This is a genomic window from Endozoicomonas sp. OPT23 (assembly GCF_009653635.1).
Taxonomy (GTDB): Bacteria; Pseudomonadota; Gammaproteobacteria; order Pseudomonadales; family Endozoicomonadaceae; genus Endozoicomonas_A.
Genome location: NZ_PPFD01000003.1, coordinates 634386 through 749728, shown reverse-complemented (window position 1 = coordinate 749728; position 115343 = coordinate 634386). Strand labels below are relative to the sequence as shown.

The following is a 115343-nucleotide window of genomic DNA, read 5'->3' as shown; positions in this document are numbered from 1 at the left end:
TGATGCTGACCTGTTAACTAAAAGGCTTCAGGAAAACGGCATACTGCTGACTTCTCAAAGAGTGAAAGTTGAAGCAGAGAAAAAGCCAAACTATGCCGAGTTCAGACGAGCAGAGGGTTCTCTGAAAGGTGAAGTTACAGCTTTGGAAGGCATGCTTGATGCGTCCTTGAAAGCGACTAATACAGTGACAAAATTCACGACACGAACTGATTTACTGGATGCTCTCAAGAACAACCCTGACAAGTTTTATACCAGTAAGCGGTCACGTATCTCACTCTGGGTGCCAGCCAGTAAAGAAGAATGTGAATGGGCAATCCGTAAAAAATGGTGCGAAAAAAATGGCATGGAAGGTTTCGAAAGCAAAGTAATGCTGTCGAATTTAACGCAGCAGGAAAAAGAAGATCTGCTCGCGGAAGCATCAGACGGTGCACAACACAAACAGGACAGTGCAGGACGTTTCCAAAAAAGGGTTTCCGGTGATGAAGGTATTGGCTGGATTAAGGCTCAGCAACGACAATTACACGAAAAAAATGTGTCAAAATCAGCCAGGCTAGAGATAAGGGAGAAATGCAAACAGGCAATACTGGACCAATATGCAGAGAGAGATCTCTACTACCACACGCTTAATGCAATGGATGGGCATATTGGTGTCGAACATCACCGCAAGGCAAGGCTGGCTACTGTTGAAAAAAGCTTCAGAGAAGTAGTGAACGCAAAAAGCCGGGGTGAGTTTATTGAAATTCACACCTTTACATACTTCCGGCTCTGGATGACTTATATGATGACATTCACTAAGGACGAAAATCCGGCAGTGGATGATGCCCTGTTTTTCCAGCCTCTTGAACAGTTCATTGAGCCGACACTGACTAACCCGCAGGTTCATCTCAGCGATGAAAATGATGTTCGAAAGCACTTGAGACTTCCTGCGGAGGCAACCAGTAGTGCGAAATCTATTGATGGTGAAATTGCCATTAAAGTGCCACACACATCAATTAAAGGCGCAGCCAACTTTACCTACATAAGAACAGAAAAAAACACCAACCCGGATAACGACGGTGAGTATATGAATTTAAGTTTTACCGTTGGTGCTGGTGGGCATCTTGGTAAAGCGATTCATTTAGTAGGAGAAGCACTTAAACAGAAGAATCTTGATGGCTCACAAACCCCTAATCCTCGACTTGAGCTGTTTCTCTCAGGACTCGAAACCGGTGATTTTGATATGACCGCTGAGGCGGATGTGAAACTGGAGCTTAACTTTATTCACAGAGATCGAAAGCTATATAGAGCCGAGGATCAGGAGAAAGACTGGCACCTGCAGTATGTAAGGGTTTCAGGCAGCAATAGTTTGGGTGTAAAAACACCCAATATAGGTATTCCAACAGGGCCAGTGGGTCAACTTAATCTTGGCTTTGGGGCAAAGGTCAGTGGCGTAAATAACTGGTATGAACGCGCTGGTAACAACACCCTGACGTACGTTTACACGAAATACAATGGTTGGAAGAGCGGTCGGAAAGTGGGTGGCGATTCATGTTATTGGAAAGCCTGGGCAGAACAGAATAGAAAATACTTCCATGAAATGTTGGTGTATATGGGGCGTAGCCATAAGAACGCCTATGAGGAAATGAACGAAACCTTTAAGAGTATTGAGGCTAACTTTCCCTCTTTCAGCGGTACTATGAGCTATCAACAACTGATGGATTTCAAGAAGAAATTTATACAGAAACTGTCGCTTTTCTCTGTTTGTGACCGTCTGGACAGACTTATTAAAAAGAAGACTGTTTCAGAGGGTGATATGAGAAAAGCATATTTAAAAATAATAAGAGATTGGCCTGCCGCCCGGAAGAAACTCTCAGTTGACCAGTTTGTTGCTCTTCGAAGCAGGGTAAAGAGCGGAGACAGTCCAGCTTTATATGCTGCTCTGGGAATAGATAAGAAAAAAGATCAGCTGGATTACGACAGGGATATGATGCCTATGTTTCAGCAGTTTCTGGATCTGGAACATCAGGCTTATTTACAGGAAGCCCGCCGTCGTTATACTCCGTCGTTTAAGCATCTGCGTATTGTTTAGCGTATTATTCAACAATGGGCTGTCAGATCAACAACCCATCTCCGCATTGATTGCCGCTTAAAAATCCACAACCATATTTTCTTTTGGAACACTGCAGCAGGACAAAACAAAACCGTCTTCTATATCCTGTTCAGTAATACCGCCATTATGCTCCATGGTGGCACTGCCCTTTTGAACCTGTACCTTACAGGTTCCGCAAATACCCATACCACAAGCCTTGGGAATATACAGATCTGCTTTGGTTGCAGCAGTGTAGAGCGTTTCGCCTGGCATTATCTCAACTTCCTTACCTGAACGGCTGAAGCTGATGGTGTGTAGATCGGCATCCTCAATGGCGTCAGCCTGCTCCTGGGCAATATCTGCCTGTTCGATGGCCTCTTCACGAACATCCACCGGCATTTCGCCAAAGAACTCTTCGTGATATCGGGACATATCGAAGCGAGCTTCATCCAGTAATCTTTTAACTGCCTGCATATAAGGCACAGGACCACAGCAGAAGATTTCCCGATCCATAAAGTCCGGAGCAATCATTGCCAGCTTGGAAGGGTCAAGATAACCCCGATACCCTGCCCAATGCTGCCCCAGCTCGACTTTTTCACAGATCAGTGAGTAGGAGAAGTTGGTGATGCGGGAATCCATATGTTCCAGCTCACGGTGGAATACAATATCTCTTGGTGTTCGTGCACTGTGCACAAATGTCATATCGACATCGGCATTAGTATCAAAGAACCAGCGAGCCATCGACATAACCGGTGTTATGCCTACCCCTCCAGAGAGCAGAAGAACCTTTTTGGCTGGAAAATCGATACAGTTGAAGTTACCCACAGGGCCATGAACAGCCAGCTGGAAACCTTCTTCCAGATTGTCGTGCAACCAATTGGAAACCAGACCACCAAGGTCACGTTTCACAGTGATCGAAAAACTGTAGGGAACCGACGGCGAGCTGGAAATGGTGTAGGAACGCATTATCTGCTTGCCATCAATTTCCAGCTCTAGAGTGACAAACTGCCCAGGTTTGAAAAAGAACATGACAGGCTGCTCGGCCATGAAGCAGAAAGTTTTCACATCCCAGGTTTCCTGAATCACCTTCACACAGTGAACGCTATGACGACCATTGGCCCAGGTCTGGGTATTTACCGGACTGAACGCTTCAGACTGCTCGGCAACGGATGGTGCATCTATCATTTTTATAATCTCTTATTTTTGACCGTCGCAAAGGAAGGAATAAGCAGCTCCAGGTGTGCTTACGGCTCCCATGATGTAGGTATTCTCAGTGCTGTCAGCAGGCGCTGGTTAACAATTAACGACATTCTTTTGGCCTTTCACGACGCTATCAGGCAACTGGCCCTCTGCAGGTCGAGAATTGTGCTGCTCAAGTCGCAAACAGGCACTCATCCTGGTTTTTTTTGATAGACGATTGGCTGAAAAAAATACCTTTAAAAAAGTGTGGGAATTGCTTCAGGCGGCTGCGATTTCTACTTTCGGATGGGACACCAGGAATAATAACAATGAGCCATATTGATCTTCTGAATACTGCCTGCCGTAACCGGGAAGAGGCGCATGAACAAATGCAGCAGCTTCTTACGGAGCGACCTCGTAACCTTTCTTTGCCTCAGCCGTTTTATAACGATCCGCAGATGTTTCGAGTTGATATTGAAGAAGTCTTTCTGAAAGAATGGATATTTGTTGGCATGACCAGCGAAATCCCGGCACGAGGCGATTACTTTACCGTTGAAATTGGTCAGAACCCTGTATTACTGGTACGCGATGGTGACGGTTCTGTAGAAGCTTTTCATAACGTATGTCGTCATCGTGGTTCACGTATCTGCAACAGCCGCAAAGGTAAGGTGGCTAATCTTGTTTGCCCTTATCACCAGTGGACCTATGACCTGAAAGGTAACCTGTTGTTTGCCGGTACCGAGATGGGCGACAGCTTCGACATGAAAGAGCATGGGCTTAAAAAAGCACATTGCCGTACAGCGGGTGGATTCATTTTTGTAAACCTGACCACTGGTGAAGTTCCTGATCTTGATCCATTCCTGGCGACAATGGATGAATATATGGAACCCTATGATATGGAAAACACTAAAGTTGCGGTGGAGTCCAATATCCTGGAGAAAGCCAACTGGAAGCTGGTTATCGAAAACAACCGTGAGTGCTACCACTGTTCTGGTTCTCACCCGGAGTTGTTGAACACTCTGCTGGAATGGGATGACACTCATGATCCTCGTGCCAGTGAAGAATTTGTCGCTCAGTACGAACGGCAGGCTGCTGCCTGGGATGAAGAAAAAATCCCTCACAAACATGTCAGCCATGGACTGCAAAACCGTGTCGTCAGAATGCCGTTAAAAGAAGGCACTGTTGCGATGACCATCGATGGTACTGCCAGCTGTACAAAGTTGATGGGGCGTATCAAAAACCCTGAAATGGGCTCGATGCGAATTCTCCATCTGCCAAATTCCTGGAACCATATGCAGAGTGACCATGTGGTTGTATTCAGAGTGCTGCCAATCTCTCCTCAGGAGACGCTGGTAACGACCAAGTGGCTGGTTCACAAGGATGCTGTAGAAGGCGTTGATTATGACCCGAAGAAGCTGCGTGAAGTCTGGGATGCGACTAATGAGCAGGATCGTGTTCTGGCAGAAGAAAATCAGCTGGGTATTAACTCCATTGGCTATCAGCCAGGCCCTTATTCTGAAACCTTTGAATTCGGTGTTATCAACTTCATCGACTGGTACTGCGAGACTGTTCGCAACAACTTAAGCAAATAATATTGCAAATCCCCCCCTGCCCCCGATTAATCGCCAATCGGGGGCTTTATTCTTCTCTTTCACTCGGCTTAATTATTAAACACTACGGTTTTCTTACCGTGCAGAAGTACTCGTTTTTCAATGTGGTAACGAACAGCATTGAACAGAGTCACCCTTTCAATATCCTGTCCTTTTGCAACCAGATCTTCCGGAAAATGAGTGTGATCCGTCGTCTGAATACCCTGTGCAATAATCGGACCTTCATCCAGATCATTGTTGACATAATGCGCAGTAGCGCCAACCATCTTCACGCCTTTTTCCCAGGCCTGATGATAAGGACGTGCACCTTTAAAACCAGGTAGTAAAGAGTGGTGAATATTGATGGCTTTACCGTTCAGATAGTCACAGAGTTCCGGTGACAGGACCTGCATATAGCGGGCCAGCACAACGAGTTCAATATCATACTGATTCAGCAGTTTGATCAGTTCAGCTTCCTGCTCTGGCTTGGTTTCCGGAGTAATAGGCAGATGGTAGTAAGGAATATCATGCCAGTCAGCGAGAGGCTTCAGGTCAGGGTGGTTCGAGATAATAACCGGTATATCAATTTTCAACTGATTGGTGCGGTGACGGTACAGCAAGTCGTTCAGGCAGTGGTCATACTTGGAAACCATGATCGCCACACGGGGACGATGGCTTGCTGCGGTCAGCTGCCACTCCATATCGAACTCTCTGGCCCGCTGTGAAAAAGCACTGGTGAATATGTCGGGATCAAAGCTGCACAACTCGGGATGAAACTCTACACGAATGAAAAAGCGTTCTTCTGCACGATCATCGAAAGAGTGAATCTCATCGATATAAAGGCTCGATTCAGCCATGAATGCAGTGACAACATCAACTGTCCCCAGCATGCTTGGACAGCTGGCAGTGAGAATCCATTTTTCAGGTTTATTGTTCATAGTGGATACCGAAAAAAGCCTGAAGCGAAAACTACAGGCTCTTAATTGAGAAGTGAAACAGAAATAAAAAAACGGTCCTGCACGCTGACTGCGCACCCACACATACATGCAGAACCGTAAAGCTTATTGCTCGATGACCAGGCCAAACTCCTGACTGGCATCTTGAATCCAGAGCCAGATGTAATCGGCAAAACTGCGACGTATTACCAGCTCAAAGCTCTGTTCGTCCAGGCGACGGATAACGGCACCGGCTTTGGCAAAGGTTGTGCTCACCACTTTTCCACCTGGAAACTCAGAGCTGTGGAGGTCGACAGGAACGCATTTCTTCAGCAGGTCGACAACCGATGGCCCTCGGACTTCCAGAATGGTCTGACCACCACTGCCGTTTACCAGCGAGTAATGCCCGGTCATCTTTTCGCGAAACAGTCCTTCGATCTCAAAAGTTCTGTCGCCAGGCACCGTGATCAGCCATTCATCCGGAGACATCCAGCGAATCTGTACCTGATCATTTGTATTGGACGTCAATGGTTGCAGAGGAAGTTCAAGCCCAAGGATCTCTTTAACGGTGGACAGCTGTTCCGCATTCTTCTGATCACAGCGCAGGGACAGATGACCAACAAACGCCAACTCTTTCAGATAAATACCGCCATCCTTTTGTTTGCCAGCCATGGAGGGCAGGTCAATGTGATGCAGGGGCGATTCTGCCCTGACAGCAGCGTCGTCAGGAATCTGCTTCATGACCGCAGCCTTGCCCTGGGCCGCCGGGTTCAGTCCGCTTTCGTTCAGGTTAGACATTCTGGCGCTCTCCTTTTGGATCCAGAAAGACTGGACTGCAGATTTCAGCTTCGATGACCCCGCCATCAGCCTGTGGGAAATAAACACTTTCGCCGGTTCGGCCAAGGCCGCCCTTGATAACAGCCATAGCAATACTGTGGCCAAGGTTGGCACTGTAATAACTGGACGTTACATGGCCCACCATGGGCATGGGGATGCCTGCGTTTGGATCAAAAACAGCCTGGGCGCCTTCTTCCAGAACCACTTCGGGTTGTTTGGTTCTCAGTCCGACCAGTTGCTTGCGGTTCTCACGCTGACAGTCTTCCCGTGCCATGCCTCGTTTGCCGATAAAGCTGAAGGGTTTCTTGCGGGCAATACACCAGTTCATGCCCAGGTCTTCCGGTGTGACTGAACCATCGGTGTCCTGACCGGCAATGATGAAACCTTTCTCAGCCCGCAGAACGTGCATGGTTTCGGTGCCGTATGGCGTCAGGTTGAATTCGGCTCCGGCTTCAAACAGCTTTTCCCAAACGTACAGTCCGTAGTTGGCCTGAACGTTTATTTCATACGACAGCTCTCCGGTGAATGAGATGCGGAATATTCGTGCCGGAGCCCCTGCCACTTTGGCTTCCTGCCAGTCCATATAGGCAAAGTTCTCGTTGGACAGGTCGATGTCGGTCAGTTTTGACAGCAGTTTGCGACTGTTGGGGCCAGAGATGGTCATGGTGGACCAGTGATCCGTCACTGTGTTGAAGAAGACTTCCAGTTCAGGCCATTCGGTTTGATGATAGAGTTCCAGCCACTCCAGAACCCTGGCGGCACCGCCGGAGGTGGTGGTCATCAGGAAGTGGTTGTCTGCCAGACAGGAGGTGACTCCGTCATCGAAGACCATACCATCTTCACCACACATAAGACCGTAGCGGCACTTGCCCACGGCTAACTTGGCCCAGGCATTGGAGTAAACACGGTTAAGGAATTCCCGGGCATCCGGTCCCTGAATGTCTATTTTGCCGAGTGTCGACGCATCAAGAATACCGACACTGTCACGGGTTGCGGTGCACTCACGGTCCAGAGCCAGTTGCATGGTTTCACCCGCTTTCGGGTAGTACCAGGGACGTTTCCACTGGCCTACATCCTCAAACCGTGCGCCGTTTTCAAGATGCCATTTGTGCATGGCGGTATAGCGTTTCGGGTCAAACAGTTCACCGCAGTCACGGCCAGCAATGGCACCAAAGGTGATGGGGGTATAGTTCGGACGGAAAATGGTGGTTCCGGTTTCCGGAATCGTTTTGTTCAAAGCTTTGGCGGTAATCGCCATGCCGTTGATGTTGCCGGTCTTGCCCTGGTCAGTACCAAAGCCCATCGCCGTATAACGCTTAACGTGCTCAATGGATTCAAACCCTTCACGACAGGCGACCTCAATACCCGCGGCAGTTACATCGGTCTGATAGTCAACAAACTGCTTGGGAGCCTGAGACGTCGGCTTGCTGTGAGGGATATGATAGAGCGCCATGGATCTGCCTTCAGTGGCAGGCTCCACTTGGGGCAGTTCAACAGCAGGGGCTGCAAAGCCCAGATTGCTGACAGCCTGAAGACCGGCTTCAAGCCCTGAACCCAGCACCTTATCCAGTGAGTAGACACCGTTAATACCACCGGCCAACAGCTGCTTCTGTTTGGTTGCCCCCGGTACAAAACCAGCCACGGCATCATTCCAGACCGGGCGGCTGCCGGTGTGGCAGGACAGGTGCACAGCAGGACTCCAGCCGCCGGAGCTGGCAATGGTGTCTGCAGACAACTCTTGTGTGCTACCGGTTAATTTGTCACCGGCTTCGTTAATGCCGGAAACAATCGCAGCAGTGACTCGCTTGGTACCTTTAGCTTCAATCACAGCGGAACCGCTGATAACAGTGATACCCAGTTCACGAGCCTGATCGACACGATAGCCCTTTGGTTTTTGTCGTGTATCAACAATGGCCACGACTTCACGGCCAGCAGCATGCCAGTCGATAGCCGTCTTGTAGCCATGATCATTAGTGGTCATCAATACCAGACGACGACCGGGTACCACACTGTAGCGATGAATGTAGGTAGAGACAGCACTGGCCAGCATGCAGCCAGGAACGTCATTGTTGCCGAAAACCAGCGGCCTTTCATGGGCGCCGGTGGCCAGAATAACCCACTTTGCCCGTACCCGGTGCATACGCTGGCGCACCTGACCGGAAGGCGCTCTGTCGGCGAGGTGATCAGTGCAGCGCTGGTGAATGGTCAGGAAATTATGATCGTGGTAACCGTTCACGGTGGAACGTGGCAGCAGCATGACTTCAGGTTGAGCTTCCAGTTCTTCAGCTACCTGTTTAACCCAACTGTCAGCGGGTTGACCGTCGATCATTTCGTTGGACGACAACAGGCTGCCACCGAATTCATTCTGCTCATCGGCAATAATGACCCTGGCACCACTGCGGGCAGCAGCCTGGGCTGCAGCAAGACCGGCAGGACCCGCGCCAACAATCAGCAGGTCGCAGTGCTGGTTAACCTTGTCGTAAGTATCCGGGTCGCCAACTTTGGGGGAACGCCCAAGACCTGCGGCCTTACGAATCACATTTTCATAAGTTGGCCAGAGGCTCTGGGGATACATAAAGGTCTTGTAGTAAAAGCCGGGAGGCATCATTTTGCCGCCAGCTTTGCCCACCAGGCTCATCAGGTCCGTTTCAACATTAGGCCAGCCGTTGACCGACTGACAGACCAGTCCGTTGAAGAGTTCCTGCTGGGTTGCACGAACATTGGGAACCTGAGTCGCTTCAGTGGCCCCCACCTGCAGAATGGCGTTGGGCTCTTCTGCACCGGCGGCAAGAATGCCTCTCGGGCGGCTGTATTTAAAGCTACGGCCGACCACATCAACACCATTGGCCAGCAGCGCCGAGGCCAGGGTATCGCCCTTGAAACCCTGGTAGCTTTTACCGTTGTAGGTGAAGTTCAGAGGCTGGGTGGGATCGATTCGACCACTGTTATTGATTCGATTTATCTGTGCCATCGTTCTCTCCTTAGCTCTGTGCCCTATCTGAAGTCACAGAAGGCTGTTCACCGATCAGGTAAACCTCTCTGATCTCGTAACTGACGGTGTCCCGGGTGATGTTAAAGAACTTGCGACAACCGGCTGCGTGTACCCAGAGTTCATGGTGCAAACCCCGGGTGTTCTTGCGGAAATAGAGATACTGGCCCCACTCTTTATCAGAGCAGCTTTCCGGGTCCAGAGGTCGAACGATATGAGCCTGACCTTTCGGGTGAAACTCTTCTTCTTCCCGATGTTCACCGCAGTGTGGGCAATAGATGGATAACATGTGTTTATTCCCCCTTAGTGAGCTACGCCGGCAGCGCCGTGCTCGTCGATCAGAGCACCGTCATGGAAGCGATACATTGAGAAAGGCTTGGCCAGTGGATGCGCTTTACCCTTTGCCAGAGTGGCAGCGAAGACATGACCTGAGCCCGGTGTTGCCTTGAAGCCACCGGTGCCCCAGCCACAATTGAAGAACAGGTTTTCCACAGGGGTCTCACTGATAATTGGACAGGCATCAGGGCAGGTATCCACAATGCCGCCCCACTGTCGGTTCATGCGGACACGGCTGAACATCGGAAAGAGTTCGATAATCGCCTGTACGGTATGTTCGATGGTGCCGTAGGAACCCCGCTGACCGTAACCGTTGTAGCCATCAATACCGGCACCGATCACCAGGTCGCCCTTGTCAGACTGACTGACATAGCCGTGTACATGGTTGGACATTACAACGGTATCGAGAACAGGTTTGATCGGTTCCGATACCAGTGCCTGCAGCGGGTGAGACTCCAGCGGCAGCTCGAAACCGGCTTTTTTCGCCATCACACCGGAGTTACCGGCAACCACGGAACCGACTCGACCGGCACTGATAATACCGTGACGATCGGTTTTAACACCGGTAATCGCGCCGTCTTCAATGATCAGATCAACGACTTCTGTCTGCTGAATCAGGTCGACACCATAGGAATCAGCGCCCCGGGCATAACCCCAGGCGACTGCATCGTGTCGTGCGACACCGGCTCTTGGTTGCCAGGAAGCCCCCAGAACCGGGTAGCGGGTATTGGCGGAGCAGTCCATGAGGGGCACGATTTCCTGCACCTGCTGAGTGTCCAGTACCTCGCCATCAATGCCGTTCAGACGGTTAGCGTTAACACGGCGCTGGATGTCTCGCATGTCCTGCAGGGTATGCCCCAGGTTAAGAACACCGCGCTGGGAGAACATGACGTTGTAGTTCAGGTCCTGAGACAGACCTTCCCAGAGATTCATGGCATGTTCATAGAGATGAGCCGCTTCGTCCCAGAGGTAGTTGGAACGAACAATGGTGGTGTTTCGTGCCGTGTTACCGCCACCCAGATACCCTTTCTCGATGACGGCAACATTGGTGATGTTGTGTTCCTTGGCCAGATAGTAGGCTGTTGCCAGACCATGACCACCGCCACCAATGATGATCACATCATAGTGTTTTTTGGGCTTGGGATTACGCCAGGCCCGCTGCCAGTTTTCATGATGACTGAGGCTGTGTTTGAGAAGCCCGAAACCGGAGTATCGCTGCATACATCTGTTCCTTTATTCGCGGGCAGCCAGCTTATGACGATGATCTGAACAGGACTGACATCACCCACTGCCGTTTTTTTATTCTTGAACATGAACAACCCTGGTCAGGCAGCTGTCGGTGTGTCAGCTGCCTGACCAGGGTTTCCTGATTAAACGGCTTTAGTTGTAAGCCGGGTACAGAGCACAGAGAGCCAGAACCTTCTCTTTAACCTCGGCAATGGTTTGCTCCAGCGCTTCGGGGTCATTCATTACGTCGAGAATGTCAGCGATCCATGCCGCCAGTTCACCGCTTTCCTTAACGCCCAGGCCTCGGGAGGTGATGACCGGAGAGCCCAGACGCAGACCTGAGGTTACGAAGGGGGACTGAGGATCGTTAGGAACCGCATTTTTGTTAACGGTAATGTTGGCTCGGCCCAGGGCGGCATCAGCATCTTTACCGGTCAGCCCCTGATTGATCAGGCTGAGCAGGAACAGGTGGTTATCGGTACCGTTGGATACTACTTCGTAACCACGCTCAACAAATACAGCGGCCATTGAACGGGCATTCTGTACGACTTGTGACTGGTACTCAGTGAAAGAAGGAGCGAGCGCTTCCTTGAAGGCAACAGCCTTGGCAGCAATGACGTGCATCAGTGGACCACCCTGGCCACCCGGGAATACGGCAGAGTTCAGTTTCTTCTGAATCTTCTCGTCTTCGCCAGCCAGAATCAGGCCACCGCGAGGACCTCGCAGGGTTTTATGAGTCGTGGTTGTGACTACATGGGCGTGCGGAATCGGGTTCGGATAAAGGCGTGCAGCCACCAGACCCGCAATATGAGCCATATCGACAAACAGGTAAGCACCAACTTTGTCCGCAATCTCACGAAAACGAGCCCAGTTTACGATACGGGAATAAGCAGAGAAACCGGCAATGATCATCTTCGGCTTGTGCTCCAGAGCCAGGGCTTCAACCTGCTCATAATCGATTTCACCGGTTTCATCATTCAGTCCGTATTGAACGGCGTTATAGGTTTTACCGGAGAAGCTGACACTGGCTCCGTGAGTCAGGTGACCACCGTGTGCGAGGCTCATGCCCAGAATTGTGTCACCGGGTTCGCAGAGCGCCATATAAACGGCAGCGTTAGCCTGTGAGCCGGAGTGAGGTTGTACGTTGGCATAGTCGGCACCAAACAGTTCTTTGGCACGGTCCATAGCCAGACGTTCTACTTCATCGACATGTTCGCAGCCGCCGTAGTAACGCTTGCCAGGGTAACCCTCTGCATACTTATTGGTCAGACAGGTTCCCTGAGCCTGCATGACTCTCGGGCTGGTGTAATTCTCGGAGGCAATCAGCTCAATGTGTTCTTCCTGGCGGCGCTCTTCTTTTTCTATTGCGGCCCAGAGCACACTGTCGAAGTCTTCAATTCGATCGCTCTTTTTAAACATATTTGCTTCCCCACCTGGCGGGATCGCCGGGTCTTAACGTGTTGTTCTAATTATTTTTCCTGGCCGTCTCCGGTTCAGGCTGGTGTTTATTACGCTCTTGATTCGAATAATAGAGGCAAGCCTGATTGTGACCGTTACTGAACACGGCAGAGGCATGACGATTTACGACACACTGAATGCGACAAATGCAGGGAAAGGGTTCAAGGCTTGCAGGGAGTTCAGTAAAAACTGAAAGCTGGCTGAGTGCGGGGACCACAAACTACTCAGTTGAGGGAGGGTAAAAAGTGGCCCCCGGCTTTTATCTTCCGTTCAGGTCATTCAGCTGGGGATTCTGAATGGCCTGGACAGAATTTTTCAGATCACGAAACCGCAATCAGTATTAAGCTTTGCTTGCGGACAGTTCGCCTGTTTTCAGTTCGTTGGTCAAAGCTCGGTAGAGGCTCAAACACATGAACAACAGAACAACAGTGAATGGCAGTCCGGTTGAAATAGAGCCAGCCTGCAGGGCCTTCAGTGCATCGGCACCACCACCGTAGAGCAATACGGCAGCAATAACACACTGCAGGGTTGCCCAGATCATGCGCTGTGCGATAGGAGAGTTAACCTTACCGCCGGCAGTGATGTAATCAATAACCAGAGCACCTGAGTCTGCAGAGGTGATAAAGAATGCCAGTACCAGAGTGATGGCCAGCATGGAGGTAATCTCCATCAGTGGCAGGTTCTCCAGCATCTGGAACATGGCCAGAGAAACGTCGCTGATACCTTCGGACAGTTGTCCGACATTACCTTGAACCTGATCCAGAGCTGCGCCACCAAAGGCTGCCATCCAGGCCGCGGACACTACGGTTGGAATCAGCAGTACCGCTACCATGAACTCACGCACGGTTCGGCCTTTAGAGATTCTGGCGATAAACAGGCCAACAAATGGTGACCAGGATACCCACCAGGCCCAATAGAACACAGTCCAGCCGTGGAACCAGGTTTCGTCTTCACGACCTACCCAGTTACTCAGGGGGATGATGTTTTCGGCATAGCTACCCATAATTCCCATGAAGTGACCAAGGAAGCTAGTAAACGACGCAGCAATAATAACAAACACCAGCAGTACTGCAGCGATGATCATGTTCAGGTTACTGAGTACCTTGACGCCCTTATCCAGTCCACGGGCAACAGACAGCAGAGTAATGACGGTAATACCGGCAATAACCGCAATCTGGGTAGTGATATCGTTATCAATACCAAAAGTGAAATTAAGGCCTGCAGCAGCCTGGGAAGCTCCCAGGCCAAGAGAAGTAGCCAGACCAAAGATAGTCGCCAGCACAGCCAGCACATCGATAACGTGACCAATTGGCCCCCAGACCTTCTCCCCCAGTAACGGGTAAAAAGCAGAGCGAATAGTCAGGGGCAGTCCCTTGTTATAGGCAAAGAAAGCCAGTGCCAGGGCAACGATGCCATAAATGGCCCATGGGTGCAGACCCCAGTGGAACAGTGTTGCTCCCATAGCAGCCTGAGCGGCTTCAGGAGTATTGGCGGCAACATTAAACGGTGTACCATACCAGTCTGTGTAATAGGCCACCGGTTCAGCGACACACCAGAAAATCAGACCAATACCCATTCCCGCAGCGAACAGCATGGAAAACCATGACATGGTGCTGTGTTCTGTTTTTGCGCCTTCTCCACCCAGTCGAATCTTGCCGACAGGCAGAACGATCATGGCCAGACAGAACAGTACGAACAGGTTACCGGCAAACATAAACAGCCAGTCGAAGGTTTCGATTGACCAGGTACGAATGCCCATCAGGGCACCCTTGGACTCTGCTGGAAACAACAGGGTAAGAACAATAAAAGTCAGTGCAGTGATAGCGCTGATTGCAAATACAGGGTTGTGGACATCCAGTCCTGCAATCTGAATATTATCCTGACCAGCTTTATAGTCTGTATCACATTCCAGCTTTGCCAAACGACTTTCGTCATCTGACACATTGGGCATATTCTGTAGCATAGTGGGCCTTTTAATTATTATTTTTGTCATCAGAAACATTAAGTGTCTGCTCTGATGTTTTACTGCTGAGGCACGCTTTGAGTTACGGGTTAATAAAAGCCGGAGCTTTCATTCAGGCCTGTTAATCATCAGCTCATGGCTGCTTTATAACAGACTCTGTTACCAGTAAGTCAAAAATTGCCTTTGCCTGCTCACTGGCAGGTTTGTCTTTGATCAGCGTTCCTCCTTTACTCTGTGATTTGGCTGTAGCCGCCTTAAAGCGGTCAGCCGCAGTTTTTGCCTTTGCGATCTTCAGTCGTTTAGGACGTTTTCTGGCAGCAGACAGTTGCCAGCCAGCTAATGCCTCATCGGTGAAAATTTCTGTAGAAATGGTTTCGATAGTGGCTCTGCTGGCAGGGCCGAACGCACTTTGTCTTGGCTCTGCAGCGGAATTGTCGACGCTGGCAATAAAAGGCAGGTCTACTTCTATCAGGCGGCGCTGGCCGCGAGGTAACGCCTGCAGAACTTTAGCTTTGCCATTTTCGATGGATTGTATTTCAGCAATACGTGGAACCATTGCCCAGCCGAGTTTTTCTGATAACAGGTAGGGCAGCATTCCTGATGATTCGCCATCTTCAGCTCTGACACCTGTGAGCACAATGTCTGGCGACTGCTCATCCAGATAATGTTTCAGAGACTGGGTTGGATCAGCAGTTTCAGGTAAGTCCAATACTGCAATTTTCTTCAGTCCCATACCGGCATACTGACGGAGAACATTGTTGTCAGGATTACCAGCATGAACTGCAGTCACCTGACTGCTGGTTTTCATGGCAAGCTCAAGAGCTCGACTGTCCTGGTTTGCCCTGCAGGCACGGCCGGATTTTGGATGCCTGCCGGTTGAAAGAAGTGATACCAGTTTCAAATCAGGCTGCATGACTAAGTGCCTCCCTGTATTCCTTGATAAGTAACAGCAACTCTTTCAGCACTTCTTCACTGTCACCAATAACGCTGAGGTTGGCCCGCTTGACCATGTCGCAGTTGGCATCGGTATTGATGGCAATAACAGTCTGGCACTGGCCAATTCCCTGCATATGCTGAATGGCTCCGGAAATACCTACTGCCAGATAAACACTGGCTGTAACCCAGGTACCGGTGGCACCGACCTGACGGAAACGGGGCATGTGACCATTATCTACGGCTACACGACTTGCGCCTTCTGTTGCCCCCAGTTGCTCGGCAGCTTCATGGAACAGATCCCAGTTAGAAACACCGTTACCGGCGGCAAGTATAAATTCGGCTTCAGCCAGAGGTATCGAGTTAGGATCCACAGCCATAAAACCATGGTCGGTCAGTGTTGTTTGAGTGCCAATCAGCTCATCAACAGTTACCGGAAGCACTTCATGGCGGGTCTCATCCACTGCATCAGCGCACTCCTCTGCCAGGAGCAGAATCTTTGGTGTTTCACGGTTGATATCAATTGAGTCGCTGGCAGCGCGGCAGGTGGCCTGCTGATTATTTACCTGCCAGGCCTGAACTGCAGGACGTTCACCCAGTGTTGCTGCAAGGCGGGAACCAAGGTCAGCGCCGCCATGAATAGAGTCGGGGAATAGCCAGTGTTTTGGCGATAATTGCTGTTCAATCGTAGCAAGAGCAGCCAGCTTCAATTCCGGGCAGTAATCTTCATAGTCACTGCCTTCAAGGTGTATAAGTCGGTCAACGCCTGCCTGATCCAGTCCTGTTTCACGGTGTTCGCCAAAGATGACTGCAACAACCGCCCCTTTGCTCCCTTCAACATTGGCAAGGGTGTGTGCCTGACCAAGGACATCCTTATCCTGTTCAGTTAAACGACCACCGGCCAGGTCAGGAACAACCAGAATATGGAAGTCTGGCTGTTCAACTTTATGCAGTGGTTTCTCAGGTTCAATAACCTGTCGAACCTGACGATTGATGGAGATAACATTACTGCTGTTACCCTCTAGTCGATCGATTCGCTTGAGGCCATTGGGACCGATAAAACCGACATTATGAGGGTTCTTTCGAATCAGCCCGGTCGGGCCCCGAACCGGTCCGTTCTGGCTGGCGAACAGCGCCTCATGCTGAGGGTGAAGCCTGTTTCTGATAATCCATTCTGTTCGAGGGTCACGTCTATGGGCGACAGTTGTCATCAGTGAACCTCCTCTATCAGAACATCGATCAGTATTTCCGAAATATCCTTCACTTCCGGACGAGGTTCCACAACGCCTTCCAGCATTGCTGTGCACTGCTGGCAGCCTACTGCCACCAGTTCTGCGTCGGTAGCTATTACGTCTTCCATGCGCATATCGGCGATACGCTGCTCTCCGGGAATATCTGTAACAGGTGCGCCACCGCCACCGCCACAGCAGCGTGAGCGGAAACCGGAACGTTCCATCTCGGCAATTTCGATACCCAGTGAGCGGAGTAGCTCTCTTGGTGCTTCGTATTCACCGTTGTAACGGCCGAGGTAGCAGGGATCATGGTAAGTGACCTTGCCACCCTGAAACTGATCGAACTTCAGTCGATCCTGTTGAACCAGCTCGTTCAGGTACGTGGTGTGGTGGAAAACTTCATAGTTGCCACCAAAGTCGCCGTATTCATTCTTCAGACAGTGATAGGCGTGTGGATCAGTGGTTACTATTTTCTTGAAACGATACTGACTCAGGGTGGCGATGTTATTTCTGGCGAGCTGCTGGAACGTAGCATCGTCACCGAGTCGTCTGGCCAGATCGCCGGAATCCTGTTCTTCATTGCCAAGAATGGCAACGTCGACATTGGCGGCTTTCAGCAGTTTCACGAAGGCTCGAATAATACGCTGACTGCGCATATCAAAAGCGCCGTCAGAAACCCAGAACAGCACTTCTGCTTCCTTTACCTCAGACATAAGATTCAGATTCTGGTCAGCTGCCCAGTTACTGCGGCTGGCAGGTGCAAAACCATTGGGGTTGTCAGTAGCTATGAGGTTTTCTAAAACTTCTGCGCCCTTACCGGGGGTACTGCCCTTTTCCAGTGTCATAAAACGACGCATGTCGACAATAGCGTCCACATGCTCAATCATCATCGGACATTCTTCGACACAGGCCCGGCAGGTAGTGCAGGACCAGAGTGTATCGGGTGTCACCAGCCCTTCAGTAATGGGCTGATGTGGCCCGCCGCTGGCGGAGCCAATATCAATACCCGGGTATGGACTGCCGGCGTAGTGAGAGTCTGTGCCACCTGCAAAACCAACCACCATATCCTGAATAAGCTTCTTCGGGTTCAGTGGCTGACCGGCAGCAAAAGCTGGGCAGACCGCTTCGCAGCGACCACACTGGACACAGGCATCAAAGCCCAGTAATTGATTCCATTTGAAATCGGAAGGTTTCTGCACACCCAGAACCGGCTGGCCAAGATCTATTGGCTTAAGACCGGTTGAACGGCCACCGCCAAATCGCTCGGGTCGACGGTGAAAAGCCAGATGCAGCGCTCCGGCAAAGGCGTGCTTCATTGGTCCGCCCCAGGTCATTCCCAACAGCATTTCCGACAAACCGTAGATAACCAGGACTGTCAGAACCAGAGTCAGCAGCCAGCCACCGGTTCCTTCCGGAAGTACACCGGCCAAAGGCAGAGTGAGAATGAAAAAGGCACCAGCAAACGACAGAAGACTTTTTGGCAGTCGCATCCAGGGGCCTTTGGACAGTCGACTCGGGGGATTTCTTCTGCGCAGATAAACAAAGACAGCACCGGTAAACATCATGGCCAGTGATGCCAGCAGGGCCCAGCCGAGCAGTTTGCTGTCTACACCAAGACCATGAACCAGTACGATCAACACCATCGACAGTACAAAGCCGCCACCGGTGGCGACGTGGGTTTTGGACATGTATTTGTCCCTTTCCACCACATCGTGCAGGTCTTTCATATATCGACCAGGCATGGCCAGCAGGCCACCAACAATGTCTACAGGTTCTTTCTGCCCCTGCCGCCAGAGATTAACTCGACGAACAGCGCCGATGGCCGCCAGAACAAGTACAGCGGCAATAAGGACTGGATGCAGCCACTCTAAAGCCATAACTCACGCTCATCTTTACTGACCGACCGTTGTCGTTCAGTTATTACCACTGAACAACACGGTCGGTTTGTTATTATTGTTGGCTCACTGTTAAACAGTGAGCCAGAGTAAAAGACTTGGGTTACAGGTCTTTGCAGAGACGCAGAGCGTCGTACATAGCTGCATGAATATTACGCTGGGAAACACAGTCACCCAGTCGCCAGAGGATCATGCCTTCAGGAGACTGTTCGGAAAGAACAGGTTGGGCTTTGCCATCAAAAAGAGTCTGGTTATCAATTTGTCCCTTGTTGTAGGAATCCTCTTTCAGGGCGTAGTAGAGAGCTTCGTCTGGACGGGTACCGTTCTCAATCACTACCTGATCAACCACTCGCTCTTCTTTCTGGCCTGTGTATTCGTTTTCCAGTACGGCAACGACCTTGTCGCCTTCGCGATAGACTTTCTCCAGCATCATGTCAGAAGACATGATGACTTCCCGTTCGTAAAGACTGCGATAGTATGTCGGGAATGTTGTACCACCGATGCCGACACCTGGTTTGATATCGTCGGTAACCAGCTCCACCAGTGAACCTTTGGAAGCCAGATAGTCCGCAGCGGACATGCCGGAGAACTCACAAATAGTGTCGTACACCAGGACACTCTTGCCGGGCTCTGTTTTGCCGCTGAGAATATCCCAGCTGGAAACGCAGAGGTTGTCTTCAGCACCCCATTCAGGATTCTGTTCTACAAAAGGAATGCCGCCAGTAGCGAGAATGCAGACGTCAGGCCTGAGGTCGCGAATAGCATCCTCGTTGCCTGCTGTACCCAGGCGGATATCAACGCCGAGACGGTTCAGTTCCATTTCCAGCCAGCGGGTAATACCTGCTATCTGATCGCGCTGAGGTGCTTTGGCAGCCAGAGTGACCTGACCGCCAAGGCCATCAGCCTTTTCAAACAGAGTGACATCGTGACCACGTTCAGCAGCGACCCGCGCTGCTTCCATGCCCCCCGGACCACCACCCACGATAACAACCTTGCGTTTTTTGCCGGTTGTCTTTTCGATGATATGAGGCATGCCCATATATTCGCGGGAGGTTGCGGCGTTCTGCACACAGAGAACGTCGAGCCCCATATATTGACGGTCGATGCAGTAGTTGGCTCCGACACACTGACGAATCTGGTCTACCTGATTCATTTTGATCTTGGCAATCAGGTGCGGATCGGCAATATGGGCACGGGTCATGCCGACAAAATCGACATAGCCGGCTTCGATAATACGCTTGGCCTGATTGGGGTCCTTGATGTTCTGGGCATGAATAACCGGAACATCGACCACTTCCTTGATACCGGCAGCCAGATGCAGGAACGGCTCCGGTGGATAACTCATGTTCGGAATAACGTTAGCCAGAGTGTTGTGAGTATCACAGCCGGAACCTACGACTCCGAAGTAGTCGACCATGCCAGTTTTGTTGTAGTAGCTGGCAATTTCTTTCATGTCATCGTGATTAAGACCGTCGACGTGGAATTCGTCACCACAGATACGCAGGCCTACAACAAAGTCCGGTCCAACTTCTTCACGAACGGCTTTCAGTACTTCGATACCGAAACGCATGCGGTTTTCAAAAGAGCCGCCCCACTGATCGGTTCGTTTGTTAACCCTTGGCGACCAGAACTGGTCAACCATATGCTGGTGAACGGCGGAGATTTCAACACCGTCCAGACCTCCTTCCTTGGCACGTCGGGCAGCCTGGGCAAAGTCGCCGATAACACGCCAGATATCTTCTTCTTCAATGGTCTTGCAGGTGGCGCGGTGAACGGGTTCCCGAATGCCGGATGGCGACATCAGGTTAGGCCAGTTCTCACCATCCCAGCGGGATCGACGACCCATATGGGTGATCTGAATCATGATCTTGCCACCGTGCTTATGAACAGCACCGGAAAGATTCTGAAAGTGTTCGATGATTCGGTCGGTGGACAGGTTGACGGAACTCCACCAACTCTGGGGGCTGTCTATGGAGACAACACTGGAGCCGCCACAGATTGAAAGACCACAGCCGCCTTTGGCTTTTTCTTCGTAATACTTTACGTAGCGGTCAGTAGTCATGCCGCCGTCGGTGGCATAAACTTCGGCGTGAGCCGTGCTGACAATTCGGTTTCGAATGGTCAGTTTATTGATTTTGAGCGGTTCGAAAAGGACATCAAACTCTGACATGCCCGGCACCCTGATTCTTATTCTTGTCTGCCAGCGTTGAAACCTTTTTGGCTAACGCTGACGGCTGATAGCTCTTGAGCTAGGAATGGTTTCGCTGGTGTTACAGAGGCGTGACTTCAAACAAGCCGTCGTCACAACCATCTTCTGCTGCACAGCGCGTCTGCTCGGCCTTTGTACGAACGGAGTAGCCCAGATTTTCTGCAATCTGATCCATGGCACCGGCAAACCAGCCGGTAAACATGTAGTCGACCTTACGGTTGACTTTGCCGTACTGGTAAACAAAGGCGGAATGCTCCAGACGCACACGGGCATAGCCGTTTTTGATATCCAGTTCTTCAATAACGAAAAACCCCCAGCCACGCTGGGAAAGGCGATTCATGTAGTGAATAAATACGTCGTCGCCAGATAGACCGTGTTCTGCGGCTTCTTTTTCACACCAGTACCAGGCTGATTTGTATCCGGCCTTGTAGAGAATCTCGGCGTATTTTTCAGCGCCAAGCTCTTCTTCGATGGCCATATGGTTGTTGACGAAAAAGTGACGGGGAACGTACAGCATCGGCAGGGCATCTGTGGTCCAGACACCTGTTTCACTGTCTACGTCAATCGGCATGTCCGGGGCATGGGTGGTCATACTTTATTACTCCGAGTATTTGTTGTTATTTTGATGAGTGCTGATGGGGTGGCGAGTTACTCGCCCCAGACGTCCTTGAGGACTCTCAGCCAGTTTTCACCCATGATTTTTCGGGTTTGTCTTTCGGTGAAACCATGTTTCAACAGAGCTTCTGTCAGGTTGGGGAATTCGCCGATAGTGCGAATGCCTTCCGGGTTGATGATCTTGCCAAAGCGAGTTAAACGACGAGCGTAGCCTTTGTCGTGAGTCAGCATTTCAAAGAAAGACTGGTCATGGCCCTGAGTGAAATCAGTACCAATGCCGATCTGGTCTTCTCCGACCAGGTTATAGATATAGGCAATGGCTTCTACGTAGTCTTCGATGGTGGATTCAATTCCATTCTTCAGGAATGGTGCGAACATGGTGACGCCAACAAAACCACCACGGTCAGCAATAAACTTGAGCTCTTCATCCGATTTATTACGGGGGTGATCTTTCAGACCGCTCGGCAGGCAGTGGGAGTAGCAAACCGGTTTCTTTGACGCGAGGATAACTTCTTCGGAGGTTTTCGGGCCTACGTGAGACAGGTCGCACATGACACCGACCCGGTTCATTTCCCCGACCACTTCATGGCCAAAGCCGGACAGGCCGCCATCACGCTCGTAACAGCCTGTACCAACCAGGTTCTGGGTGTTGTAGCACATTTGCACAACGCCAACACCGAGGTCTTTGAATATCTGAACGTAGTCGAGGCGGTCTTCAAACGCATGAGCATTCTGGAAGCCCATGATGATGCCTGTCTTGCCCTCTTCCTTGGCTCTGAGAATATCACTGGTGGTTTTTACTTTGGTGACCAGATCGGAGTTGGCATCAATCAGTCGATTGACTTCGCCAATGTTGTCGACGGTAGACTGGAAGCCTTCCCAGACAGAAACTGTACAGTTGGCAGCAGTGAGGCCGCCTTTGCGCATGTCTTCGAAAAGTTCACGACTCCATTTGGCAATGATGAGACCGTCGATGACGATACTGCTCTGATGAACATCCCCAGCATTCATTATTCTTATCCTCTGCCTTCTACCTTTCGCCGGGTTTAGCCTGATTACTGGCCTTATGTCCCGGGTCTCATCGGTTATTTTCAGATTTATTGTTATCTTCGGAGTCAGTGTAAAAGCTCAGGGGTAGACTCAGCACACTGTATGCGACAAGACTGATACCCAAAACCGTCATATCTGTTCTTAAAACGACACAGCAGAAAATACGACAGTCAGTAAATTCCGGCTGTCGTGCAGGTTGATGAAAGACGTCATTTTGAGCAGGAAGTCAGCACTCGATGGCGTTCACAGCAAGGCCACCCTTGGAGGTTTCCTTATATTTATCCTGCATATCCATGCCGGTGTCCCACATGGTTTTGATGACTTTATCGAGAGATATGAAGTGTTCGCCATTGCCCCGAAGCGACATCTGGGTGGCGTTGATGGCTTTTACCGCAGCAATAGCGTTGCGCTCAATACAGGGTATCTGTACCAGCCCGGCAACCGGGTCACAGGTCAGGCCAAGGTTATGTTCCAGAGCAATTTCAGCGGCATTCTCTACCTGTTCAGGACTGCCACCCAGTATTTCGCAGAGCCCTGCAGCGGCCATGGCGCAGGCTGAACCCACTTCTCCCTGACAACCAACTTCAGCACCGGAAATGGAGGCATTCTTTTTACACAGTGCGCCGATGGCAGCTGCCGCCAGAAGAAAATCCACTTCTGCGTCCTTACGACCACACTCACGGAATTTCATAAAGTACATCAGCACGGCAGGAATGATACCTGCTGCACCATTAGTGGGAGCGGTGACCATCCGGCCACCGGCTGCATTCTCTTCATTGACCGCCAGGGCATAGAGGTTCACCCAGTCCATGGCGGCCATGGTGGAACTGATAATATTGTTTGCCTGAGTATCCTGCAGCGATCGATACAGGTCGCTGGCCCGGCGTTTTACATCGAGACCGCCTGGCAGAATGCCTTCGTTCTCAAGTCCATTGGCAATACATTCCTGCATCACTGCCCAGATCTGTTTCAGGCCATCACGGACTTCCTGTTCTGACCGCCATACTTTCTCGTTTTCCATCATCAACTGACTGATACTGAGGTTATTGCTCTGACAGAGTTTCAGAAGCTCTTCGGCATTGTTGAAATCGTAGGGCAGCTTAACCTGAGGTACCAGGTGAGCGTCTTCTGTCGCCTGAGATTCGTCTATAACAAAACCACCCCCAATGGAGTAGTAAGTGTTACTGAGCAGATCACAGCCACTGGAATCCAGTGCTGTGATGGTCATGGCATTAGGGTGATAAGGAAGAGGTTCATCAATAAAGCGGATATCACGTTGCCAGTTGAACGCGACAAAGTGCTGGTCAGGCAGTGGCAAAATGCCATCCTTCCTGATGGTGCTGATCAGTAGTGGCAGCTCTTTGGGGTCAAAGGAATCAGGTCGTTTTCCGGTTAATCCGGCAACGGTTGCCTGATCGGTGCCATGGCCAATACCAGTGGAACTGAGTGAACCGTACAGGGTTATCTTGATCTGACTGATTGCAGGCAGCAAGCTTTCACTCTGAAGCCGTTCAGCAAACATAGCTGCTGCAACCATCGGCCCTACCGTGTGAGAACTGGACGGGCCAATGCCAACTTTAAATAGATCGAACACACTGATTGACATACATATTCCCACAGAGCCAATAATTCTTTACAGAGATTATCTGGCAGCCTGTGTTTGTGAATTTGACGATTAACGACGTTAATCGTTCTTAAATTCACCCTGTCGAACCGATTGTGTTGTCAGGAATCAGCAGTACCGGTCCGTTACCTTCTGCAATGCATGTTGTATTTCAGGTTGCAGCTCATCATTGTCCTGTTGGAAAAATTCAATGATCTGCTCTTTCATCGGGCGCGCCCAGAACTTGATAATGTGGTCGGCAATGATGTCGCCATTGGTTCCATGGTGGCCGTGATGCTGATTGTTGTCAGCAATCTGCTGCAGCATGGCAACCAGTTTCTGTTGTTCTGAAATATGGCTCATGTCGTCTGCTCCAGGCATTCACTGTAGATCTGATGCCTGCCCTGACGGGCAAAAGCGATCAGGTTTATATTCGCTTTTCTGGCAATATTCACAGCCAGAGAGGTGGGTGCAGAAACAGCAACCAGACTGCCAAGTCTTACAGCGGCAAGTTTCTGCACCATTTCGAAACTGGCTCGACTGGAGATAAGCACAAAGCCGTCGTTCAGGTCTTCATTTCTACGGTGAAGGCCGCCAATCAACTTATCCAAAGCGTTATGGCGCCCCACGTCTTCATAGAGAAACTGAATCCTCCCCTGCTGGTCACACCATGCTGCCCCGTGGCAGGCGCCGGTCAGTTCCTGCAAAGGCTGGTGCTGTCTCAATTCCAGTAATGCCTGCTGAACAGCCGGATCTGTTGGCCGTTTGGAAGGAGCTAGTGGTGTTACAGGTCGAATAGCCTGCTCCAGAGATTCAGTACCACAAAGGCCACAACCGGTGCGGCCGGTCAGGTTTCTTCTTCTTTCTTTCAAAGCAGACATACGCTGGCTGCTGATGCTCATTCGCAGCTCATAGCCAGCGTTTTGTTCTACAACTTCCAGATCATAGAATTCATCAGCAGACTCAATAATGCCTTCGGTGAGACTGAACCCAAGCGCCAGCAGCTCAAGATTTTCAGGCAGCGCCATCATTACGGCATGGGAGATGCCGTTGAAAACCATAGCGACAGGCACTTCTTCTGCAAGAAGATCGCTCTTTGGCTGATAACGACCGGATTGCCAGCGACTGACAGTCACTGGCTGGGTCGTGACGCTCTTAGATTCGGCAGTGGCAGAGTTCTTAATCATACAGTTCATGGTTCTATCGTCTTGCTGGCATTCTCAGCATTCAACAGTTGTATCTGTTGCTGATGGAACTGGTGGAACTGCTTCTGCCATTCCGAAGGTTCGGAAACCTTATTGATCTGTACGGCTGTTACCTTGTATTCCGGACAGTTAGTCGCCCAGTCCGAGTTATCAGTGGTGATTACATTGGCACCGCTGAACGGATGGTGGAAGGTGGTATAAACGACACCAGGCTGCATTCTTTCGCTGATGCGAGCCTTCAAAACGGTCTCACCAGCACGACTGCGAATACCCAGCCAGTCTCCATCCTTGATTCCACGGTCCTCGGCATCCACCGGATGCACCTCAAGCACATCTTCGTCATGCCAGACCTGGTTCTCGGTGCGTCGAGTCTGGGCACCAACATTGTATTGGCTGAGAATACGGCCCGTAGTCAATAACAGCGGGAACTTACGATTGGCACGTTCTTCGGTAGCAACATACTCGGTGATGGCCAGCTGCCCTCTTCCGATAGGGAAACTCTCGGTATGCATAGTAGGCATACCTTCAGGGTACTGGTCATTGCAGGGCCATTGAATACTGCCCAACTCTTCCAGCTTTTCATAACTGACACCGGAGAAAGACGGCGTCAGGCTGGCAATTTCGGCCATGATTTCGGAAGGATGCGAGTAGTTCATCGGGTAACCAAGAGCATTGGCCAGGTCCTGAGTGACTTCCCAGTCTTCCTTACCAGCTACCGCTGGCATGACCTTGCGGACACGGTTTATACGACGTTCAGCGTTCGTAAAGGTGCCGTTTTTCTCAAGGAAGGAAGAACCCGGCAGCAGGACATGAGCGTACTTGGCGGTTTCATTGAGGAAGATATCCTGAACGATCAGGCACTCAAGAGATTCCAGTGCTGCCTGCACATGCTGGGTGTTGGGGTCTGACTGAGCGATATCTTCACCCTGAACATACATGCCCCTGAATGTTCCGCTGATGGCAGCATCAAACATATTGGGGATTCGCAGTCCGGGTTCATCGTCCAGCGTTACGCCCCAGCTTTGCTCGAACTTGGTACGAATAGTATCGTCGGCAATATGCTGGTAACCGGGCAGTTCGTGAGGGAAAGAGCCCATGTCGCAGGAACCCTGAACATTGTTCTGACCTCGCAATGGATTAACACCAACCCCTTCACGACCCAGGTTACCTGTAATCATAGCCAGATTGGCAATGGCCATTACGGTACTGGAGCCCTGACTGTGCTCGGTAACTCCAAGACCGTAATAGATAGCGCCGTTACCGGCAGTAGCGTAAAGCCTTGCCGCTTGACGAATCTTTTCGGCAGGTACGCCTGTGATTACTTCAGCAGATTCCGGAGAATTCTTGTCCTGGACAATAAACTCCAACCACTTCTTCAGGGAGTCGGTGTCACAGCGTTGCTCAATAAAGTCATTGTCGAGCAGTTGTTCAGTGGCAATGACATAAGCCAGAGCATTCAACATGGCCACGTTACTGCCGGGCCTTAAAGGCAGGTGCGTGTTGCCCTGAAGGTGAGGCGTGGACAGCAGATCGATCTCTCTTGGATCAATAACGATCAGGCTTGCGCCTTCTCTTAGACGACGGCGCAATAGTGAACCGAATACAGGGTGTGCATCGGTCGGGTTGGCCCCCATAACAATGACCACATCACTCTTCAATACTGACTGGAACGTCTGGGTACCGGCTGACTCACCCAGTGTCGTCTTCAAACCATAGCCGGTTGGTGAATGGCAGACACGGGCACAGGTATCTGTATTGTTGTTGCCAAAAGCAGCCCGAATCAGCTTCTGAACCAGATAGGCCTCTTCATTGGTACAGCGTGATGAGGTAATGCCGCCAACACTTTCCCGGCCGTACTTTTCCTGAATGGATTGAATGCGGGAAGCTGCAAAGCCAATGGCTTCTTCCCAGGAAACACGACGCCATGGCTGGTCAATGGCATCACGGATCATAGGCTCTTTAATACGATCCTTATGGGTGGCATAACCAAAGGCAAAGCGGCCTTTAACACAGGAGTGACCCTGGTTCGCTTCACCGCCTTTGTAAGGCACCATGCGAACAAGCTCGCTGCCTTTCATCTCAGCCTTGAAGGCGCAACCGACACCACAATAGGCACAGGTCGTTACCACTGAATGTTCGGGCTGCCCCTGCTCGATGACACTCTTTTCCATCAGCGTTGAAGTCGGGCAAGCCTGAACACAGGCTCCGCAGGAGACACAGTCGGAGTCGAGGAAGCTCTCTCCTTTTCCTGCCGCTATTTTTGAATCAAAACCACGACCTTCAACGGTCAGGGCAAAAGTACCCTGAACCTGTTCACAGGCACGGACGCAGCGGGAACAGACAATGCATTTGGAAGGATCAAAACTGAAGTAAGGATTGGAGTGGTCTTTCTCCTGTTCCAGATGATTTTTACCAAGACCATAGCGAACTTCTCTAAGCCCAACAGCCCCCGCCATGTCCTGCAGCTCACAGTCACCATTGCTTGGACAGGTCAGGCAGTCCAGTGGGTGATCGGAGATATACAGTTCCATGATATTACGACGCAGTTTGGCCAGGCTGGTATTCTGGGTCGTTACCTTCATACCGTCTGCAACGGGTGTGGTGCAGGAAGCTGGCATACCGCGACGACCTTCAATCTCTACCGCACAAAGACGGCAGGAGCCGAATGATTCGAGGTTATCGGAGGCACAGAGTTTGGGAATATTAATATCATGCAGCATGGCTGCCCGCATGACCGATGTGCCTTCAGGCACTGTAACCTTGACTCCGTCGATATCCAGGTTAACCAGAACATCTGATTCAACAAAAGGGGTTCCGTAATCCTTATCCGGATCAGTTTTCGGGTTAAAGTACTCAATCATTACCCTGACCTCCTGTCTGGCTGGTTGCAGGGGTGAAATCGCTGGCAAAGTGGCTAACAGCACTGCGAACGGGGAACGGTGTCATGCCGCCCATGGCGCAGAGGGAACCAAATTCCATTGTGTCGCAGAGATCGTGCAGCAGTTCGATATTGGCTTCACTGTTTTCACCACTGCGAATGCGGTCAATAACTTCTACACCACGGGTGGAGCCAATACGACAGGGTGTGCATTTACCGCAGGATTCTTCGGTGCAGAACTCCATGGAGAACCGAGCCTGTTCCGACATATCTACACTGTCGTCAAATACTACGATACCGCCATGGCCGAGCACGGCACCTTCAGCAGAAAAAGCCTCATAATCCAGAGGCAGGTCCCATTGTGATTCGGGTAAATAAGCACCCAGCGGGCCGCCGACCTGAATAGCTTTGACCGGACGACCGGAGGCGGTTCCCTGCCCAAACTCTTCTACCAGCTGACGCAATGTGTAGCCAAAAGGCAGCTCAATCAGGCCGCCCTGGTGGATATTGCCAGCCAGCTGAAACGGCAGGGTTCCTTTGGAGCGATTGATTCCATATTCACCGTAAGCTTTTCCTCCTTCAGCCAGAATGAAGGGAACAGCGGCAAGACTGAGAACGTTATTAACGATGGTTGGCTGACCAAACAAACCTTCAAGAGCTGGCAGTGGCGGTTTAGCGCGAACCAGTCCGCGCTTGCCTTCAAGGCTTTCCAGTAGTGATGTCTCTTCACCGCAGATATAAGCACCGGCACCGAGTCGTACTTCCAGATGAAATGTTTTGCCACTATTGAGAATGTTTTCTCCGAGGAATCCGGCTTTTATTGCGTTGTTGATAGCTTCATCAAGAACCTGTTGAGCCATTGGGTATTCGGAACGGAGATAGATATAGCCCTGATCAGCGCCAACAGCCAGACCAGCGATGGCCATGCCTTCAATCAGCATGTAAGGATCGGCTTCCATTACCATACGGTCAGCAAAAGTACCCGAGTCACCTTCATCGGCGTTACAGACAATGTACTTTTGATCGGAAGGCGCATCGAGTACGGTCTGCCACTTGATACCGGTAGGGAAAGCCGCTCCGCCACGACCTCTGAGCCCAGACTCCTTAACCTCGTTCACTATTTCCTGAGATGAAACTGACAGGGCTTTTTCAAGCCCTTTGAAGCCATCATGGTTTTGATAGTCGTCAATAGACAGTGGGTCAGTAATACCGGCACGCGAGAAGGTAATTCTCTGCTGTTTTTTCAGGTATGGAATCTCTTCCGTCTCACCCAGAAACAAAGGGTGTTGAGCAAACTCGCCCGTTTTCAGATCGGTCAGCAGTGACTCGACATCAGCTGTTGCAACAGAGCCAAAGGCCATACGCTTCTGGCCGATTTCGACTTCAACCAGAGGTTCCAGCCAGAACAAGCCACGGGAACCGTTGCGGGTCAGTTCGATGTTTAAGTCGTATTGTTCAGCCTTTTCGAGAATAGAGTCTGCAATCTGATCGGCGCCCAGTGAACAGGACGTAGTATCTTTTGGTACGAACAGTTTGAAATGATTCATTGCAGCTCCAGAGGTCGAGTGGTCATGGCATCGACCAGTTCGTCGAAGCGTTCATTGCTGACTCGCCCGTGGATCTCGTTACTAATGCGAATATTAGGGCCACAGGCACAGTTGCCGAGGCAGTAAACGGCATCGAGGCTAAACTCTTTGTCCATAGTCGTTTGGTGGTAGTCCACTGACAGTTTTTTCTTAATGTGGGCTTCCAGTGATCTGGAGCCACGAGCCTGGCAGGCTTCAGCGCGGCAGACCTGAACCTGATGGTTGCCAGGCGGTGTCGTGCGGAAATGATGATAAAAACTAATGACGCCGTGAATCTCAGCTTTGGTCTGCCGTAGTGCAGAAGCGATCAGATCAATGGCTTCTGAAGGGATGTACCCTAATTTATCCTGAATTCCGTGAAGTATTGGTAACAGGGCACCCGGCCTGTCATGCCATGATTTGATGACAGTGGTGATAATGCTGGAATCTTCTGTCATACCAGTCATCTACTTGTACCTTTTTGGCTTTATTCTTATTCAAGGCTGTCGAGAGCTTGATCTGAAGGCATCCTGACCCGTCAGTAGCAACTGCCGGTTACGATGTGACCTGTATAGTTCACTCCTGTCCCGTGGAGTGTTGTCTGATGCCATTTAACCAGATTTGGCTGATGCACTTTTGCCTGAATCTTACGCAGGCTGTCGTTTTTAGATAACAGCCTGACTGGCAAAATACTCTTGTTTGAGTCAATCAATAATAGGTCATTGTTGGTATAGCATCCCTATTTGACTACCACCAAATGAGTGACTTGGGAGGTAAGGCCTTGAATGACAAAGCCTGCAGGCTTCTGGTTAAGTGATCAGATATTGACTGACACTGAGCCGAAACTGGGTTCCGCCTGGGATTCATTCAGAACGGACTGTGATTTTGCTTCAACAGGGCCCAGTGCCAGCTTATTGATAACTGTGGTTGTATGAGTGGGCTCCTGCCAGCTGCCTTTTCGGTCATCCCTTGGGGAAATGCCGTTGTATTTTCTGTAACAGCGACTGAAATGAGGCGTTGAAACAAAACCGCAGGCAGCGGCTACTTCAACAATCGACATGCTGGATTGCTTCAGCAGTTGTCGCGCCCGGTCGAGTCTCAGTTTCAGATAATGTCTTGAAGGTGAACAGGAAAGGTGTCGCTGAAACATTCTTTCCAGCTGACGACGCGAAACATGTACGAAAGATGCCAGCTCATCAAGTTCAATGGGCTCTTCCAGATTGCTTTCCATCAGCTCAATGATATCGACCAGCTTGGATCTTGATTCGCCAGTGTTGTGTGACTGACGAAGAGGTACGCGTTGTCTGTCATTTTCAGTTCGTATACGGTCACAGACAAACATATCGGATACCGCTGTAGAGAGCTTTGAGCCATAACGAAGCGTGATCAGATGCAGGAACATGTCCATAGACGCACTACCACCTGATGAAGTCATACGGTTATGTTCGATAGTAAAAAGCTTGTTATTACAGCGAACTCTCTGGTAATGCTCCTGCAAGGAAGCAATGCATTCCCAATGGGCGCTGCACTCCTGATTATCGAGCAGGCCTGCATCGGCTAAAACATATGGCCCTGTACAAATACCACCAATAATCTTGCCGGATTGAGCCTTACTTCTAAGCCAGCGAGTATGCTTGTTGTTAAAACTTCGAGTGATATTAACGCCACCAACGACAATCAGAATGTCCACATCAATGTTGTCTGAGATTGAATGATCGGGTGTAAAGATAATGCCATCACTGGCTTTTACCGGTTCACCGTCTTCTGAAATCAGAGTCCAGCTAAACAGCTCTGAACCAAAGAGTTGATTGGCCATTCTCAGCGTTTCGAGTGCTGAAGCCATAGCTAACATGGTGAAATTATTCAGCAGAAGAAAACCGACACTGGTTGCGTCCTGCCTTTTCAATGGAGACTGAGGGGTGCCTGAAACCATTTTATTATTTTCCTCCTCAAATACTCCGCACTGGCGCTGGCGAAGCATGAGAAATACTGCTTTTGTTTATTATTATTTTACTTAGTAACTTGCACGGCCTGATGGCCATTTCTGGATAATATCTGCACAAACATATTCGATCAATAAATGAATATGGATTTACATAACTTCCCGTTTGGTAACTTTTTATATGTCGTTTTTAATCAAGTTGCTGCCTTTTTTAGTCATTCTGAAGAGTCCTGCTGCCAGTACTTTCGAGTGTGCTTTCAATAAAAACCGGGCCTCTCAGCCGGGGATTGAATGCTGATTACTAAAATAATAAATCTGGAGCATCAGTCATGTGTGACCACTCGAATCGTGGTGTCGTTTATAAGGGGGCGGGTAATGTTGCCGTTGAGTCCATAGCCTTTCCTGAGTTGGCTCTGGGCAACAGAAAATGTGATCACGGCGTTATTCTGAAAGTTATTACTACCAACATCTGTGGTAGTGACCAGCATATGGTTCGCGGTAGAACAACAGCGTCCGAAGGCCTCGTTCTGGGTCATGAAATTACCGGTGTTATTCTTGAAAAAGGCAGCGATGTTGAGTTTCTGAACGTCGGCGATATTGTCTCTGTACCTTTCAACATCGCCTGCGGTCGTTGCCGTAACTGTAAAGAAGGCAAAACCGGGATCTGCCTCAATGTTAACCCTGCTCGTCCGGGTGCAGCTTATGGTTATGTTGATATGGGCGGCTGGGTTGGAGGTCAGGCTGAGTATGTCATGGTGCCGTATGCAGACTTCAATTTGCTGAAGTTCCCGGATGCCGATCAGGCTATTGAAAAGATCAGGGACCTTACCCTGCTGTCTGATATTTTCCCGACAGGCTTCCACGGTTGTGTAACTGCTGGGGTTAAGCCTGGTTCAACTGTTTATATTGCCGGTGCAGGCCCGGTTGGTCTGGCTGCAGCCGCTTCAGCCCAGTTACTTGGTGCTGCCTGCGTTATTGTGGGCGACATGATTGAAGATCGCCTGGCTCAGGCCCGCAGCTTTGGCTGTGAAACCATTGATCTTCGTGAAGATGGTTCCATGGAAGATAAGCTGGAAGAGATTCTGGGTGAACGTGAAGTGGATGCTTTCGTCGACTGTGTAGGCTTCGAAGCGCACGGTTGCGGTTGTAATCATAATCAGGAAGCTCCGGCAACGGTTCTTAACTCTGCGATGCAGGTAACCAGAGCTGGTGGCAGCATAGGTATTCCAGGCCTTTATGTGACTGAAGATCCGGGTGCTATGGATGAGGCTGCCAGAGTGGGTGCTCTCAGCATGCGCTTTGGTCTTGGTTGGGCGAAATCACATTCTTTTCATACGGGTCAGTGTCCGGTTATGAAATATCACCGTAACCTGATGCAGGCGATTCTGTTCGACAAGATTGATATTGCCAAGGCGGTAAACGTTCAGGTTATTTCACTGGACAGTGCACCAGAAGGTTATGCGGACTTTGATGGCGGAGCAGCCAAGAAGTTTGTTATTGATCCGCATGGTTCCTGTACTGTCTGATTAATCGAGAGCGATGCAACAGCATCGCTCTCATTAAATAAGGTTACACCTTGCATGCTTCGATAAGGCTTAGTAAAAAACCTAAATGCTGTGCTGTTGCCTGTAGTTGTCCTCGGTCTGAATGCTCAGGGTTTATAATCATCTGTCCCTCTGTATTTAACAGATCCGCAGTTAACTTTTTCTTGAATATGAGTAGTCTGCTCGGGTTGTATTTTCCGAGTTTTAGCGCCTTACACAGTGTCCGTGTTTCGCCCTCATATTGACTCAAGGAATATGATATTTTTTCAAAGCCTGCTTGAAGCGTCGACACATCGAGCTCAATAAGTCTGAGAGCAGTTTCAGTTCCATGAAGAAGACAGTACAGAGGGATATCCTTAAGTTTTGTTCTTGATGACAGTTCTTTATAGCCATCATGACGGTCATACCTGTTTTCTTTTAGAGACGGTTTCAAAAGTGATCAGCCACTAACATGAAAGAATTTACAGGTTTGAGCTAAATATTCCTCATCACCTGCTACGAGGGGAATATTATGTATCCCTCATATTTGACTGATGATGAGTGGAAACTTATCAAACCTTTTTTCCCTGACCCTGGTTACGATAAACCAAAGAATGACAGGCCAAGAGACTGGCCCTACAGGCTAATTCTTGATATATGGCTTATATTTCTTGTGAGCAACAGGGTCGAACTTAACTTTTTCGATGCCCATCTTTTTAGTCCAGCCGCGTAGATCAGAGCGGGAGCCAACAACAAGAAAGTAGGTCAGAAAGATATTTGTAATCAGGAAGTCTACGATCAGGCCACCCCAGCTGATATCACTGCTGAAAGCCATCCATGAGAAGAAACCGGCCAGAACTGTGTTAATGAACATGCTGCGCGCAATCAGGTTGTAGATGCGGGCACCGACCAGTGTGGGGTTTTTGGTCGAAACAACGTATTCAATTTTTTCTACAAAACTTATATAGCCCGCTCTCTAACGCACCTTCAAAGCCGGTCATATATCGCCAGAGTTGAGGGGATACTATATGAAGCTTTTTGTGCCACTAATATGTCGATATCAGCAGTTTCTATGCTTATTTGTGTTTTTATTAGAGTAAAACGAGGCAGGGACAGACACAGAACTGTTGCTCCGTGTCTTATCAAGCAATCAAGCAATCAAGCAATCAAGCAATCAAGCAATCAAGCAATCAAGCAATCAAGCAATTAGGCAATCAGGCGGTGGCTGTAACTGTATTCATTGCTGTGTGGTCAGCAACCGCTACACGAGAGGCAGAGAAAGCAATCAGGTAAGCGAGAACGGTGCAGTATAGAGTTTTGTAAACAGTATAAACGACACCACCCATGGCTCCGTCCATAAAGTGCTCAACAACCAGAAGGCTTGGCGCATAAAACAGGGTAAAAGCAACAACCAGCCACAGTGTTACCAGCTTGGCCTTGGTGGCTGGCAGCATGGAAGCCAGTTTGTAACTGATAGTGCCTTCTTCCCAGAGGTGACCGGTTTGGGAGTTTTTCTTCAGAGCCTGTTGAATGTTAAACATGGTGAAGAAGCAAACAAAGAAAGTAACAAAAAATGTACCCAGCCCCAGATCAAAAGCAACTGTATCCCCCTCACCTGTCAGTGGAATAGCGTCCATAGATGCAAACATAAACCAACCAATAGCGCCATTGATCAGCAAGTTCAAAATTACGTTAATCTTGATTTCTTTTTTGCAGTAAGCCAGATACACAGCAAACTCTCCGGGAATTTCTTTGAATCTTTCTCGTGATTCATAGTTAAAAAATGAGTCACGCGCCTGAATTTTTTGTCAGGCTCAATATAGGAAGAATACTTACTAACAGCCATGCACATAACGATTCAATCTTTGTCCAATACTGTTGTCAGTTTTACAAAAACGACAACAGTCGAACAAAAGCGGGTGGGGTTTATCTGCTGAGTTATTTCTTAGCTTTATCGGTTGATTGCTTCGCAGTATTTACTTTTCTGGCAGGCAGGTTCGGACGATTTCTTTTAGTCAGCCCGGAGATAAAGTTTCTCAGAAACTGGTTGCCACACTCTTTGTAATTTCTGTGGCCGCGTCTTCTGAATATGGCAGACAACTCTGTTTTAGAAACTTCAAATTCAGCCAGTTTCATCATGTCGATAATATCAGTGTCTTTCAGCTCAAGAGCGATTCTGATTTTACGCAGCACTTCATTCTTGGACAGTAATTCGTTTTTTGGCAGATATTCGGGCTTTCGGCCTTCCTGAACACCGCGACAATGGATGATAAAGCCATCCAGAAAGCGGGAAAGAACATCGTCACGGCAGAGGATATAACCTTCTTCTTCTTCCTTGCGCATGATATTGACCAGATAATCAGGGGTAATAGTGAACTCGGCCAGTTTGAAAATCTTGACCATCTGCTGATCGTTAAGGTTCAGTGCAAAACGCAGGCGACGCAATACATCGTTGGCAATCATGGGATTCCGGAAATAAAAGAGGCAGAAAGAAAAGATTAAATGATTGCAGGAGAGTATAGATGAAAAGCGGTTCAAATCGCAGTCTACTATCGTAGGTTGGAGTTAAACGAAGTGAAACCCAATAAGAGTGACACAAGGCTAATTAAAAATTAACGATTAAAGATCACATTGTTCACTTCGTTTTCCAGCAGTTCCTGAGACCGGAGATCAGCTTTGGACTGAACTCGTCAGCAACAGCGGTGTTAGCCACGTCTTCCAGAGACATTTCGTCTTTCAGGATCTTCTGACCCATGTCAGCGCCCTAACCCAGCTGAGCGTCGCCACGGTTGGCGTCGATGGAACCGAAAATACCCAGAGAAGTTGCAGTCGCTACTTCGTGGTGGAAGCTGTGACCAGCGAGAGTCGCATGGTTAGCTTCGACGTTAATCTGGATCTCTTTTTCCAGATCGAACTCTTTCAGGAAACCGAATACAGTAGCAGTGTCGTAGTCGTACTGGTGCTTGGTAGGCTCCTGTGGCTTAGGCTCAATCAGGATAGAACCTTCAAAACCGATCTTGTGCTTGTGCTCAACAACCATTTGCATGAAACGGCCCAGCTGCTGACGTTCACGACGCAGGTCGGTGTTCAGCAGAGTCTCGTAACCTTCACGACCGCCCCACAGAACGTAGTTTTCGCCGCCAAGACGATTGGTAGCGTTCATGGCATTGAACACCTGGGTAGCCGTGCAGGTGAATACTTCAGGGTTAGGATTGATTGCAGCACCGGACATGTAACGTGGGTTAGAGAATGCGTTGGCAGTACCCCACAGTAGTTTCAGGCCGGTTTCTTCCTGCTTGCGTTCCAGAACATCAACCATGGTCGCAAAGTTGTTGATGTATTCCTTAATGGACTTGCCTTCAGGAGCAACGTCCGCTTTCATCGTCGCCATTTCCAGCTCGCTACCTGCCTGATGCCATGGGCGAACCATTGTGCCGGCACCGAATACGTCAGACCCGGTCCAGCAGAAGTAGTGCCAGTAGCAGGCTGCAAAACGCAGGTGCTCGGCCATGGTCTTACCCAGGATAACCTTGCTTGGGTCGTAAGTTTTGAACGCCAGAGGATTTCTGGACTCAGGGCTTCGTACTGGATCTTGCTGATACCTTTGAAGAATTCGGACATGGGTCACTCCGGTCAGATTGGCATCGCTGATTAAATATATGGAGATACGAAGCCACTTTGTCATTACCCGTCACAGGCGGGTAATGACTGCACGTATGTTCGCTGCGTGTGTCCACACACTTAAAACGACACCGAATCAATTAAAAGTATTCTGGTGAATCTTGGTATGGAGTGACTATAAAAAGTCAGCGTACGATCAAATAGGTATAAAATCGTGGAGTTTATGTCCTTTTTACTATCAACAACTGTCGTAAAGTGAACATTATTTATCAGGAGGTGGCTGGGCTGATGGGGTATTGGATCGTGCAGGCCTGATAAAACAAGGCCTGCACAGATTATTTAAAAGAGGTTAATAATTAGAGATTGATCACTCGGGATTATTTGCATCTTTGATTCGTTCGAGACGTTCCTGTTCCTCCTCCATGGCGGCTTTGATTTCTTCCATAATGGAATCAACGTCTGCAGCCACTTCTTCGACTTTGAATTGTCCGGTCAGCTCTGTTTCCGGTGTCAGTTCACCGTCTTCAAACAGTTGCCACATTTCCTGTGCGTAACGGGCATTGAGCAGCTCTGGAGCAAACTGGCCGTAGTAGTGATTCATGTTTTCAATATCACGTTCCAGCATACTGCGGGCATTGTTGTTGCCCGCTGCGTCAACGGCCTGAGGCAGGTCGATAATGACCGGACCATCCTGATTGACCAGAACATTAAACTCGGACAAGTCACCGTGAACGAGTCCGGCACAGAGCATCAGTTTTACGTAATGCATCACCAGAGCATGATCTTCCAGAGCCTGTTCTTCAGACATGGAAACATCGCTGAGCCTTGAAGCAACATCACCGTCTTCATCGGTAACCAGCTCCATCAGCAGCACGCCTTCCAGACAGATATGCGGCTGAGGCACTCTTACACCGGCGTTGGCCAGTTTGAACAGAGCATCGACCTCGGCACTTTGCCAGGTTTCTTCCTGCTGCTTGCGTCCGAACTTGGAGCCTTTTTCCATGGCTCTGGCACGGCGGCTGTTGCGAACCTTGCGGCCTTCCTGATAAAGGGCGGCTTTCTTGAAGCTGCGTTTGGCGGCTTCCTTATAAACCTTGGCGCAGCGGATTTCGTCACCGCAACGTACAACAAAGACATCGGCTTCTTTTCCGCTCATCAAACGGCGGAGAACTTCGTCAACCAGACCTGCTTCTACAAGTGGTTGAATGCGTTTTGGGGTTTTCATCGCGTCCTTGTACATTAGTCATAGACAAAAGTCAGGCAATAAATGCACCACTTGTCATTTATGACTGTTTGAGAAAGCTACACCGCGAAAGTTCCTTCATTGGTGTCGGGCATCCTGAGATAATTATGCCATGAGATTAGACAGATTATTATGCCAACATCCAATGTGGAACCGTCGTCATGCTTTGACCTTGCTTGCTCAAGGCAAAGTTCTGGCTGACGGTAAGGTTGAACGTGATGGCAGTATTGATATTTCCCAGTTTGTGAGGGTTGAAGTGGATGGCGAGTTGATTCAGGAAGGGCAGAAAGCGCTCTATATAATGATGCACAAACCTGTGGGTATTCTCAGTGCCACTTCAGACCCGGTTCATAAAACGGTGATGGACTTGCTTCCGGCTGAGCTGGCTTCACAGCTGCATATTGCTGGCAGGCTTGATCGTGCAAGTTCCGGACTGATGCTTTTGACCAATGATGGCCAATGGTCACGAAGGATGACGGACCCTGATTTAAAGAAGCCAAAGACTTATCTGGTCACAACGGACAATCCTATTGACCCTGATACAGCCAGGCTCTTTGCTGAAGGCATCTATTTTCCTTATGAAGATATCACCACCAGTCCGGCTGAGCTGGAGCAGTTAAACAGTCATCTGGTTAGGTTGACCATTTATGAAGGGCGTTATCATCAGATTAAAAGAATGTTCGGGCGGTTCAGGAACCCGGTGGTGGGGTTGCATCGGGAGAGTATGGGGGGGATTCGGTTGGATGATAGGTTGGTTGAAGGTGGGTATAGGGAATTATCGGAAATAGAAATTAGAGGGTGAAAGTTCCCACGCAGGTGCGTGGGAACAAGGGTGAAAAGAACTCCTTTCTACACTTTATTGTTGAATAAAACGTGCAGTGTTGTTTGTGCCATTCTGAGTTGAATAAGCAGAGTCATTTCCGGATTGAGCAAGGTATACAGTGTTGGAAGACTGAACCTGCAGAATTTCTGCGTAGTTATTTGAGCCAGATTGACCTCCATACGGAGTGCCGAAATCAATGCTGCCATCATGAGAGTAACCGCCTTCACCTGCACGGCTGCTGGCGTATATATTGTTGTCATTGCCATATTGGGCACTGAACAGAGAGTTATTATCACCTGCACGCTGGTGGACGTTTATGTAGTTATTACTACCAAACTGTGCTGCAGTCGCGATTGAACCATCTGTTTGATATTGAATCAGTTGAGCCTGGTTGTTGACACCAAAACCCTGTGCAACAGTGATTCTACTGTTATCCGACTGATTTTGTTTAGTGTGGAGTACGTTGGACTGACCACCCTGAACAGCGAATACATTTGAACCGGTTGATCCACCTGATTGCCTCAGGACTGCTGTATTTTCAGTGCCTGCTTGAAATAAGGCCGCTCTAGAGCTGTTGGCATCAGCCTGGTCAATAGTCGCTGTACCACCGAGACCAACCTGAATAACACCAGCGCGGTTGAAGCTGTTTCCTTGAGTCACATTCAGAGTATTATCCTGACCTGCTTGCCGCACCCAGCTTGTGTTGTTCTGGCTGGCACGACCAGGGCCGTCACCCTGTTCAATCGTAGTGCTGTTGGTGCTGCCCTGCTGACGTACGGTTGATTTGTTGTTGAAGTCCTGTATTACAGAAACAGTGGAGTTGCTGGTGCCTGTTTGGGAAATGATGGAGGTGTTTTTACCGTATTGAGTTACAGTGGCAACCGTTCCTGATTGCGCAGATGTTTGCTGGATATCCGAATCATTACTGAAGTAGTACTGATTTGATGTTGCTTGAGCATCGACTGTAGCTGTTTGAGCAATCACAGAGTCATTATTGGAACCCTGCTGGAAAATAGTTGCTTCATCATTTGCATAAGCTGAGCCAGCAGCCAGCAATACAGCTAAAGATAGTGGGGTTAATGTTGCTTTCATCCGTGTACCCTCCGGGGTATTGAGTCTCACTCTTTGTTATTAACCGGGTAATCCCTGCTCCCGATATTTTTTACTGCTTAATTAAATCGATACACTTCCACGTGATCATTACCAATATTCACAAGTGTGGTATTCAGGTTGTAGCCGTCTTGATGGATGCTGGCAGTATTGTTATTACCGGCCTGATAAATAGCTGCGTAGTTATTACCACCAGACTGAGTAATCTGTGCATCGTTGCCATAGCCGTACTGCAGAATCGTGGCGTCGTTCCAGCTGCCTGATTGTGTGACTGTCGCCGTATTGTGGTAGCCGATCTGTTCTACCCAGGCATCGTTGTGAACACTGCCATTATTCTGAACCAGTGTTGCAGTGTTATGACTACCGTATTGGCTCACATAAGCCTGATTCCAGCTGCCGTCTTGCTCAATATCAATAGTGTTGTTTGCATAGAACTGTGTTGCGACAGCGATATTATCTTCACCTGTCTGGGTGACAGATACTGAGTTGGAAAAACCTGCCTGAACGCTCTTTGTCCAATTACCCGTGCCTCGTTGTGTAATCAGGCTCGTGTTACTGTAACCAGATTGCTGGATTATGGCGGTATTTCTCTGACCCCTATGATCTATTGTGGCAGTATTCAGGTTGCCTTGTTGCTGAACTGTGGCGGTCTGGCGAACAGTGCTTTGACGGTAGAAGTCATCAGCAAGCTCGCTGCGAGCAGATAATTCTGAGCTGGGAGCAAGGTCAAAAATTTCAGAGGCAGAAACATTATAAGAAAGTATGAATACTAAACAGAATGTTCGCTTCAACAGCTGTTGAAAAAGCATCGTATTTACCAAGGTATTCCGTTACCAAACAGAATTATGTGTCAAATAACTGACGCTTAAAATAAGTCTATAGAGTGAATATTGATTTAATATTGGTACTTTGGTTTTAAAAGGTAGTAAGTCTTTTAAAACCAAAGGTGTTTATAAAACGACAGGTGATGTTTTATTAAGATATTGTTTCACTACTTCAGATTCAATTTCGTCAGTGTTTTTTAAAGCCCAGCTATTGGTGGTTATTCCTTCAGTAATCAGGTGAATCACAGCTGCTTCAATAGCAGACATCAGGCTTAGCTGAACAGGTTCATTAGTCGTATAACCAGCTTCTGTTTCCAGTAGTTCTTTATAGGCAACGTATTTATAAATACCAGCTTGCACCTCATTAGAGAGTATGGTTTTGGTGACATTGATGCTGTGAAGAATCTGACCGCTGCGAACATCTACAGCTCTGAGATTGATGGTTATCTGATCTACACGATACTTTTCGGAAGTGCCAATGCCGAGGTATTTTAACCCTGCTCCGCCTGTTCGAGTGTTGGTTTCGTAAGCAATAATACCTCCCTCGAGTAATACATTTGCCGGCAAGAGGGCCGCCAACTGGTTAGCATCCTGTCCTTGCTGTTTCATTGTGGCTCTAATGATTTTTCTCTCTGTCAGAAGGTTCTGTAATCCTTCTCGTTCAAGAGGAATAAACCAGCCAGAGTCCCTCAATGCTGTATTCAGCATGGCCGTTGCACCTTGGGTGACCATAGTGGAAAAACTGCTGTTGGGTGCACCTCTGTATTGGCCGGTTTGATCAGTAAAAGAGTAAATAGATGCAACAATTTTACCCTTGGGCTCAGGCAGGCTTATCAAATCTGTATATGTGCTGGTTCTGGGCATCAATGTAGGTGAGTTTTTACCGGGGCCAAATAGGTCGTCTTTCAAGTCTGATGACGCACAGCCGGTGAGTAGAATGGCACTGAGTGTGAATGCCAGTAATTTGAAACTTTGAATGAACATAACAACACTGCCAATTAATTATTATTAGAAAGTTGTATCTGGCTGGTAGCGCCGGTTTCTTTGTCAGTGATAGTAACAATCAGCTGCCCATTATTTTTGTTGATATTTACAGTAAAACCATTGGCATCAAGGGTCTGGTTATTGTCTCCTGAAGTTAGAGACTCTGAAAGCAGGTCGTTTAACAGTTGGCTTTGTAAATTACTCGAGAAACGATCCAGAGCAGACTCCTGCTCAAAGCCAAAATCATCGGAAGGCGCTTTGTGCTTATTGCTAGCGGCAGCATTGTTCAGTAAATAGCCGCCATTGCCAGGATTCCCGCCAAAGCTTGGATTGGTTGGAACATAAACCAGTTCAGTTGCCTGAGCTGCTGATGCAACGGGTAGAAGAACAGCCAGTAAGGCGGCTTTCAAAATAGTTGTGGGTGACAATACAGTCCTTTCCTTTGTCATATTTCATCCTTGTCCATATCCGGATCATACTGAGTGGCTTCAATAATGCGTATGTACTGCAGCTGGTTATTTACGACATTGGCTGCCTGTTCTGCTTTCTGTTTCAGCTGATTTCTGGCTGGCCCAAGCAGAGTTGAAAAAAGAAGCTTACGGTTCCATGTAATTTTTATACGACTGCTTTTGGCTGGGTCCGGGTATTCTTTAATGGCCAGATTAAACTCATCCCGTGGCTCCAGTAATCGCCATGACGTACTGAAAGACTTAAAGAAACGCCTGCCTTGTGGTGTCAGCGTCTGATCAATAAGGATGCCAGTAATGGTAATTTCATTACTGCTTTCAGTCTTTGATGAACTTATGTCAGCTATGCTCATCATAAAGCACAGCAGAATGACTCTTCCTGGTCGCCTCATAACAACTCCGTTTATAACTAGGCGGGAGCCATAGCTGCTTCTGCCAGATGCCTTCTAGCCCACTCAATAGCTTCAATACGGTTTCGGACGTTTAACTTTCTGTAGAGGTTGTAGAGGTGTGTCTTGATGGTATTTTCACTAAGGTGGAGCTGGTCGGCAATTTCATGATTGGTCGCACCTGTTTTTGCCAGAGACAGGATCTGCTTTTCCCTGCGGGTCAGTCGTAAGCCAGAGTCGCATAGCTGAATGGATGATTCTGATTGTGCAGGCGCTTTGCTGATCAGAGCTTCTACCAAAGCTGTTGGCAAGTAGTAGTCACCAGCGATGAGGGAGTTAATGCCTCTCACAAGTGTTTCAACGCTATCGGTGTCGAGAAATAACCCTTTAAGACCGGGGTGTTCCAGAAAAATATCTCTTCCGGGTAGTTTTGAAACGTTGAGAAGAGCGATAACAGGAGCAGGTATCTTTCCGCTCATGGACACCAGAAAAGTATGAAGCTTGTCTGTAAGCTCAGGTGTGTCGAGAAGGATAATGGCATTCTGACATTCAGTGCTGCGAGAAAATGAAGGCAGTGTCGTTTGCTGAATATGAAAAAATTCAGAAAGAAGTGAAACCAGCGCTGAATTTTGCACGGTTTTCTGTTCACACAGTAGAAATATTTTTTTTGACGGTTCCATAACGCACTCCTTGCTAACGTAACCGGTCTTTATTTTTATATTATCTCATCCTGAGATTTGCTTCACAATTTAAGCATAAAGTGTGAAGCCTTTACCAACATTAAACGGACTATTGTTCAATATCTGTTTCTAGGCACAAATGCAATTGAGTAGCTAATCTGTTCAAACCCATCGCTGATGGCAGAAAAATCTGGAACCGGAGTTTGAATATGAAGGCTAAAAATATTTTAAAAATACTCTTGTTATCCGGAGTTTTATTATCTGCGCTTCCAGTTATGGCGGAAGTAACTGGCATGATATATAAGCCGGAATGGCTGGCCGTAGGCAGTACCAAAGTCATACCTACCAGTGAGTCTGCAACAATTAAACTCAAAGCAGATTTAAAAGACAGAGTGTTCAGGAAAGTTCGCCTGAAAGTTGCAGATGGTAGTTTGAAAGTTAAAGAAGTAAAAATCTATATGAGTGATGGCCATGTACTGAAATCGGGCATTCAAAAAGTGATTAAGAATGGCATGGCCACCAGAGAACTTATAATTCCAGACCATAGACGTTCAATAAAAAAGATTGTCGTTCTTTTTAAAGCACCTATGACGCAAAGTGTGATGATTTCAGCTATAGGTCAGGAACTGATAGAAGAGTATCCCGAATCTTGAAGATAAGTAGTTTTGAAAGAAGAGTTGTTGTAAGGAGTAGAACTATTCGCCGGTTTCCTGACTGCTCTTGAAACGTTTGCTCTTGATACCCAGTACCTTGCCAAGGCCATCGCGGCAGAGAGCCAGCTCAAGAGAGCTACGAATCACCATTGCGTTATCCAGCTTGATGACCTCAGCCAGTATTTCTTTCGCTCTCGCCATAGTGATTTTGCGGAGAGCCCATTTAACCTTCAGCAGGTTGGTGGCACTCATGGAGAGCATATCAAAACCCATAGCCATCAAAATTACCGCTGCAACAGGGTCACCGGCCATTTCACCACAGATACCAATGGTTTTACCTTCACGGTGGCTGTCATCAACCACTTTTTGAAGTGCCTGCAGAACAGCTGGGTGGAATGAGTGGTACAGGCCCGCAACTCGAGGATTATTACGGTCAACGGCTAACAGGTATTGAGTCAGGTCGTTTGAACCTATGGAAAGGAAATCAACACGTTTGGCGAGTTCTCTGACCTGATAAACCGCAGCAGGTACTTCGATCATAACGCCTACTGGCGGCATCATTACCGGTAAACCTTCAGACAAGACTTCCGCATGAGCTCTGTGGATAAGATGCAGTGCTTCCTCAACCTCAAAGACATTGGTAATCATCGGTAGCATGATGCGCAGGTTATCCAGCCCGACACTGGCTTTCAGCATCGCCCTGACCTGTACCAGAAATATCTCCGGATGATCCAGGGTCACTCGAATACCACGCCAGCCAAGGAATGGATTATCTTCCTTGATTGGGAAGTAACTCAGTGATTTGTCACCGCCAATATCGAGGGTTCGCATGGTTACCGGTCTGGGAGCAAAAGCTTCCAGTTGTTGACGGTAGATTTTTTCCTGTTCCGATTCGCTGGGGAAACGCTCCCTGAGCATAAAGGGAACTTCGGTTCGATAGAGACCAACACCTTCTGCGCCACGATCCAGCGAACGCACCGTGTCGGTCATCAGTCCGGTATTAACCCAGAGCGGTACACGGAAGTGGTCTGGTGTTACGCAGGCCAAATCGCTGATAGCTTCCAGCCCTTTGGTAAATTCCTGTTCTTCCTCAACAACCACTTGGTAGTGCTCAAGCAGTTCTTTGGAAGGAGATACATAGGCAATACCCAGATTGCCATCAACTATCATCGGTTTGCCGGTCAGCTTGTGATAAGGCAGCTCTACAACGCCCATTACTGTAGGAATGCCCAAGGCTCTGGCAAGAATAGCGGCGTGAGAGTTACTGGAGCCCCTGACCGAAACCAGGCCTGCCAGCTTGTTATGGGGAACATCCGCCAGCATGCTGGCGGTCAGTTCTTCACTGACCAGAACCGTGTTGTCCGGATATTCGATATTGTCCTGTTCGTCCTGTTGCAGACTGGCCAGGACTCTGCGACCAAGGTCTTTTACATCAACGGCTCTTTCACGCAGATAGGCATCGTCCATCAGCTCGAAATTCTGAACGTGTTCCTGAATCACCTGGCGCAACGCTCCAGGGGCCCAGTGACCTTCATGAATGCGTGAACGGATTTCCTGACCTAAAGCATTGTCGTCCAGCATTCGCAGATAAACGTCAAACAACGCACGTTCTTCTTCAGGAAGACGTCCCGCCAATTTCGCAGCGGTGCTGCGCATGTCTTCACGAACAGCCTCCAGAGCTTTGTCCAGTGCTACCAGCTCTTTATCCAGATCTTTATAGTCGCGGTCAGGAACAACGCTCAAATCTGCTGCCGGAGCCAGGACAACAGCTTCACCTATGGAGACACCTGTTGCGCCTGGTGATCCCTGAAAGCGTGCTGTTTTGGTGATAGAGCTGGGACTGATGCTGGTAACATGTAGAGAGCCAGTGGCTTCAGCATGGGCAATTACGCCTGCCAGCTGAGCCGACATGGTCACCAGGAAAGCTTCTTCGTGTTCGTCAAAGCGGCGGCGTTCCTGTTGCTGAACAACCAGCACACCAAGAATCATTCGATGGTGAATAATTGGCACACCAAGGAAGGCGTGAAATTTTTCTTCACCGGTTTCACGAATGTAGTGGAATTTGGGGTGAGAAGCGGCTTCTTCGAGGTTTATGGGTTCCTCGCGTTGACCGACCTGACCAATAAGGCCTTCACTCTGGGAGAGCTTGGCAACGCCAATGGCTGTTTTGTTCAGCCCTTCGGTTGCCATCAGTGTGTAAGTAGAGTTTTCAGAATCGAACAGATAGACCGAACAGACTTCCGTCCGCATGGCTTCCCTGACTTTTTGAACAATAATATCCAGCGCAGCCTGCAAATCAGAGGCGGCACTGACTTCCTGAACTATTGTTCGTAGCGTATTCAACATAGTTTATTCAACATATGTGTTATCAACTTGGTTGAATCAATTCCGGCTGCCGGTTGCTGCTGTCAGTCAACAGGCGGCTAAACACTCATTGCTGTTTCAGGGCTCAGGGGTTATCTGCCTGCAGGCGACCAATTCTTGGTGCCAGCTCACGCAAGGCCCTGCGATATACTTCCCTTTTAAATGACACTACCTGACCCAGAGGGTACCAGTAGCTAACCCATCGCCAGCCATCAAACTCCGGCGACCCTGTATGATCCATACTAACCCGATCTTCATCGCTCATCAGCTGTAGCAGAAACCATTTCTGTTTCTGACCGATGCAGAGAGGATACTGATCTTTTCGAACCAGTCTTCTGGGTAAACGATAACGCAACCAGCCACGGGTGCATGCCAGAATTTTCACATCTTCCGGCTGGAGTCCGATCTCCTCATACAGCTCGCGATACATGGCTTCTTCAGGGCTCTCATCATCGTTGATGCCACCCTGTGGAAACTGCCATGCCTCCTGTCTGATGCGCCGCGCCCAGAGTACCTGTCCGTGTTGATTAGCGAGGATTATGCCCACATTGGGTCTGAATCCATCTGTATCAATCACGCGTGCGGCTACCTTAAATTAATTCTTGTTTGCATTGTTTCATAAACGGCAACAGCACAGCAAACAAGATGCCACTTTTGTTGATTTGGAAGACGGTTTTTATAGATTGGCTATAAATCTTGCTTTAATAACTGCTCTAGAAGACTTTCAGAATTGGTATTTATGTTCAAACCAGTGTCGAACCTGTCTAGAATGACCGCCTGATAAAACCAATAATTTTCGTCGTCAGTCTAGGAGAGGTTTTGTGGCTCTGGCAATTTTCGATCTCGATAATACCCTGATCGCAGGTGACAGTGATTACCTGTGGGGGCAGTTCATGGTTGATGAAGGAATGGTGGACGCCGACTTTTTCCGTGAAGGGAACGACCGCTTCTATCAACAGTACGAAGCGGGAACCATGGTGTTGTCTGAGTATCTGGCGTTCGCTCTCGAACCTTTGACCAAATACACCCTGTCCGAACTGGCTGAAAAACATAACAAGTTTATGGCACAAGTTATTGAGCCCATCATGCTGGATAAAGCCAAAGCGCTGTTGAAAAAGCATCGTGATCAGGGTGACTATCTGCTCATCATCACTGCGACCAGTCGCTTTGTGACAGAGCCGATTGCAAAGAAGCTGGGTGTAGATTCCATGCTGGCCGTTGAACTGGAAATAGACGGTGATCGTTACACTGGCAAATCAGTGGGCACACCGACGTATCAGGAAGGCAAGGTGACTCGTTTGAACGAGTGGCTGGCAGAGAACCCTGAGCACTCAATGGCAGGCAGCTATTTCTACAGTGATTCCAGAAACGATATTCCACTGTTAAAAGAGGCAGAACATTCTTTTGCCGTGGATGCTGATCCTGAGTTGACTGCATTTGCTAAAGAACAGGGTTGGCCTGTTATCAGCCTGCGTTAAAACAACAGTAACTGGAAAGCCAGTTCCCACGCTAAATATGAGAACTGGCTTGTCTGCACTTATACTCGAGTTACACGAGCAATAATTGCCTTGATGTACGATGTTTCGGGAATAGCCGGAAGAATCGGATGATCCGGTCCCTGATGACCCTGTTCAATAATCTGCAGGTTGCGGTCAATGTGACGGCTTCCTGAGCGCAGAACATCAAACAGCACTTCGTTTTGAAGATGCATGGAACAGGAGCAAGACACCAGAATGCCATCTTTTTCCAGTAGTCGCATGGCCAGTTCATTGATTCGACGGTAAGCCTGTTCGCCAGCCTTGGTGTCTTTACGTTTTTTGATAAACGCTGGTGGATCAACGATCACCACATCAAATTTCTGACCTTCATCACGCAGGCCTTTCAGGGCAGCAAAAGCGTCACCATGAATTGTACCGACCTTCTCGGCAACACCATTCAGTTCAGCATTGTCGTGTACCCATTCGGTAGCCTGTTCTGAAGCATCTACACAGATGACTTCTTCAGCACCAAAGGCTGCACACTGAACGCCCCAGCCACCAACGTAACTGAATACATCCAGAACACGCTTGCCTTTAACATAGTGACGCAGGCGGTCACGGTTCAGGCGGTGGTCGTAGAACCAGCCAGTCTTCTGGCCTTTCATTACCGGAGCCAGGAACTTAACGCCGTTCTCTTCCAGCTCAACACGGTCCGGCACTTCACCGTAAGCCACTTCAACGTATTCGGGCAGGCTTTCAAGACGACGGCCTGTGCCATCGTTTTTCAACAGAATGCCTTTTGGATTCAGCACTTTAACCAGAGCTTCAACGATTTCATCCTTTACCGCTTCCATGCCGGCAGTGGACATCTGGGCAACCAGAACATCATTGAAACGATCAACCACCAAACCAGGCAGACCATCACTGTCGCCAAACACCAGACGGTAGCATTTGGAATCGTACAAGGCTTCGCGCAGGCTGAGAGCCACCTTGATACGGTGAACCAGTAGAGACTTGTCCAGAACATACTTGCTGTCACGGCTGACCAGACGGCCACAAATCAAGCTGTTAGGGTTGATATAGCCTGAGCCCAGAGGTTTACCTTCGGCGCTCTCTATCTGAATCAGTTCACCGACTTCAAAAGACTTCAGAGGAGAGGCTTTTGTGTCTACCTCATTACTGTAAATCCACAAGTGGCCAGCTTTCAGGCGACGATCAGCGCGCTTGTTCAGGCGCAGGGTTTTTAGTGTCATAGGAAGGTGTGTCCAGAAGTCTAAGACGAGTACTGGCGCGGATTATAGTTTTATGGGGAGTATTGAACCAGCTTTAGCGAGGCTGTCGTGAGAAAGGTACCTCGCTATCACGGTTCATTCTTTAATGCGGGGTCAGGCAATCTTGTCCAGCAGCTCTTCCTGGTTGCTCTCTTGAAGAAGAGAACGACCCATAATGGTCTTGTTCACACCGGTCATGCCGTCGGTGAATTCGCGTTGCATTGTGTAGCCGCGTTTTTCGAAGAAACGGATGGTTTCTTTATCAATACATTCAACAGTCAGTTCAGGGTAGCGCTTGGCCAGACGGCGCTCAGCTTCAGCCAGTAATTCTTTACCTGTGCCCTGCTGACGGAACTCTTCATTTACCCAGATAACATCGATATGGTTCTTTGTTTTTGCAACCAGACCAGCCAGCTTGTCATCCTGCCAGGCGACCAGCATGCAGGGCCAGTTGCCACGCACATACTTTTCGACATCATCGCCTTCAGACCAGGGCATAACTCGATCGGGATCAATCATATTATCGTAGGCTTTCAACAAGGATTCCCGGCAAAGTGTTGCAATGGAACCCATGTCAATTTCTTGCGCTTTTCTAATAATCATACTGCTTACCTACTCTTTTTCTTTTGAAATACGGCCATGCAAATAATTTGATTACTGTGGCGGTATTTGTCGTTCTTTAAGAAACTCTTCTCATCACGCATCAATGATAAAAAATGAGTTCCTCCGTGTTTGGTTTTAAGTGTGTAGACACACGTAGTCGAATATCCCGTTATTTACTCGCCGCAGGCGGATAAATGAAGAATGAATTCGTACGTCTGCTTACTCTTGGAGTACAGCAAATACAGGCATATGAAACAGAGTTCATCATCTGTGTAACTGTGGGGACTTTTAGTAACTGTCTTTTTACTACGAATTTGCCGTGTCAGATATCGTGAGATACCGGCAAGTCGCTTCGTGATTGGCTAACAGAGGTACAGGAACAGGTGAATAATACTTGCAGGTCTTACCACAATAGAATCGTTATTCGGTGTGTGATTCTGTAAATCCGGTGTTTTGCACAGAAAAATCGACAACAGTCTGCCAATTCTCATCCTCAAGACAGGATTAATCAACCCTGAGACACCAGAATTACCAATATCTGCGTGTCAGCTACGAATAGTCGCAGAACGGGGATGCCATTACCCTGCGCTCTATCAATAAATGAGGTGAGAGTAATGACGACACATCTTCAGGACAGTTTCCTAGAGAATCTGGCAGAAATGTTATTCGGCTTTCATGACCTTGAAGATATGGATCAGTTAAGAGGTCTGGTTGAAGCAGCTCATAAAGGTACTGCTGCCGGTGCTAATTACTTTGTTGAGAATACCGGTAAATCATTGCAACCTGCTGACCTTAAAGATCACCTGCGTTGCTTCCCTCTGGCTCAGGCTATGGTGGCAATGATTCGTCATTACGAATTAAACAAAGACATTGATACCTTGAAGGTTGTTCTCGAAGCATTGCTTGATGGCCTTGAAGAAGCGGATGAGAGAGAAATACTTCACTGATATTTCTGGATTCACTGGCTGTTAGGTCGCTCTGCTAGAACGCTCTTCAGTGAACTGACTGAGCTTTTTCCAGAATGCTGACCTTTCCTCTTCTGTCTCGGGAGCTTTGCCGGCCTGTTCAAGCAGTTGCTGTTGGAGTTCCTTTGAACAGATTGAGTGTCTGGCTGGGTACATCTGGTTGGGACAGACATGCTGATAAAAACGATGCCAGTCAAAACAGATGCCCGGATCTGCCTTACCTCTAAAGCCTGCTATCTGCTCATGGCCCAGAATACGTTCAGGGTCATTTAAAGCAGGATAAAGTGCCTGCAATTGTTGAACGATTTCAAACAGGGAGTCGTATTGAGCATCGGTATAAGGGAAGATATTGCCGTTGTAATTCACTAGCTCGATGCCAATCGCAAAGTCATTAAAAGCTTCTCGCTCGTGCCATCGACTGACTCCCGCATGCCATGCTCTGTGCGCCTTACCTTGCAGGCAATCGACCAGTTCATGAGCAGTACCATCAACATCAATCACCAGATGAGCCGAGACACCGCCTTCTGTTGTGAAAATCTGCAAAGTTTCCTGAAGGTCTACAGCCGTATAGTGAAGTACAAGGTATTCCACAGGAATTTCTATGTGATCACAGTTCGGGCTGGAAATACGCTTAATATTCACGGCTTTGATCTCCTTAATCTCCAGAGAGCTTCTTTATTTCCTGATTGTCGATATTGATAGAGTAGAGTTCGTTGCGCTCATTAATAACAAAGAGCTTTCGGGAACCGGAATCAAGTGACAGTTGTTTTATAAACACATCCTGAACGTCGCCTTCCAGCTTTGAGTCTCTTTCAGGTTGATAAACCAATTCGCCCCAAAGTCGATGCCCTGTCATTGTATCTCTGGCTTCCAGATAGCCACCATTCTGACCGGTACCGTTTTGCCACCCCATATGAATGACCTGATACTGTATATTTTCAAAAAACACACTGGCGACTTTTTCGGGGGCAAGCCTTTTGGATAAAACCGGAGTCGCTGCTATCAATAAAGAAAGTAGCAGCAGTATAGTTTTGAAATTGAATTCTTTTACTGTTTGGGTCATACACTTGTACCGAAGGCTTTGCTTCTGAAATCAGTCGATATTCTGCTGGTTACCTAGCCACTCTTTGGGTGACATCCCGGTTCGACTTCTGAACACACGAGCGAGTGCCGAGGCATTTTCATAACCTACCTCATTGGCTACCCAGCCGACAGGTTTATCCTGTTTCAGCAGCCCCTTAGCTATTTCGACCCGCCACCCTGACAGGTAGTCGTTGGGTGTAATGCCAATGACCTTTTTAAAGTGCTCTGCAAACCGTGAGCGGGACATCATTGCTTTTTCTGACAGTTCGACCAGAGACCAGTTATGTTCAGGTTGGTTGTGAATAACGTCCAGAGCCTGCGCGAGTTTCGGGTCAGAGAGGCCTGCCAGCAAACCTCCGTTGATATCGCCAGAAGACATCAGGTGTCGTAAAAGCTGGATAATCATAATTTCACACAGCCTATCCATAATAATCTGTCGGGCACTGTGTTTTGAAAAAGCTTCTTCAAACAACCAGTCGATGGTCGACTGCAGTCTGCCTGCTCTGGCCAGAGGAATAGAAACCATATCCGGCATGGAGCTGGCCAGAGGGTTGGTTGGCCCAGAGCCATAGTGAACTTCAGCACAGACAATCTCTGTATTATCTGCGTCTTCAGCCATGATGCGGTGCTGTGTGGGTCTGGGATAGAACAACAAGGTTGGTTCAGAAAAAACTTTATCAGGTTTTCCTCGCTCCAGAATCTTCAGTGTTCCCTTCTTTAATAAATGGATGTGTCCTATGCGGGCGTTGGGCTCTTCGAAAGAGGAAAGACCGCAGAGCTGGCCGGAGTAGAAGACTCCAGCCGAGATAGAAAAGCGGCTTAATACGGAAGAAAGTTGGTCCATGGGACGATTTGTTCCAAAGTCGAGACTGAATCAGTCAAATCATCTCATAGATGCATTTATATTTCTTCATAAGCGGGGGGCAAGGGAGCTCCTGAGCTCACTTTAAGAACTGACTTTCAAAAAGCGTGGAGAATAAAATGACCCTCTTGAAAAAATCATTCAAAACACTGATTGCTGCCTCGGCACTGGCTGTATCCGGCACTCTGTTTGCTGCTGATATAGATGTCAATGCAGACAGCAACGATGTTGCTCTGCACGGTTATGACCCAGTGAGTTACTTCACAGTGGGCAAACCAACAGAAGGTACTTTCGAATACACCGCGACTTACAAAAACGCCATTTTCAAATTTGCATCTGCAGATAACCGCGACACGTTCAGAGCAGATCCAGCCAGGTATGCGCCTCAATACGGTGGTTACTGTGCCTTTGGTGCATCAGTTGAGAAAAAGTTTGATGGTGATCCAAATGCCTGGAAGGTGGTTGACGGCAAGCTTTACCTGAATCTCAACAAAAATGTTCAGACCAAATGGCTGACAGATGTTCCTGGTTATGTTGAATCAGCTGATGAAGCCTGGCCTGAAATCAGTCAACTTACTGTCAAGCAATTAAGCGAACGGTAAAGAAGAAAAAAGATCGTGGCAGTGTGAATCCATACTGTCAGTTCACAAGTATATGAGTGAAGAGAGAGCAAGATGAGTGTTCTGGATATAAAAGACAGTAGCCACTTTCAGCAAATCAGTGAAGAGTCTGATTGGACGCTGGTCGATTTCTGGGCCCCGTGGTGTGGACCCTGCAAAATGATGTCACCAGTGCTGGAAAAAGTAGCCGCTGATTACCAGCAGCAACTGACTACAACTAAAGCCAATGTTGATGATTTGCAACAACTGGCCGGTCAGTTCGGCATCAGAGGTATTCCAACTCTGGTTCTGTTGCATAAAGGTAAAGCTGTCGACCAGATATCCGGAGCACAGCCAGAACAGGCACTGAGCCGCTGGCTGGACAAACATCTGACTGCTGCCTCCTGACAAACACTAAACAACATATATCAAAGGACTTAGACCGATGAACAAGAAGGCCCTTATCTGCGCTGGTTTTGCTGCTGCCCTGTCTGTAGGTGCTGTTTCCTCTGCTCAGGCTGCTTCTAAAGAAAAATGCTACGGCGTTGCCAAGGCTGGTCAAAATGACTGCGCCAACCTGGCTGGTACTCACTCCTGTGCAGGTCAATCCAAAAGTGATAACGATATTGGTGAATGGAAAGCAGTAAAGAAAGGTACCTGTGAAACATTGGGCGGTTACGACAAAGCAGAAGCCAAGAAGCTTTGGGAAAAAGAAACCAAGAAAGCCTGATAGCTATTACTCAGTAAAAGCGAAGAATAAGCCGGAGTGAACACTATGTCTTTTTTCAATACTGAAAAGACTGCAGTTGATAAGCGAACCCCTGTTGGTGTCGGTCTGCGACATGGCCACTATCAGCAAGCGCTGGAAACTCCGGCAGACCTCGACTTTATCGAGGTCCATTCCGAGAACTTCTTTGCAAAAGGTGGAGCTTTGCCCGCTCTGCTGAGAGAGGTGTCAGAACTCTATCCAGTCAGCCTTCATGGTACGTCACTGGGCTTGGGTTCAGCCGCAGGAATATCAGAGCAGCATCTGAATTCATTGCACCAGCTGGCCAACAAGGTATCCCCGGTTATGGTGTCTGACCATGCTGCTTTTGCCTGGGGAGAGCTTGGCAATCAATTGCATCATGGTGGAGATCTGTTGCCTGTTGCCTTTAATGAACAGTCTCTGCAAACCATGACTGACAATATCAATCGCGTTCAGGAAAAACTTCAACGTCAGATACTGGTTGAAAATCTGTCGGCGTACCTTGAACCGAAAGGCAGTACCTTAACGGAAACTGAATTTTTGACCGAACTGGCAAAACGAACCGATTGTCGTCTGCTGGTGGATATCAATAATCTTGCTGTAAACGCTATTAATACCGGCTCAGCTGATATCTCCGGAGAAATAGCTCAGTGGATTTACAGTATGCCGTCCAACATTGTTGGCGAGATTCATCTGGCTGGATGCACGACAGTACCGGCAGGTGAGATTATGGTCGACGACCATAGCCAAATGGTTTCAGATATTGTCTGGGATGCTTATGAGAAAGCACTCAAACACTTCGGCTCAACCCCGACCCTGATTGAGTGGGACACAGATTTACCTGAATGGTTTGTACTGATTGGTGAAGCAGAAAAAGCCAGAACGATTGCTGCCAGAGTTTTCCAGAGCAAAGAGGAAAACCTGTGATGATTTGTAATAGCAACTGCAACAGCGAAGAACAGAACAGCCTGCTGGCCGCCATCACTGAACGTGGTCCGGTTTCTGAATTTGAGCTGAAAGGCCTGAAAGCCTATCAGAGAAATCTGAAAGCCAATGCCACAAGAGCTCTGGAGATAAGCTTTCCGGTTGTTGCACAGCTGTTGGGTAATGAAGCCTTCAAACTGATTTGCTCGGAATTCCTGCAAACTTCCCTGCCACAGGTTGGCGACTGGGGAGAGTGGGGAGAAGGGTTATCAGACTGGCTGAAAGGTCATGAGGTCAGCGCTGAGCTTCCCTATATCAGTGATTGCGCAAAACTGGACTGGTTACACCATCAGGCAGAAAGAGCGGAAGACTATCAACTGAACGCTGAGTCTTATCAGTTATTGGCCAGCGATGACGCAGCGCTCGGAACCTTGTTGGTTAATCCGACAGCACAAATATTTGAATCGAACTTTCCTGTCGTCGATATCTGGTTAGCACACAATCTGCCGGAAAAAGACCGGACAGAGTTTTTGGAAGCAGCAAAAGAAAAGCTTCAACAGTGTCAGGGACAAGTCGTTTTACTCTGGCGCCAGCACTGGCACGTGCAGGTGAGAGCTATAAGCTCAGAAGAACACCTCTGGCTTGGTTACTTGTCAGATAAGCAATCGCTAGAGCAGGCACTGAGTCAGCTTGAGCAAACACGATTCGAGCAGTCACAGTCTGAAAAATCACAGACCGAACATCATTTTACTTTTGAACAGTGGCTCCCGGGGGCCATTGAAAGCCACTTAATTACAGGCTTTGAGCCGTTGTGCACAGAACCATTCACAGAACAAGAGACACAACTTTCAGGGATATCATTATGAACGCTACCAGCCCCGCCATTTTCAGAGCCAATCAAGGTGCCTCCGAGCTGTTGAATTACTCACAGCCATTACTATTGCTGGCAGCCAGATTCTATGTGGCCTGGGTCTTTTTTGCTTCCGGTCTGACCAAGATTGAAGACTGGGAAACCACACTGTTTCTGTTTGAACTCGAATACGCAGTGCCGCTCATTTCTCCTGCATTGGCTGCATGGCTGGGTACAGCTGGTGAACTGATCTTTCCGGTTCTTTTGACCTTCGGCCTGTTTGGACGAGTGGGTGCTCTGGGCCTGACCGCTGTCAATATTGTTGCTGTGATCAGCCTGTCTGAAATTGCACCTGCTGCTCTTACCCTCCATTACCTCTGGGGTGTGCTGTTGCTTGGCGTTGTCGCTTTTGGCCCCGGCAAGCTGTCTGTGGATAACTTCATTGGAGCTGAAAAGTAACACTAACGAATTTTATAGTGCCTACCCAACCGGTTCGACTTGTTGAATCGGGTGAGAAACATTCGCCCCCAACGACTTTTCTCACATTCAGCTGCGCGCCTGCTCTCTTGGCCCGCAGCTTTTTTTATTTCCCGTCATCATTACATCTGCTTCCCAGGGTGTATCATTGCCGCAGTTTTTATCGTGGCACTTTTTTGCTCATGGCTGATTTACTGGAGGTAATACATGGCTAAAGGTTTACTGAAACATCAGGAACGGCAGAATGCACTGAGCCTGTTGGGAAAGGATCTTACCCGCAGAGCTTCTTCCAAGTGTGAGCTCTGTGAAGCTTCTGGTGTTTCCCTGAAGATTTATGAAGTGGCTCCGGTTCCGGCTGAACCCGACATTGAACACTGCCTGATGACCTGCGACACCTGCAGAGAACAGCTGACTCACTTCGAGAAGAAGCCCAAGCATATGCAGGCTGATCACTGGCGCTGCCTGGGCAAAACCGTCTGGGGAGAAGTTCCGGCAGCACAGGTAATGTCGGTTCGTATTCTGCGCCAGATGTCAGAGAAGTACCCCTGGGCAGCAGAGATTCTGGAGCATGTATTTCTTGCGCCTGAAATTGAAACCTGGGTTGAGCAAACTGACTGAGTAAAGCCCTGAAGCTGTCGATATAAGGCTTGTAAGCAACTACTGCTGGCAAGCCTTATGACTCAAGTATCCAAAAAGCGATCTTCATACGAGCTGTTGAAAAGCTGCCTTCAGGGACAGCAGGAAAGAGTTGACCGGACTCTCAGTGAGGTTCTGACCACAAGGCAGCAGCTCAAAAAGCATAAAGAGCAGCTTGAGCATTTGCTCGATCTTGATAGAGAGAGTCAGAGTCATCTGAGAGAAATGCCTGAAAGCCAGTCAGCAGATTACCTTCTATTGCTGCAGGAGATGACTGAAAAAGAGCGGAGACATGTTGATGCATTCACTCGAAGCTATGAAGACTCATTGAGTCAACTGAGTGCAGAAAAAGCGGGTTTGCGGCAGATGTTGTTGATTCTGGCGCAGAATAAACCGTCAGAACAAAGGAAGCCGGTTGGAAAGATTACGCTGACTCAAAGTAATGACAGGGTCAAAGAAACGGTTGGCGAAAAGTCCTGACTCAGGGATCTAACCTGCCCTTTAAATCATTCATCTTCTTATTAATTTTCTGATTTACTCTTAGTCTGTCCGCTATTTTTTCCTGTTCCTGCTGGCAGCTGGCAATCAACAGCTGATAGCTGTTTCCCAACAAATCAAATTGATCCATTTCTGCATTGGACAAGACATTGTTGCGTTTACTGTAGGATTCAAGAATGCCTTTAACTTCGCTGTCGATCTCGGAAATTTTGTCCCAGTCTTCAGCCAGCAAGGCAAGCTCAATCTTCTTTAGAACCGCCGGAATGTTTGAGTTCATTATTCTATTCCTGATTGAAGGCTTCGTATGTGTTATCGCTTTCCACTGGCTGTTTGTTAGCCCCAATATCCGGGTTAGCGGTTGTTTAATAAATAATCAAACCTTATAGTCGAAAGATACAGCTGTTGATTTTTGAGCTACCCGAGTAGCCAGAAACACGAATTCAGAAGCCAGCTACACATACTTCTATCAAGGCTGCAGGACTATGAATCGAAATCTACTATTTTTACTCGCAGTCAGCAGTTCTTTCCCCTCCTTCGCTGAAGGTGTCAAAACGCCAGAAATCAGTATTGCTCAGGTTTTATTGCCATTGGCTATGGTAATTGGCTTGATATTCGCCTTAGCCTGGCTGGTGAAGCGGTTTCATCCGGGCACACCGGGCATGGGTAAAGGGGTTCAGGTGCTTGCTAATACGCCTTTATCCAGTCAGGCCAGAGTCTGCCTTGTGCGGGTTGGTGGTAAGGATGTGCTGTTGGGTGTCACCAATCAGCAAGTGTCGCGGCTGCTGGTTCTGGAAGAAACAGAAGAGGTGGAAGAAGCAGGCCAGCAACCCAAGAATGATTTTGCTGACCACTTCAAACGTCTATTGAACCGTGATGGTTCAGACGCTCAGTAAACCATTTATTGAGTCATCATAGGGAAGTTCAGAATGAACTCCAGTTGTTCTCCCTTCACACCCTGCTCAGAATAGTTCTGCTCCAGCCAGTTGAGTTCTCCCTGATCGTTCAGAATCAATACACTGGTATTTCGTGTTCCATAGTCATTGCTGGCAATAAAGCGACTGGATAGCAGCTTCTCTCTTTCAATGGATATACCTGTGCTGGGAAGAGAGTCTTCAGAAGCCTGACTGGCATTATTCATTATCTGAATCAGGGACTCTGGCTGGCAGTGGTTGTCACAGTCCAGTGCAGAGCTCAAACCCTGCTTTGCAGCAGTCAGTTTCGGCCAGGGTGTATCGAGAAGATGATTACAAAGCGCGTGAACACCGGGTTTCAGTTTGACGACCTCATTCATTCGGTTGGAGTAGTAATAGATACCGTTTTTATCTCCAATCAGCAGGTTAAACCCTGAATACATGTCTGCCTGATTATGGATAATGCTCAAGTACTCTTCGGGCGACTGTCCATTTTCCAGAAAGTCCCGAACCAGATTGCCCCGGGAAAGCTCGCCCTGAATAATCGGTACTTCACGGTAATTGGTTACCGCAGCAAAACGTCCTTTTTTGTTGATGGCCAGCCAGCTGCCGTTTGCCTGAAGGTCTCTACCGCCGAGGACATCGGGGTTGTCTTCCCAGTAATGAACCTGTGCAGTTGGACGGGCATAAAATTCGTCACGATTGGCGACCATCACCAACGGGTACTTGGCTTCAGGCTGCCAGGAGAATGAAATCAGACACATTGTATTTATTCGTGCGCTCGTAAATTTTGTTTGATTCTATCATTGAGACGATTATGGAATAAGCAGACTTCGATAGCTTTCTTGTAATCCATTGCAACCATTTTACAATTATTCCTTCAGCCATAACCGAGACCAACAAGAGTGAAAAATAAAATCACCGCAGCCGTGGTTCAGATGTGTTCAGGACCTGATGTCAGTGAGAACCTTCATCAGGTTGAACAACTGTTACACGGGCTCAATGGTTCTGCTGACCTAATAGTTCTGCCAGAATGCTTTGCTCAGTTTGGTGGTGACATCCCTGCTCTTGGAAACAACACGACCGAGGTTAGGGACTGGCTTGCGACCACAGCGAGTAAGGAGTCTGCTTGGCTGGTGGCTGGATCGATTCCATATACCGCTGAATCACATAAGAATCCCAAAGCAGCCTGTTTTGTTTTTTCCCCTGAAGGAAAGGAAGTCTGTCGATACGACAAGATTCACCTGTTTGATGTTGATGTCTCAGACAACACCAGCCGTTATAGAGAGTCTGATGATTACTCTGCAGGAAAGCAGGTTCAGGTTGTCGATATGGGCTTTGCAAAAACAGGTCTCAGCATCTGCTACGACGTTCGTTTTCCAGAACTGTATCAGCAACTTCGTCATCAGGGCGCAGGTATTATCACCGTTCCTTCTGCCTTTACTAAAGTAACCGGAAAAGCTCACTGGGAATCCCTATTAAGAGCCAGAGCTATTGAAACACAGTGCTTTATTCTGGCGGCAAATCAAGGAGGGGTTCACCCAAACAATAGAGAGACCTGGGGACACAGCATGGTTATTTCGCCTTGGGGAGAAGTGTTGGCAGAAGCAGGGGAGGAACTATCGTTAATGACTGTGGAGTTGGATCTTGCTCAGATTGAGAGAGTGCGACAGCAAATTCCGTGTTTTGAACACAAGGTTATTTAGGAGCCTGAGCTTCAGACAGCTCTTTTTGTAGCGTCTGCATTTTTTTCAGAATATCGTTAGCAGCTTCGGGGCTAAAACCCTGTTGTAGAAGCATGGCCTCATCTTTTTTAGAAGCAGGCTGTTCTTTCGCTAGCATTTCTTTAGCTTGCGTCGGATCCGGGAGGATAGGGCGCAGGCCTGAAAGCGTGGAAGTTAAGAGAAGTGTACGGTCATCTTTTAGTTTTTTTGCTTCACGGAGTGCTCGTAGTTGTGCTTCGGAAGGTAAGGGGGAAACCTCCGTTCTTTTACTTTTACGGCTAGCTAGGATTTTGTCACGGGTAGGGTGAGTCGTGTCATAAGAAGAGCTGGGTCTGAAGGTAGACAAAGTCACCTTGGAAAGGCTGGTAGTTTTACCCGTAGAAAACTTATCCTGCCCCGGCTGAGCTGGCTTCTTTTTATATTGTTTTCTCTGAATACTCGTATTTGCTGAGCCCGCCAAACTATCCATTGCATCCATAAGAGCTTTAACCTGCAGAAATATCCTGATACTGAGACAAACTGAATGCAGTAAAGTTCCCTGTCATCAGGACGTACTGCGTAAGCCACCCTTGGCTGTGGCCGCATTTCGAAAGTACTTATGCAGGTCATTGTAAGAGCAAAAACGTGTGGCGCGTCCAGACCCTTTCAGATACGAATCGGTAACGGCTTCGTTTTTATCGACACTAATAAAATCATCAAAAATTTCCGGTGTTTGACCTTCTTCCGGGAGAATAAACCCATAGTCCGCGATATCAATGTCATCGAAAACGTCCTCAGCAAGATCATAACTCTCGAGTAGAGAGTCTGAAGAATCTGGAAGCGTAGTGGGTACGTTTTCTGAAGAAGTTGGTTGAGAAGGCTGTTCTGGTGAACTCTCAAGGGAGTTGGAGCGACTTTTTGATTCAGAGTTATCTCCGCCCAAAGACTCTCCGTAAGGGTCATATATGATAACCCCTTTAATATGGTGACCGTCTTTTGTTCGTTGTTCTGCAGGTCCAAGCACAGCAACTGCATGGTTACTGGGTGTGCCAGTTTTTAAAGCCTGAATTCCCCCTTTTATCTTTCCGTGAGTACCAAGAATAACGGGGACTCCGAGCTCAATATTTGTCTTTAATAGCTCTAACTGGCCAGGATCTGTCAGATCTTCCTTATCAAAAGTAACGGACGATTTAAAATCCTGTTTGAGGTTCTCAGGTGCCTTACATTTAGGAAATGGCGGCAAAAACTGTATGGCACTGAATAACTCGGAATGATCGGCGGCGGTACTGCCTGTTGAAGATGTGTATCTGTCTCTCAGGGGAATAAGGTTTGCCGCCTCTCCATAGTTACCGGCATCTTCCATAGATTTGATTCTTGTCTGAAAATCAGACCTGAGTTTTGTTCGCATCCCTGAAAACGCTTTTTCAATAAGGCCTGGCCAGAGAGCCTCACTTTTATTGCTAAATGAAAATATATCCTCACCATTATTGCTAAGTAAGCGATCTGTTGAGACAGACACTGCCTGCTGGTCAATACCATCTGCCTCAAAAGTAACTGAAGCTTCGCCTGATTCGGTTACTTGAATCGAACCCTTTAATAGTTCTTTACCTGTGGGTGACGCTGCGTAAGAGGCCAGTGCAGACAGTAGGTGGCAGGTTGAGCGGCTGTCAGCCTGTCGAATGTCTTCAGGAGCAGGACCTGACTCATTGAAAATAGGGCGCTCCGGTTCTATTGCAGTGGCAAAACTGGTGGACCCATTCAGTTCAGCAAGCTGGTGATCCGTTACCCTATAAGAGCTGACCTTATCGCTCTTCGAGTGTGGCTCTATCTCAACTTTCTGAACGGGAAGGCTGTAAACAAGCCGTTCTTTTTTAGTAAGAGAATTGGCTCTGCCAGCTGCTCTCACCACAGAGTGTTTGGTGATTTTTTCTTTGGCGATGCCATAGCTTTTATTCTGGTCGGGAATCTTATTTTCAGTATCTGATGCTTTTCTTAATGAACGGTGTTTGAAGAAACCTTTGAAGGCAACGACTATAGAGTTTTTTCTGGCATTAGGGTCTTCTGGAAGATTTGTACCCGAAGGTCCAATAGTTGTGGGCATGGCAAGTTACCTGTCAGACTTTTTCCTTCAGTATAGGAAGAGCCATAACCAGCAAGGCCTTAAAGCCTTACCGGTTATTACAGGGAGCTGTTGTAGAAGGGCTACTGAGTGAAGGTAGCCAGATTTTCCAGCAAGCGGCGCTGAGCATTACGGCGACGCTGCCCACGAGTTGGTTTGTTCTGAGAGTAGCTGCCATCCGTTTCCAGCTGCCAGCTGCGGGTGTTATCAGAGAGATAGTATTCCAGCTCTTTCTTGATACGGGCAGAGAGTTTGGTCTCTTCAATCGGGAAACAAGTCTCTACACGGGAATCCAGATTCCGGTTCATACCGTCAGCACTGGAGCAGTAAACCTGAAACTCGCCCATATTCTCGAAGTAGAAAACCCGCGTGTGCTCAAGGAATCGACCGATTACTGAGCGAACCTTGATGTTGTCAGACAGGCCAGGAACCCCCGGGCGCAGGCAGCAGATACCACGAATCACCAGATCAATTTCCACACCGGCCTGAGCAGCTTTGTAGAGCGCTTTGATCATCTGACTTTCAGTCAGCGCATTCATCTTCATGATGATGCGTGCAGGCTTACCTTCTTTAGCATTAGCTGCTTCACGGTTGATCAGTTCGATCAGGTTCTTCTTGAGCGTGAACGGTGCGTGGAAAATCTTGCGAACCCGCACGGTTTTACCCATACCAGTGAGCTGCTGGAATATCTTGCGAACGTCGTTGGTAATGTCCTTGTCGCAAGTCAGCAGGCTGTAATCGGTATACAGTCGTGCATTACCTGCGTGATAGTTACCGGTGCCCAGATGTGCATAACGTTGAATGCTGCGACCTTCACGACGAACGATCAGCATTAACTTTGCGTGTGTCTTGTAACCCACCACACCATATACGACAACAGCTCCTGCTTCCTGAAGACGACGAGCCAGCGCAAGATTCTCTTCCTCATCGAAACGGGCACGGATCTCTACTACTACGGTAACTTCCTTACCGTTCCGGGCGGCTTCTACCAGTGCATCAACCAGTTCCGAACGGGCACCGGTTCGATAGAGAGTCTGACGAATAGCCAGTACGTTCGGATCGTGTGCTGCCTGGCGTAGCATATCGATAACAGGCGTAAACGACTCAAACGGGTGGTGAAGCAGAATGTCGGAATGCTTAACTACATCCAGAACATTGGCTGCCTTGTTACGACGCCCCTTCATTGTTTTCGGATAGCCCGGTGTGAAGGGAGGGAAATTCATGTCTTCAATGCCATCAGCATCGCAGACCGACATCATACGCGTCAGATTTACCGGCCCATCAACACGATAGAGCTCATCGTTAGTCAGCCCAAACTCATCCAGCAGGAAATCCACCAGAGGTTGAGGACAGTTGTCTACTACTTCCAGTCGTACAGTTTCGCCGTAACGGCGGGAAAGCAGTTCGCCCTGCAATGCTTTAGCAAGGTCTTCTACTTCATCTTCCAGATCAAGGTCACTGTTACGGGTCAGTCGGAACTGGTAGCAACCTTTGATAGTCATGCCAGGAAACAGATCCTGCATATGCAGGTGAATAATGGACGACAGGAATATGTAATTGGTGCCTTCATCTTCGCAGACTTCACTGGGTAGCTTTATTACTCTTGGCAGTGACCGTGGCGCAGGAATGATCGCCATACCGGTTTCACGGCCAAAGGCATCTTTGCCTTCCATTGAAACGATAAAACAGAGCAGTTTGTTGGCCAGTCTCGGGAACGGGTGAGCGGGATCAAGACCGATGGGACTGATGATGGGCATCACTTCGTTATAGAAAAAGCGTTTGACCCAGGCTCGTTGCTTTTCAGAAAGGTCTTTGCGGCGAATAAAATTGATGTTCTGCTTAGCCATCTCCGGCAACAGAACATTGTTCAGTATTTCGTACTGACGGGTAACATTTTCTTTGGCTCTAGTGCTGATTTCTTTGAGCACATGTTGCGGACCCATGCCGTCCAGCCCTACCTGCGCACGGGCAAATTCGATCTGCTGCATCAACCCGGCAACACGAATTTCAAAGAACTCATCAATATTGGAGCTATAGATCAGCAGAAAGCGGAGACGCTCGAGCAGAGGGTGCTCTTCATTCAGTGCCTGCTCAAGTACTCGAGTGTTGAACTCAAGATGACTGAGTTCACGGTTGATATAGTACTCAGGGTTATTCAGGTCAGTAATACGAGGTGCCGCCGGCACTGGAGGAGTAGCCGGGCTATCGCTTTTAATCTCCTGAACTTCGGGGAGCTCCCGATCTTGCGAATTATCCATGTGACCTCTTACTGCATCTGTTGAGCCGAGCTGGCCGATTCAATGCTGATTTTTCTTCTACTTTACCAGAGTTTGAGAGTGTCTGGAGGAGTAAAAATATAGACTGTAGTCTCAACTATGGAAAACTGGTTTTCTGAAGTTCTAAGCTTTTAATATATTGCTTTAGGCTTTTTAGAAAATTACTTTTTTCTTGAATTGAATCAATCCACTCTAATAAAATGGTGCGATCTTTCTCTTTTTTTATTTCAATATGATCAAGTAGGCCGGAGGATTTCATGTCTTGAAAAGCTTTAGGTGAAAAAAATAAGGGTCTAGTATTAGTTGCCAATAGCGTAAGTAAATTTTCTCCTTCAATCATAGGTACGCCGTCTATAGCATCTTTTCTAAGTAGGTTGATAATAAAAATCCTCAACTTTGAATAGTTGTCAAAATGTGATGAAAAAACAAGTTTAATAATTTTAGGTAATTTAATATCTACCTCATTGTCGAATAGGTAGTTAATTATTTCGATAATATGCGCTTCAGCTTTTAAATCTTTTCTGTAAGGGAGTTTTGAAAGCAGTATGTAAATTGGGTTAACGCATTTATTATTTGAATCATAGTTTTTTGTAATATCAGTAAAACCAATATTATTTCTGATGACCCATTTGAGAGTGTCAATAGAATATTCGCATGGTTCTACACATATAGAGGAAACTAAATCCATACCTTGAATACCTATTGATGTGCCTGGAGGAAAACTTTCTTCAATACATGTCCAGATTTCAGCTCTGAGCTCCAGGTGGTAATCCCATTTTTTTTGTAATAGATAGAATAAACATTCATCGAATTCAGAATGGTTCTCATCGCGAGAATCGGAAAACTCAACATCATTAGCTAGGAGAAATTTGAGTACCTTAATTGCTTCGGAGCCACTTCTGGCTGAATCATGCGCTAATGTTTCCCATATCAGCCCCTTACCTGACGGATGAACCACATGGAGATCTGCGCCATAATCATAAAGCAACTGAACTATTTCAAGGCTGCTTTCACGACAGGCAATTGTTATCAAAGATAGACCCCAGTCAGTAGCCTTTGCTAACGATGGCTGTTTCTGCAATAACTGCTTAAGAGCCTCAGGATCACAATTTTGAATGCAATTCACAGCTAATGAAGTAAGACACTCAATTCTTTCTGAGATGTCGGTATTGGTGAGAGAGGGCTCAACAGAGAGTTGGGAAGTGCGTCTCGTTACTTGTAATGGTCTGAATTCATCCACTGATGTGTTTGAAGCGTCTCTCGGAATGTGAGATACATCAAGTCTGACACCATCAACCTGCACCGTATTGTAGTCCTGGTAATGTCTGACGAACCTTCCAAAACAGTATCCGACAGCACTACCTGCGATGGCACCCGCTGTTCCGCCACACAAATAACCAACTGCAGAGCCTGCTGCTGCGAAAGATAAACCCTTTAAATTGCAGATACTGTCCATAGCTTCTACCTGCTCTTATTAATATGAATTGATATTTAGATATGGATTCCCTGCAATGGTTCCCTGGCTGACATTAAGAGGGCACTGTCCCAGTATGGAACTTCACCATAACGTGCTGAAAAATAATCAATAAAAACCCTGACTTTGGGGGGAATCAGGCGTGAGCTGGGGAATACGGCCCAGATGGCTGCATTGGATGCTTCCGGGGAGTCGGCCAATATCTGCACCAGTGAGCCATTCATCAGGTGTTCGTACACACTCCAGGTGGCATTCATGGCGATGCCCATGCCGTTTACACAGGCATCACGCATAGCCAGCCCATGATCGGTTCGGAAATGGCTACGGGTTTTGATGGTCTCGATACTAGAAGAAGTTCTGAAACTCCACGAATCCTGGCCAATCAGGTTGATGCATTGATGATTGACCAGGTCTGCCAGTGTTTCAGGTTCTCCGAATCGGCTCAGGTAATTGGGAGAAGCGCAGAGGATTCGTTTATCCGGAGCCAGTTTGCGGGCAATCAAAGAGGAGTCTTTAAGGCCGGCATTTCGAATCGCAATATCAAAGCCTCCTTCTACCAGATCGACAATGGTATCTGTCAGTCGCAAATCAACCGTGAGATCAGGATAGATCGACATAAACTCGGTCAAGGCCGGCATCAGGTGCATACAACCAAAAGAAGCCGGTGCCGATATACGCAGGGTTCCCTTGGGAGAACTGCTGCCAACACCAATGGCTGCTTTTGCAGCGTCAACACTGCCCAGTACTTCTTCAGCATGGGGAAGAAAAGTTCTGCCCTCTTCCGTAAGCGACACCCTGCGTGTGGTTCTATGAACCAGCCTGACCCCAAGTTGCTGTTCCAGTTTGTTGATATGCGAGCTGGCGACAGCCGGTGAAATACCTAGCTCCTGCCCTGCCTGACTGATGTTACTGGTAGCCGCCAGTCGTACGAAAAGCTTTAAGTGATCAATGTTCATACCGGATTATCAATAAAATATTGAAACTGATTATAAAAGTTAGCTGATTATCATTAATTGGTTGATTAACTACCATGGGTTCATCAATTCAAACAGAGATTTTGACCCATGAAAGCCATGATTATTCGTGAGTTCGGTGGCCCTGGAGTATTTGAAACTGCCGAGCTGCCAAAGCCTGAAGTAAAAGCCGGACATGTTCTTGTACGTGTAGCCGCTACCAGCGTGAACACTGTCGATTCCATGATTCGTCAGATGGGCAAAGAACTGCCGCTCTCCCCTGACCTGCCCGGTGTTCTGGGAATGGATTTTGCCGGTGTGGTTGAATCTGTCGGTGAAGGTGTAACAGCCTTTAAAGAAGGGGATGAAGTTTACGGTTGTGCAGGTGGTCTTGGTGAACTTCAGGGCGCACTGGCCGAATACATGCTGGCCGATGCAAAGTTGATTGCCAAAAAACCGGTAAGCCTGAGCATGAAAGAAGCGGCGGCTTTGCCTCTGGTTGCAATCACTGCCTACGAAGGTTTGGTAAGAGCGGGCGTGAAGCAGGGACAAAAGGTTCTGGTTCATGGCGGTGCTGGTGGTGTAGGTCATGTTGCACTGCAGCTGGCAAAACATTTTGGTGCTGACGTTTACTCTACCGCAGGTACAGAAGAGCATCTGAACCTGATTAATGAACTGGGTGCTGAAAGCATTAACTATCTCGAAGAAAGCGTAGTGGACTATGTTGAAGAGCACACGTCAGGCGTCGGCTTTGATGTGGTCTTTGATTCTGTTGGTGCTAACAATATCGCTAACTCTTTTGATGCTGCAGCACTGAATGGTCAGGTAGCCACTACGGTTTCCATGGTAGAGATGGACCTGGCGACTGCACACTTCAAAGGCTTGTCACTGCACGTAGTCTTTATGCTGATCCCGATGATTCACAACGTTGGTCGTGAAGTGCATGGTGAAATTCTGACTGAAATTGCTCGTATTGCGGAAGCGGGTGGTTTGAAACCTGTGCTGGACGAAACAGATTACAGCCTTGAAGAAGTCGGAAAAGCTCATGCCCGTCTTTCCAGCGGCAAGGCGACTGGTAAAGTAGTAGTAGCGGTTTAACGACCGCCAATAATGCCTGAAGTGGTGAATAACATGGCCAAGACCATTCTGATTACTGGTGCCACTGACGGCATTGGATTTGAAACAGCAAAGCTCCTTGTTACTGAGGGGCATCATATTCTGCTCCATGGCAGAAGCGATAAGAAACTGGCGAAGACAAAAGCTGAGCTACTGAAACTGGATACTAATGCTCAGGTTGAAACCTATAAGGCAGATTTGTCTCTGGTGTCTGATGTCGAGACTCTGGCAAAAGAGATTTCAGCCAATCATCAAAAACTGGATGTTCTGATCAACAATGCCGGCGTTTACAGTATTGCTGATCCGATCACTGAAGAAGGTCTGGATGCCCGCTTTGCTGTTAATACCATTGCACCCTATCTGCTGACTAAAAGACTACTGCCGCTGATGAACGCTGAAGGTCGAGTTGTGAACCTGTCTTCAGCGGCTCAGGCTCCAGTTGATCTTCATGCTCTTGCTGGCAGAGTAAGATTGAATGATGGACTTGCTTACGCCCAGAGTAAGCTGGCGTTAACTATGTGGAACAATAACTTGGCGAAAACCATTGGCAGCCAGGGGCCAGTTGTTGTTGCAGTTAATCCGGCCTCGATGCTGGGCAGCAAAATGGTCAAGGAAGCTTATGGCGTTTCTGGTGGTGATCTTCGAATAGGTGCGGATATTCTGGTTAGAGCTGCCTTGTCTGATGAGTTTGCCAATGCTTCAGGAAAATATTTCGATAATGACTCCGGACGCTTTGCCAGCCCACATGCTGACGCATTGAACGATGAGAAGTGTGCTGAAGTCACTCATGCTATTGAGAGAGTTTTAAAATAAGGCTTTCATACGAAAAGGGTAGATAAATTCAGCTACTCTTTTCGCTATAAGAAACTAAATAATGGACTGGTTGTTGGCAAGGTTATGGCAAAAATAATAAACCTGATACAAACAGCGATACTTGTTTCCCTGACAAGCGCCTGCTCAGCCAACGACCGTGGTAATTTTGGTCCATTCAAGCGCTCCCTGAACATAACGAGTTATGGTTATTCAGTAATAGAAGACTCAACAAAAACCGCTCCGTCTCAAATGATCGAAGTCTTTGACGTCAGGCCTGGTGATTGCAGCAGTAACAGTGGCTGGAACGACTGTGAAAAAGACCGGGAAAGGAGCGAGCTAACAGAAGTCGATAAAGATAATTATCCAGGCAATGAATACTGGTATGGCTGGTCTATATACTTTCCGGAAAGCTATCCAAATGTTTATCCAACCAAGGTTGCCCTGGGTCAGTTTCATCAGTACCAGTCACACCCTGCATGGATGTTTCAAAATTCCAGTGGAGGTTATCATCTGGATAATCATATCCCTAGCAATACAAAGAAAGACTATCTGTTAATTGATGAAAGTGAACTCAGAGGCAAGTGGCATAGAATTGAAGTCCATGTCAGATGGACTAAGGATGATAAAGGCTTCTTCTCGGTTTGGGTCAATGGAGAAAAAAAGGTCGATTATCATGGGGCAACAATGACAGCGCAGCGAGTGTACTTTAAGTACGGTGTTTATCGTTCGTTTATGTCGCGCTACAAAAATGCAAATAACGCCAACTTTGTACCGGCTCAGACAGCTTACTTTTCAAATGTAAAAAGAAGTGATGACAGGAAAGGGTTGTTACCAGAAGCAGAAGACTAATGTTTCTGGTTGAGGTATATACCGATTTTGTTAATGAATAGGATCACTGCTTTGCTCTTTGGCACTCTTCAGAGTTTCACAAAGAGCAAAGTTAGAAGTGACCCTTTCTTTAATTACTTCTGCAGTAGTTTCGCAGCATCTTTAGCGTAATAGGTCAGAATGGCATCTGCACCCGCACGCTTAAAGCAGAGCAGGGATTCCATGATGATGGCATCGCGATCCAGCCAGCCATTATCAATAGCGGCCTGATGCATGGCGTACTCACCACTCACCTGATACACAAAGGTGGGGGCTTTCAGTTCGTCTTTCACACGACGAACTACGTCCAGATAAGGCATACCCGGCTTCACCATAATCATGTCTGCGCCTTCATTCAGGTCGGCAGCCACTTCATGTACGGCTTCATCCAGATTACCGATATCCATCTGGTAGTTTTTCTTGTTGCCCTTGCCCAGATTACCTGAAGAACCAACAGCATCACGGAAAGGACCGTAATAGCTGGAAGCGTATTTGGCAGAGTAAGCCAGAATACGAGTATTGATGTGTTTTGCTTCTTCCAGTGCTTTGCGAATAGCACCGATACGGCCATCCATCATGTCGGATGGCGCTACAATATCAGCACCGGCTTCAGCGTGGGACAGAGCCTGCTTCACCAACACGTCAGTAGTTTCATCGTTCATCACATAGCCGGTTTCGTCTGTCAGACCGTCCTGACCGTGGCTGGTGAATGGGTCCAGAGCAACGTCGGTGATCACACCCAGCTCAGGTACGGCAGCTTTCAAAGCACGAACAGTGCGCTGAACCAGACCTTCAGGGTTGTAAGCTTCTTCCGCCAGATCAGACTTCTTATCTGCAGAAACTACAGGGAACAGAGCGATGGCAGGAACACCCAGCTCGACCAGTTCCTTGGCTTCTTCCAGCAACAGGTCCACACTCATACGTTCAATGCCCGGCATGGAAGGAATGGCTTCACGCTGATTCTCTCCCTCCAGTACAAACATTGGATAGATCAGGTCATCCGCCGTCAGGACGTTTTCTCTCATCAAACGACGGGAGAAATCATCAAATCGCATGCGTCTTGGTCGACTGGAAGGAAAGGGTCTTTGAATCATTTTTCTTAACTCGGTGAAACCAAAGTGAAATGGCTAACGTAAAGACAGACAGGCATTATACAAAACTCTCTGTAAAAGACTCTCTTCAAAGAGCTGCTCTGGCAGTCAGACTACTTGGGATTGTTCAATGAACAAAAGTAAAATACTTCTTCTACTCGCCATCGTTGGCGCTGTAGTCGCATTCTACCTGCTGGATGGCCAGCAGTATTTGACCAGAGACTATTTTTTAAGCCTTTACAGTGAAAATCCGGCTCAAACTATCGCCATCTTCTTTATTGTCTATGTAGCTGCTGCAGCTCTTTCCCTGCCAGGCGCAGCTTTGCTGACTCTGATTGGTGGTGCAATATTTGGTTTGAGCACAGGCCTGCTGGTTATCTCATTTGCCAGCACCATTGGTGCGACGCTGGCTTTCCTGATTGCTCGCAGCCTTCTTGGTGACTGGGTTCAGAACAAGTTTGGCAACTATCTTGAAACCATCAACAAGGGGGTGGAGAAAGACGGTGCATTCTACCTGTTAAGCCTTCGTCTGATTCCTGCCGTCCCTTTCTTTGTCATCAACCTGGTAATGGGTCTGACACCCATGAAGGCCAGAACCTTCTACTGGGTCAGCCAGTTAGGCATGCTGCCGGGTACAGCGGTATTCGTTAACGCCGGTGCACAGCTGGGACAGGTTGAAGAACTCTCTGCCAGCGGCATCCTGACACCTGAACTAATTGGCTCCTTTGTGCTGCTGGGTATTTTCCCGTGGGTTGCACGTAAAGCTATGTCTCTGATCAAAAAGAACAAAGGGGAGTAACCCATATGTTGTTCGGTAACCCTGTTTATAAAGGCTTCAATAAGCCAGAGAAATTCGATAACAACCTGCTGGTGGTTGGTGCTGGTTCGGCGGGGCTGGTCAGCAGTTATATTGCTGCTGCCGTAAAAGCCAAGGTCACCCTGATTGAAAAGCACAGAATGGGTGGTGATTGCCTGAACACCGGCTGTGTCCCCAGCAAGGCTTTGATTCGCTCGGCAAAGATGGCTCATTACATGCATCGGGGTGAAGAGTTCGGTCTGGAAAATGTTCAGGCTGAAGTGAACTTCACCAAGGTGATGGAACGGGTTCAATCCGTCATCAAGCAGGTTGAACCACACGACTCGATTGAGCGTTACTCAAGTCTGGGCGTCGAATGTGTGACAGGTGCCGCCAAGCTGATCAGCCCGTGGGAAGTGGAAGTTGATGGCAAACGCATTACCAGCAAGAACATCATTATTGCCAGTGGTGGTCGTCCATTCGTGCCGTTTTTGCCGGGTTTGAACGACATCACTTACTACACGTCTGACACTATTTGGGATATCCGTGAAAAGCCGGAGAAACTGCTGGTGGTCGGTGCAGGCCCTATCGGCAGTGAGCTGACACAGGCTTTCACTCGTCTGGGTGTTAACGTCACTCAGTTGGATCACGGTTCACGACTGCTGCATCGTGAAGATGAAGACGTTTCCGAGCTGGTGAAAAGGCAGTTCCTGAAAGACGGCGTTGATCTTCGTTTGAAGCACGAACCCAAGTCTTTCCATAACGACAATGGTCGTCAGTATCTGAAAGCGCTGCATGAAGGACAGGAAGTAGAGATCGACTTTGATGCAGTATTGTTTGCTACAGGCCGTAGAGCCAACACCAGTAATATGGGGCTGGAAGAACTGGGGATAGAAGTCACTGAACGCGGTACTCTGGCTGTTAACGACTACCTTCAGACAAAATTCCCGAACATCTATGCCTGTGGTGATGTGGCTGGTCCTTATCAGTTCACTCACGCGGCTGCTCATCAGGCTTGGTTTGCCGCGGTAAATGCGCTGTTCGGCAAGTTCAAGAAGTTCAAGGTGGACTATTCAGTGATGCCTTGGGCAACTTTCACTGACCCGGAAGTAGGTCGTGTCGGCTTGAACGAGACTGAAGCGAAGGAACAGGGTATTCCTTACGAAGTCACCAAGTACGGCATTGATGACCTTGACCGGGCTATTGCGGATGAAGAGGCGAGAGGTTTCGTCAAAGTTCTGACTAAACCAGGCAGCGACAAGATTCTGGGTTGCACCATTGTCGGTTATCACGCCGGTGAGCTGATTACTGAATACATCAGTGCCATGAAGCATGGTCTGGGAATGAACAAGATTCTGGGTACCATTCATATCTATCCAACTCTGAGTGAAGCCAATAAATACGCGGCAGGCGAGTGGAAAAGAGCCCATGCACCGGAAGGTGTGCTGAAGTGGGTGCAGAAATTCCACGGCTGGATGCGTAGCTGAGCCTGAAGCCACTGCTAGATTTAAATGAGAAGCCTCTTTATGAGGCTTTTATTTTATCTGTCGAATGGCAAAGGACTGCGAATTATGGGACTGGGGTCGGTTCAATCAGGTGGCGTAATAAACCATGACCAGAAGGCAGCTAGCGAAAGGGTATCTATATCCAAGGGTGCTGATAACCCAGGGCGGATAAACAGACATTCCATTACTGAGCATCAAGCTCCCAGCCAGTTAAAATCGGCTCGTCTTTACCCTGCACTTGATAGCAAGTCTCTTAGCCAGTACGGCATCACCTCACAAGCCCCTTCTGACGTTAAAGTGCATTTAACGCCTGCTGCTCCTGTACCTGAACGACTATCCCAAGAAGAAAGTATTATGTTTGGGAGAGCTGATCGTCTTATAGGTCGAATTGAAACAGAGCAAAGAAAAGGGGGATACGAGCCTCAGGTTCGCAGTGAAGGTGCCTTCGAAGTTCAGGTCAGTCAGGCAAGAGATAATCTTAAACAGGCAAAAAACCTGCTTAATCAGGCTAGCGGGCTGGATAAGAGTGCTGCCCTGAATATGAATCTCAGAAGTGCCGGGCTTGGTGGCAATGAATTAAGCCCTGCTGGTGGGCAGGCGGAAGCCGCGATTATTGCAGCGACAGAGCTCGTTCATCAACGAAAGGATGAGTTGGAGCAGGCAAAAGGTGAGCTCAGAGCATTAAAAAAACGGTTGAGCATGGAAGCTAAAGCGAACGAAAAATCCAGAAAATCTGAAGATAAACTGAACCGTAGAGCAGGCACTCTCAAAGCTGATGTTGGCACTATCAGGAAAGGAATCAAAGAAGCAGAAGGCAAATCCAGTAAGGCGATTGGGAAGGAACTTGCTTCTGTAGAAGCAGCTCTGAAGAAGGCCAAGTCGGTTCAGTCTTCAGCCAACAAGCTACTGGGAGGGATACAAAGAGAGTCCGGGAAGCATGGCTTCGGCGCGGATGCCCTTACTGCAGAAACAAAAAAACAGAGAGCAGCAGCCGGCAGTGAAGTAGAGAAATTAAAGCAGGAAGTTGCGGTCTTAAAAACCAAAAGAAAGGCTGCACAGAGACAGGAGAAGAAAGAGCAAAGAGAAGCAAAGGTCGAGCAGAAAGCAATGGACCAAGCTTACAGGAAAGCTAATCAGGATTTTGATAAACCTACCGCAAACAAATCAGCACCTGACGAAAAAAAGGAAACAACACCACCTACACCAACTAGTGAAAGAGTGCTGGCTCGTGGAGGAGCGGTACGTAGAAAAACAGGAACAAAGCCTCAAGAAAAAGAAAGTATCACGGCACTTCAGCCAGACAGAGCGAATGTTGCTGAATACGTGAGAGGTATTACTCCCTCAAAAAAACTGGGTTTCGGGGATATAGACAGATCGATCTCATCAGTAAGAGAAATTAGGGAATACAAGCAGGTACTGGCTGATATACGGGCTTCAAAACTCAGTTTGTCAGCCAAGCAAGAATTGCGAGGTCACTTAAGCGCAGCTTTGCTAGGTGCAATGAAAGACCCTGCAAAATTTAAGCATATGACGCCGAAGCTGATTGAACATGTTATGTATGGTTACACGAAGGACGACATTGCAGCTGAATATCCCAAGGCAGTAGAACGAGAGAAATCATATCTGCAAAAAACATCCCGACGCCTTGATAGAGGATGATTACTTCAATAATAAGCAGTCATCTTAATTCCTGATAAATATTGTCAGAGTTCGCAACTTTGGTGATTAACCCGGTAGTTTCTTCAAGCCCTTGATACAAAACAATAAAAGCGACTATCGACGTCTTTTAAAGACGACAGTATATGTATAGTATTACGCTTCCAAAAATATAATGAATAAAATTTGTACAGGGCACTATGAAAACTAAAACGACCAAAGGTCTGGTTGTTGCCGGTGTGATGTCCGCATCGCTGGCAATGCCAATGACTGTTCAGGCAGCCGTTAAAAACGTCATCATGATGATTGGTGACGGCATGGGTGTTCAGCAGGTAGGTCTGCTGGAAACCTATGCTAACCGTGCTGAAAGCTCTCCTTATAACGGTGAGCCAACAGGTCTTGCCAAACTGGCTAAAGACGGCAAGATTGTTCTGTCACGCACCAGCCCTATTGATACTCTGGTGGTTGACTCTGCCTGCTCCGCTACTCAGCTGGCGATTGGTGAGCCAACGCTGTCTGAAGTTATCGGTATCGATAAAGACGGTAACCCGGTTCAAACTGTACTGGAACTTGCCAAGAGTCAGGGTAAGGCGACTGGCCTGATTTCTGATACTCGTATTACCCACGCAACGCCTGCTGCTTTTGCTGCTCACGTTGCTCACCGCAGCATGGAAAACGAAATTGCTGAACAAATGCTGGCAGCGGACGTTGACGTATTGTTGTCTGGTGGTGCCCGTCACTTCCTGCCTAAGTCTGTCAACGAGAAAGGCGACTGGTATGACCGTTACGTAAAACGTACCAAGGGTGCTTTCTCCATCAAGTCCAAGCGTAAGGACGACCGAGACCTGCTGAAAGAAGCAGATCGTGCCGGTTATCAGCTGGCCTATGACTGGAAGAAACTGAGACGTATCGAGGACGGCAAGGTTCTGGGTCTGTTTGCCAACTCTGCCATGTACAATGGTATTCAGTGGGAAGCTACCAAAGACACGCCTCGTGAGCGTACTCAGCCAACCCTGAAAGAAATGACCATGAAGGCACTGGACATTCTTTCCCAGGATGAAGACGGCTTCTTCCTGATGGTTGAAGGCGGTCTGATTGACTGGGCCGGTCATGAAAACGACGCTGGCACTATGCTGCACGAGATGTTGAAGTTTGATGAAACTATCAACTACGTATACGAGTGGGCTGCTCAGCGTAATGATACTCTGGTAGTTGTCACTGCTGACCATGAAACCGGTTCCTTTGGTTTCTCTTACAATGCAGTAGAAGTGCCTGATACTGACTTCAGCAAGCCTGGTTCAGCTTTTGAAGGTCTGGGCTACACACCTCAGTGGAACTTTGGTGATCTGTCCGTACTGGACAAGCTGGCTGCACAGACCAAGTCTCACGCCAACATCAACTATGAGTTTTTCGGTCTGCCTGCTGAAGAGCAGACTCCTGATCGCCTAGCTGCTCTGCTGAACGAACACAATGCGTTTGAAGTAACTCCAGAGATGGCTGAAAGCATCATGGAGACTGAAACCAATGAGTTCTTCAAGGAAAACCACAGCTACCTGAGCGCTGAAACAGTACCACTGATTAATGACTTCAAGTCATTCTATGTTTACGGCACAGAAAACCGTGCAGACCTGATCGGTCGTGTACTGAGCGAACAACAGCACACTGTATGGGGTACCGGTACTCACACAGATACACCAGTAGGCGTGTTTGTTTACGGTCCTAGGTCTGCCAAGAAGCAATTCAACGGCATCATGACTCACCCTGAAGTGGGTGCAGCTCTGAAGAAGATCGTTGCTAAACACTGATACCATGAATCAGTGATTTGAACATGCAAACAGCTGCCTTTGGGCGGCTGTTTGTTTATGTAGAATGGATAAGGAGCAGTTCCGAAATAGCTTTCCGAAGTAACTCGGGAAACAGGAATTTATTTCAGGACTGTTCTTAAGTAGAAGAGTACCGGATAGTGACGGGAAGATTACTGGCTGCAGTGTTACTGGTGGCTTCAACTGCGATACCTGTACAAGTGGCAACGGCTTCTGAAGTAACGAAGCAAGAACCTTTAGCCATCAACTGGAAGAGTCTGACACCGGATATTGATCCTGAAATCTACAAAAAATACCGAACAGGGAAGCTTTCTCAGACTGATTTAAGACTCTATATGGAGACTTTTCATAATACAGCTCGCACTGAGTTAGCAGGAAAGAATGTCGCTCTCACCGGGTATCTGCTGCCTCAAAACCTGCAGGAAAATGGCAAAAGCACAGAGTTTCTGTTTGTCAGAAAAATCACCAGCTGGAGCCATACTGACCAGGTGCTTAAGCCTAATCAGGCAACACTGGTTAATTACCCTGAAGGCCTTAAGTTCAATCAATCGACACAGGTTCGCTATCAGGTGACAGGGAAAATGAACGTAGGTGACTACACAGGCGACGATATTCGTTCTTTCTATAAGATTGAAGCGACGGATATTAAAGTTAAGCGTCGTCGCTTCAATGAGTATGACTAATCAGATCCAGAAAGTTTCAGAGAGCTTCCTGAACCTCTTCAGTAACCACCACGTCTCTGTTCATACCGGTAAAATGAATAATAAGAAGAGAAGGCAGAGCAATTGCCAGACCCACGATCAGTGGTAATGGACTGATCACCGGCTTCAGGCTGACTAGTATCAGCGCAGCAAGGCTGATACTGAATCTGGTCGTTTCCAGCTTTATCGTCTTCTGTGGTTTTTCCAGCAGCCAGCCAATCATTAACAAATTTAATGCAATCACGGCTATCGATAAAGTGTTCTGCCAGCCTGGAGTCAGGTGATAGGTTGCCATCAAACTGGTAGTTGCAATCATCAGAATAAAAAACTGAATGCCAGCGTAAATGGTGAGGCTATTGCTAACGACAGGGTTATAGTTCTTATAACCATGGATATCAGGAAACTTCATGGGCTTGGTAACATCGACTGGCCTGTAACCTGTCTTTCTAAACCAGAGTGTAAATTTTTCTTTCCAGCTTCCGGTTGCTTTCGCATCAGCCCATAGAGCCTGATAAATCTGAAAGTTTGCCCAGATGGGGTTCCAGCTTCGCAGGGGTTTCAGGGTTCCGTAACGAATAGGTTCGTACTCACCTTCATCCTGTTCTTCCTGAAAAGTACCGAAGATGCGATCCCAGATAATAAAAACACCACCGTAGTTTTTATCCAGATATTTTCTGTTTTTGGCGTGATGAACCCTGTGGTTTGAAGGCGTGACAAAGAACAACTCATACCAGCCCAGTTTTGGTACATGACGTGTATGAACCCAGAACTGATAGAGCAGATTTACCAGCCCAACAGTAAAGAAAACGATCGGTGGAATACCGATGATTGCGAGGGGAATATAAAAGATCCAGCCCAGCAGAAACTTGCTGCTGCTCTGCCTGAGGGCTGTTGTCAGGTTGTATTCTTCACTCTGGTGATGAATAACATGGGCAGCCCAGAGAATATTAATCTCATGGCCTTTTCTATGCCCCCAGTAAAAACAGAGATCATAGGCAAACCATGCCAGCAACCAGACCCACCAGTCTCCAGTGCTCAATTCAAAGATAGCGACGATTGAGAAGATAGTGGTGTAAATGGCGACTTCTATAACTTTGGTGAGAATACCGCTGGAGATGCTGAGCATGCCCATGCTCAGACTGTTAATAGAGTCATTCAGACGGTAGTAGTCTTTTTTCCTGAGGCGAGTGATGATGACTTCTATGAAAATCATAACCAGAAATACAGGAATGGCGTAAACGATGTAATCCACAGATGCGTTCCATAAGCAGTTGAGACTGCTTTGTTTTTATTGTTATTAGCATCTGTGTTGTATCACATAGGTTTGCTAGGCAGAAGCTTTTTTCCGTGGAATTCCCAGACGTTGGCGACGTTCCCAAAGCGTTTTGCGACTTATTCCCAGTTTTTGCGCCAGTTCGGTTTCTGTCATCTGGTCCTGATGCTCAAGAACAAAACGCTGGAAGTAGTCCTCCAGAGATAAGCCGTCCTGGTTTTCAACAACCGGATTGCTGCTGCCAGCATTGTCGGCAGCCGTTGTCGCGGAGGAAACTCGGAACATGGTGCTTTTGATCTGAACATCCAGATCCATGCCTTCCGGCATGATGATATCGTCGTCGCTGAGAATCACTGCCCTTTCAATGGCGTGCTCTAGCTCCCGGACATTGCCTGGCCACTGGTGCTGGCAAATAGCCGCCATGGCTTCCGGTGAGTAGGAGTAGGTTTCCCGCTCCATCTTTTCACAGATTCTTTCCAGCAGTTTTTCAGCCAGCATTAAGACATCATTACCGCGTTCACGGAGTGCCGGAATTCGTAACTCCACCACCTTGAGACGATAATAAAGGTCTTCACGGAAGTCACCGGTAGAAGAAAGCTTACGAAGGTTTCTGTGGGTTGCGGCAATCAGTCGTACATCCACTTTCAGTGAATGGACTGAGCCTACGCGACGAATCTCACCTTCCTGAAGTACACGCAAAAGACGAGCCTGAGCTTCCAGTGGCAATTCGCCAATTTCATCCAGAAACAAAGTTCCGCCGTTTGCGGCTTCGATCAGACCTGTGCGGGCTGCAGAAGCGCCGGTAAAAGAGCCTTTTTCATGACCGAACAGTTCAGATTCAATCAGGGTTTCAGGAATGGCTGCACAGTTTACCGATATCATCGGGCCATTGGCTCGACGACTGTTCTCGTGAATGGCCTTGGCGACCAGCTCTTTACCGGTTCCGGATTCGCCTTGAATCAGAACAGTGGCAGTGGTGGGTGCGACTTTCTTGATGCGTTTGAACAACAGGCGCATAGCATCACACTGTCCGAGAATGCCACTGAAGCCACTTTCAGGGCATTCCTCGATAGTATTGCTTTTATCGGGTGCTGCAGGCCTGCGTGACATGATTGCACTGATGCGATCGAGCATTTCAGCGTGATCAAACGGCTTGGCGATATAATCAACTGCACCCAGCTTCATGGTATCGACAGCAGAATTCATGCTGGCGTAACTGGTCATGATCAGTACCGGAATGCCTTCTGCAAGGCTAATCAGTTCAGTGCCCGGTGAGCCTGGTAAGCGCAGGTCACTGATGATCATGTCATAGTCTTTCAGGTTGTAGGACAGCTCTGCTTCGTGCACAGAACCGGCCTCGCTGACAGTGTATTCGCTGCGTGTCAGCAATCGACGAAGGGAAGCACGGATAATCTCCTCATCTTCGACGATCAGTATATTGCCACGGCTCATACGGTTTCCCCCTTTTGCTCCCACTGATCGTGGGGCGCGTAAGTCACGTCACCTTGCTGCTGCCTGATACTCTTTTTTTCAGCCTCTTCGTTTGCAAGGCTGTACGGTTCATAACGCGGCAGGGAAATGATAAATCGAGTGCCTCTCTCCAGCACTTTATCCACAGGGCTGACAATCTGAATGGAGCCGAAGTGTTCCTCGACAATATTCCAGGTCAGTGCCAGTCCGAGGCCAGTCCCCTTACCAGCCTCTTTTGTGGTGAAAAATGGTTCAAACAGGCGCTCCTGAATCACGGCTGGTATACCGTGACCCTGGTCTTCAACTTCGACGCTGACCGTATGCGGGGTTGCTGAGGTTCTTATTGTTATTGTGCTGCTTCCTGAACGCGCTGCGTTGTCTATCGAGGCGTCCACTGCATTGGTCAGCAGGTTGATAAAGACCTGCTGAAGTTTCTGCTGATCACCCGTCACACTGTGATCAGAATCACACAAATTCAGAAACCTGATATTGTCGCTCTTTCTGCCAAGTTGCAACAGGGTTATGGATTCCTGGGCACAGGCCTCAATGTTTACGGCTCCCAGCGTTGTTTTATCAGTTCGGTTCTGGCCATTGTGGGCGTAGCTCACCAGCGTATGAACAATGCGGGTGACTCGTTTGGTCTGGTCCAGAACCTGCCCTGCTACTTCGCGGGTTTCAGCTTCATCAGAAAGAGCTTTCAGCTCCTGGGCAAGGCAATCAATAGCGGTCACCGGGTTGCCGATTTCATGGGCCACACCAGCCGCCAGCTGGCCAATAGAAGCTAGACGTTCACTGTGAAACAGCTGATCTTCCATCACCTGATTTTCAGTGTGATCTTCCAGCAGCATAACGGTGTTACCACTGGTGCCGGATGCAGGCGCTTCAATGTTGGCTTTGTGGAGATTGAAGTAGCGTCTTCTGTCTTCTATCTCGACACTGTGTTTGAGCAAGTGTTGGTCTTTAATGGTAGAGAAATGCCCGAGGATTTTATTCCAGGGGGCCTGTATCTGTGCCAGAGGTGCGCCCAGCACATCCTGCGCTGTTATGCCGGTCAGCTCTTTCATTGCATGATTCCAGAGCATTACATCACCGTTGCTGTCGACAGAACAGAGCGCCATCGGCAAGTTATTCAAGGTATCTCTATGATAACGACGCAGACTATCCAGTTCACCGGCAAGACCGCTTAGCTGGCTGTGATAAGCCTCCAGTCTGGATTCCATAAAGTGGATATCCTGAGGCACATAACCTTTGTCCTTATCCCATGGCAGAAAGTTCTCAACAATTTCATGAGCAACCGTTGGCCCCATCAGACCGGACAGGTTTTTCTCAATCCTATCTCTCAGACGGACCAGAGAATGTGCACGGCTTTCATCTTCGCGCATATTCAGGTCTTTAAGCGCTCTGCTTACTTCCTGTCGTGCAACCAGGCTGCCCAGAGGTTTGCTGAGCATCTCATGGAAGTCGTAAGCGGATTTGGCTACCGGGATTTTGTGTTCTCGTCCGCCGGGATTTTCAACCTGACAAGCTGATGCCGCTGCTTTTTCTTCAGGGCTCATATTAGTCAGGGATGATATTGCGTAAATCAGCGTGGCGTTGACTGCCAGCGAGATCATGCCAAACAGATGCCATTGCTGATAAAGGTATGACGACATATCCGAAAACGATGGACTGTAAACGGTGATATCAATCATCTGGGGCAACATCATGGTCACCAGCCAGATACTGGTGCCTGCAATCAGGCCGGTAATAAATCCTATGCGATTAGCCTTCGGCCAATAAAGCACACAGAGCGCACCTGGAAGTAGTTGCAACGCACCCACGTAAGCAATAACGCCGAGATTGTAGAGTGCGTGCTGGGACTCCCAGAGCCGGTAAAAGCCGTAGGAAGCCATGATCAGAGTGGCAATCAGTAGTCGTTTAACCCAGGACAGCCAGCGATAGATGTTTATTTCCATCTGTCTGTGGGCTGGATAGTAAGGCAGCACCAGGTGATTCAGAATCATTGAAGACAGTGCCAGCGTCGTCACGATGGTCAGGCCACTGGCAGCCGCCAGACCACCTACGTAAGAAACAATGGTCAGCCAGGGCATATCCAGCGCATGACCAATCATCAGGGTGAAGTAATCCGCAGTGACCGGAGTGTCCAGCTTGATGCCGGCCCAGAGAATCAACAGAGTTGGCAGACTAAGCACCAGCAGAAACAGCGGCATTCCCCAGCTGGCGACATTCAACGATTGTCGACCACGGTTCTCGGCAAAGATCATATGGAACATATGAGGCATAACGATGGCAGAGGCGAAGAACATCAGCAGCATGGTTCGCCAGGGACCGTCTTCAACTGGCGTTTGCATTCCGGCTAGAGTTTCATTGTTGTTGGCCAGCCACTCTTCAACGCCGCTAAAGCCATTGAATACCTGAAACAGAATCACGCCACCCAGTGTCATCATCACCAGAAGCTTTACGATAGACTCCACCGCCATGGCGACAACCAGCCCTTGGTGTTGATCTCGGGCCGAGATATGTCGGGTACCAAAGAGAATGGCGAACAAGGTGACCATCATGCAGAAAACGATGGCCAAGGTTTTAGGGGAATATTCGTTACTGATCAGGTGAATACTGTCTGAGACGGCCTGAATCTGCAGGGATAGCAGAGGCATGCTGACCGTAAGCATCAGCACTGTGGCGAGTGTGCCAGCTAACGGACTTCGAAACCTGAACGCAAAAACATCGGCTAAAGAAGTGAGCTGATAAGTTCGGGTTATTCGCAATATGGGGCTGAGCAAGACGGGTGCAAGCAGAAAAGCACCACTGATACCAAAGTAATAAGCAAGAAAGACATAGCCGTGTTCGCTGGCTATACCAAGGCTGCCATAGTAAGCCCAGCTACTGGCGTAGACTCCGAGGGACAAAACATAGACCGCCGGATGGCGCACCACACTTTTGGGAATCCAGCCCTTTTCTGTTGCCCATGCAAAGAAGAACAACACTAAAAGATAGGCGACACTGACCAGCAGCAGGTCCTGCAGATCAAAGTTCATCGGATTCGCTCCTGGGCTGAAGTACAAAACCCGCAGCTATAACGATGAGCCAGAGAATCCAGGGCTGATACCAGTTATTTCCGGTGGTGATCCACCAACCCATAATGGCTGGAGAAAAAAGATAAATGCTGATGACCAGTAAGAGAACCAGACGATAAATGTACATGTAACGACAGTACTAATTTGAGCCGGACTGCCATGTTACCGACTGTAGCGATAAACCGCAAAGCTGAGGGTATTAATCGCTAGTAGGGTTGTGGTCAGAAGTCATAAGTTACTTGCCTGCCGAAAGCGGGCAAATAACTGTCGAGTACTTAATGGAGTGAGGTATAGCTCTTTGGTATTAAATGCCAGGAGGACTGTAAGTCACCCAGAACACCATATTGCCAGGGCAGTCATCACCAAGAATTTCATTCATCAATTCGTTGGCCTTAAGTTCGCCCATCTTTCTGATCCATTTGGGATCGTCCAGCTTTTCATTTAGAAACCAGCTTGGTAACGCGTTGATGCGTTCGTCGTAGTAGGCGAGAGGGAATTTAATGTCTCTGGGCAGGCGTTTTCTTTTGATGCTAAGTGCTGCATCACAACGCACTACCAGACTCTCTGCCACCTGTTTGCGTTTGCTGACATAGTTACCGGCCTCACGACGGTATTTGTCTTCGTAGGGCCCCATCAGCTCTTCATAACGGTTTTCTATGCAGTGGTCATAAGCACGGCTGATTTCGTCGTTCTTGTAACCCATGATTTTGCAGGCTTCCTTCACACGGGTACGGAATTCCTGACTGATCTGAACATACCAGGGGGCGTGAGGTCCCAGGATTTCCTGAGCTTCCTGATTGGCAACGAAGTAGAGGTTTTCATCGGGCGTGAAGCAGAGTGCAGCATCCTGAGCATTGACGGCATCGATCTTTTTCAGGTCAGGCTCTTTGCTGACTGCGGTTTCGCGCTCAAAGCGTGCTCTCTGACAGAACTCTGAGTCAGTGATATCAATAGCCGCATCGGGCATGGGATTTATTTTGTCAGGTGTGATCGCAGCACTGCTCTGTCCATAAGCGACAAGAGCCAGCATCAAAATGAATTTGAAGGCAGGTGTAATTTTATTGCGATCACTTTTGTGAAGAACTACTTTGCTGAAAACTGACATGTCCACTCCCTGGAAACATCGATCTCTACAGAGTTAAGTGTGTAGACACACGCAATCGGATATTAAATTGCTGTTTGCCCGGCGCAGGCGGGCAAACAGCTTCTGAATTCGTATGTCTGTGTACTTAATACTCTATGTATATCATTCCCTATGGTTTGGATAAAGCGACAGGGTTATTACAGCGATGTAAGAGGAACTTCCATTCGTGAAGCAATGGCGTTGAGTCGCCAGTTTTTGACTCCCCATTCAATGACGTCATTGATTGAACCTTCTGCCAGCTGTTTCTCAGGTTTTTGCCCCAAAGCGTTCAGAGCCTGTATCAATGCTGGAACGGGGTTATCCAGTGAAATAGCTGGCGCATGATTCTGCTTGCTGAGCTTTCCGCCATCATCGAGAGTTATGACAGGAAAGTGCCCATAAACCGGAGAACGCACTTCCATCATGGTTTGCAACGAGAGCTGCCAGGGTGTGGCGAAGAGAAGGTCAGAACCACGAATAACATGAGTTATACCCTGAAAAGCATCATCCACACAGACAGCCAGCTGGTAGGCATAAAGACCATCCTTGCGCTTAATAATAAAATCACCAAGATCGTTCAGGCTGGATGAGGTTGTTCCCTGAATAAGATCATTAAACGAGATAGCTGAACCCGGGCAGTGAACTCTCAACGAATGAGCTTTTTCTGTCTGATGTTGTCCACGACAGTTGCCGGGATAAACGCCATTGGTGCCACGAAGCTCTTTGCGGGTGCAGGTGCAGCAGTAGACCAGGTCTTTCTTTTGTAATTTTTCTATTGCCTGATCATAGGCTTCAGAGCGATTGCTCTGGTAGAGAACGTCTTCATCCCAATGCAGGCCATAAACTTCCAAAGCCTTGAGTATCAGGTCAGAAGCACCAGCCTGCTCTCGCGGTGGATCAATATCTTCCATTCGAACCAGCCATTTACCGTTATTTGCTCGAGCATCCAGATAGCTGGCCAGAGCAGCTACCAGAGAACCAAAGTGAAGTGGTCCTGATGGAGAAGGTGCAAAACGTCCTATGTAGCTAGAAGAGATGTAGCTGGAAGAATTAGTCATTGATTGTCAGAACAGGAGAGTGATGCATTTGATGATAATGGTTTTATCAGCGGAATGGTTGTTTCTGCCAGATACAACAAAGCCGCGCACATAAAATGTCGCGGCTTTTGTCGTAGGTCTTTCAGCAACAGATAGCTAAAAATTTAGCTGCCCAGTTGCTTTTCCTTGATCTCGGCCAGAGTCTTGCAGTCAATGCAAAGTGTTGCAGTTGGACGAGCTTCAAGACGACGAATACCGATTTCTACACCGCAGGAGTCGCAGAAGCCATAGTCTTCTTCTTCGATGCGGGTAAGAGTCTTGTCGATCTTGCGGATCAGCTTACGTTCACGGTCACGTGTACGCAGCTCCAGACTGAACTCTTCTTCCTGACTGGCACGGTCTGCCGGGTCCGGGAAATTGGCCGCTTCGTCCTGCATGTGGTTCACAGTACGGTCCACTTCTTCCATCAACTCTTGCTTCCACAGCTTGAGAATGTTGGTGAAGTGCACGACCTGGTCGTCGTTCATATACTCTTCGCCATCTTTCTCCACGTAAGGAGTGAATGAACGAAGCATGTTACTTTGATCGGCTTGTTTCTGTGCTGACATGATTACAGCCCCATCACCTTCTCTTCAATAGCCATGGCCTACAGCACAACATGGCTTTCCATCCGATGCCGGAATTGCCGGCCTCCCTGAAAGCTGAGGTCAACACTTCTAGGGTCAGTAAAAACGTCATTTACAACGCATGGTCTGAACCCTATGCCTCTTGCCTTCCTAATAGAAGCGGAGAAACTACCAAAACCAATGGCACACTGCCATAAAAAAATGATGCCCGCTTCTGGCGACAAGTGTTTACTCAGCTAAAGCGAGCCTTGATTTGTGGTTTTACACAAGTCATAACTCTCTGAGGAAACCGCTGTGCCGCTATCATAGAATGCAAATTTAGAATATCAACAACTGATTTAATGAAAATATAGAATGAACTTTGAAAAAAATCTGCAATTTGGGAAATTAATTTCTCGCTACAAGCGTTTCATGGCAGACGTTGAACTGGAAGATGGCAACCAGATCACCATCCACTGCCCCAATACAGGCTCAATGAAAAACTGCCTTTTTTCCGGTAAAAAAGTGTGGTTTCTGGATTCTGAAAACCCTAAACGTAAGTACCCTTGCACTTGGGAGTTAGCCGAAATTCCGGTTATGTTTGACGGTGAAGAAAAAATGACTCTGGCGGGGCTCAATACGGGCAGAGCGAATAAATTGGTTGAGGAAGCTCTCAGAGAAAAAAGAGTAGAGAGCCTGACAGAATATTCTGAAATCCGTCGAGAAGTGAAATACGGTGAGGAAAACAGCCGCATTGATTTTCTGCTTCAGCAGGAAGGGCTGCCGGACTGCTATGTGGAAGTGAAAAGCGTCACTCTGGCCATGGGAGATGGTCTTGGTTTGTTTCCTGATGCGGTTACCAGCCGTGGCACTAAACATTTGAGAGAGCTAACCAGTATTGTTGAAAATGGTGGCAGAGCTGTATTGCTCTTCTGTGTTCAACACACAGGCATAGACAGAGTCGCTGCAGCTGAAGAAATTGACCCGGTATACGCACAAGCTTTGAGGGATGCAGTCAAAGCCGGAGTAGAAGTGATCGCCATGGGCGCAGACATATCCACTGAAGCCATTAGCCTTGAACGGGTACTGCCTGTGCTGAACCTGTGATTTTCAATCAGGGCAGGCTTTGTGTAACAACTGTCAGCCATTAAGTCCGTTTTTTGGAAAGAGACTATCTTGAATTTTCTTATTCAGGTTTAGTTGTTGCCAATGAGCTGGAATCCAATGGTTGACCCGCAGGTTTTTGAGTCTGCGGGTCATTGCGAGCAAAAGAGTGAACAAGAAATTGAGCAGATCAGGCAATTTGAGCAGGAAGCTGCCCAATATCTTGGCGCTGATTACGCTGAGTTCTGTTCTGGTGAGCATGATTCGCTCGCGATGGTTTTAGCTGTTGCCGGTATAAGCTCTGGTGATGAAATCATTACAACGCCTTTTGCTTCGATCGTTACCACTGAAGCAATTCTGGAAGCTGGTGCTACTCCGGTTTTTGTGGATATTGAACCTGAGACGTTCAACCTCAATCCGCAATATTTGAACGCAGCCCTATCAGAAAAAACAAAAGCCATTCTGGTAGTTCATCAGTTTGGTTTGCCCGCCAGAATTCTGGAGATACAAGAATTTTGCCAGACGTATAACCTGACTCTAATAGAGGACAGTAGTCAGTCATTGGGTGCAGAAATAGCAGGAATTAAGACAGGCTGTTTTGGTGATTTTGGCTGTTTCAGATTTTGTTCAGGGGAGAATGAATTGAGGGGTTCTGGTGCTGGTTTGGTGATCACAAATAGCGATAAAAACAGAGTAAAACTGCAGCAATCTAGAACTCCGGATACAACGAATTCGTGCCAGAATAAGGTAGGTAATGATAATAATTACATGGATGAACGGAAGGCTTCTCAGTATAGATTCCTGCTGAAGTATCTGGATGAGAATAATCGACGAAGACTGAATGTTGCTCACTACTACAATGAAGCTTTGTCAGGACAGGAGCTCTTATTACCTTTCGGAGACGGGCATATATTCAGTCAGTATATGATTCAGGTAGACGACTGTGATTACCTTAAAAATCGATTAAACAGCGCAGGCATTGTTCAAGATGTTCACTATCCAGCAGCCCTGCATCATCCAGCCTTTAGAAATAGGAAATACAGAACTGTTGGTGAGTTATTCGCTGCTGAAACAGCCTCAAAACACTGCCTGTCCCTGCCGATTTATTCAGGCATGCCAGAAGCGGACTGTCGCCGGGTGGTATCAGTTATCAAAGAAGTACTGGGACAGACACTGATGGTTGAGGTATGATGTAAATGAGATTGATTAACATTAAGTCGCTAAATGGTTAAGAACACGATGGATCAGAACCAGCTCGATAGTTATGCAAAAGAATGTCAGAAGCTGGTTGATTCACATAAAACCCTGTCGCTTTCTACGTTGTCAGAATCCGGGCATCCGGAAATCAGCTATACGCCTTTTATCCGCAGTGAAGAAGGTGAGTTTTATATTTTTATCAGTGAACTGGCACACCACACGGCTAACCTTCTGTTGAACCCAAAGTGCTCTATTCTGTTCGCCGTACCTGAGTCTGAAACCAGAAACCTGTTTGCCAGAGAAAGAGCTTTCTTTAACTGTACGACAGAGGAAGTTGAAAGAGGCTGTGATGCTTTTAACGTTAGGCTGGATCAGTTTCAGGAAGCGTTTGGCAATACTGTTGAGTTGTTGAGAAGTATGTCGGATTTTCATCTGTTTAAACTGACACCGTTTAATGGCCAGTACACGGTAGGTTTTGGTAAGGCATTTACCATTAATAATGATGGCTCACTGACGCATATTGTGATTGATAAAAAGAAGTAGGAAGGAAGGTTCAGGGACAGAATCAGTCTCTGAACCTTTTTAATCAGGCTGGTACTTCACAACCACTCAGCATGGTGTCAGCCACAATAACGTAAGTGGCAGTCCAGGCTTCTTTTACTTCTTCTGTGAAGTCATCTCCCAGGCCCTGTTCAAGAGTCCACAGCAGAGCTTCTGCGACTGTCTGATAGTGTGAGGCTTCAACACCGTACTCTTCATGCTGCTTACCCATAGTTTTCAGGACAGGAACCAAAGCTTCCAGATTGGTCAGTGAAGCAACAGCTACACCCAGAGTCTTCATCAGTTTTGCACCCTGCTCACTGATATTGCCTTTGAACAGTGGGCGCAGAGCCGGATCCAGTTCAAAAAGACGGTTGTAAAAAAGCTCGGCAGCCTGTTGTGAAATCGGTGCTACCTTACTCCAGGAGTCAGTAACCAGCTGGATCTGCTTCTCTGTTAAAGACATGTCCCTACCTCATTTATGTCAGATGTTTATATGTTGTCGATGTCGTAGATACGTCAACTTCCAATAAACAGATTCATTTTATATGCATCTATTAAACAACAATTTATTTGTACAAAACGATTAACTGTTTAAGTGACTTCGGAATCTACTTCTAACTTTTTATTCAAAATATTGGTATTTTTATGCGTAACATTAAGTCTTGATAAGTAGTATTCATGAGTTCAACAACTGCTGAAGTTTATCAGGAAGAACAGACCAGTCGCTGGCAGATGCCGGACACACTGGTGTTGATCTTCATCATAGGGGCACTGGCTGTCCTGCTGACCTACTTGATTCCTGCGGGTTATTTTGATTCCCAGACCATTACCTACATGGTGGATGGTGTTGAGAAAAGCCGAACAGCTATAGACCCAACCTCATTCCAGTACGCAACCGATGAAGCCGGAAACCTGCTCTACAAATCCGTAGGCTTGTTTGAAAGCGGTGGCGGCATTGGCCTGATGAACTTTGTCTTTGAAGGTCTGGTGTCTGGCAGTAAGTGGGGCTCAGCCATCGGCGTTATCATGTTTATGCTGGTGATTGGTGGTGCTTTCGGCGTTGTGATGAGAACCGGCACTATCGACAACGGTATTCTGCGCCTGATCGATAAGACCAAAGGCAATGAAGCGCTGTTTATTCCAGCTCTATTTGCACTCTTCTCTCTGGGCGGTGCAGTCTTTGGCATGGGTGAGGAAGCCGTTGCTTTCGCTATTATCATTGCACCACTGATGGTGCGTCTGGGTTATGACGGTATTACTACCGTGATGGTGACGTATGTTGCGACCCAGATTGGTTTCGCAGCTTCCTGGATGAACCCATTCTCCGTAGCCGTTGCTCAGGGTATTGCCGGTGTTCCTGTATTGTCTGGAGCTGGTTTCCGTATCGCCATGTGGGTTGGTTTCACGATTATTGGCATTGTGTTTACCATGCTTTATGCCAGCAAGGTGAAAAAGAACCCTGAACTGTCTTTCAGTAAGAAAGGCGATGTTCACTTCAAAGAACTGGCGACAGAGCAGAAAGAATCCCGCTGGCACTTTGGTGATACCCTGGTGTTGTTGACCGTTGCTGCTACCACAGCATGGGTTGTCTGGGGCGTTGTGGTTCATGCCTGGTATCTGCCGGAGATTGCTTCCCAGTTCTTTACCATGGGTATTGTTGCTGGTGCGATCGCCGTAGTATTTCGTCTCAATAATATGACCGTGAACGACATTGCTGCTGCCTTTAAGGAAGGCGCTGGCACCATGCTGGCTCCTGCGCTGCTGGTAGGTGCTGCCAAAGGTGTGTTGCTGATTCTGGGTGGCGGTAAATCCGGTGACCCAAGTGTGCTGAACTCTCTGTTGAACAGTGCTGGTGGCGCTATCAGTGGCCTTCCAGAAGTAGTGGCAGCCTGGTTTATGTACGTGTTCCAGTCTGTGTTTAACTTCTTCGTGACTTCAGGCTCTGGTCAGGCAGCACTGACGATGCCTCTGATGGCACCTCTGGCAGACATCGCTGGCGTTACACGTCAGGTATCTGTTCTGGCTTTTCAGCTGGGTGACGGTTTCACAAACATCATCGTTCCGACGTCTGCTTCCCTGATGGCTACACTAGGCGTGTGTCGTATTGATTGGGGTGACTGGGCGAAGTTCTGCTGGCGCTTTATTGCTCTGCTGTTTGTACTTTCCAGTGTCATTGTGATTGGTGCGCAGATCAGTGGTTTTGCCTAAATAGATAATTCTGCAGATAAAGAATTGTTAGACCAATAACCCTCTGCCTCAAAGCAGGGGGTTATTTATTTAGCGTGAACTAAGAGGCTGTTTGAAAAGTATCTGTCCTACTGCGGTCACAGTAAATTGGTCTAAAAATGTGTTTTTGTTCGTCAAATAGCCAGCTATTCTCCTCTCAAAACCGCACTTTTATCCTCAATTTCCTGCAATCCTCGCTACGGACGATACTTATCAAACAGCCTCTAAAACAATCAGTTGTTAATAACCAGAGGGCACTGGTAAACCGGATGCTCGGCAATAGTGACATCGATATCAAAGATAGCATCAACAGTCTCTCTGGTCAGTGCTTCAGCCGGTGTCCCCTGAGCGGCAATAGCCCCTTCTTTCAGGATGACAAGACGGTCTGAATAGCGGGCTGCAAGATTCAGGTCATGAAGAATAACCAGTACCCCCATGCCCTGATCTGCCTGCTTTCGAGCCATTTTCAGGGTTAACTGCTGATGAGCCGGGTCAAGTGCTGACGTCGGTTCGTCCAGTAGCAGATAGCGTTTTCCCAGTTCGGACTCTGTCCAGATTTGAGACAGCACCCTTGCCATATGAACCCGCTGCTTTTCACCACCGGAAAGCGTTGTGTACTGACGGTCTTTCAGATGAAAACCATCCACTTCCTTCAAGGCTTTAGAAACAATATCCAGATTTTCCTGGTGATCCGATGTGCAGGGAATACGACCAAGTAGCACAACTTCTTCAACAGTAAATGGAAAGCTCAATGAAGACGACTGTGGCAGAACGCCCATCATCAAAGCCTGCTGGCTTAATGGCCAGTCGCTTCTGCCATTCAGCAGTACTTCACCTGTAGTAGGTTTTCGCTCACCACTGATGACTTTCAGCAGTGTACTTTTACCAGCACCGTTAGGGCCCAGCACTGTTACCACTTCGCCGGGGTTTACCTGAATACTGACGTCATCCAGTAGAGTTTTCCCATCGATATGTACGCTGGCATTGAGAACGTTCAGTGACTGATTGCTTACTGACATCAGGCAATCCTCTTGCGTTGTTGCCACAGCAGGGACATAAAGAATGGAGCTCCCATCAGGGAGGTAACAATACCAATAGGCAGTTCAGCAGGAGCTACGATGGTTCTGGATATCATATCTGCAGTCAGCAACAGCACTGCGCCCAGCATGGCTGAAGCAGGTAAAAGAGTTCGATGATCAGGGCCGACCATAAGACGAATCAGGTGCGGTACAACCAGTCCGACAAAACCGATGATACCTGCTACAGAGACTGACACGCCTACGGCAAGAGCAGTCACCAGAATAAGCTTCAGCTTGGTGCTCTGAACATTGATACCAAGATGACGGGCTTCCGATTCGCCCAACAGCATGGCGTTAAGCACCTGACCATAGCGACACAGGAAGAAGGTAACAGGGCCCAGAATAGAGAAGGCCAGAATAACCGAATTCCAGTTGGCTCCACCCAGACTACCCATCTGCCAGAAGGTCAGACTGCGTAGAGTGGTGTCGTCGGCAATATACGTCAGAATACCAAGACCTGCGCCGGTCAGGGCACCAATGGCAACACCGGCCAGCAGCATGGTGGCTACAGAAGTGCCGTTGCTGGTGGTGCCTACCTTGTAGACGATCCATGTTGTAAGAACGCCGCCAACAAATGCCAGCAATGAGACACCATAGTTCACTAACAGTGGCGAGGTCTGTTCGTAGAAAATAATACTGCCCAGAACAATCCCCACTCCGGCGCCCAGAGCTGCACCACTGGATACACCGATGATGCCTGGGTCTGCCAGAGGGTTTCTGAATAACCCCTGCATGGCAGCACCGGAGACCGCTAATGATGAACCGATGATGGCACCTAAAAGAGTTCGAGGTATTCTGATGGATTCAACAATCAGTTGGGTTTGAATAGCTACTTCGCTGCTTGTCAGACCAACCTTGTTAGCCAGAATCAGCAGAATCTCCATGGGGGAAATGGCTACCGGTCCGGTACCTATGGAAAGCAGCATGATGGTTGGCAATAGAATGGCCAGAGCCATCAATAGCAGAGCTGATTTACTGCGGGGGCTCTTGCTGGAGGACGTCATTCGTGTCTCATTTGTCAGTATATTAGCGAGGTTAAAGGCAGTGGCAGACTGCTTCTGTATATTAATGTTCTGTTTTATAAAACGCTCTTGCCAGGCGAAGAACGGTTTCACCGGTTCTGGGACCCAGGCCACCTAACAGAAGACGTCCATCAAGGTTTATAACTCTACGGTTTTTTCCTGCCGGTGTCTGTTTCAGCGCAGGCTGTATATCAAGCAGCTGGTCGACAGTGGTTCCCCGACCGCGATCCGAGAACAGAATAACATCAGGCGACATAGCCAGAAGCGCTTCTGTTGAAAGAGGCTTGTAACTGGTGAACTGTTTCTCTGCAGGGTTAACACCGCCCGCCATATTGATCAGGGCATTAGCACCGGTTTCACCGCCGGAAATGGAAGGTGAACGATTGCCCATGGCCAACAGGAAGATAACCTTCGGCTTCTTCTTGTCGGATGCGATCTCTTTTGCTTTGTTCAGGTCAGCTGAGATAGAACTCCAGAGAGCTTTGCCCTGCTCTTCACGACCCAGTAAATCAGCCAGAGCAGTAATACGCTCCTTAATGTTTTCAGCAGAATCTTTTACCGGGTAGGAAGCAATATCCAGCCCGGCCATTTCCAGCTGAGTGATCGTGGTATCAGGCCCCATATCGTTGGTGCCTACCAGAAGGTCTGGCTGTAGAGCCAGAATGCCTTCAGCAGACAGAGCCTTGTGATAACCCAGTTTTGGTAACTTATTTACTTCGTCTGGAAAGTTACTGGTGGAATCAACAGCAATAACCTGTTCACCGGCACCCAGTGTATAAATAATCTCGGTAATGCCGTTACCGGCAGAAATAATACGAGCGTCGTTTTTTTGCGCTGCCATCAGGGTCATGGGCAGGCAGGCAGCAACAGCCAGTAATAACTTCTTCATTGGGTGCTCTCCTCCATAAGGACTTGTGCAGCGGTAATTTTGTGTTTGCTGAAAAAGGCCATCAATTCAACCAGACGACCAAGTGGTGCTTCTTTGTCTCCGGCAACCAGTACAGTGGTCTCCGGAGCTTCTTTTACTTTCAACAATAGAGCTTTACTGAGGCTCTCAAAGTCATTGAACTTTTGCTCTTCCAGTGCCCACGGCTGGTTTTCAGCAAGAATGCTGACAGTCAGGGTTTTTGGTTCCTGAGACAGGCTGGCTTCTTCACGACTGGCTTCCGGCAGGTTGACTGGAAGGCTTAAGGTCTGGACGTTAGCGGTAAACAGCAGGAAGACCATGACAATAAAAACCACATCCAGCAGTGGCGTCAGGTCAGCAGCGGGAAACGCTGCGCTGGTTTCTTCGTCGGAGTTGATTCTGATCATGCTGCTACAGCTTCCGGGCAGCTACTCATTTCTGAAGCACCGCTCTCTTCTAAAGTGCCGGCTTCTGCCGTTGCTGAAAAGCCTTCGTCGTTCATACTCAGACCTTCCAGAAGAAGGTTGGCATGGTTCATGGCGAACTCCAGCTTGGACAGGTAATGATTTGCCCAGATACCAAAACCATGGGCAGCAGCCAGAGATGGAATAGCAATCATCAGACCCAGAGCGGTCGTGAACATGGCAGTCCAAAGACCCCCGGCAAGAACGTCAGGCGTAACTGGCCCCTGGACTTCAGCTATGCCGCGGAACATATCAATCAATCCAATCACTGTGCCAAGAAGGCCCAGCATAGGAGCCAGTATTCCAATCAGCATCAGCGGCTTTAACCAGGTGTTCAGCTTCTGCTTCTGTTTCAGTAGCCAGATGCCGGCTACCTCTTCTCTTAATTCCTTACCACTGTCGTTATGGCTCAACAAAACGGCAATGCCCTTGCGAATGCCTTTGCCTTTTACAAGGTTTTTGCACAGATTGTTTTTACTGTTGCGGCAATGGGAGCAGCCTCTGACTTCGGCCAGAACAGCGCTCATGCTCGTACGACTGAGTGAAGGTAATAAGGCAAAGCTGATCAGCCTTTCCAGAATCAGTGCCATACTGAAGCAGGAAGCAATGATCAGTGGCCAGCCCATCAGGCCCAGTGATTCTATGTGTTCCAGTAACATGTGATATTCCACTAATTTAGCTGAAAGGCCACGGGAACGTGGACTCTGGAAACGACCAGACGGTCATTGATTTTCTGGGGTTCAAATTCCCATTCTTCGACGGCAGACACCGCTGACTTATCGAGCAGCTTGTAACCGGATGATTCGAGAATCCTGATACCAATAGGAAAGCCCTTTCTGTCGACGATTACTTCAAGTTGAACAGTGCCCTGATAATTTCGTCGTTTGGCCATGCGCGGGTATTTCAGAGGAGCTTTTCGAATAGAAGGCTGGGCAACAAAAACGGGTTGGTCGCTGACTCCTTCTACTTCCACTTTTTTCTTTACTGACTTAACCACTTCAGGTTCAGCTGGCTGTTCCTTTTTTGGTTCAGGCTTAACCGGCTCTTCCCGTTTCTTAATAATCTTTTCCGTTTTAATTTCCGGTTTTTTCTCAGGTGTCTTTTTTACTTCAGGCTCGGGCTCAAATTTTGGTTTGGCCAGCTTGATAACGTCTTTCTTTGGCTCGACTTTTTTTACGACAGGCTTCGGCTCTGGTTTGGGAGCCTCTTTTTTCACCGGTTCTGGCTTTGGCTCCGGTTTCGATGCAGGTTTTGAAACTGTAGCAAAAGTCAGGCTGACGGGAGCCTTGATACTGCCCGCAGAGTTTTTTACTTCTACTGTTTGCTCACCTTCATAGAAAGCCACTGCTACATGAGCAGTTATAGAGAGCAATAGTGTAAACAGCAGAAGTCTGGGCATGGTTCAGTTAAGTAATGAGTGAACGAGGCAAGGTTACTTCAACTAATGAGTCTATTCAATAAGCTTAATGATAATAATTCGTATTTGTTTTTAATGGATAGAAAAGATGCTAAAAGCCAGCAGTATTGGCTGCTGGCTCTAGGGTGCATTATGAAAGAAAGTGTCAGAATTCGTACTTGGCGCTGACAGAGAAGTTACGGCCTGGCTGGCTGTAACGGTCAAATGCTGATGTGCTGATAGCTCCTCGACCAGACTTTTGAAGTCCACGAATGTCTTCCCACTTCCAATACTCTTTATCAGTAATATTAAAGAGGCCCGCTCTCAGAGTGAGACTGTTTACAGGCTTGTAATAACCAGTCAGATCAAATACACCGTATCCGGCAGTTTCAAATCTGTCGGTGTTCTCAATATCGCTCTGCCCTTTTCCGCCAGCAGCCTTCAAATTAAGAGCACCACCAAACAGGCCAGAAGTGTGATCATAGTTCAGACCGAGTACTGCTGAAACAGGAGCAATTGATTCCAGAGGTTTGTTGGCATCTTTGTTAGCACCACGGGATTTGGCAACTGCAAAGTTAATAGAAGTTCCTTCTGGCATACCAAGCAGCTCATCTGCCCAAATCTCGCCACGAATCTCAAAGCCTTCGATCACTGCATTGGAAATATTCTGGTTTTGGTAAGCGCCATAAGAGTAACCGGAGTTACTGATTGCAACTTCTTCGATGAAGTTTTTGTATTTGTTGTGGAAACCTGTGATTTCAAACACACCGAACTGGCCGTTGAAGCGAACACCCAGCTCAAAGGAGTCACTCTCTTCCGGCTTCAGATCAGGGTTTGCAAGATAGGCGTACCCTGTTTTTGTTCCCGGTACAAAAATGTTTTCGTAAGCGTAATAAGCTTCATCAAGCGTTGGTGCCCTGAATCCCTGGCTATAGAGAGCAAAGACTGTGGTGTTGTCACTCAAGTCGTAGATGGCTCCAAGTTTTGCGGTAATTGAATCACCCTTGTTTTCATCAAGCTGTGTCGGGAATTCGGAGTCAGTTTTAGGTGACAGCTTGTAGTTGTCATATCTGATACCTGGAGTCAGGGTAAACTGACCAAGACCGATTTCATCCTGCAGGAAGAAGCCATAAGACTTGTTTGTAGCGAGAGGAGAGTATCGACCAGGCTGATGCAATTCATCCGGTGGCAGAACTTCACCGGTATCCAGTCTGGCTGTTTTGTTATCGTTTTCAAGATCTTCTTTTTTGGCAGAAATACCATAAGTAATATGGTGATCACTTCCGGCTAGAGAAATGCTCTTATCGAACTGGCTGCTGAACTGATAACCCTTTTGTTCGTAGAAGTAATCTTTTTCACGCTCACCCAGACTTGCAGAACCATAGGTGTAAGTAATCTGGTTACTCTTGGATTTCTGCCATGTGAGTTTTGTATCAACAGAATCAAAGGCAGCGGTCTCACCTTGCCAGATATGATTCAGACTGACTCTTCTGCGAATCCGGGAATCATCAGAATGGTCCCTGGCATCAACGGTAGCTTCCAGGCCTGAATCAGATTTTTGATCAAGCCAATCGACTTTCAGGCCAAAAGAATTGTGTTCATCAGTCTTGTAGCGAATATCTGCAAGTATATTGTTAGAGCCGGAATCAAGACTTTCGGAAGTGCCCCTGTCCAGACCCTGAATATCAGCACCACTATGATTTTCGGTTTCTTTGCCATCTCTTCTTGTGTAAACAAGCAAGCTCTCAATACTGCCGTTTCGATTAGCAAGAGTTGCTGTTTCTGTGAAGGCCTTGTTTACACTGCTGTAACTACCTTTGAGAGATGTGTATGTATCATTCTGGTCATCTTTCAGGTAGTCCGCTGGAGCTTTGCTGACAAAGGCAACGACACCACCCAGAGCATCGCTGCCATAGAGTGTAGAGCTTGGCCCTTTCACAATTTCAATAGACTTAAGGGAATCAACGTCAACGTAATCTTGCTCTGGGCGCAGAAACTCGGAGCCACTCTGGTAAGTGCTTGCCATACTGACACCGTCAAGCAATACCTTTACGCGGTTGCCACTCATTCCGCGAATATTGAACCCCTTAAAACCCAGTCGTCCACTGCCTTCTGTTGTAACACCAGGCTCGTAGCGCAATACATCTTCAACGCTGTTTGAAAGCTGATTCTCAATCTGCTCTTCACTGATAACGGATACAGTACCAGCAATGTCACCTACCTGCTTTTCAGAGCGAGTAGCGGAAACAGTGATCTGATCCAGCAAGGTTACATTTTCATCTGCTGGCTGGTCTGCATAAACCAGTCCGGAAGAAATCGCCATGACGGCAACAGCGAGTCTGCTTTTCGTAAACATCCAATAAGCCTTGTGAGTACCTGAACTATGAGGGTGCATGGCCCGTTTCCCCCTGGGACATGCTAGCTGGAGCTGGATGTTATTCAAATATAAACTCTAATGCAAATCATTATCATTTGTAGTTAGAGTAATCCATAAGAATGAAATGTCATCGACAGACAAAATTGACAGAGATCAAAGGAAGCAGAAAAGTGCGTTAAAACAGGATGTTAAATAAAATCAACTGTGACTGAATATAAATGATATTGATTCGTATTTGTAAGTATTTATCTCATGCAAGAGTCTGTTTGTCTTACCGAAGCAATGACTGGTCGATCCAGTCCGGACCCCCTTCGTTACGCTTTTGACCGCAAGACCGGCGCCCATAGTGGCGGTGGAAATACATCAGTGCCTCCTGATCAGTCCCTGCAAGTCTGGAATGATCTGATGAGCAGAAAAGGTGAAGGAAAACGTGCGGCCTATTTCCATATTCCGTTCTGTAAAACCAAGTGTTCCTACTGTGGTTTTTTCCAGAACACAACCCGTTCCAAGCTTGTGGATAACTTTGTGAATCAACTGGTTCTGGACATTGAAAGAACCGCACAAACAGAGAATGCCCAGAGCACTCCTATCCATGCTGTTTATTTTGGCGGTGGCACGCCCACGGATCTTGAACCCCAACAGATTCAAAGGCTGGGGGAAGTTATCCACAGGAACTTACCGCTGACAAATGACTGTGAAATAACCTTCGAATCCCGTTTCAACGGTCTCACTGACGAAAAAATCAGTGCCATTGTTGATGCCGGATTTAACCGTGTTTCTCTCGGTGTTCAAACCTTTGATACTTTCATTCGAAGAAAGATGAGTCGCATCGACAGTCAGGAATTTCTGCTGGATCGATTGGAAAAACTAACGGCGACTGACCAGCTGGCAACCGTTGTCGATCTTATATTCGGTTTGCCGTATCAAACTATGGAAAGCTGGATGAAAGATCTGGAGATGATGGTGCAGACCGGCATTGATGGTGTGGATCTCTACCAGCTCATCTTGATGGGTCATACCCGTATGGCTCAGAGTATTGCCAAAGGTTCCATGCCACAGCCTGCAGGTATATCTGAAAAATCAGATATGTTTTCTGCGGCTGTAGAATACCTTGATCAGCAACACTTTCGGCGCCTGAGTGTTAGCCATTGGGGGAAAGGAAGCCGCGAACGTAATGTCTATAACCATTTGGCGAAATCCGGCGCCGACATGCTCTGTTTCGGCTCTGGTGCCGGTGGCAAGATAGACGGTCACGGCATCATGTTAAACCGCACTCTGGACGGGTACGGCGAAGCTATCGAGCGACATCAGAAGCCGATTATGGGCATCAGTCGTCCACATTCTCTTTATAAAGCGCTTTATGCCGCAGCGGCAGCATTTGATCTCGGCTATCTCGATCTGAAGAAAATGGATCAGGCTGGTTTCAGCTTTTCAGAGCACTGTCAGCCACTGTTTCAGGCCTGGGAAAACAACGGCCTTGCAATCAGGAAAGGCAACTTCATTGACCTGACTCTCGCTGGCCAGTTCTGGGCGATCAATATGAACCAGGGATTGCACGACTACGTTGTTCAATTCAGCAAGTTATCCACAATATTGAATAAGCAAACGGCAACCGCAGCCTGAAGGATTAAAACGACCATGACTCAAGAAAATATCAGAAATTCAGTGCGCGCCATCATTGCTGAAACACCGGAAAAGCTGCCAGCAGAAATTGCCAGAGAGCTGAAAATTACCGAGCTTCAGGCTGTGGAAAACCTGCCGGAAGAAATGGTGACATTGCTGGATGGCAGCTTGTTTGAAACGCTGACCGAAGAATTCCGTACCTGGGGTGATGTTCTGACGGTTATTGATGTTGAAGGCCACATTTTTGAGCTGTTAGGTCCATTCCCAAAAGGTGGCAAGAAATTCGGTTACTACAACATGAGCGACAGGAACACCCTGCTCAAGGGTCACCTGAAGCTTGAAGGTTTCAGCAAGATCGCTCTGGTATCTAAACCTTTCCATGGTGTGGAAACCCGATCTGTGCAGTTCTTCAGTCACCATGGTAAAACAGTGTTCAAACTTTATATTCGCCGCTCTCTCAATGAGACAGGCGACAAAACCTTTGTGACTGAGCAGCTGGAAAAATTCGAAGCACTGAAGAAACTGGCTGCCTGATCTCTGAATCGAGCTGTCCATGAGTGCCCGTGATGAAAAGAAAGACTGAGCCTTTAACCGGCCTGCTGAAATACGAACACAGAACCATCGTCGCCATGACAGAGATTTACTGTCGGAATCATCACAAAGGCGAAGAAAGAGTGAACAAACTCTGCACTGATTGCAGAGAGTTCGTAGATTTTGCCGAGTTCAGACTTGTAAAGTGCCCTTATGGACAGGTCAAGCCAGCCTGCCAGAACTGCCCGATCCACTGCTACAAAAAAGATATGAAGGAAAAAGCCCGAATTATCATGCGCTACAGTGGCCCGAGAATGCTGGTCTGGCATCCGGTTATGGCTGTGAAACATCTGATGCATGCAAAGAGGCCATTACCACCACTTCCAAAAAAGAAGCGAGTAAAGAAAATAGAAGATGAAAAATCAGCCAATAGAATTGAAGCAACAGAAGTCTAGAGTGTGATAAGAGGAATGCAGGGCTTTGGGTGATCTTTCCAAAGGCCATGGATGGCCGACTAGCGACTCTGACCAGGAAAGGTCAGTGGAGCGGGAAAGGTCTCCCAAAGACCAGAATGGTTTGAAAACGACTCCCACACAGAGCATGGGAGCGACAAAATCTGATCAACCTTCAGCCATCAAAGGCTTGGTCAGGTCTTCATAGTTTTTGGCATCCACAAACATATGACGACCGCCCACCGATACATCACGCATGCAGCGCTGCAAAACACTCGGGTTACGGAAGGCCTTGGAACCGGCGTTACGGTAAGCCCAGATCACTGCTTCCTCACACACTTCAGTGATGTAAGTGGAAGCAGCACGGGTACGTTCAAACATGGTATGCGTCATGGGCTGACCGCTTTCAACAGTAGCGATGATCTCACGGTAAATCTTACGGTTCAGCTCTTCGGCTGCTTCAATGGCCAGAGAATGTTTAGCAAACGGGCGGGCAAAGAACTGCTGCTCTTTAACAGGTGCCTGACCAGCACGGGCACGACCGGCATTGCTGATGTCACGAATTTCATCGATGGCACGGCGACCCACACCCAGAACCCAGCCTGTGTGACAGATAGAAGCCAGAACTATTGGGCCTAGATGGAAAAGAGTTCCACCCGTTGTTGGAGCCGCATCAAACAGGTCAAAGGAGAATTTCTCATCCACCACCTGTTCAGGAACAGCATAATCGTAACTGCCAGTGCCAGTGAGACCCATAACGTCCCAGCCGTCCATCATTACGGCATTTTCTTTCGGGATAAATGAGCAACGGGTCTGTGGCATACCGCTGGCATGAGGAGGCAGAGGCTGACCGTTTTCCAGAACAATGGCACCGCAGCCAATATAAGTAGAGTGACCAGAACCGGAACCAAACTGATATTTGCCCTGAACGCTGTAACCGCCATCGGTTTTAACAGCCATGCCGACTGGAGCAAACATACCAGCAGCACAACCAGCCTTGGTAGCAACAACTTCTCTGGCTGCTTCAGGATGGATATAAGCGACATAGGCCGTGGAGTTGATGTTGGCCATCAAACTCCAGCCGGAAGCACCGTCGGCATAAGAAGCTTCAGCCAGCACATCAATGATTGTGTCGCAGTCCGCTTCCATACCGCCGATTTCAGCAGGCACCATAAGATGGAAAAGCCCTGCATCGGCAAAAGCGTCAGCTACCTTTGGAGAAAGAGTGCGGCTGGATTCAGTGGTTTCAGCTTCGGCTTCGATCAGGGAACGTAATTCGCGAATGCGGGCAACTGCATCAGAAGACATAGTTTTACCTTTGTTATTTCTTTTTATGGGCAATCTTGGTTTGAATAATTATACAAAAATAGTTTTTTGTCTAATTATTTGAGTCTCGTGTCTTATTTTTATCTTGAGATGGTTAGTGCATGAGTAAAAAAGAACGTATCAGTGTCGTGGGCTATGGTCGTGTTGGTCTGCCTTTGGGACGTGAACTTAAAACTAGGGGCTATGATGTCTACGGTACTGTCACCAGTGAAGAGAAATGCCAGTCGCTGAAAGAAGAAGGTTTGAATGCAGATGTTCTTACCTTCACTCCTGAAGCTAACGGTGATCTCGATAAAGCCGTGGCAGCAGACATTCTGGTTGCCACTCTGCCTCCTTCAGCAAAGCTGGAAGGTCAGTTCAATAAAGTCATGGAAACTATTGCTGAGGCCGCGGCGAGGTCAGAAGTGAAGAAAGTTCTATTGATCAGCGCTACTTCTGTGTATCAGCAAACAGGTGAAGTGGTTCGGGAAGAAGACGCGACTCATCAGGCCAGCCCGTTTTTGGGAACGTCCTGGTTGAAGATAGAAGAACTGTTCAGCCTGAGAACAGAGTTTGAAACCACCGTGGTTCGCTTCTCAGGTTTAATGGGACAAGGTATCAATGCCGGAGTGTATTTTGCTGGCAGAGAGCTGAAAGGTGCCAATCAGCCGATTAATATGATTCACCTCGATGATTGTGTGGCAGTGATGGCTGAAATCATTGATCGCCAGCTCTGGGGAGAAGCCTTTAATGCCTCGGCTGACGAGCATCCGTGCAAGCGTGACTTTTATACAAAAGCCTGTACAGTTGCGGGAATGGAGCTGCCGCTGTTCAGCGAAGAAGCAGTCCCCTACCGAATTGTTAACTGTGACAAACTGAAGAAATGTCTGGGTTATACCTTTAAATATCCGGACCCAATGCAGGGGTTGTGAATGCTGAAAATATTTCTGATTTTTGCAGGAATATTGTCTTTGGTGGCAGGCGTCATTGGTATCTTCCTGCCACTGCTGCCTACCACGCCTTTTCTGCTGTTGTCAGCTTTCTGCTTTGCCCGTTCCAGTGAAAAGCTTCACCAGTGGTTGCTGAACCACCCGTACTTTGGCCGGGTTTTAAGTAACTGGGAAAAACACAGAGGTATGGAAGCGAAACATAAAAAACGGGCGCTGATTTTTACGACTATCAGTTTTGCTGTCAGTATCTATTTTGCGCCATTGCTTGCTGTAAAAATTATGCTGGTAGTGATGTCTGTTTGTGTTCTGACAGGAATATCCAGAATGCGTACACTGCCTGTGGATATACGACAGGATAATCAGTAGCTGCTTGTAACTACGCCCTCAGGTTAACTTTGAAGTTTTCTCTTTAAGCTCAGCTTCAGGCTGCCAGCTGGTCAATTCGATGATATTGCGTGCCCATAAGCCACAATCAGTTGGTTCGGTGTCTGGGTACCAGTGTTTGGCCAGAGCCGTATTCCAGCCTCTATAGAATATCGGATTGGGAATAAGGACTCTTTTGCTGCCGATCTCACTTGATTCTGCAGGCCAGTTGCTGGTTGATTGAGAATGAAATGGCTCTGCTGGCAGATCAAGGTCAGCTGGATCGTCGCCAACAAACTGAAGAATCTGATCCCGACCGTCAATCACCCTGCCCTGTTCAATCGCTGCAAAACGATCTCTTTTACTGCTGGCTGCGAGTCCAGCCTGTGTCAGGCTCGGATCGTTTTTTATTAGAATGACATCGCCTTCCTTGAACAGCCCCTTTTTTTCAAGTTGCTTTTGAGCGGCTAAACGAACCTCTTCCTGACCGGCAATGGATGAAGCGGCTCGATTGGTTACCCAGACAACAGGAATACTCTTCTCTCGATAGACGCCCAGTAATTGATCTACGCCAGAAACTTTTTCAGCTGTGCCACTGGTTACAAACCTGTGCAGGGATTCCTGCGAACTGGTTTGACCTTTCTTCGACAGTCCTGCAATCCATGGACTGTTATTGACGACAGTGCCATCAATATCCATCACAGCAACAACTTTTTTTGGATCTTGCTGAGCCAACAGTTTTCTGGCTTCGGCTGCAGCTCTGCAATAAGTCTGTTGTGTAAGCGCATCGTAGGCAGGGCTTTGCATATAGAGCAAAGATTGCTCCAGTTGCTCTGTTATCGGGTTGAACCTTCCAGAGGCGTGAGAGCTGCCAGAGTCTTCCCAAACCTTGAGTTGCTCTCTTCTGTTTTGACGAGACTCATCGGCAGTTTTAGTAAATGGAGCGTGAGTAATATCTTCCCAGCAGCCAGGACCATAAACCGGATTTGGAACAATAAATGCCTCAGTACCAAGCCGTGAATTGACGGCAGGACTGCTGACCAATGATTTCATAGCTGTGAACGACAAACTTTTGGTGGCGATATTTAAATCACCGAGTTTGTCGCCAATATAAAAGTTACCAGCGCAGTCTTTTTCGAAGTCAGAGATATGAGACGGCTTGCTTGTCTGGCTGGTAGCAATTCGAACGGACTCTTCGCAAACACCCGGAAAACCGAAGCGTTTTAACATGTTGATAGTCGCTGGCTTTATACTTTCATCAGAACGGCTGGTGAGATAGCAGATTTTTACTTTGTTTGTGGCCAGAGCTTTGGTTAAAAACTCTTTTGCGCCTGGTAAAGGGTAAGACCAGTTATGTTCACCCTGTCTTCCTTCCGGAAGATATGGCGATTTGATTTGTCCCAACTGTGTTCGCCACCACTCTTCGCTTCGAGCGGGAGCCATTTTGTTTTCGGTGCCCATAAGGCTGGTGAAATAAGGTGTGCTTTCAACGGAACCATCATCAAGGTCAACAAACAAAGCCAATTGCTCGCCTTCTTCAAGGGTGTCGGTACGTTCTTCAAGGGCTTGCCAGAGTTGTGCATAAGTCTGATAAAGTGCAACTCGTCCTGCGGCTGAGAGCTGCTTCCAGACCAAAGCCGAGCCAATCGTGTTGTAAAGAGCTGCTCGGGAGGAATGTGATGTCAGTGCTTGTCGTTGAATAAGTGGAGTACTGGCAAGACCGAGGTGAGACAATTTTTTTAAGTGATTTTGGGCTTCCTGAGAGTTCAGCTTAATCTTGAAGTTCGCTTCTGAGATAGGCTTCGATGTGGAAGGGGGCTGAAGGGTGCCTGTATTCTGTAACATTGCTGTATCCTTACTCTTTTACTGTCCTTGAAATAAATTTGATCAGCGAATAAATAAAAAGTTCCCTGCTGCCTATCTTGAGCAGTTGTAACCGTATGGAAGAATGAATGATTGCTGTTAAGTCTGAACCGGGCTTCACCCAGTGGATACCGATCGTCTTTGTTTTGCTCTGGAGCACCGGTTTTATCGGTGCCAAGTATGCGCTGCCTTTTATAGAACCCTTTAACCTGCTCTTCGTTCGTATGTTGATTACGCTGGTGGTATTTACGGGGTTGATCGTTTATTTCAAATCACCGTGGCTTAACTTTCAACAAGCCTGCCATCAGATGGTGGTGGGTTCACTGATTCACGGTGCTTACCTCGGTGGAGTATTTGCAGCCATCAAGTGGCAGATGCCGGCAGGAATAACGTCCCTTTTGGTTGGACTGCAACCATTGTTAACCGCTTTTCTGGCATGGGCGGTGATCAGTGAGCGCCTCCATAAACGTCAATGGTTTGGATTGCTGCTGGGCTTGTCTGGCGTATGTATGGTGCTGTTAAGAGGTCAGGAACTGGGTAGCCTCTCTTTGACATGGCCTGCCATTCTTGCTGCCATGGCGGCATTGGTCGGTATTTCTATTGGCACCCTTTATCAGAAGCGTTTTGGGCAGGGAGTTGATCTGTTTACGGGCGCCTGGTTTCAGTATCTGGCCACGGCAATATTAATGGCTGTTCTCACCTACTCGTTTGAAACTCAGGTTATCGATTGGCAACCACAACTGATTCTATCTCTGACGTGGCTGGTGTTCGGGCTATCCGTCGCAGCTATTCTGCTGCTGATGTTGATGATTCAGCGAGGTGCCGCGTCTGAAGTTGCAGGGTACTTCTATCTGGTGCCGCCCGTTACCGCCATCGAATCCTGGCTGCTCTTCAACGAAAAGTTGAGTTCAGGCGCCATTCTCGGAATGCTGGTGGCTGTAGCAGGTGTTTATCTGGTTATTAAAAGCCCGAAAGATAAAGCTGCTTAATACAGGGTAATACTCTTGCGACCAATAGAGTGATAGATGAACCCTCGGCCTTTCATTTCTTCGGGAGACCAAAGGTTTCTACCGTCAAAGATAACCGGCTTGCTCAGATTTTGTTTTATACGAGAAAAGTCTGGTGACCGGTATTCACTCCACTCTGTGCAGATGATCAGAGTTTCGCAGCCTTCAAGGGCTTCATAGCTGTTGTCAGTCAGACTTAATGATTTCTGATCCGGATAAATACGGCGACACTCGTCTGATGCCTGTGGGTCATGAGCCTGTACTCGAGCACCTGCCTGCCAGAGTTTTTCCATTAGATATCGAGCGGGTGCTTCACGCATATCGCTGGTGTCAGGTTTAAACGACAGTCCCCATATGGCAAAAGTCAGGCCCTGAAGTTGATGGCCAAAGTGCTCGGAAACTTTGTTAAAGAAATCCATTTGCTGTTGTTTGTTGCGGGCATCTACAGCGGCAAGCAGGCCTGGTTCTATATCGACATTTCTAGCGGTTGCAGCAAGAGCTTTAACATCCTTGGGAAAACAGGAGCCACCGTATCCGAGTCCCGGGTAGATAAACTGATAACCAATACGAGGGTCGGCTCCCATAGCCAGTCGTACTGATTCAATATCAGCGCCTGAAGCTTCAGCAATAGCCGCCATTTCATTCATAAAGCTGATTTTTGTCGCCAGAAAACAGTTAGCTGCGTATTTGGTCATTTCAGCACTGCGCCTGCTCATAAACAGCAGTCGGTCATGGCTGCGGCAATAAGGTGCGAAAAGCGCGCTCAGAGTCTTTTGGGCACTTGAGCATTCAGTACCAATGACGATTCGGTCTGGTTTTAGACAATCATTTACTGCATTGCCCTGTTTCAAAAATTCAGGGTTGGAAACAACCTCGAGTGAGATGTCTTTATGCTGCTGACAGAGCTGAAGGTTTAACATTTCCTGAAGCTGATCGCAGGTGCCAACAGGAACGGTGCTTTTACAGAGGATGATTTTGTCGGTAACAGCATACTCTGCAATTTGATGAGCAACTGTCTGAACGTATTCTAAATTGGCAGAACCATCAGGTAGTGAGGGAGTACCAACAGCGATGATCAGCAGGTCTGCACGCTGAATGCTTTCAACGGCATTGTCACTGAACTGAAGTCGGTCAGAAGAAATACCTGAATCCACCAGTTCCTGCAAACCAGGTTCATGAAATGGCAGTTGCCCTGCAGTAAGCGCCCTTAAACGGCTTGAGTCTGTATCGATGCAAAAGACATGATGCCCGGAGTGAGCAAATACAGCAGCCTGAACCAGTCCGACATAGCCTGCACCAAAGACAGAGATGTTCATTGGAGGGAATCTCTAGGCAGAAAAAAAGCCGAGAGGAAGATCCTTCGGCTTTTTTAATATTTGGTGGGCCCAGCAGGACTCGAACCTGCGACCAATGGATTATGAGTCCACTGCTCTAACCAGCTGAGCTATAGGCCCTCAGCGGAGGTGAATTATAAGCATATAAGGGGGCTCTAGCCAAGTCTCTGATTTAATCTAATTTTTTCAGTTCTCAATTCTTTGGATTTTTCCCCGATGGCCGAAATTAGCTTTGTTCATCTGTGGATAAAATCTGCATGCTTTCTCGTTTTTTTGTCCCGTTTTTCATTGTTGGCTGTCTTGCTCTCGCTGTGGCAGGGGAGCTCTATATCAGCAAAGCACTGCTGAGTGATGTTAAAAAAATGTATGGCGAACAGGCTGGCAGGAGAGTTCTGTCCTGGCAGAACATCATGCTGAATAACAAAGGGCTGTCAGAACGCCAGAAGATGGAGAAAGTGAATCGCTTTTTTAATCAGCTAGAGTTTATCAGCGATATCAAACACTGGGGAATGGAAGACTTCTGGGCCACCCCTGTTGAATTCCTCGCCAGTGGTGGCGGTGACTGCGAAGATTTTTCCATTGCCAAATACTACACCCTGCGAGAGCTGGGCATTCCCGATAGCAAACTCAGAATCACCTACGTTGAAGCCCTTGAGCTGAAGCAGGCTCATATGGTGTTAAGTTATTACAGTCGCCCCAACAGCGAGCCATTGATCCTTGATAACCTCAAAGGTGAGATTCTGCCTGCTGGTCAACGTAAAGACCTGAAACCTGTCTATAACTTTAACGGTGATGGCCTCTGGGTCGCCAAGCAGCGTGGTAAAGGCGTTCGGGTTGGTAAGGCTGACCGGTTGAATCTCTGGGTGGATTTAAGAAAACGATTTAAAGCATCGGTGGAACAGGGAAAGGCTTCCACTCGATAGCAGAGTTAGGTGGTACGTATTACTAACTGGCTAGTAGTTAGCAGGATTGGATAGAGAGAGTTGCCCGATGGCAATGACAGGTAAGAAAGGGATAGCACTATGACATTACTCAGGGAGCTGGCTGTTTATTTGACCATTATGCTCTGTCTGCTGTTTGGCGGCAGCCTGCTGGTCAACATCAACGACGCCAGAAGCTATCTTCAGGCTCAGCTGGAGTCTCATGCGCAGGACACCGCAACTTCACTGGGTGTGGCGATTGCGGCTACCGAGCCAGACAATATTGCAGTGATCGATTCAATGATTGATGCGGTGTTTGATCGGGGTTACTACCAGACCATTCGCTTTGAAGGCCCTGAGGGGAAAACACTGGTGCTGAGTGAGAATGATCTGGCTTTGGATGGTGTTCCAGGCTGGTTTGTGGGTATGGCCAGTCTTTCTGCCCCTGAAGTGTCATCAGAAATTAATAATGGCTGGGTAAAAGCGGGCACACTTTATGTCACCAGTCATCCTGGTGTGGCTTATAGAAGTCTTTGGTCAAAAACGCAAAATGCTATCTGGTTATTTGGCGGCACTCTGCTGCTGGTGATTGCCGGCCTGAATATATTACTCAATATTGTCCTTCGTCCTCTTGGTCGCCTTGAGAAGCAGGCCGATGCGATCTGCCAGAAACGCTTTGAAGTACAGGATACTCTGCCCAGAACCAAAGATATTCGCCGCGTCGTTGAAGCCATGAACCGCATGGTGACAAAGCTGGAACATCTGTTTAATGAAAAGGTTGTGCTTACTGAAGACCTGCGCAGGCAGTCGGTAAAAGATTCATTAACCGGTGTTCTGAATCAGAGAACTTTTGATGATCGAATAGCAGCAGCTCTTGGAGAAGACAAAGGCATTGCCGGTGGTGCGCTGTTGATACTTCAAGTCAGTGGCTTGGAGCAATACAACAGAGATCATGGTCGAAAAGCTGCAGACCAGTTGCTGACCTCCATTTCCAAAGAGATCAGTGAGTCTGTTCAGGCCTGGCAGGAGGCCATCGTTGGCCGTCGCAGTGGTTCCGAGTTTGCTGTCTTTATTCCGGCCAGTGATCGTAAACAGGCGGAGTTAGTATCGGAGTTCTGTTTCACTGCTGTCTCTGCGCTCAGCTATTTCGCCAGTGAAGAGGGTAAGGACAAATTGCACATTGGTATGGCTGTAAACATCGGTCATATCAGTCGTGAAGCGTTAATTAATCAGGCGGATCAGATTCTGAGAGCTGCGCAGCATCAAGGAAGTAGCTGCTGGCTGGTGCAGGAAATTGAAAACAGTGAAAACCAGCCTTACCGTCACTGGGACGATGATCACTGGCAAACATCGCTGAAACAGGTACTAGCAGAGAAAGAACTGGAATTGTTTGCACAGCCTGTTTATTCAAATACGGGACAATTGATGTTCAAGGAAGTGTTTGCCCGGTTAAGATTATTGGGCGAACTGGCAGCAGCGGAAGCATTTCTGCCTATGGTTGAGCGGTTTGATCTGCACTCGGAGTTCGACAAAGTTGTGTTTGAGGTTTTGTCTGAAAAAATGATTCAACATCAGGCTGAAGACTTCTGTATGAACTTCTCTCCAAGGTCATTACTGAACTCTGAATTTCGCTCATGGTTGCTGGCTCAGCTGAAGGCATCACCTGAAGTCGCTCGTCGTGTGATTCTGGAAATACCGGAAAGAACATTGCTGGTAGCCGGAGAAAAACTGGCGGGCATTATTCGGGAATTTCAGGCAATGGGGTGCAAGGTGTCTGTTGATCACTTTGGTATTGCCAGTCGCTGTTTAAGTTGTCTACAAACGTTGCCGCTGGACTATATCAAGGTGGACGGTAGTTACGTTCGCGGTATTGCCAGTAATCAGGGTAATCAGTTCTATATTCGAACACTGGCTATGCTGGCAGAAAGTCAGGACGTAAATCTTCTGGCTCAAAACGTCGAAGAAGAAGCTGATTGGCTGCAATTACAGGAACTGGGTGTTCAGGGCGGGCAGGGGTATTTTCTGGGTAGGCCTGAAAGGCTATGAGTGAAAAATCTTCTAACAAAAGATAACACCGGTAAAACCGTATAAAACAAAAAACAATTGGCGAAAAAGTCGGTAAATAAGTTAATAAGTTCAGTGGTTTTTTCTTAAAATCCCCACGAAAGCTGACGTGCATCAATCAACAAAAGTCCTCCCGGATGGAGACTGCACGTGATAATAAGTTATTAAGTGGTTAACTATGACAGTCATGACTTCTAACCAGACCTTCCCTCGGGAAGCGCCTGGTCCAGGCTACTGGATTTCTCTCTTCGCAGGTCCCCTGCTTCTTCTAATGACACTTTTGACAGCACCGCCTGAAGGCATGAGCCAGCATGGCTGGTACATGGTAGGCGTCGCTGGTCTTATGGCTATATGGTGGGTGTCGGAAGTAGTGCCGATTCCTATCACTTCTTTGCTGCCAATGTTGCTGGTGCCTTTGCTGGGTATTGCCAATATTAAACAGGTTGCTGCGCCGTTTGCTCACCCAATGATCTACCTGTTTTTTGGTGGTTTCATGCTGGGCATGGCCATGGAACGCTGGAATCTGCATAAACGTATTGCGCTGAAAATCATGCTGCAAACCGGCGTTAAAGCCAGTCGCATCATTGCAGGCTTTATGCTAGCAACGGCGTTTCTGAGTATGTGGGTATCCAACACAGCAACCAGTGTGATGATGCTGCCAATTGGTATGTCAGTGGCTGCCATGACGGCGGGCACCAACTCTGAAGCCAATGAAAGCTTTGCCAAGGCGCTGCTGCTGGGTATCGCTTACAGCGCCAGTATCGGTGGTCTGGCAACGCTGATTGGTACTCCGCCTAATGCCTTGCTGGCTGCGTTCCTGTCCGAAACCTACAACATGGAAATCGGCTTTGCGCAGTGGATGATGGTTGGTCTGCCCATTGCGGTTGCCATGCTGGTGATTACCTGGGTATGGCTGACAAAGGTTGGTTTCAAGCTGGACAACAAGGACAACCCGAAGGCGGCTGAGCTGTTCAATAGTCAGCTGGAAGAACTGGGCCCTATGTCCCGTGGTGAAAAAACCGTTGCCATTATCTTCACGCTGACCGCTCTGGCATGGGTTTTTCGACCTCTACTGAAAGGCTACGTTCCTGGATTGAACGACACCATGATTGCTATTGCAGCAACCATCAGTTTGTTTGTGGTTCCGGTAAACCATAAAGAAAAACTCTATGTAATGTCCTGGGAAAAAGCCCGTGAGATTCCATGGGGTGTGCTGATGCTGTTTGGTGGTGGTCTGACTCTTGCCTCTCTGATCAAGAGCACAGGTCTGGCGGGCTGGATTGCTGATGCCATGAGCATCGTTGGCGGTATGCCAATTCTGCTGGTGGTCGCGTTTGTGGTAACTATCATTATCTTCCTGACTGAATTGACCAGTAACACAGCAACCGCTGCGGCCTTCCTGCCGCTAATGGGTGCGCTGGGTGTAACGCTGGGCATTGACCCGGTTATGCTGGCTGCACCTGCCGCTCTGGCTGCAAGCTGTGCCTTTATGATGCCGGTGGCAACACCGCCCAATGCGGTCGTATTTGGTTCAGGTAAGCTGGAGATCGGTGATATGGTGAAGGCCGGTTTCGTGCTGAATATCGTCGGCATTATTCTGGTGACTGTTGCCGGGTACTTTTTGGTGAATGCAGTTCTGGTGGGCTGACTTCAGAGGCTGCTTTCTCTGGTGGATAGCAGCCTGTTAAGAAACTGACTCAGTCGTCCCGAAGCAGGCCATTAAAGCTGGATTGTGACCAACTCTTGCATACCAGTGTGCCATCCATATGAGCCTGAAGAGATTCTAAAAGATCCCCATTCTTCATATAAGCGTGAACAGTAACTGTATATGTACCGGCATCTCCAAGAGTTACATTATTTTCCCAGTGGTGTATCAGTAAATCTCTATCTAAATATGGCATGGTAAAACATCTGGCCTGTCTATGGTCAGCAACATCGCGATCCAGGGTAAGGGTGTAAGTAATACTTCCTTTATCCATACAGCCTTGATCAAAACTGGTTGTTACCTGCTCATATAGATCTTTGCTCTGTTCAATAAACTGATAGGCAAGAGGTTGAGACATGCACAGTTGAACCGGTCTCTTTGCTTCTTCAGGTTCTTCGTTAAAGGTAGGGAACTGTTGCCATAAGTAGTCCATGAATTTGGCAATATGTCCTTCATCTGAAATTAACTGTTTTCGAGCACTATGAATAGATTGATAGAACATCTCTTTTTTTGTTTTTGAAAATTTGGGTAATTCATAAGTGAAAAGCTGCTGGTCACTTGTCAGGCTTATAGTTTCTTTTATAGGTAGTGAAGAGCTACTTTCTTCAGTGAAGGAAAGAAATGGCCTTGAAAGTTCAGGGTTTGCTATGGCTGCAGAGGGCAAAAAAACAATATTCAGCAGGAACAGAAAAGTTAGTACTCGATAGCATGGTCGCTTCGTCGATGTCATGTTAGCTCTCCAATTGGTTTAAAGAGCTAATCAAGATAGCAGGGAAATTAAGAACTGCCCGATGTCGTTAGAGACTCAGGCGCTCTCAGTTAAAGGTGTATCTTCTGATGTATTAAGGATTCTAAGAACCCCCGTCAGAGATCGAATCACATAATCAGGGTTAGCACCTTCCGGCAGTTCTTTATCCTGGGGGTTAAACCATGCGGTTTTGATTCCCAGAGCACCAGCGCCGGCAACATCGGCTTTTAAGCAGTCACCCACATGAAGCGTTTCTTCCGGTGCAACATTCGCGAGTTCTAGAGCTTTCAGGAATAGGGTTGGTTCAGGCTTGATGCTGTCGAAGTCTTCACCTTTCAGCGAGAAATCAAAATATTCACTGACCGAAAGGCGTGACACATCAACATTGCCATTAGTAACTGCACCAATACGGTATTTGCTGGAAAGGTAAGACAGTACGGGCTGCACTTCAGGGAAGCATTTTACTTCGTGACGCCAGTCCAGAAACTCCTGCATCAGGTCATCAGCAATTTGTTCTGCTTTGGAAGCTGGACAGTTGCAGACCTGAAGAATCTTTTTTATGGAATAGTGACGCAGCTCGGTGAGACGATACTTCAATTCTGGTCGTTGTTCTCTGATCTTCAGGCGATACTCAAAAACAGACTTTGGATCGAGTCGTTTGTGAGTTTCAGGCCAGTAATCGTTCAACCGTTTCCATGCTTTTTGTTCCGCTCGAATCAGAACCGGCATATTGTCCCAGAGCGTATCGTCCAGATCGAAAGTAATCAGTTTTATCATTGTTTTTTTTCACTCCCTTTTCTTCGAGCTCTTGGATGTGCCTTATCATAAACATCGGCCAGATGCTGAAAATCAAGATGTGTATAGATTTGGGTAGTAGCAATATCACTGTGTCCAAGCAGTTCCTGAACGGCTCTCAGATCACCGCTGGACTCGAGTAAATGCGAAGCAAAAGAGTGTCGGAGCATGTGCGGATGCAGGTGTGTTGGCAGACCACTTTTAACGGCCAGTTTTTTTACCCGGCTCTGAACCTGACGGTTACTGATGCGGTTGCCGTTCTTTGAAATAAACAGTGCTTGTTCATCAGAAATAGAAAATGCTGACCTGGCTTTCAGCCATTTTTTTATCGCTTCTCTGGCTTTTCTGCCAACTGGAAGTAGACGTTCTTTGTTACCCTTCCCGAGCACTAAAACCTGCTGAAAATCATCCTTGAAACTGTTCAGGTTCAGGCTGACTAATTCAGAGAGGCGTAAACCGGAAGAATAAAACAGTTCAAGAATGGCGAGGTCTCTTAACACCAGCGGATCATCATCCTGATAATTCAACATGGAATTAAGCTGATCGGCATCCAGTGTTGAAGGTAGTTTGCGTGGAACTTTTGGTGCCGTCACAAGCGTGGCCGGGTTGTCTTCGACAATGCCCTGACGATTGAGATATCGAAACAGACTTCTGACCGATGACAGCAAACGATGAAGGCTTTTCTGACCAAGCCCATTGCCATGAAGCTCTGCCAGCCACCGTCTTAAGTGAACTTCTTTCAACTGTTGCCAGTCAGCAACCTGTTCAGTATTAAGCAGGAGTAAGAGCTTTTTCAGGTCACGCTGGTAAGCAGAAAGGGTGTGAACAGAACTGTTCTTTTCAAACTTCAGATAATCAAGAAAGGCGCCTATATCTTTTTGCAGGTCAGCCACTGTTTGTTCTCATAAGAGTCCGTTCAAAGCAGTCTACTGAACACTCGGCTGGTGACATCGCTGAGATAACCCAGAAACATACTGCCCATGGTGGCGCGGAAGTGGTTTTCATCACTGCTGGCCAGTGCCAGTACGCCAATATTATTCGGGAAATTAAGGGGCGCCAGTGCGACGGAACCAATCTTCTCATGCTCATCGGGGAACAGGAATTTGAGTTCGTCGGACTTCATACAGCCACAGATGACTTTTTGACTGGAACCGCTTTTATCTTTGAAGCCAGCCATCAAATCGCCCAGTACTTCATCTGCACTGTCAGGGTTTTCTTCACGAATAGGCAGATTGGCAGGGTTATCTGTGAACAGAATCAGGGCGTGGAATTCCACGTCAAAGTCTTGTTCCAGACCATCCTTTAACGTTTCTATGGCCTGTTCCAAATCCTGACTTTCCAGCAGACCAAGAACCAGTTTTCGGGTCTGTTCAAACAGTCGGTCATTGTCTCTGGCGACATCAACCAGCTTGCCCAGACGGCGACGCAACTCAAGGTTATGATCACGCAGCAGGGTCAGCTGACGTTCAACCAGTGAAATGGTATCGCCGCGTTGGTGTGGTACTTTCAGATCGAGGAGAAGCTCATCCTTGTTGGTAAAAAACTCCGGATGAGCTTTGAGGTATTCAGCCACCTGTTCTTCGGTCAGCTCTTTGG

The 115343-nt window shown here is 48.0% G+C and carries 107 protein-coding genes and 1 tRNA gene (2 of these 108 cut by a window edge); 38 read left to right on the top strand and 70 right to left on the bottom strand.

Features of this window, described 5'->3' with window-relative positions; translation table 11 throughout:
- On the top strand, positions 1-2068 hold the 3' portion of the coding sequence (locus EOPP23_RS09230; protein WP_153765655.1) for a hypothetical protein. The gene continues 1760 nt to the left of window position 1, outside the view; 2068 of the gene's 3828 nt are visible here — the last part of the coding sequence; its start codon lies off the left edge, out of view; it ends in the stop codon at positions 2066-2068.
- Positions 2069-2125: 57 nt separating this feature from the next.
- Here EOPP23_RS09230 and EOPP23_RS09225 read toward each other — a convergent pair whose 3' ends face one another.
- Positions 2126-3253: a hybrid-cluster NAD(P)-dependent oxidoreductase gene (locus EOPP23_RS09225; RefSeq protein ID WP_153765654.1), complete on the bottom strand. Its 1128-nt coding sequence runs from the start codon at positions 3251-3253 to the stop codon at positions 2126-2128.
- Positions 3254-3576: 323 nt separating this feature from the next.
- Between EOPP23_RS09225 and EOPP23_RS09220 the strand changes: the two genes are divergently transcribed.
- On the top strand, positions 3577-4839 hold the full coding sequence (locus tag EOPP23_RS09220) for an aromatic ring-hydroxylating dioxygenase subunit alpha (RefSeq protein ID WP_153765653.1): 1263 nt from the start codon (positions 3577-3579) through the stop codon (positions 4837-4839).
- A gap of 68 nt (positions 4840-4907) precedes the next feature.
- On the opposite strand, the gene purU is transcribed toward EOPP23_RS09220, so the two are convergent.
- From purU to EOPP23_RS09120, 20 genes are all read right to left on the bottom strand, one after another.
- Positions 4908-5774, bottom strand: a complete 867-nt coding sequence (purU, locus tag EOPP23_RS09215; protein WP_153765652.1) for a formyltetrahydrofolate deformylase — start codon at positions 5772-5774, stop codon at positions 4908-4910.
- A 123-nt stretch (positions 5775-5897) separates the two neighbouring features.
- Positions 5898-6569 (bottom strand): sarcosine oxidase subunit gamma, encoded by a 672-nt coding sequence (locus EOPP23_RS09210; RefSeq protein WP_153765651.1) that lies wholly within the window; start codon positions 6567-6569, stop codon positions 5898-5900.
- On the bottom strand, positions 6562-9579 hold the full coding sequence (locus tag EOPP23_RS09205) for a sarcosine oxidase subunit alpha (RefSeq protein WP_153765650.1): 3018 nt from the start codon (positions 9577-9579) through the stop codon (positions 6562-6564). The genes EOPP23_RS09210 and EOPP23_RS09205 overlap by 8 nt, the downstream gene beginning before the upstream one ends.
- Before the next feature lie 10 nt (positions 9580-9589).
- Positions 9590-9886 carry a sarcosine oxidase subunit delta gene (locus tag EOPP23_RS09200; protein WP_153765649.1) on the bottom strand — a complete coding sequence of 99 codons (297 nt, stop codon included), beginning with the start codon at positions 9884-9886 and terminating at the stop codon, positions 9590-9592.
- 14 nt (positions 9887-9900) lie between these two features.
- A complete protein-coding gene (locus tag EOPP23_RS09195; RefSeq protein ID WP_153765648.1) occupies positions 9901-11154 on the bottom strand; it encodes a sarcosine oxidase subunit beta family protein in 1254 nt (417 codons plus the stop codon).
- 159 nt (positions 11155-11313) lie between these two features.
- Positions 11314-12579, bottom strand: coding sequence for a serine hydroxymethyltransferase (gene glyA, locus EOPP23_RS09190; RefSeq protein ID WP_153765647.1), 1266 nt, complete (start codon positions 12577-12579; stop codon positions 11314-11316).
- Positions 12580-12958: 379 nt separating this feature from the next.
- Entirely contained in the window at positions 12959-14569 is a 1611-nt protein-coding gene (locus tag EOPP23_RS09185; protein WP_370514748.1) for a BCCT family transporter, read from the bottom strand.
- A gap of 145 nt (positions 14570-14714) precedes the next feature.
- Positions 14715-15494: an electron transfer flavoprotein subunit beta gene (locus EOPP23_RS09180; RefSeq protein WP_153765645.1), complete on the bottom strand. Its 780-nt coding sequence runs from the start codon at positions 15492-15494 to the stop codon at positions 14715-14717.
- Positions 15484-16725, bottom strand: coding sequence for an electron transfer flavoprotein subunit alpha/FixB family protein (locus EOPP23_RS09175; RefSeq protein WP_153765644.1), 1242 nt, complete (start codon positions 16723-16725; stop codon positions 15484-15486). The genes EOPP23_RS09180 and EOPP23_RS09175 overlap by 11 nt, the downstream gene beginning before the upstream one ends.
- Positions 16725-18623: a (Fe-S)-binding protein gene (locus EOPP23_RS09170; protein WP_153765643.1), complete on the bottom strand. Its 1899-nt coding sequence runs from the start codon at positions 18621-18623 to the stop codon at positions 16725-16727. The genes EOPP23_RS09175 and EOPP23_RS09170 overlap by 1 nt, the downstream gene beginning before the upstream one ends.
- Positions 18624-18744: 121 nt before the next feature.
- Positions 18745-20811 (bottom strand): dimethylglycine demethylation protein DgcA, encoded by a 2067-nt coding sequence (dgcA, locus tag EOPP23_RS09165; protein ID WP_153765642.1) that lies wholly within the window; start codon positions 20809-20811, stop codon positions 18745-18747.
- A gap of 100 nt (positions 20812-20911) precedes the next feature.
- Positions 20912-21442: a 4-vinyl reductase gene (locus EOPP23_RS09160; protein WP_153765641.1), complete on the bottom strand. Its 531-nt coding sequence runs from the start codon at positions 21440-21442 to the stop codon at positions 20912-20914.
- Between the two features lie 56 nt (positions 21443-21498).
- Positions 21499-22476: a dipeptidase gene (locus EOPP23_RS09155; protein WP_153765640.1), complete on the bottom strand. Its 978-nt coding sequence runs from the start codon at positions 22474-22476 to the stop codon at positions 21499-21501.
- A gap of 265 nt (positions 22477-22741) precedes the next feature.
- A complete protein-coding gene (locus tag EOPP23_RS09150; RefSeq protein WP_153765639.1) occupies positions 22742-24121 on the bottom strand; it encodes an L-serine ammonia-lyase in 1380 nt (459 codons plus the stop codon).
- A 126-nt stretch (positions 24122-24247) separates the two neighbouring features.
- The gene (locus tag EOPP23_RS09145; protein WP_194842552.1) at positions 24248-24481 is read right to left on the bottom strand and encodes a formate dehydrogenase subunit delta; all 234 of its coding nucleotides are present in this window, start codon (positions 24479-24481) and stop codon (positions 24248-24250) included.
- Complete coding sequence (fdhD, locus tag EOPP23_RS09140) at positions 24478-25314, bottom strand: formate dehydrogenase accessory sulfurtransferase FdhD (protein ID WP_153765637.1); 837 nt, start codon at positions 25312-25314, stop codon at positions 24478-24480. Before fdhD ends, EOPP23_RS09145 begins: the two co-directional genes overlap by 4 nt.
- On the bottom strand, positions 25311-28184 hold the full coding sequence (gene fdhF, locus EOPP23_RS09135) for a formate dehydrogenase subunit alpha (RefSeq protein ID WP_153765636.1): 2874 nt from the start codon (positions 28182-28184) through the stop codon (positions 25311-25313). Before fdhF ends, fdhD begins: the two co-directional genes overlap by 4 nt.
- Positions 28177-29748, bottom strand: coding sequence for an NADH-quinone oxidoreductase subunit NuoF (locus EOPP23_RS09130; RefSeq protein WP_153765635.1), 1572 nt, complete (start codon positions 29746-29748; stop codon positions 28177-28179). Before EOPP23_RS09130 ends, fdhF begins: the two co-directional genes overlap by 8 nt.
- Positions 29745-30233: a formate dehydrogenase subunit gamma gene (locus tag EOPP23_RS09125; RefSeq protein ID WP_153765634.1), complete on the bottom strand. Its 489-nt coding sequence runs from the start codon at positions 30231-30233 to the stop codon at positions 29745-29747. Before EOPP23_RS09125 ends, EOPP23_RS09130 begins: the two co-directional genes overlap by 4 nt.
- A 350-nt stretch (positions 30234-30583) precedes the next feature.
- Positions 30584-31699, bottom strand: a complete 1116-nt coding sequence (locus tag EOPP23_RS09120) for a GlxA family transcriptional regulator (protein WP_153765633.1) — start codon at positions 31697-31699, stop codon at positions 30584-30586.
- A 338-nt stretch (positions 31700-32037) separates the two neighbouring features.
- On the opposite strand from EOPP23_RS09120, the gene fdhA reads away from it, so the two are divergent.
- Positions 32038-33234 (top strand): formaldehyde dehydrogenase, glutathione-independent, encoded by a 1197-nt coding sequence (gene fdhA / locus EOPP23_RS09115; RefSeq protein ID WP_153765632.1) that lies wholly within the window; start codon positions 32038-32040, stop codon positions 33232-33234.
- Between the two features lie 43 nt (positions 33235-33277).
- Here fdhA and EOPP23_RS09110 read toward each other — a convergent pair whose 3' ends face one another.
- The 6 genes from EOPP23_RS09110 to EOPP23_RS09085 all read right to left on the bottom strand — a co-directional run bounded on the left by EOPP23_RS09110 (position 33278) and on the right by EOPP23_RS09085 (position 38077).
- Complete coding sequence (locus tag EOPP23_RS09110) at positions 33278-33685, bottom strand: hypothetical protein (protein ID WP_153765631.1); 408 nt, start codon at positions 33683-33685, stop codon at positions 33278-33280.
- 189 nt (positions 33686-33874) lie between these two features.
- Positions 33875-34105, bottom strand: a complete 231-nt coding sequence (locus EOPP23_RS09105; protein ID WP_153765630.1) for a hypothetical protein — start codon at positions 34103-34105, stop codon at positions 33875-33877.
- A 340-nt stretch (positions 34106-34445) separates the two neighbouring features.
- Positions 34446-34961, bottom strand: coding sequence for a hypothetical protein (locus tag EOPP23_RS09100; RefSeq protein WP_153765629.1), 516 nt, complete (start codon positions 34959-34961; stop codon positions 34446-34448).
- A 208-nt stretch (positions 34962-35169) separates the two neighbouring features.
- Positions 35170-35694 (bottom strand): DUF1456 family protein, encoded by a 525-nt coding sequence (locus EOPP23_RS09095; RefSeq protein ID WP_153765628.1) that lies wholly within the window; start codon positions 35692-35694, stop codon positions 35170-35172.
- A gap of 301 nt (positions 35695-35995) precedes the next feature.
- Entirely contained in the window at positions 35996-36916 is a 921-nt protein-coding gene (locus tag EOPP23_RS09090) for a hypothetical protein (protein WP_370514729.1), read from the bottom strand.
- Positions 36917-37219: 303 nt separating this feature from the next.
- The gene (locus tag EOPP23_RS09085) at positions 37220-38077 is read right to left on the bottom strand and encodes a PA4780 family RIO1-like protein kinase (RefSeq protein ID WP_153765627.1); all 858 of its coding nucleotides are present in this window, start codon (positions 38075-38077) and stop codon (positions 37220-37222) included.
- A gap of 130 nt (positions 38078-38207) precedes the next feature.
- On the opposite strand from EOPP23_RS09085, the gene EOPP23_RS09080 reads away from it, so the two are divergent.
- Positions 38208-38897 (top strand): pseudouridine synthase, encoded by a 690-nt coding sequence (locus tag EOPP23_RS09080; RefSeq protein ID WP_153765626.1) that lies wholly within the window; start codon positions 38208-38210, stop codon positions 38895-38897.
- A 54-nt stretch (positions 38898-38951) separates the two neighbouring features.
- Here EOPP23_RS09080 and EOPP23_RS09075 read toward each other — a convergent pair whose 3' ends face one another.
- From EOPP23_RS09075 to EOPP23_RS09050, 6 genes are all read right to left on the bottom strand, one after another.
- Positions 38952-40010, bottom strand: coding sequence for a hypothetical protein (locus tag EOPP23_RS09075; RefSeq protein WP_153765625.1), 1059 nt, complete (start codon positions 40008-40010; stop codon positions 38952-38954).
- A 77-nt stretch (positions 40011-40087) separates the two neighbouring features.
- A complete protein-coding gene (locus EOPP23_RS09070; protein WP_153765624.1) occupies positions 40088-40837 on the bottom strand; it encodes a hypothetical protein in 750 nt (249 codons plus the stop codon).
- Between the two features lie 141 nt (positions 40838-40978).
- Complete coding sequence (locus EOPP23_RS09065; protein WP_153765623.1) at positions 40979-41836, bottom strand: CsgG/HfaB family protein; 858 nt, start codon at positions 41834-41836, stop codon at positions 40979-40981.
- A gap of 14 nt (positions 41837-41850) precedes the next feature.
- A complete protein-coding gene (locus EOPP23_RS09060; RefSeq protein WP_153765622.1) occupies positions 41851-42285 on the bottom strand; it encodes a curli assembly protein CsgF in 435 nt (144 codons plus the stop codon).
- A complete protein-coding gene (locus EOPP23_RS09055) occupies positions 42282-42695 on the bottom strand; it encodes a CsgE family curli-type amyloid fiber assembly protein (protein WP_153765621.1) in 414 nt (137 codons plus the stop codon). The genes EOPP23_RS09060 and EOPP23_RS09055 overlap by 4 nt, the downstream gene beginning before the upstream one ends.
- Before the next feature lie 17 nt (positions 42696-42712).
- Complete coding sequence (locus EOPP23_RS09050; protein ID WP_153765620.1) at positions 42713-43372, bottom strand: LuxR C-terminal-related transcriptional regulator; 660 nt, start codon at positions 43370-43372, stop codon at positions 42713-42715.
- Positions 43373-43581: 209 nt separating this feature from the next.
- Here EOPP23_RS09050 and EOPP23_RS09045 point away from each other — a divergent pair, with 209 nt between their 5' ends.
- Positions 43582-44025: a hypothetical protein gene (locus tag EOPP23_RS09045; RefSeq protein WP_153765619.1), complete on the top strand. Its 444-nt coding sequence runs from the start codon at positions 43582-43584 to the stop codon at positions 44023-44025.
- A 42-nt stretch (positions 44026-44067) separates the two neighbouring features.
- On the opposite strand, the gene ptsP is transcribed toward EOPP23_RS09045, so the two are convergent.
- Positions 44068-46371, bottom strand: a complete 2304-nt coding sequence (gene ptsP / locus EOPP23_RS09040; RefSeq protein WP_153765618.1) for a phosphoenolpyruvate--protein phosphotransferase — start codon at positions 46369-46371, stop codon at positions 44068-44070.
- A gap of 103 nt (positions 46372-46474) precedes the next feature.
- Positions 46475-46966, bottom strand: coding sequence for an RNA pyrophosphohydrolase (gene rppH / locus EOPP23_RS09035; protein WP_370514728.1), 492 nt, complete (start codon positions 46964-46966; stop codon positions 46475-46477).
- Between the two features lie 244 nt (positions 46967-47210).
- Here rppH and EOPP23_RS09030 point away from each other — a divergent pair, with 244 nt between their 5' ends.
- A complete protein-coding gene (locus EOPP23_RS09030) occupies positions 47211-47867 on the top strand; it encodes an HAD family hydrolase (protein WP_370514727.1) in 657 nt (218 codons plus the stop codon).
- Positions 47868-47926: 59 nt separating this feature from the next.
- Here EOPP23_RS09030 and EOPP23_RS09025 read toward each other — a convergent pair whose 3' ends face one another.
- Positions 47927-49120: a class I SAM-dependent rRNA methyltransferase gene (locus EOPP23_RS09025; RefSeq protein WP_153765617.1), complete on the bottom strand. Its 1194-nt coding sequence runs from the start codon at positions 49118-49120 to the stop codon at positions 47927-47929.
- A gap of 132 nt (positions 49121-49252) precedes the next feature.
- The gene (locus tag EOPP23_RS09020; protein ID WP_153765616.1) at positions 49253-49741 is read right to left on the bottom strand and encodes a GNAT family N-acetyltransferase; all 489 of its coding nucleotides are present in this window, start codon (positions 49739-49741) and stop codon (positions 49253-49255) included.
- Between the two features lie 614 nt (positions 49742-50355).
- Here EOPP23_RS09020 and EOPP23_RS09015 point away from each other — a divergent pair.
- Positions 50356-50688 (top strand): hypothetical protein, encoded by a 333-nt coding sequence (locus EOPP23_RS09015; RefSeq protein ID WP_153765615.1) that lies wholly within the window; start codon positions 50356-50358, stop codon positions 50686-50688.
- 21 nt (positions 50689-50709) lie between these two features.
- Here EOPP23_RS09015 and EOPP23_RS09010 read toward each other — a convergent pair whose 3' ends face one another.
- The 3 genes from EOPP23_RS09010 to EOPP23_RS09000 are packed head-to-tail and all read right to left on the bottom strand — an operon-like array spanning position 50710 to position 52633.
- On the bottom strand, positions 50710-51348 hold the full coding sequence (locus tag EOPP23_RS09010) for an N-acetylmuramoyl-L-alanine amidase (RefSeq protein WP_370514726.1): 639 nt from the start codon (positions 51346-51348) through the stop codon (positions 50710-50712).
- A 13-nt stretch (positions 51349-51361) separates the two neighbouring features.
- Positions 51362-51769: a hypothetical protein gene (locus EOPP23_RS21335; RefSeq protein ID WP_194842551.1), complete on the bottom strand. Its 408-nt coding sequence runs from the start codon at positions 51767-51769 to the stop codon at positions 51362-51364.
- Positions 51770-51799: 30 nt separating this feature from the next.
- A complete protein-coding gene (locus EOPP23_RS09000) occupies positions 51800-52633 on the bottom strand; it encodes an AraC family transcriptional regulator (RefSeq protein WP_153765612.1) in 834 nt (277 codons plus the stop codon).
- Between the two features lie 137 nt (positions 52634-52770).
- On the opposite strand from EOPP23_RS09000, the gene EOPP23_RS08995 reads away from it, so the two are divergent.
- From EOPP23_RS08995 to EOPP23_RS08960, 8 genes are all read left to right on the top strand, one after another.
- A complete protein-coding gene (locus tag EOPP23_RS08995) occupies positions 52771-53253 on the top strand; it encodes a YHS domain-containing (seleno)protein (RefSeq protein ID WP_153765611.1) in 483 nt (160 codons plus the stop codon).
- 72 nt (positions 53254-53325) lie between these two features.
- On the top strand, positions 53326-53658 hold the full coding sequence (trxA, locus tag EOPP23_RS08990; protein WP_153765610.1) for a thioredoxin: 333 nt from the start codon (positions 53326-53328) through the stop codon (positions 53656-53658).
- Positions 53659-53695: 37 nt separating this feature from the next.
- On the top strand, positions 53696-53980 hold the full coding sequence (locus EOPP23_RS08985) for a DUF2282 domain-containing protein (RefSeq protein ID WP_153765609.1): 285 nt from the start codon (positions 53696-53698) through the stop codon (positions 53978-53980).
- A 45-nt stretch (positions 53981-54025) separates the two neighbouring features.
- Complete coding sequence (locus EOPP23_RS08980; protein ID WP_153765608.1) at positions 54026-54925, top strand: DUF692 family multinuclear iron-containing protein; 900 nt, start codon at positions 54026-54028, stop codon at positions 54923-54925.
- Positions 54925-55788 (top strand): DNA-binding domain-containing protein, encoded by an 864-nt coding sequence (locus EOPP23_RS08975; protein WP_153765607.1) that lies wholly within the window; start codon positions 54925-54927, stop codon positions 55786-55788. Before EOPP23_RS08980 ends, EOPP23_RS08975 begins: the two co-directional genes overlap by 1 nt.
- The gene (locus tag EOPP23_RS08970) at positions 55785-56231 is read left to right on the top strand and encodes a DoxX family protein (RefSeq protein ID WP_153765606.1); all 447 of its coding nucleotides are present in this window, start codon (positions 55785-55787) and stop codon (positions 56229-56231) included. The genes EOPP23_RS08975 and EOPP23_RS08970 overlap by 4 nt, the downstream gene beginning before the upstream one ends.
- Before the next feature lie 225 nt (positions 56232-56456).
- Complete coding sequence (locus EOPP23_RS08965) at positions 56457-56867, top strand: phnA protein (protein WP_153765605.1); 411 nt, start codon at positions 56457-56459, stop codon at positions 56865-56867.
- Between the two features lie 57 nt (positions 56868-56924).
- Complete coding sequence (locus tag EOPP23_RS08960; protein WP_153765604.1) at positions 56925-57365, top strand: hypothetical protein; 441 nt, start codon at positions 56925-56927, stop codon at positions 57363-57365.
- Between the two features lies 1 nt (position 57366).
- On the opposite strand, the gene EOPP23_RS08955 is transcribed toward EOPP23_RS08960, so the two are convergent.
- The gene (locus EOPP23_RS08955) at positions 57367-57660 is read right to left on the bottom strand and encodes a hypothetical protein (protein ID WP_153765603.1); all 294 of its coding nucleotides are present in this window, start codon (positions 57658-57660) and stop codon (positions 57367-57369) included.
- Positions 57661-57865: 205 nt separating this feature from the next.
- Between EOPP23_RS08955 and fliO the strand changes: the two genes are divergently transcribed.
- Positions 57866-58276 carry a flagellar biosynthetic protein FliO gene (gene fliO, locus EOPP23_RS08950; RefSeq protein WP_153765602.1) on the top strand — a complete coding sequence of 137 codons (411 nt, stop codon included), beginning with the start codon at positions 57866-57868 and terminating at the stop codon, positions 58274-58276.
- A gap of 5 nt (positions 58277-58281) precedes the next feature.
- On the opposite strand, the gene EOPP23_RS08945 is transcribed toward fliO, so the two are convergent.
- Entirely contained in the window at positions 58282-59058 is a 777-nt protein-coding gene (locus EOPP23_RS08945; protein WP_153765601.1) for an NRDE family protein, read from the bottom strand.
- Positions 59059-59199: 141 nt separating this feature from the next.
- On the opposite strand from EOPP23_RS08945, the gene EOPP23_RS08940 reads away from it, so the two are divergent.
- Positions 59200-60000 carry a carbon-nitrogen hydrolase family protein gene (locus EOPP23_RS08940; RefSeq protein WP_370514725.1) on the top strand — a complete coding sequence of 267 codons (801 nt, stop codon included), beginning with the start codon at positions 59200-59202 and terminating at the stop codon, positions 59998-60000.
- Here EOPP23_RS08940 and EOPP23_RS08935 read toward each other — a convergent pair.
- From EOPP23_RS08935 to EOPP23_RS08915, 5 genes are all read right to left on the bottom strand, one after another.
- Complete coding sequence (locus EOPP23_RS08935) at positions 59993-60496, bottom strand: hypothetical protein (protein WP_153765600.1); 504 nt, start codon at positions 60494-60496, stop codon at positions 59993-59995. The genes EOPP23_RS08940 and EOPP23_RS08935 overlap by 8 nt on opposite strands.
- A gap of 66 nt (positions 60497-60562) precedes the next feature.
- A complete protein-coding gene (locus EOPP23_RS08930) occupies positions 60563-62098 on the bottom strand; it encodes a C2 family cysteine protease (RefSeq protein WP_153765599.1) in 1536 nt (511 codons plus the stop codon).
- A 101-nt stretch (positions 62099-62199) separates the two neighbouring features.
- Positions 62200-64374, bottom strand: coding sequence for a polyphosphate kinase 1 (gene ppk1 / locus EOPP23_RS08925; RefSeq protein WP_153765598.1), 2175 nt, complete (start codon positions 64372-64374; stop codon positions 62200-62202).
- A gap of 115 nt (positions 64375-64489) precedes the next feature.
- Positions 64490-65848, bottom strand: coding sequence for a hypothetical protein (locus EOPP23_RS08920; RefSeq protein WP_153765597.1), 1359 nt, complete (start codon positions 65846-65848; stop codon positions 64490-64492).
- Between the two features lie 35 nt (positions 65849-65883).
- On the bottom strand, positions 65884-66822 hold the full coding sequence (locus tag EOPP23_RS08915) for a LysR family transcriptional regulator (RefSeq protein WP_153765596.1): 939 nt from the start codon (positions 66820-66822) through the stop codon (positions 65884-65886).
- Between the two features lie 108 nt (positions 66823-66930).
- On the opposite strand from EOPP23_RS08915, the gene EOPP23_RS08910 reads away from it, so the two are divergent.
- The 3 genes from EOPP23_RS08910 (at position 66931) to EOPP23_RS08900 (ending at position 69597) form a co-directional block, all read left to right on the top strand.
- Complete coding sequence (locus EOPP23_RS08910; RefSeq protein WP_153765595.1) at positions 66931-67917, top strand: zinc-dependent alcohol dehydrogenase family protein; 987 nt, start codon at positions 66931-66933, stop codon at positions 67915-67917.
- 33 nt (positions 67918-67950) lie between these two features.
- On the top strand, positions 67951-68748 hold the full coding sequence (locus tag EOPP23_RS08905) for an SDR family NAD(P)-dependent oxidoreductase (protein WP_153765594.1): 798 nt from the start codon (positions 67951-67953) through the stop codon (positions 68746-68748).
- Positions 68749-68832: 84 nt separating this feature from the next.
- Positions 68833-69597 carry a polysaccharide lyase gene (locus EOPP23_RS08900; protein WP_153765593.1) on the top strand — a complete coding sequence of 255 codons (765 nt, stop codon included), beginning with the start codon at positions 68833-68835 and terminating at the stop codon, positions 69595-69597.
- 113 nt (positions 69598-69710) lie between these two features.
- On the opposite strand, the gene hemB is transcribed toward EOPP23_RS08900, so the two are convergent.
- Positions 69711-70709: a porphobilinogen synthase gene (hemB, locus tag EOPP23_RS08895; RefSeq protein ID WP_153765592.1), complete on the bottom strand. Its 999-nt coding sequence runs from the start codon at positions 70707-70709 to the stop codon at positions 69711-69713.
- Positions 70710-70836: 127 nt separating this feature from the next.
- Between hemB and EOPP23_RS21765 the strand changes: the two genes are divergently transcribed.
- The 5 genes from EOPP23_RS21765 (at position 70837) to EOPP23_RS08875 (ending at position 77169) form a co-directional block, all read left to right on the top strand.
- Positions 70837-71505, top strand: a complete 669-nt coding sequence (locus tag EOPP23_RS21765) for a TVP38/TMEM64 family protein (protein WP_370514724.1) — start codon at positions 70837-70839, stop codon at positions 71503-71505.
- Positions 71506-71510: 5 nt separating this feature from the next.
- Positions 71511-72989, top strand: a complete 1479-nt coding sequence (locus EOPP23_RS08890; protein ID WP_370514723.1) for an NAD(P)/FAD-dependent oxidoreductase — start codon at positions 71511-71513, stop codon at positions 72987-72989.
- 39 nt (positions 72990-73028) lie between these two features.
- Positions 73029-74666, top strand: a complete 1638-nt coding sequence (locus EOPP23_RS08885) for a hypothetical protein (protein ID WP_153765591.1) — start codon at positions 73029-73031, stop codon at positions 74664-74666.
- Between the two features lie 197 nt (positions 74667-74863).
- The gene (locus EOPP23_RS08880; protein WP_153765590.1) at positions 74864-76468 is read left to right on the top strand and encodes an alkaline phosphatase; all 1605 of its coding nucleotides are present in this window, start codon (positions 74864-74866) and stop codon (positions 76466-76468) included.
- Positions 76469-76626: 158 nt separating this feature from the next.
- The gene (locus EOPP23_RS08875) at positions 76627-77169 is read left to right on the top strand and encodes a DUF3299 domain-containing protein (protein WP_153765589.1); all 543 of its coding nucleotides are present in this window, start codon (positions 76627-76629) and stop codon (positions 77167-77169) included.
- Between the two features lie 16 nt (positions 77170-77185).
- On the opposite strand, the gene EOPP23_RS08870 is transcribed toward EOPP23_RS08875, so the two are convergent.
- The 6 genes from EOPP23_RS08870 to dksA form a co-directional block, all read right to left on the bottom strand.
- On the bottom strand, positions 77186-78439 hold the full coding sequence (locus EOPP23_RS08870; protein WP_370514722.1) for a sterol desaturase family protein: 1254 nt from the start codon (positions 78437-78439) through the stop codon (positions 77186-77188).
- A 75-nt stretch (positions 78440-78514) separates the two neighbouring features.
- Positions 78515-79912 carry a sigma-54 dependent transcriptional regulator gene (locus EOPP23_RS08865; RefSeq protein WP_153765588.1) on the bottom strand — a complete coding sequence of 466 codons (1398 nt, stop codon included), beginning with the start codon at positions 79910-79912 and terminating at the stop codon, positions 78515-78517.
- Positions 79909-82968 (bottom strand): sensor histidine kinase, encoded by a 3060-nt coding sequence (locus EOPP23_RS08860; protein ID WP_153765587.1) that lies wholly within the window; start codon positions 82966-82968, stop codon positions 79909-79911. The genes EOPP23_RS08865 and EOPP23_RS08860 overlap by 4 nt, the downstream gene beginning before the upstream one ends.
- A 343-nt stretch (positions 82969-83311) precedes the next feature.
- Positions 83312-84112 (bottom strand): hypothetical protein, encoded by an 801-nt coding sequence (locus EOPP23_RS08855; protein ID WP_153765586.1) that lies wholly within the window; start codon positions 84110-84112, stop codon positions 83312-83314.
- A gap of 176 nt (positions 84113-84288) precedes the next feature.
- Positions 84289-85188 (bottom strand): tRNA glutamyl-Q(34) synthetase GluQRS, encoded by a 900-nt coding sequence (gene gluQRS / locus EOPP23_RS08850; RefSeq protein WP_153765585.1) that lies wholly within the window; start codon positions 85186-85188, stop codon positions 84289-84291.
- Between the two features lie 143 nt (positions 85189-85331).
- Positions 85332-85775 carry an RNA polymerase-binding protein DksA gene (gene dksA / locus EOPP23_RS08845; RefSeq protein ID WP_153765584.1) on the bottom strand — a complete coding sequence of 148 codons (444 nt, stop codon included), beginning with the start codon at positions 85773-85775 and terminating at the stop codon, positions 85332-85334.
- A gap of 372 nt (positions 85776-86147) precedes the next feature.
- Between dksA and sfsA the strand changes: the two genes are divergently transcribed.
- The 3 genes from sfsA to EOPP23_RS08830 all read left to right on the top strand — a co-directional run bounded on the left by sfsA (position 86148) and on the right by EOPP23_RS08830 (position 88616).
- The gene (gene sfsA / locus EOPP23_RS08840; RefSeq protein ID WP_153765583.1) at positions 86148-86879 is read left to right on the top strand and encodes a DNA/RNA nuclease SfsA; all 732 of its coding nucleotides are present in this window, start codon (positions 86148-86150) and stop codon (positions 86877-86879) included.
- Between the two features lie 102 nt (positions 86880-86981).
- The gene (locus EOPP23_RS08835) at positions 86982-88067 is read left to right on the top strand and encodes a DegT/DnrJ/EryC1/StrS aminotransferase family protein (RefSeq protein ID WP_153765582.1); all 1086 of its coding nucleotides are present in this window, start codon (positions 86982-86984) and stop codon (positions 88065-88067) included.
- A 33-nt stretch (positions 88068-88100) separates the two neighbouring features.
- The gene (locus EOPP23_RS08830) at positions 88101-88616 is read left to right on the top strand and encodes a HugZ family protein (RefSeq protein WP_153765581.1); all 516 of its coding nucleotides are present in this window, start codon (positions 88101-88103) and stop codon (positions 88614-88616) included.
- A gap of 43 nt (positions 88617-88659) precedes the next feature.
- Here EOPP23_RS08830 and EOPP23_RS08825 read toward each other — a convergent pair whose 3' ends face one another.
- Positions 88660-89079: a globin family protein gene (locus tag EOPP23_RS08825; protein WP_153765580.1), complete on the bottom strand. Its 420-nt coding sequence runs from the start codon at positions 89077-89079 to the stop codon at positions 88660-88662.
- 215 nt (positions 89080-89294) lie between these two features.
- Between EOPP23_RS08825 and yfcC the strand changes: the two genes are divergently transcribed.
- Positions 89295-90824, top strand: a complete 1530-nt coding sequence (yfcC, locus tag EOPP23_RS08820) for a putative basic amino acid antiporter YfcC (protein WP_153765579.1) — start codon at positions 89295-89297, stop codon at positions 90822-90824.
- 251 nt (positions 90825-91075) lie between these two features.
- Here yfcC and EOPP23_RS08815 read toward each other — a convergent pair whose 3' ends face one another.
- From EOPP23_RS08815 to EOPP23_RS08785, 7 genes are all read right to left on the bottom strand, one after another.
- Positions 91076-91861 carry a heme ABC transporter ATP-binding protein gene (locus EOPP23_RS08815; RefSeq protein WP_153765578.1) on the bottom strand — a complete coding sequence of 262 codons (786 nt, stop codon included), beginning with the start codon at positions 91859-91861 and terminating at the stop codon, positions 91076-91078.
- On the bottom strand, positions 91861-92925 hold the full coding sequence (locus EOPP23_RS08810; protein WP_153765577.1) for an iron ABC transporter permease: 1065 nt from the start codon (positions 92923-92925) through the stop codon (positions 91861-91863). Before EOPP23_RS08810 ends, EOPP23_RS08815 begins: the two co-directional genes overlap by 1 nt.
- Positions 92926-92986: 61 nt before the next feature.
- The gene (locus EOPP23_RS08805; protein ID WP_153765576.1) at positions 92987-93832 is read right to left on the bottom strand and encodes a hemin ABC transporter substrate-binding protein; all 846 of its coding nucleotides are present in this window, start codon (positions 93830-93832) and stop codon (positions 92987-92989) included.
- A complete protein-coding gene (locus EOPP23_RS08800) occupies positions 93829-94257 on the bottom strand; it encodes a biopolymer transporter ExbD (protein WP_153765575.1) in 429 nt (142 codons plus the stop codon). Before EOPP23_RS08800 ends, EOPP23_RS08805 begins: the two co-directional genes overlap by 4 nt.
- Positions 94254-94973, bottom strand: a complete 720-nt coding sequence (locus EOPP23_RS08795) for a MotA/TolQ/ExbB proton channel family protein (RefSeq protein ID WP_153765574.1) — start codon at positions 94971-94973, stop codon at positions 94254-94256. The genes EOPP23_RS08800 and EOPP23_RS08795 overlap by 4 nt, the downstream gene beginning before the upstream one ends.
- An 11-nt stretch (positions 94974-94984) precedes the next feature.
- Complete coding sequence (locus tag EOPP23_RS08790) at positions 94985-95713, bottom strand: energy transducer TonB (RefSeq protein ID WP_153765573.1); 729 nt, start codon at positions 95711-95713, stop codon at positions 94985-94987.
- A gap of 163 nt (positions 95714-95876) precedes the next feature.
- Positions 95877-98105 (bottom strand): TonB-dependent hemoglobin/transferrin/lactoferrin family receptor, encoded by a 2229-nt coding sequence (locus EOPP23_RS08785; protein WP_153765572.1) that lies wholly within the window; start codon positions 98103-98105, stop codon positions 95877-95879.
- 234 nt (positions 98106-98339) lie between these two features.
- On the opposite strand from EOPP23_RS08785, the gene hutW reads away from it, so the two are divergent.
- From hutW to EOPP23_RS08770, 3 genes are read left to right on the top strand one after another with little or no spacing between them, the layout of a single operon-like run.
- The gene (gene hutW, locus EOPP23_RS08780; RefSeq protein ID WP_153765571.1) at positions 98340-99710 is read left to right on the top strand and encodes a heme anaerobic degradation radical SAM methyltransferase ChuW/HutW; all 1371 of its coding nucleotides are present in this window, start codon (positions 98340-98342) and stop codon (positions 99708-99710) included.
- Positions 99711-99725: 15 nt separating this feature from the next.
- Positions 99726-100244 (top strand): heme utilization cystosolic carrier protein HutX, encoded by a 519-nt coding sequence (hutX, locus tag EOPP23_RS08775; protein WP_153765570.1) that lies wholly within the window; start codon positions 99726-99728, stop codon positions 100242-100244.
- A gap of 32 nt (positions 100245-100276) precedes the next feature.
- Positions 100277-100696, top strand: a complete 420-nt coding sequence (locus EOPP23_RS08770; protein ID WP_153765569.1) for a nitrous oxide-stimulated promoter family protein — start codon at positions 100277-100279, stop codon at positions 100694-100696.
- Positions 100697-100861: 165 nt separating this feature from the next.
- Here the strand turns inward: EOPP23_RS08770 and EOPP23_RS08765 are convergent, their stop codons facing one another.
- Complete coding sequence (locus tag EOPP23_RS08765) at positions 100862-102001, bottom strand: acyl-CoA dehydrogenase family protein (protein WP_153765568.1); 1140 nt, start codon at positions 101999-102001, stop codon at positions 100862-100864.
- A gap of 119 nt (positions 102002-102120) precedes the next feature.
- Here EOPP23_RS08765 and EOPP23_RS08760 point away from each other — a divergent pair, with 119 nt between their 5' ends.
- Entirely contained in the window at positions 102121-102930 is an 810-nt protein-coding gene (locus EOPP23_RS08760) for an NAD(P)H-binding protein (protein ID WP_153765567.1), read from the top strand.
- Positions 102931-103314 carry a YbaN family protein gene (locus tag EOPP23_RS08755; protein WP_153765566.1) on the top strand — a complete coding sequence of 128 codons (384 nt, stop codon included), beginning with the start codon at positions 102931-102933 and terminating at the stop codon, positions 103312-103314.
- A gap of 18 nt (positions 103315-103332) precedes the next feature.
- Here EOPP23_RS08755 and EOPP23_RS08750 read toward each other — a convergent pair whose 3' ends face one another.
- On the bottom strand, positions 103333-105156 hold the full coding sequence (locus tag EOPP23_RS08750) for an HAD family acid phosphatase (RefSeq protein WP_153765565.1): 1824 nt from the start codon (positions 105154-105156) through the stop codon (positions 103333-103335).
- Between the two features lie 107 nt (positions 105157-105263).
- Between EOPP23_RS08750 and EOPP23_RS08745 the strand changes: the two genes are divergently transcribed.
- Positions 105264-106163, top strand: coding sequence for a DMT family transporter (locus tag EOPP23_RS08745; RefSeq protein WP_153765564.1), 900 nt, complete (start codon positions 105264-105266; stop codon positions 106161-106163).
- Here EOPP23_RS08745 and EOPP23_RS08740 read toward each other — a convergent pair.
- Positions 106160-107497, bottom strand: coding sequence for a UDP-glucose/GDP-mannose dehydrogenase family protein (locus EOPP23_RS08740; RefSeq protein WP_153765563.1), 1338 nt, complete (start codon positions 107495-107497; stop codon positions 106160-106162). The two genes, EOPP23_RS08745 and EOPP23_RS08740, sit on opposite strands and share 4 nt — an antisense overlap.
- A gap of 61 nt (positions 107498-107558) precedes the next feature.
- Positions 107559-107635: transfer RNA gene (locus EOPP23_RS08735), tRNA-Ile, on the bottom strand.
- A gap of 137 nt (positions 107636-107772) precedes the next feature.
- On the opposite strand from EOPP23_RS08735, the gene EOPP23_RS08730 reads away from it, so the two are divergent.
- The 3 genes from EOPP23_RS08730 to EOPP23_RS08720 all read left to right on the top strand — a co-directional run bounded on the left by EOPP23_RS08730 (position 107773) and on the right by EOPP23_RS08720 (position 112147).
- Positions 107773-108438 carry a transglutaminase-like cysteine peptidase gene (locus EOPP23_RS08730; RefSeq protein ID WP_153765562.1) on the top strand — a complete coding sequence of 222 codons (666 nt, stop codon included), beginning with the start codon at positions 107773-107775 and terminating at the stop codon, positions 108436-108438.
- 99 nt (positions 108439-108537) lie between these two features.
- On the top strand, positions 108538-110481 hold the full coding sequence (locus EOPP23_RS08725; RefSeq protein WP_153765561.1) for an EAL domain-containing protein: 1944 nt from the start codon (positions 108538-108540) through the stop codon (positions 110479-110481).
- 196 nt (positions 110482-110677) lie between these two features.
- Positions 110678-112147 carry a DASS family sodium-coupled anion symporter gene (locus EOPP23_RS08720; RefSeq protein ID WP_153765560.1) on the top strand — a complete coding sequence of 490 codons (1470 nt, stop codon included), beginning with the start codon at positions 110678-110680 and terminating at the stop codon, positions 112145-112147.
- Between the two features lie 49 nt (positions 112148-112196).
- Here the strand turns inward: EOPP23_RS08720 and EOPP23_RS08715 are convergent, their stop codons facing one another.
- The 4 genes from EOPP23_RS08715 to EOPP23_RS08700 all read right to left on the bottom strand — a co-directional run.
- Complete coding sequence (locus EOPP23_RS08715; RefSeq protein ID WP_153765559.1) at positions 112197-112934, bottom strand: hypothetical protein; 738 nt, start codon at positions 112932-112934, stop codon at positions 112197-112199.
- 75 nt (positions 112935-113009) lie between these two features.
- A complete protein-coding gene (locus EOPP23_RS08710) occupies positions 113010-113729 on the bottom strand; it encodes an HAD family hydrolase (protein ID WP_153765558.1) in 720 nt (239 codons plus the stop codon).
- Positions 113726-114640, bottom strand: a complete 915-nt coding sequence (xerC, locus tag EOPP23_RS08705) for a tyrosine recombinase XerC (protein ID WP_370514721.1) — start codon at positions 114638-114640, stop codon at positions 113726-113728. The genes EOPP23_RS08710 and xerC overlap by 4 nt, the downstream gene beginning before the upstream one ends.
- A 23-nt stretch (positions 114641-114663) precedes the next feature.
- Positions 114664-115343: the 3' portion of a DUF484 family protein gene (locus EOPP23_RS08700; RefSeq protein ID WP_153765557.1), read on the bottom strand. Its footprint extends 52 nt past the window's final position; 680 of the gene's 732 nt are visible here — the last part of the coding sequence; the start codon falls outside the window, past its right edge; its stop codon occupies positions 114664-114666.

Coding starts and splice junctions, on each gene's coding strand:
- EOPP23_RS21335 (WP_194842551.1), bottom strand. CDS start 51,769: ATGACCCAAACAGTAAAAGAATTCAATTTCAAAACTATACTGCTGCTA.
- EOPP23_RS08935 (WP_153765600.1), bottom strand. CDS start 60,496: ATGGATGCAATGGATAGTTTGGCGGGCTCAGCAAATACGAGTATTCAG.
- EOPP23_RS08810 (WP_153765577.1), bottom strand. CDS start 92,925: ATGACGTCCTCCAGCAAGAGCCCCCGCAGTAAATCAGCTCTGCTATTG.
- ppk1 (WP_153765598.1), bottom strand. CDS start 64,374: ATGGATAATTCGCAAGATCGGGAGCTCCCCGAAGTTCAGGAGATTAAA.
- EOPP23_RS08890 (WP_370514723.1), top strand. CDS start 71,511: ATGTTGTTCGGTAACCCTGTTTATAAAGGCTTCAATAAGCCAGAGAAA.
- hutX (WP_153765570.1), top strand. CDS start 99,726: ATGACTCAAGAAAATATCAGAAATTCAGTGCGCGCCATCATTGCTGAA.
- EOPP23_RS08830 (WP_153765581.1), top strand. CDS start 88,101: ATGGTTAAGAACACGATGGATCAGAACCAGCTCGATAGTTATGCAAAA.
- dgcA (WP_153765642.1), bottom strand. CDS start 20,811: ATGTCAGAGTTTGATGTCCTTTTCGAACCGCTCAAAATCAATAAACTG.
- EOPP23_RS09105 (WP_153765630.1), bottom strand. CDS start 34,105: ATGTTCATTAACACAGTTCTGGCCGGTTTCTTCTCATGGATGGCTTTC.
- EOPP23_RS09000 (WP_153765612.1), bottom strand. CDS start 52,633: ATGGACCAACTTTCTTCCGTATTAAGCCGCTTTTCTATCTCGGCTGGA.
- EOPP23_RS21765 (WP_370514724.1), top strand. CDS start 70,837: ATGAACAAAAGTAAAATACTTCTTCTACTCGCCATCGTTGGCGCTGTA.
- EOPP23_RS09050 (WP_153765620.1), bottom strand. CDS start 43,372: ATGGAACCGTCAAAAAAAATATTTCTACTGTGTGAACAGAAAACCGTG.
- EOPP23_RS08790 (WP_153765573.1), bottom strand. CDS start 95,713: ATGCCCAGACTTCTGCTGTTTACACTATTGCTCTCTATAACTGCTCAT.
- EOPP23_RS08730 (WP_153765562.1), top strand. CDS start 107,773: ATGCTTTCTCGTTTTTTTGTCCCGTTTTTCATTGTTGGCTGTCTTGCT.
- EOPP23_RS08975 (WP_153765607.1), top strand. CDS start 54,925: ATGATTTGTAATAGCAACTGCAACAGCGAAGAACAGAACAGCCTGCTG.
- EOPP23_RS08995 (WP_153765611.1), top strand. CDS start 52,771: ATGACCCTCTTGAAAAAATCATTCAAAACACTGATTGCTGCCTCGGCA.
- fdhA (WP_153765632.1), top strand. CDS start 32,038: ATGTGTGACCACTCGAATCGTGGTGTCGTTTATAAGGGGGCGGGTAAT.
- EOPP23_RS08880 (WP_153765590.1), top strand. CDS start 74,864: ATGAAAACTAAAACGACCAAAGGTCTGGTTGTTGCCGGTGTGATGTCC.
- EOPP23_RS09210 (WP_153765651.1), bottom strand. CDS start 6,569: ATGTCTAACCTGAACGAAAGCGGACTGAACCCGGCGGCCCAGGGCAAG.
- EOPP23_RS08715 (WP_153765559.1), bottom strand. CDS start 112,934: ATGACATCGACGAAGCGACCATGCTATCGAGTACTAACTTTTCTGTTC.
- EOPP23_RS08910 (WP_153765595.1), top strand. CDS start 66,931: ATGAAAGCCATGATTATTCGTGAGTTCGGTGGCCCTGGAGTATTTGAA.
- EOPP23_RS09060 (WP_153765622.1), bottom strand. CDS start 42,285: ATGACAAAGGAAAGGACTGTATTGTCACCCACAACTATTTTGAAAGCC.
- EOPP23_RS08725 (WP_153765561.1), top strand. CDS start 108,538: ATGACATTACTCAGGGAGCTGGCTGTTTATTTGACCATTATGCTCTGT.
- ptsP (WP_153765618.1), bottom strand. CDS start 46,371: ATGTTGAATACGCTACGAACAATAGTTCAGGAAGTCAGTGCCGCCTCT.
- EOPP23_RS09125 (WP_153765634.1), bottom strand. CDS start 30,233: ATGACTGGTATGACAGAAGATTCCAGCATTATCACCACTGTCATCAAA.
- fdhF (WP_153765636.1), bottom strand. CDS start 28,184: ATGATTGAGTACTTTAACCCGAAAACTGATCCGGATAAGGATTACGGA.
- EOPP23_RS08760 (WP_153765567.1), top strand. CDS start 102,121: ATGAGTAAAAAAGAACGTATCAGTGTCGTGGGCTATGGTCGTGTTGGT.
- EOPP23_RS09185 (WP_370514748.1), bottom strand. CDS start 14,569: ATGCCCAATGTGTCAGATGACGAAAGTCGTTTGGCAAAGCTGGAATGT.
- sfsA (WP_153765583.1), top strand. CDS start 86,148: ATGAACTTTGAAAAAAATCTGCAATTTGGGAAATTAATTTCTCGCTAC.
- EOPP23_RS09155 (WP_153765640.1), bottom strand. CDS start 22,476: ATGAATGCTGGGGATGTTCATCAGAGCAGTATCGTCATCGACGGTCTC.
- EOPP23_RS09095 (WP_153765628.1), bottom strand. CDS start 35,694: ATGATTGCCAACGATGTATTGCGTCGCCTGCGTTTTGCACTGAACCTT.
- EOPP23_RS08955 (WP_153765603.1), bottom strand. CDS start 57,660: ATGAACTCAAACATTCCGGCGGTTCTAAAGAAGATTGAGCTTGCCTTG.
- EOPP23_RS09065 (WP_153765623.1), bottom strand. CDS start 41,836: ATGTTCATTCAAAGTTTCAAATTACTGGCATTCACACTCAGTGCCATT.
- EOPP23_RS08860 (WP_153765587.1), bottom strand. CDS start 82,968: ATGAACTTTGATCTGCAGGACCTGCTGCTGGTCAGTGTCGCCTATCTT.
- EOPP23_RS09205 (WP_153765650.1), bottom strand. CDS start 9,579: ATGGCACAGATAAATCGAATCAATAACAGTGGTCGAATCGATCCCACC.
- EOPP23_RS09175 (WP_153765644.1), bottom strand. CDS start 16,725: ATGACAACTGTCGCCCATAGACGTGACCCTCGAACAGAATGGATTATC.
- EOPP23_RS09025 (WP_153765617.1), bottom strand. CDS start 49,120: ATGACACTAAAAACCCTGCGCCTGAACAAGCGCGCTGATCGTCGCCTG.
- EOPP23_RS09045 (WP_153765619.1), top strand. CDS start 43,582: ATGAAGGCTAAAAATATTTTAAAAATACTCTTGTTATCCGGAGTTTTA.
- EOPP23_RS08750 (WP_153765565.1), bottom strand. CDS start 105,156: ATGTTACAGAATACAGGCACCCTTCAGCCCCCTTCCACATCGAAGCCT.
- gluQRS (WP_153765585.1), bottom strand. CDS start 85,188: ATGACTAATTCTTCCAGCTACATCTCTTCTAGCTACATAGGACGTTTT.
- EOPP23_RS08885 (WP_153765591.1), top strand. CDS start 73,029: ATGAGGCTTTTATTTTATCTGTCGAATGGCAAAGGACTGCGAATTATG.
- EOPP23_RS08755 (WP_153765566.1), top strand. CDS start 102,931: ATGCTGAAAATATTTCTGATTTTTGCAGGAATATTGTCTTTGGTGGCA.
- EOPP23_RS09220 (WP_153765653.1), top strand. CDS start 3,577: ATGAGCCATATTGATCTTCTGAATACTGCCTGCCGTAACCGGGAAGAG.
- EOPP23_RS08710 (WP_153765558.1), bottom strand. CDS start 113,729: ATGATAAAACTGATTACTTTCGATCTGGACGATACGCTCTGGGACAAT.
- EOPP23_RS08970 (WP_153765606.1), top strand. CDS start 55,785: ATGAACGCTACCAGCCCCGCCATTTTCAGAGCCAATCAAGGTGCCTCC.
- EOPP23_RS08930 (WP_153765599.1), bottom strand. CDS start 62,098: ATGCCCACAACTATTGGACCTTCGGGTACAAATCTTCCAGAAGACCCT.
- EOPP23_RS08765 (WP_153765568.1), bottom strand. CDS start 102,001: ATGTCTTCTGATGCAGTTGCCCGCATTCGCGAATTACGTTCCCTGATC.
- EOPP23_RS08905 (WP_153765594.1), top strand. CDS start 67,951: ATGGCCAAGACCATTCTGATTACTGGTGCCACTGACGGCATTGGATTT.
- EOPP23_RS08815 (WP_153765578.1), bottom strand. CDS start 91,861: ATGTCAGTAAGCAATCAGTCACTGAACGTTCTCAATGCCAGCGTACAT.
- EOPP23_RS08985 (WP_153765609.1), top strand. CDS start 53,696: ATGAACAAGAAGGCCCTTATCTGCGCTGGTTTTGCTGCTGCCCTGTCT.
- EOPP23_RS09080 (WP_153765626.1), top strand. CDS start 38,208: ATGAGATTAGACAGATTATTATGCCAACATCCAATGTGGAACCGTCGT.
- EOPP23_RS09130 (WP_153765635.1), bottom strand. CDS start 29,748: ATGAATCATTTCAAACTGTTCGTACCAAAAGATACTACGTCCTGTTCA.
- EOPP23_RS08785 (WP_153765572.1), bottom strand. CDS start 98,105: ATGCACCCTCATAGTTCAGGTACTCACAAGGCTTATTGGATGTTTACG.
- EOPP23_RS09170 (WP_153765643.1), bottom strand. CDS start 18,623: ATGGCTTTAGAGTGGCTGCATCCAGTCCTTATTGCCGCTGTACTTGTT.
- glyA (WP_153765647.1), bottom strand. CDS start 12,579: ATGTTTAAAAAGAGCGATCGAATTGAAGACTTCGACAGTGTGCTCTGG.
- EOPP23_RS08800 (WP_153765575.1), bottom strand. CDS start 94,257: ATGATCAGAATCAACTCCGACGAAGAAACCAGCGCAGCGTTTCCCGCT.
- hemB (WP_153765592.1), bottom strand. CDS start 70,709: ATGATTCAAAGACCCTTTCCTTCCAGTCGACCAAGACGCATGCGATTT.
- EOPP23_RS08960 (WP_153765604.1), top strand. CDS start 56,925: ATGACTCAAGTATCCAAAAAGCGATCTTCATACGAGCTGTTGAAAAGC.
- EOPP23_RS09195 (WP_153765648.1), bottom strand. CDS start 11,154: ATGCAGCGATACTCCGGTTTCGGGCTTCTCAAACACAGCCTCAGTCAT.
- EOPP23_RS09150 (WP_153765639.1), bottom strand. CDS start 24,121: ATGTCAATCAGTGTGTTCGATCTATTTAAAGTTGGCATTGGCCCGTCC.
- EOPP23_RS08945 (WP_153765601.1), bottom strand. CDS start 59,058: ATGTGTCTGATTTCATTCTCCTGGCAGCCTGAAGCCAAGTACCCGTTG.
- EOPP23_RS09075 (WP_153765625.1), bottom strand. CDS start 40,010: ATGAAAGCAACATTAACCCCACTATCTTTAGCTGTATTGCTGGCTGCT.
- EOPP23_RS08805 (WP_153765576.1), bottom strand. CDS start 93,832: ATGAAGAAGTTATTACTGGCTGTTGCTGCCTGCCTGCCCATGACCCTG.
- EOPP23_RS08740 (WP_153765563.1), bottom strand. CDS start 107,497: ATGAACATCTCTGTCTTTGGTGCAGGCTATGTCGGACTGGTTCAGGCT.
- EOPP23_RS08825 (WP_153765580.1), bottom strand. CDS start 89,079: ATGTCTTTAACAGAGAAGCAGATCCAGCTGGTTACTGACTCCTGGAGT.
- hutW (WP_153765571.1), top strand. CDS start 98,340: ATGCAAGAGTCTGTTTGTCTTACCGAAGCAATGACTGGTCGATCCAGT.
- EOPP23_RS08915 (WP_153765596.1), bottom strand. CDS start 66,822: ATGAACATTGATCACTTAAAGCTTTTCGTACGACTGGCGGCTACCAGT.
- EOPP23_RS09160 (WP_153765641.1), bottom strand. CDS start 21,442: ATGACCACCCATGCCCCGGACATGCCGATTGACGTAGACAGTGAAACA.
- EOPP23_RS08865 (WP_153765588.1), bottom strand. CDS start 79,912: ATGAGCCGTGGCAATATACTGATCGTCGAAGATGAGGAGATTATCCGT.
- EOPP23_RS08745 (WP_153765564.1), top strand. CDS start 105,264: ATGATTGCTGTTAAGTCTGAACCGGGCTTCACCCAGTGGATACCGATC.
- EOPP23_RS09225 (WP_153765654.1), bottom strand. CDS start 3,253: ATGATAGATGCACCATCCGTTGCCGAGCAGTCTGAAGCGTTCAGTCCG.
- EOPP23_RS08720 (WP_153765560.1), top strand. CDS start 110,678: ATGACAGTCATGACTTCTAACCAGACCTTCCCTCGGGAAGCGCCTGGT.
- EOPP23_RS08835 (WP_153765582.1), top strand. CDS start 86,982: ATGAGCTGGAATCCAATGGTTGACCCGCAGGTTTTTGAGTCTGCGGGT.
- EOPP23_RS09020 (WP_153765616.1), bottom strand. CDS start 49,741: ATGATTATTAGAAAAGCGCAAGAAATTGACATGGGTTCCATTGCAACA.
- fliO (WP_153765602.1), top strand. CDS start 57,866: ATGAATCGAAATCTACTATTTTTACTCGCAGTCAGCAGTTCTTTCCCC.
- EOPP23_RS09090 (WP_370514729.1), bottom strand. CDS start 36,916: ATGACAAAGTGGCTTCGTATCTCCATATATTTAATCAGCGATGCCAAT.
- EOPP23_RS09015 (WP_153765615.1), top strand. CDS start 50,356: ATGACGACACATCTTCAGGACAGTTTCCTAGAGAATCTGGCAGAAATG.
- EOPP23_RS08855 (WP_153765586.1), bottom strand. CDS start 84,112: ATGTCAGTTTTCAGCAAAGTAGTTCTTCACAAAAGTGATCGCAATAAA.
- EOPP23_RS09085 (WP_153765627.1), bottom strand. CDS start 38,077: ATGAAAACCCCAAAACGCATTCAACCACTTGTAGAAGCAGGTCTGGTT.
- EOPP23_RS09200 (WP_153765649.1), bottom strand. CDS start 9,886: ATGTTATCCATCTATTGCCCACACTGCGGTGAACATCGGGAAGAAGAA.
- EOPP23_RS08965 (WP_153765605.1), top strand. CDS start 56,457: ATGGCTAAAGGTTTACTGAAACATCAGGAACGGCAGAATGCACTGAGC.
- dksA (WP_153765584.1), bottom strand. CDS start 85,775: ATGTCAGCACAGAAACAAGCCGATCAAAGTAACATGCTTCGTTCATTC.
- purU (WP_153765652.1), bottom strand. CDS start 5,774: ATGAACAATAAACCTGAAAAATGGATTCTCACTGCCAGCTGTCCAAGC.
- EOPP23_RS09145 (WP_194842552.1), bottom strand. CDS start 24,481: ATGAGCCATATTTCAGAACAACAGAAACTGGTTGCCATGCTGCAGCAG.
- EOPP23_RS08920 (WP_153765597.1), bottom strand. CDS start 65,848: ATGGACAGTATCTGCAATTTAAAGGGTTTATCTTTCGCAGCAGCAGGC.
- yfcC (WP_153765579.1), top strand. CDS start 89,295: ATGAGTTCAACAACTGCTGAAGTTTATCAGGAAGAACAGACCAGTCGC.
- fdhD (WP_153765637.1), bottom strand. CDS start 25,314: ATGAACTGTATGATTAAGAACTCTGCCACTGCCGAATCTAAGAGCGTC.
- EOPP23_RS08770 (WP_153765569.1), top strand. CDS start 100,277: ATGAAAAGAAAGACTGAGCCTTTAACCGGCCTGCTGAAATACGAACAC.
- EOPP23_RS09120 (WP_153765633.1), bottom strand. CDS start 31,699: ATGGTTTCAGGCACCCCTCAGTCTCCATTGAAAAGGCAGGACGCAACC.
- trxA (WP_153765610.1), top strand. CDS start 53,326: ATGAGTGTTCTGGATATAAAAGACAGTAGCCACTTTCAGCAAATCAGT.
- EOPP23_RS09055 (WP_153765621.1), bottom strand. CDS start 42,695: ATGAGGCGACCAGGAAGAGTCATTCTGCTGTGCTTTATGATGAGCATA.
- EOPP23_RS09070 (WP_153765624.1), bottom strand. CDS start 40,837: ATGCTTTTTCAACAGCTGTTGAAGCGAACATTCTGTTTAGTATTCATA.
- EOPP23_RS08795 (WP_153765574.1), bottom strand. CDS start 94,973: ATGTTACTGGAACACATAGAATCACTGGGCCTGATGGGCTGGCCACTG.
- EOPP23_RS09180 (WP_153765645.1), bottom strand. CDS start 15,494: ATGCAGCCTGATTTGAAACTGGTATCACTTCTTTCAACCGGCAGGCAT.
- EOPP23_RS08900 (WP_153765593.1), top strand. CDS start 68,833: ATGGCAAAAATAATAAACCTGATACAAACAGCGATACTTGTTTCCCTG.
- EOPP23_RS08980 (WP_153765608.1), top strand. CDS start 54,026: ATGTCTTTTTTCAATACTGAAAAGACTGCAGTTGATAAGCGAACCCCT.